Origin of the sequence: Brevundimonas sp. UBA6550, from assembly GCF_002434505.1 — a bacterium.
Taxonomy (GTDB): Bacteria; Pseudomonadota; Alphaproteobacteria; order Caulobacterales; family Caulobacteraceae; genus Brevundimonas.
Window position 1 is genome coordinate 111,756 of sequence record NZ_DJKE01000004.1, and the last position, 111,521, is coordinate 223,276.

Sequence of the window (111,521 nt, forward strand, 5' to 3'; positions counted from 1 at the left end):
CGCCCGCGCACCGGCAGGACGGTCACGCCCGGCGTCGTCAGCAGCCATTCCGCATAGGCCAGACAGACCCGGTCCACGCCGGTCGGCGCGGAGCGGTCGGCCCGGCTCATCAGCCGGCTGGCGTCATAAAGGATACGCATGATCAGGCGACGTAACCGGCCTGCATCAGTTCGGCGATATGGACGATGGCCGTGGGCCGACCGTCCTCGACCACGAACAGGTTGGCGATCTTGTTGGCCGTCAGCAGATCGACGACGTCGCTCATCCGCGCGTCCGGTTCGACGGTGATCGGATTGGCGCCCATGATGTCGGACGCCTTCAGATTGGTGGTGTCGCGCTGGAAGGCGCGGCGCAGGTCGCCATCGGTGACGATCCCGGCCAGGGCGCCGGCCTCGTCCAGCACCGCCACGGCGCCCTTGCGGCCCTCGGTGATGGCCGAGACGACCTCGCCGAAATCGGCGTTCAGCGGCACGCTGGCCGGCACGGCGGCGTTGTCGCCCATCCATTCGCGCACGCTCTGCAGGCTCATGCCCAGGGCGCCGCCGGGATGGTGCAGGCCGAAATCCATCGCCGTGAACTGGCGCCGATCCATCAAGACCATGGCCAGGGCGTCGCCCAGCGCCAGGGTCATCAGGGTCGAGGTGGTGGGCGCCAGACCATTGGGGCAGGCCTCGGCCACGCTGGGCATGGTCAGACAGACGGCGGCGTTGCGGCCCAGGAAGCTGGCCGGCCTCTGGGTGATGGCGATGACCGGAATGTTGTTGCGCTGGCAATAGATCAGGGGATCGCGCAGTTCGCGGCTCTCGCCCGAGTTGGAGATGGCCAGAAGCGTGACGTCGGGGCGCAGCATCCCCAGGTCGCCGTGGCTCATCTCCGCCGGGTGGACGAAGAAGGCGTTGGTGCCGGTGGAGGCCAGGGTGGCGGCGATCTTGCCCCCAATGTGGCCGGACTTGCCCATGCCGGTGACCACGACATAGCCCGGGCGGCTCATGATCACGTCGACGGCGCGCGCCAGGGACACGTCGATGGAGCGCTCCAGCGCCTCCAGCGCCTCGATGTTCAACCGCACGACCTCTCGGGCGCGGTCGGTCATGGCGGCGATGTCCTGAGGGGCGGAAGGCGTGATCTCGGTCATTGATCCCAGCGGCCCGCAACCGGGCTCTCCTTATTGTCGAGGCGCGCGCCCCGCGACGGTTGCGCGGGACGGTGCGGCGTCTCCCTTTCAGACGACTTTGTCGGTTTCGGGTCAACCTTTGCCGCGCTGGCGCGTTGTCGTCGCTGGGGAAGTTGAAAAGAGCCTTACGATCCATGCCGTCTCACGCCGGAGCCGCCGAACTGTTGCTTGCGCGCCCGCCTGTCGTCGCCGACGGGATTTCACTGTTTCTGGACATGGACGGGGTGCTGGCGCCGATGGCCCCGACCCCAGACGCCGTGGGGCCCGTCGTGCGCCGCACGGCGGCGCTGAAGGCGGTCGAGGCGCGCCTGGCCGGGCGGGTCGCCATCGTCAGCGGCCGCACCCTCGCCGAGATCGACCGGATTTCCGACAACGCCCTGGTGTCCGGCTCCGGCGTGCATGGTCTGGAGCGCCGGCTGAAGGATGGGTCGGTCCAGCGCCTTGCCGCGGATGCGGGCGTGGCCCGCGCCCTGGCCGCCTTCAAGACCTTCGCCGCCGATCGGCCGGGCGTGATCGTCGAGGACAAGGGCGTCTCGGCCGGCCTGCATTATCGCCTGGCCCCTGACGCGGCCGGTCCCGCCAGGGCGCTGGCGCAGGACCTGGCGGATCAGACCGGCCTGAGCTGCCAGCCCGGCCATATGGTGCTGGAACTGAAAACGCCCGGCGCCGACAAGGGCACCGCCGTCACCGCCTTCATGCGCGAGGCGCCGTTCAAGGGCGCCGTGCCGGTCATGCTGGGCGACGACCTGACCGACGAATACGGGTTTCAGGCCGCCGCCGCCCTGGGCGGTTACGGCGTTCTGGTCGGCCCCGAGCGAGAGACGGCGGCGCGATACCGTCTGAACGATGTGGACGATGTCCTGACCTGGCTCGAAGCCGTTGCAGAGGCCTGAACCGATGACGCCCAATCTGGACCTCTTTCCTATCGGCAACTGCGCGGTCAGCGCGCTGATCGACCGTCAGGGGCGGTTCGTCTGGGCCTGTGCGCCGCGGGTCGATGGCGATCCCGTCTTCTCGGCCCTGATGGACGGATCGAGCCCCGATCACGGCTTCTGGTCGGTCGAGATCGACGGCATGACGTCGATCGAACAGGCCTATGTCCGCAACACGCCGGTCCTGCGCACGGTGATGACGGCCGAGGACGGGGCGTCGTGCGAGATCATAGACTTCGCCCCGCGCCATCCGAAACATTCGCGCACCTATCGGCCGCTGGCCTTCGCGCGCATCGTGCGGCCGCTGTCGGGCACGCCGCGCATTCGGGTGCGCCTGCGGCCCTCGACCGACTGGGGCGCGCGGCCGGCGCCGCATACCTCCGGGTCCAACCACATCCACTATCAATGCGCCGAGGTGACGTTCCGCCTGACCACCGACTGCCCGGTGTCGCACATTCTGGAGGAGCGGGTGTTCCGGCTGGAACGGCCTCACGCCTTCTTCCTGGGGCCGGACGAGGGCTATGACCAGGACGTGGGCCACGGCGTCCAGGCGGCGCTGGATCGCACCGTCGCCTATTGGCAGGACTGGGTGCGCAAACTCTATCTGCCGCTGGATTATCAGGAGGCGGTGATCCGGGCTGCGATCACGCTGAAACTGTGCGCCTACGAGGAGACGGGGGCCATCGTGGCGGCCATGACGACCTCGGTGCCCGAGTTCAAGGAGAGCGGGCGCAACTGGGACTATCGCTACTGCTGGATCCGCGACGCATACTACACGGTGCGGGCGCTGAACCGTCTGGGCGCGGTGGACATTCTGGAGAACTATCTCGTCTATCTGAGAAATCTGGTCGACGATTCCGCCGGCGGCCACGTCCAGCCCGTTTATGGCGTGGGGCTGGAGCCGGGCATCGGCGAGAGCATCGTCGAGACGGTCCAGGGCTATCGCGGCATGAAGCCGGTGCGGATCGGCAATCAGGCGCACGAGCATCTGCAACATGACGTGTACGGACAGATCGTCCTGCCGCTGGTCCAGGCCTTTTACGACCAGCGTCTGCTGCGCCCCGGCACCATCGCGGACTTCCATGCGCTGGAGAAGGTGGGCGAGCGGGCCTTCGCCATGCACGACCAGACCGACGCCGGCCTGTGGGAGTTTCGCACCATCGCGCGGGTCCACACCTATTCCTCGGTCATGTGCTGGGCGGCGTGCGATCGCTTGGCCAAGGCGGCCGACCATCTGAACCTGCCGGATCGGGCCGAGGTCTGGCGCGAACGGGCGCGCCTCATCCGCGAACGGATCGAGGCCGAGGCCTATCTGCCCGACGAGGGCCGGTTCGCCGCCAGCTATGGCGGGCGAGAGCTGGACGCCTCCCTGTTGCAGATGACCGACCTGGGCTTCCTGGAGGCGCACGATCCGCGCCAGGTCGCCACCTTCGACGCCATCGAGCGCGACCTGAAGAAGGGCAGCCACCTGTTCCGCTACGTCGAGCCGGACGACTTCGGCGAACCGGAGACGGCCTTCAACTTCTGCACCTTCTGGTTCATCGAGGCCCTGCACCAGAACGGCCGGATCGAGGAGGCGCGCGCCATCTTCCAGGAGATGCTGAACCGCCGCACCGCCGCCGGCCTGCTCAGCGAGGACATCTCCATCGAGGACGGCGAACTGTGGGGCAACTACCCCCAGACCTATTCGCTGGTCGGCATCATCAATTGTGCCGTGTTGTTGAGCCGATCCTGGACCGACGTGCGTTGATCTGTCTGGTCCCGGGGCTGGGGCCGCCGAACGAAGTGAAATCATGAGCCGACTTATCGTCGTATCCAATCGGGTGTCCGCCCCGACGGACCCTGCCGCCGGGTCGGCCGGCGGGTTGGCCATGGCCCTGTCCGCCGCCCTGCGCAAATACGACGGCCTTTGGTTCGGCTGGTCGGGCGAGACCGTCGAGCATTGGACCGGCGAGGTGAAGATCGAGGATCGCGCCGGGGTGACCGTGGGTCTGGTCGATCTGGAGGCCCAGGACGTCGACGAATACTACAACGGCTACGCCAACAAGACCCTGTGGCCGCTGTTCCACCACCGCATCGACTTGGCGCAATACGAGCGGTCGTATGGCGAGGGCTACGAGCGGGTGAACCGGCGTTTCGCCGAGGTGCTGGCGCCGCTGATCCAGCCGGACGACATCATCTGGGTTCACGACTATCACATGATCCCGATGGCGCGGGACCTGCGCCGCCTGGGCATCCGCAACCGGATCGGCTTCTTCCTGCATACGCCCTGGCCCGCGCGCCAGCTGCTGGTGACCTTGCCGCATCATCGGCGGCTGGTGGAATCGATGTTCGACTTCGACCTGATCGGCTTCCACACCCGCGAATGGAGCGACCTGTTCACCGACTATGTGGTGTCGGAGGCGCAAGGCGAGTTGTTCGGCCATGGGGGGCTGGAGTGTTTCGGGCGGCGCGTCCAGACCGGCGTCTTCCCCATCGGCATCGACGTGGACGGCTTCCTGGCGGCGCGCAACTCGACCCTGGGGACGCGCACCTACGACCGTATGGCGGCGTCGGCTGCATTCCGATCCATGATCGTGGGGGTGGACCGGCTGGACTATTCCAAGGGGCTGGAAGAGCGGCTGCTGGGCTATGAGCAGTTCCTGCACGACAACGCCTCGATGCGGGGTGAGGTCTTCCTGCTGCAGGTCACGCCCATCTCGCGCGACGACGTGGACAGCTATCAGGACATTCGCGCGCGGCTGGACGCTCTGGCGGGGCGGATCAACGGCGCCTTCGGCGACATGGACTGGCAGCCGATCCGCTATCTGAACCGCACCTATCGCCGCGATCAGCTGGCGGGCATCTACCGCGCGGCGCGGGTCGGGCTGGTGACGCCGTTGCGCGACGGCATGAACCTGGTGGCCAAGGAATATGTCGCGGCCCAGAACCCGGACGATCCCGGCGTGCTGATCCTGTCGCGTTTCGCCGGCGCGGCCGAGCAGATGGGCGAGGCCCTGCTGGTCAATCCTTACAGCCGCGAGGAGCTGTCGGATGCGATTCAGAAGGCGCTGACCATGCCCAAGGCCGAGCGGATCCGCAAATGGCAGGCCCTGATGGAGGTGGTGCGCGCCACCGACGTCGGCATCTGGCGCGACGACTTCGTGCGGGCGCTGCGCTCGGATGAGGCGCCGGCCCAATCGACCCAGTGGGCCGGCGCGGCCTGAGGATCAGCGGATGTCGAAGGCCAGCATCAGGGTGCGCTGGGCCGGGCTGAAGTTGTCGTCCGACAGGATGTAGAGCCGGGTCGCCCTATTGCGGCGCTCTGCGGCGATCCCTTCGAAATTGTCGGTGGTGCCGGGCAGTTTCAACTCGATCAGCACCGGCCCCAGCGTCCCGTCCGCCGCCATGTGGCGCACATGGGCGCGGGCGTCGATCGGGGCGCGATAACGGCGTTGAACCACGAACCAGCCGTCGCCGGACGGGTCGCGGTCGATGCCGGTGATGCGGTATTCGCTGTCGGGGATTGGCGCGGACGGCGGGGGCGTGACGACGGCGCAGCGTGCGGGCATACAGTCCCAGACCCCGCCGGCCTCGCCGCCGACGCGCCAGCCGTTCGGCCCGGCCGCCAGCCCCTCCATCCCGTCGTTCTCGGTGAAGGAGAAGTCGGGCGCGCGCATGGGCGTGGGCCGGTCGGTCAGGGCGTTCAGCGGCCCATAATTCCAGATGCGGTGACGCCGTTCGAAACTGACCAGCAGATCGCCGGACGCCGTCAGGGCCAGACCCTCGGCGTCGCCATCCTGCTTGTCGGAGATCGGCCGGCCGTCCGCCAGGGTCAGCCGCCGCGTGCGGAAACGATCCAGGCCGACCAGCCGGCCGCGCGCGTCCAGCCGGATGTCTGCGCGCACCAGGTCGCCCACGTCCGAAACGGTGACGAAGCCGCCGTCGCCGGTCAGCTTCAGGTCCGACAGACTGTGCAGGGGCGACATCGGCGCCGACAGGATGTTCAGCCCGCCCGCGAAACGCACCCCCTGCGCCAGCTGCGCCCCGCCGGGCAGGCCCAGGCCTACGCTGCGCAACTCCGCCACCGCCGGGGTCCAGCCATCCTCCGACAACGGATAGGGGCGGGGCGCGCCCATCGACGCGGCGCAGGCCGTCAGGGACAGGGCGGCCCACAGGACCGCCAGACGGCGAAACCGGGTCATGCCGCGATTTTTCGCCGCGACCGGCGCGCGGGGGCCGCCGCCCCCTCGTTCTCGAACAGTTCGGCCAGTTTCTCGGTCATGGCGCCGGCCAGCTGCTCCACATCGACGATGGTCAGGGCGCGGCGATACCAGCGGGTCACGTCATGGCCGATGCCGATGGCCAGAAGCTCGACCGGCGAGCGATCCTCGATCTCGGCGATCACCTGACGCAGATGCTTGTCCAGATAGAGCGCCGCATTGGCCGACTGGGTCGAATCGTCGACCGGCGAGCCGTCCGAGATGACCATCAGGATGCGGCGCTGTTCGGTGCGCGCCAACAGCCGCCCGTGCGCCCATTGCAGGGCCTCGCCGTCGATATTCTCCTTCAGCAGGCCCTCGCGCATCATCAGGCCCAGGTTCTTCTTGGCCCGGCGCCAGGGCGCGTCGGCGGCCTTGTAGATGATGTGGCGCAGGTCGTTCAGCCGGCCCGGATTGGCGGGTTTGCCGGCGGTGATCCAGGCCTCGCGGCTCTGGCCGCCCTTCCAGGCGCGGGTGGTGAAGCCCAGGATCTCGACCTTGACCCCGCACCGCTCCAGCGTCCGCGCCAGAATGTCGGCGCAGACCGCCGCCACCATGATCGGCCGCCCGCGCATGGAGCCCGAGTTGTCGAGCAACAGGGTGACCACCGTATCGCGGAACGGGCTCTCGCTTTCGGCCTTGAACGACAGGGGGGCGGTCGGGTCGGTGACGATCCGCGTCAGCCGGGCGGTGTCCAGCATGCCCTCTTCCAGATCGAAGACCCAGGATCGGTTCTGCTGCGCCAGCAGCCGGCGTTGCAGCTTGTTGGCCAGGCGCGAGACGACGCTGGACAGGATGGCCAGCTGGCCGTCCAGCAGGGCGCGCAGCCGGTCCAGCTCGACCGGATCGCACAGGTCGGCGGCGTCGATCACTTCGTCGAAGGCGGTGGTGAAGACGCGGTAGAGGTCGGTCACGCGGCCGTCGTCGGCGGTCTGCTGGCGGTTGGGCTGTTGTCCCTCCTGAAGCTCAGGGCCGTCGTCGGAGCCTTCGCCGTCGGGATCGGCGGGCGCACCTTCGGGGCGGCTCTCGCGTTCTTCTTCCGAGGACTGATCGTCGGCGTCGCCCTCCATGGACTGGGAGCCTTCGCCGCCGTCCTCTTCCTCCTCCTGGTCCTGATCCTCGTCGGATGCGGGGTCCTGGGGATCCGGCTCCTCGTCGCCAGGGTCTTCCGAAGCGTCCTCGCCGCGTCCGTCGCCGGGGTCCAGGTCCAGGGCGCGCAGCACCTCGTGCATCTTGCGGGCGAAGGCCTCCTGATCGCCGGCGGTCCCGGCCAGGGCGTCCAGTCGCGCGCCGGCCTTGGCCTCGATATTGACGCGCACCAGATCCAGCATGGCCCTGGCCCCGTCCGGCGCGGGCCGGCCGGTCAGCCGTTCACGCACCAGAAGGGCCACGGCCTCGGACACCGGCACGCGCTCGGCCTCGCTGATGCGCAGGGCGCCGGTCTTTTCCAGCCGCGTCACCAGGGCAGCCCCCAGATTGTCGCGCACCCCGGCCAGATGTTCCGATCCGAACGCCTCGACCCGCGCCTGTTCGACCGCGTCGAACACCTCGGCCGCCTTGGCGTCGGCGGGTCGCATCCGGCCGTCCAGCGCGGGGTCGTGATTGGCCAGCCGCAGGGCCAGCCGGTCGGCCTGACCGCGCAGGGCCGCGCTTTCGGGCCCGGACGGATCGCGCGGCGGATGGGGCAGGGTCAGCACGCCGTTCGACAGGCGCGGCCCGTCCGATCCGAAGGCCACCTCCAGCTCCGGCTGTTCGGCCAGGGCCCGCGCGGCGTGGCCCAGCGCGCGCTTGAAGGTTTCGGCGGGGGTGTCCGGGGCGGCCATGCCCTTCAGTTAGTCGGTTCGCGCCTGCGATAAAAGCATCGTCAGGCCGGTTTTCGCATCGGCAGCCGCCGACCATAGGTCAGACAGCGCCACACCCATTCGGCCGGCCCCATGGCGAAGCGCGACAGCCACAGCGGCGACCAGATCAGCTGCAGCGTCCACACCCCGATCACGACGACCCACAGCATCGGCCGATCCACCTGGCCCATCAGCCCCAGCCCCCGCCCGCCCCAGAACAGGCTGGTCATCAGGATCGACTGGGCTAGATAGTTGCTCAGCGCCATCCGCCCCGCCGCCGCCAGCGGCCTCAGCGCGCCGGCGCGGCCCGCCTTCCACATCAGGATCAGGACGGAGGCGTAGCCCAGGCCGATCAGCGGATTGAGCAGCCCCTCGACCCCGGCGGTCCACATCATCCGGGCATGGGCCATGTCGTCGAGCCAGGTCAGGCCGCCGACGAACGCCAGGGCCACGGCACCCGCCGCCACAACGCCGCGATACAGGCGGACGGACAACGCTCCGCTCAGAAACCCGGTCTTGAACAGGCCCAGGCCGATCATCATCAGCCCGACGGTCGGGAAGACGAAGACCATCAGGCTGGACAGCTGCAGCTCCACCCAGGCGCTGAAGTTCTGGCGATAGGCGCCGGCCAGCGACCCGGCCGCCTCGGCGATGTCGGTCTTAACCTGGGCGATCTGGGCGGCGGTGGGGGTCAGTTCGGCGGCGACGCGGGCCTGCACGTCGGCCGGCGCGAAATACAGGCTCAGCGGCCCCACGATCTGAACCAGCGAGAACAGCCCGAACAGCACCAGCCCGACCCGGAACAGCACGACCGGCCGCCACGACCGCGCCAGCATCACGAACAGACCCGACCAGGCGTAGAGCAGCAGCACGTCGCCCCACCAGATCGCCAGTCCATGGATCAGGGCGATGACCGTCAGCCAGGCCAGCCGACGCCGAACGCGCCGCCCGCGCTGAACATCCGCCCGCTCGCCCCCGACCAGAAACAGCGAGGCCCCGAACAGCATCGAGAACAGGGAGATGAATTTCTGGTGGAACAGGGCGTCCACGACCCACTGGGCCGCCGCCGACGCCCCCGTATCGGGAAAGGGCCACAGCCCCGGACTGCCATAGGCCGACAGGGTCGCGGCGAACCCGCCCGCATTGACGGCCAATATGCCCAGCACCGCCAGGCCGCGCACCAGATCCAGGGTGGCGATGCGCTCGACGGCGGGCGCCGGGGGCGTGTCTGACTGCGGCATCCTGAAGGCCCCGGATCCTCGATGGGGCCAGAGTTCCGCATCCGGGGCGTCGGCGTCAATCCCCGACGCGCGGTCTAACCCCTGGGCATCAGCCCCAGGCGATCCTTGACGGCCGGCTTGGCTTCGAAGGCGATGAAGGCGGCGCACAGGCCGGCCCACAGGGCGTAGCTGACGCCCACCACCATGGCGATGGGCAGGCCGCCGACGCCGAAGATCAGCAGCGTCGTCTCCGTGGCCCCCAGCGCCTGCATGACGTCGGCGGCTTCGAACCAGCCCATCACGCTCATGCCCAGGGCGACGACGATCTGCACCAGGGCCGCCGCCATGCCGCCGTACAGCATGAAGCGCCAGACCACCCCCAGCCGCGTGCCCGGGCGCTCGTCCCGTCGCCGCTCGTTCAGGATGCGATAAAGCGCCAGCGGAACCGCGATCAGCCCGATCAGCAGCACCACCAGCCGCCAGTCCATGTCGCGCCCCGGCATGACCGCATGCGGCCGCCAGACCAGCAGCGTCAGCCACAGCGGCGGCCAGGCCGCGCCCGCCAGACAGGCCAGAACGGGGTACAGCGGCGCCGGGCGCGCCGCGATGGTCGCCTGACCGGGCAGGTCGGAATAGGTCTCGAACCGGCTCATCGCGTCGGCGCCGGCGTGGGGCCGGAATAGTCGTAGAAGCCGCGCCCGCTCTTCCTGCCCAGCCAGCCCGCCTCGACATATTTCACCAGCAGCGGGCATGGGCGGTATTTGCTGTCGGCCAGGCCGTCGTACAGCACGTTCATGATGGCCAGCACGACGTCCAGCCCCATGAAGTCCGCCAGCTCCAGCGGCCCCATCGGATGGTTGGCCCCAAGGCGCAGCGCCTTGTCGATGGAGGCGACGTTGCCGACCCCTTCGTACAGGGCGAAGATCGCCTCGTTCATCATCGGCACCAGGATGCGGTTGACGATGAAGGCCGGGAAATCCTCGGCGTCCGTGGTGGTCTTGCCCAGGCTCTCGGCGAAGGCGACGGCGGCGGAATGGGTCTCGGCCGATGTGGCGATGCCGCGCACGATCTCGACCAGTTTCATGATCGGCGCCGGCTTCATGAAGTGCAGGCCCACGAACCGGTCCGGCCGGTCCGTGGCCGACGCCAGCCGGGTGATGGAAATGGACGAGGTGTTGGACGCGATCAGCGTCTGCGGCCCCAGGTGCGGCACGACCGCGGCGTAGACGGCCTTCTTGACCGCCTCGTCTTCAAGCGTGGCCTCGATCACCAGATCGGCGTCCGCCACCGCCTCGGCGATCCCGGCCGCCGGCGTGATGCGGGCCAGGGCGGCGTCGGCGGCCGCCTGGTCCATCAGGCCGCGCCCGGCCTGTCGCGCCAGGCTGGCGGCGATCTCGCCCTGAGCCATCGGCAGGCGGTCGGCGACGACGTCGTACAGCCGCACCGAATAGCCTCCCAGCGCGACGGCCTGGGCGATGCCTGCGCCCATCTGTCCGGCGCCCAGAATGGCGACTGTGGAAATCGTGCTCATGAACCGTGGTCGAAAGTGGTCGGGCGGGCACCTTAGGAAGGACGGCGCGCGGCGCAAGAGAGGATCGGCGCCTGCGAGCCAGATTCCCGCCGGCCGTGTCGCCTCAGCCCAACAGCTGGATCAGGGCCGGCGCCGCCGTGCGGTTGAACAGCACGCCCATGAACTGCAGCAGCAGGATCACCACGATGGGCGAGATGTCGATGCCGCCCAGGTTCGGAATGATGCGGTGAAACGGCTCCAGCAGCGGCGCGGTGACCCGATCCAGAAAGGTCCCCACCGAATAGACGAAGCGGTTGCGATAGTTGACGACGTCGAACGCCACCAGCCAGCTCAGTATGGCCTGGGCGATGATGAACCAGATCATCAGACTGATGATGGTGTTGATCAACCAGACGATCGCGTAGCCCATGAACCCTGCCTCTATAGCCGAACGGCGCTTCTAGCGGTTCGCCCCCCGCCCGACAACGGCCGTGTCGCGCCTGCGCCGATTGCGCGCACAACCCCGTTGACACCACGCCCGCGCGCCTTCTATGTCCGCCTCGCCTGTGAAACCCGATCCAGCGCCGGAACGGGGCCGTAGCTCAGTTGGTAGAGCGCGTCGTTCGCAATGACGAGGTCAGGGGTTCGACTCCCCTCGGCTCCACCAGGCTTTCTGTTCTAATCGTGTGATGGCGGCGCGGGCGGCTCAGTTGCCGCGATAGGTGCTGTAGCCGTAGGGGCTGACGACGACCGGCACGTGGTAGTGGACGCTGGGGTCGCGGACCTGGAACACGACGTCGATTTCGGGGAAGAAGGGCTGGGCGCCGGCCTCGCCGTACTGGGACATGTCGAACGTCAGCTTGTAGGTGGCGGCGCGGGTGGTGATCTGATCGCCGAACGAGCGCACGCGGCCGTTTTCGTCCGTGCGCGCGGCGGCCAGTTGTCGCCAGCCGCCGTTCTCATCCTTGATCGCCAGAGTGACCGGCACATCGCGTCCGCCGACGCCGCGCGCCAGGTCCAGAATATGGGTCGAGATGGTTTCGGCCGATGCAGCGCCGGCGGACAGGAACATGGCGGGTGCGGCAGCCAGAGCTGCGATGGCGGAATTGCGCATGGGAAATCCTTGAGGTCAGAGGAATATAGAGGAGGGTTCAGGCGTCCGCGCCGCATCAATGCTGGGTCGGTCTGACCAGATTCAGATCGTATCCCAACGCCCGTGTGCGGTTCATGATGACGTCGCGCGTCGCGTCCGAGGGACGGGCCGAGCGGCTGAGCAGCCACAGATAACGACCGGACGGTTCGCCCACGATGGACCAGGAATAGTCGTCCGCGTGATCCAGAACCCAGTAATCCCCGACGTAGAAGGGGCCGAAGAAGGAGACCTTCAGCTTGGCGTTCTGGCTGCCCGGAACGATCTTGGCCTTGCCTTCGGAAGTCTTCTGCGGACCGGAAACACCCCCTTGTCGACAGGTGTTCAGCACGCCGACCCGTCCGTCTTCACGCACGGCATACTGGGCGGTGACGCCTTCACAGCCGCGTTCGAAGCCGTTTTCGTAACGTCCAACCTCATACCAGAGCCCGGCGTAGCGCTGGAGATCGACGGGTTTGGCCGGTTGCGGAACCGCCGTGTTGCCGACCGGCCCGCGTTGCAGGGTGGCGCAGGCCCCCAGGGCCAGGGCGGCGCCGACGAGCAGGAGAGGAAGAAGGGTTCGGCGAAACGTCATGACGCCGCAAACGGCGATCACGGCTGCGAGTTCCTGACGGCGCTTCACCTCAACGCGATATAGCCCCGTTCGATGATGCGGCGCAGCGCTTCGTAGGCTTCGGCGAGTTCGTCGTAGGCGGTGCGGGCCGAGGTCAGGCGGGCGATCTGGTCGGGGGTGACGGCCGAGCCGGAGTGGGCCAGGCGCAGCGATTCCGCCACCCATTTGGCGCGGGCCGTGGCGGTCATGACCGCCAGCTTCTGCAGGGACGCGGCGTCGACGCCGGTCAGGGCCTGACCGATCACCTCCCTGTTGGCGATGTAGGCGGCGTAGTCGATCTGCTCCAGCTGGCCGCGCAGGCGCCGCTGTTCCTGCGGGTCCGTGTCCTGCGGCTCGAAATGGTCGCTGTGGCGGCGGGTGCTGGACGTCATCTTGGTCGACATGGGCTTGAGCCCTCCCCGGCCTGTCCCGGCGGCCTTCGGGGCCGCGAGAGGGAAGGGTTGCGCCGCATCGGTTAACGCCGCGTTTGCATCGCCGGGCCGCGCGTCCGATATCGCGTGCGCCGACTGCGGCGTGGGAGACGACCATGGACCTGAAACTTCAAGGAAAGCGCGCCCTGATCTGCGGCGGCTCGTCGGGTCTGGGGCGGGCGGTGGCGACGGCCCTGGCGGCCGAGGGCGTCCATGTCGTCCTGCTGTCGCGCGACGGCGCCGCCTTGGCCGAGGCGGCGGAGGCGTTGAACGCCATGGGGCCGGGGCGGGCGGGCTTCGTCACGGCGGACCTGGGCGATCATGCGGGCCTGCTGAAGGCCGTCGACCAGGCCGAGATGCTGCTGGGCGGCTCGGTCGAGATCCTGCTGAACAACACCGGCGGGCCGCCGCCGTCCGGCGTCGCGGGGCTGGAGCCGGCCCTCTGGCGCGACCATTTCGAATCCATGGTGCTGTCGATCTTTCGTCTGACGGATCGGGTGCTGCCGGCCATGCGGGCGGCGAGTTGGGGGCGCATCCTGAACGTCGCCTCCATCACCGTGGTCGAACCATCGGCCGCGCTGGGGGTGTCCAATACATTGAGAGCCTCGGTCGCCGCCTGGGCCAAGACCCTGGCGGGCGAGGTCGGGCCGGACGGCGTGACCGTCAACACCCTGTTGCCGGGCCGGATCGACACGCCGCGTATCGCCCGGCTGGACCAGGCGACGGCCGAACGGACGGGCGTGACGCCCCAGCAGGCGCGTGCGGAGTCCGTCAAATCCATCCCCGTCGGCCGCATCGGCGCGCCCGAGGAGTTCGGCGCGACCGCCGCCTTCCTGGCCAGCCCATTGGCGGCCTATATCACCGGCTCGCTGATCCGGCTGGACGGCGGGGCGATCAGGGCGATCTAGGCAATCGGCGGTTGCGGGTGTAGCCTTTCGGCTCAGGCTGGAGGTTTGCGATGCTGCCCTTGTTGATGCGGATCATCGTCGATGGCGCGGCCATCGCCCATTCCGTGCCGGTGGTCGATCCGGCGATGGTTCGGCCGGCGCCGGTCGTGAACCGGACGGCCGTCGGCTGCGACCCCCTGCTGCTGGAGGCGGGGTCAGGCGCCGGGACGACGGATCGGCCCGGCGCGCTTCTGGACCGCTCGCGCGACGCGGGGCAGGCGCGGCGGTATCTGCTGTTCGATCTGCGCGACTGGAACAACTGCCCCAAGCCGATCAGCTACGACGTGCCGGGCCAGGGCCTGGCGCTGGGGCGCAATCTGCTTCGGCCGGACGCAGCGCCTGCTGCGCCCCGACCCTTCGCGCCGCGCCCGCGCTGATCAATCGGGAACCGCACTGACCGGCGGGCGGCCCGACAGGACGGCTTCCAGATTGGCGATCATCAGCGCGGCCATGGCCTGGCGCGTCTCAACGGTGGCCGAGGCGACGTGGGGCGTCAGGACGCAGCGGTCGCTGTCGATCAGGGCCTGGGGCGCGTTCGGCTCGTCGGCGAAGACGTCCAGGCCCGCGCCGCCCAGCCGGCCCGACGTCAGGGCGGCGACCAGGGCGTCCTGATCCACCACCTCGCCGCGCGCCACATTGATCAGCACCCCGTTTGGGCCAAGCGCCGTAAGCACTTCGGCGGAGACCAGGCCGCGCGTCGATGCGCCGCCGGGTACGATGACGATCAGCACATCGACCTGGGCAGCCAGGTCGACCAGATTCGGCACGTGTCGCCAGGGCGCGTCGGCGACGGGGCGGCGGGTGTGATAGGCGATCTCTCCGGCCAGCGGCGCCAGTCGTTCGGCGATGGCCCGGCCGATGCGGCCCAGGCCCAGCAGCCCGTATTTCAGGCCGGATGCGCGGCGCGACAAGGGCGGCGGCCCCTCGGACGCCCAGCGCCCGGTGCGGACATAGGCGTCCATGACGGGCAGTCGGCGCAGCGTCGCCAGCGTCAGCAGCAGGGCCAGGTCCGCCACATCGTCGTTCAGCACGTCGGGCGTATGGGTGACGACCACGCCGCGCGACCGGGCGTGGGCGACGTCGGTCAGATCATAGCCGACGGCGTGGACGGCGATGATCTTCAGCGCCGGCAGGGCGTCGATCAGTCGGGCGTCCACGGTCGCGGCGCCTGAGGCGGCGACGCCGACGATCCGGCCCGCGACCTCGGGCGCAGGCAGACCGTCCGGGCCCGGACGATGCAGGGTCCAGCCCCGCTCGGGCGCCTGTCGGTTCAGCATGTCGTCGGCCAGGGCGGGCAGGCCGATCACCAGGATGTCGATGCTCATCCGACCCTTCTAGGCGCGGGGGTGGGCGGCCGCATAGGCGTTCAAAAGTCTATCCGCGTCGACGCCGGTGTATTTCTGGGTCGTGGACAGGCTGGCGTGGCCCAGCAGTTCCTGAATCGAGCGCAGGTCGGCGCCGGCGCCCAGCAGATGGGTCGCGAAACTGTGGCGCAGGGCATGGGGCGTGGTGCGCTCGGGCAGGCCCAGCCGACCGCGCAATCGCTGGACCGAGGCCTGGACGTGGCGGGGGCTCAAGGGCCCGCCGCGCCGGGCGCGAAACAGGGCGTCGGCGGGCTGGAGCGGGAAGGGCTGGAGCGCCAGATAGGCGTCCACCGCCTGACGCACGGCGGGCAGGACTGGAACGATCCGCGTCTTGGACCCCTTGCCGACGATCCGCAGCGTCTCGCCCAGCGGCGCATCGGCGCGTGTCAGCGACAGCCCCTCCGATATCCGCAGGCCGCAGCCGTAGAGCAGGGTCAGCACGGCGCGGTCGCGGGCCGCCTCCCACGGTTCGGCGTCGGGATCGGCGTCGGGTTCGGCCAGCAGACCGCGCGCCTGATCTTCCGTGACCGGGCGGGGCAGGCTGGGCTTGGCCTTGGGTCCACGCACCAGGGCCAGCTGCGGCGCCGGCGTGTCCAGTCGCCGGTCGAGGAAGGCGTGGAAGCCGCGAACGGCCGACAGGGTCTGGCTCAGCGAACGGGCGGCCAGCGGGTGATCGCCGCTGCGCCGCTCGGCCATATGGGCGCGGACCTCGGCGGCGGTGATGGTTCCCAGGTCGGCCAGAGACAACGCCTCGCCGCGATGGCGCTCCAGAAAGGCGACATACAGCCGGCCGATGTGGCCATAGGCTTCCAGGGTGCGGGGCGACAGCCGCCGCTCATGCGCCAGATGATCCAGCCAGGCGCGCAGGGCGTCGGGAGCGGTCAGTTCAGGATGGGCCATCGCTCGGCCATCCGCTCCACGACTCGCGCCAGGAAGGCGGCCAGTTCGCAGCCCATATTGGGGGTGAAGCCTTCGGGCTCGGGCGAGCCGAAGGCGCACAGGCAGGGACGCGGCGGGCCGCCGGGCGTCAGGTGCGGAGCCATGCGGACCAGGGCGATGGACTTCACCTCGTCCTCGGCCGCGCCGAAAAAGTTCAGCCCGGTGATCATCGGCCCCAGCCAGGTCAGACCGTGCTCGCCCAGCAGATTGTCGACGTCGCCTTCTTCCAGCGCGCGCCAGCCGAAGGGCACGCCGCCGGGCTTTTCCAGGGCGATGGCGGCGCCCGCCAGGCCGAACCTCCCTTGCGCCGCCCCGTCCAGACGCCGCGCCAGGTCGGAGTGATTGCGCGCCTCCATCAGGTCCAGGGTGGCGACGTGGGTCTGTGTCTGGGCGGCGAAGTTGGCGCGGGCGACCATCTCGACCTCGCGCCGGGCGCCGGCCTCGCGCTCGGCGACGGCCTCCAGACGGGTCAGGGCGGCGGCGCCGAAGTCCACAACATTGCGCCCGTGCGGACGCAGGCCGATCTCTTCCAGCAGGGAGCGGTCGTCCAGAAGGGTCTGGGCATGGGTCTGCAGCCAGCCGCGCACCTCGGGCCAATGCAGACCGTCGCCGATGTGGGGCGTTGCGTCCGTTTCAGACGTTTCGAAAAGGTCCAATGAGCCGCTCAAACAGACCTCTCCGGGACGTGAAATGCTACAGAATCGACTGACCCGTCTTGGCCCAGTCCGCCACGAAGGCATCAAGACCCTTGTCGGTTAACGGGTGGTTCACCAGCGCCTTGAAGGTGTCGGCGCCGAAGGTGGCGGCGTCCGATCCGGCGACGGCGGCGGCGGCCACATGGCCGACATTCCGCAGGCTGGCAGCCAGGATCTGGGTCTCGAAACCATGGACGTCGTACAGGACGCGGATTTCCTCCAGCAGGCCGATGCCGTCGGCGCCGTTGTCTTCCAGCCGGCCGACGAAGGGCGAGACGAAGGTCGCGCCGGCCTTGGCGGCCAGCAGGGCCTGGGCGGCCGAGAAGCACAGGGTGACGTTGGTCTTGATCCCCTTGTCGGAGAAGACGCGGCAGGCGCGCAGACCATCCCAGGTCAGGGGCAGTTTAACCACCACGTTCGGGGCGATGGCGGCCAGCTTGTCGCCCTCCTTGACCATGGTCTCGAAATCCAGCGAGACGGCCTCGGCGGAAATCGGCCCCTCGACCAGGGCGCAGATTTCGGCGATGACCTCGGCGATGTTCCGACCCGACTTGGCGATCAGCGACGGATTGGTGGTGACGCCGTCCACCATTCCGGTGGGGACCATGTCCTTGATGACGGCGACGTCGGCGGTATCGAGAAAGAGTTTCATGGGCAGGGCTTTTAGCGTTGCAAAAGCGCCGCGTCGATCCTCCCCCGCAACGCGGGGGAGGGGGACCGCGAAGCGGTGGAGGGGGCGGAACCGAGTTCGGCTCTTCGCCGCTTCGGCTCGGTTCATGCTGGCCGCCGTCAATGCGGCGTCAGCCCCCTCCACCACGCTGCGCGCAGTCCCCCTCCCCCGCGTTGCGGGGGAGGATTTATGAAAGTCGCCTCGGTCCTCATTCCCCTGCCGGTGCCGGAAGCCTTCGACTACGAGGTGCCTGAGGCGCTGACGCTGGCGCGCGGCGATCAGGTCGCCGTGCCGCTGGGGCCACGCCTGATGCGGGGCGTGGTGTCCGACGTGTTCGAGACCACGGGCTCGAACCGGCGGCTGAAGGCGGTGGACAGTCGGCTGGACGACCCGGCCCTGCCGGCGGGCGTGATGGATTTCGTCGAATGGGCCGGGCGCTGGACCCTGTCGCCGCCGGGCGAGATGGCGGCGACGGCGCTGAAGGGGCTGCGCGCGCCGCGTCCCCGGCCGGAACGCCGGGTGCGGCGGGTGGGGGACCGAACCCCGGCGCGGGCGACGCCGGCGCGGACGGGCGTGCTGGAGGCGCTGGGCGATCGAGCGATGACGGCGGCCGACTTGGCCCGGGCGGCGGGGGTCTCGTCCGGCGTGGTCAAGGGCCTGATCGACGAAGGCGTGCTGGAGATCATCGAGATCGCGGCCGAGGCGGCGTTCGACCGGCCCGACCCCGACCATGCGCCCGCCTCGCTGAACGGCGACCAGGCGGCGGCGGCGGCGGCCCTGGCCGACGGCGTGACGGGCGGCGGCTTTCGGCCCTTCCTGCTGGACGGGGTGACGGGGTCGGGCAAGACCGAGGCCTATCTGGAGGCCATCGCGCGGGTGCTGCGCGCCGATCCGGCGGCGCAGATCCTGATCCTGCTGCCCGAGATCGCCCTGACCCAGGCCCTGATCGAGCGGATCACGGCCCGGTTCGGCGCAGGTCCAGCCGAATGGCATTCCGGCGTCGCCCCGCCGCGCCGTCGTCAGGTGTGGGAGGCGGTGGTCGCCGGGCGCTGCAACATCGTGGTCGGGGCGCGGTCGGCCCTCTTTCTGCCCTTCGTTAATCTGCGCCTGATCGTGGTGGACGAGGAGCACGACGGCTCGTTCAAACAGGAGGAAGGCCTGGTCTATCACGGCCGCGACCTTGCGGTGGCGCGGGCGCGGATCGAGGGGGCGGCGGTGGTCCTGGCCTCGGCGACGCCGTCGCTGGAGACGCTGTGGAATGCGCAGAGCGGGCGTTACAACTGGCTGAAGCTGGGCGCGCGGCACGGGACGGCGGTCCTGCCCGACATCGCCCTGCTGGACCTGAGACAGAACACACCCGACCTGCAGACCTGGCTGTCGCAGCCGCTGAGGCTGGCCATCGGCGAGACCCTGCTGCGGGGCGAGCAGACCCTGCTGTTCCTGAACCGGCGCGGCTATGCGCCCGTCGTCCTGTGCCGCGCCTGCGGACATCGGCTGACGGCGCCGGACACCGACAGCTGGCTGGTCGAGCATCGCTATACCGGGCGGCTGGTCTGTCACCTGACCGGCTTCTCCATGGCGCGGCCCAAGCTGTGCCCGTCGTGCGGAGCCGAGGATTCGCTGGTCTCGGTCGGCCCCGGCGTCGAACGGGTCGAGGAAGAGGTGCGCCAACTGTTCCCCGAGGCGCGAACGGCGGTGTTCAGCTCCGACACCGCGCCCGACGCCCGGTCGGCCCGCGCCCTGATCCAGCGCATGACGGACGGGGAGATCGACATTCTGGTGGCGACGCAGGCCGCGGCCAAGGGTCACAACTTCCCGCGCCTGACGCTGGTCGGGGTGGTGGACGCGGACCTGGGGCTACGCGGCGGCGACCTGCGCGCGGCCGAACGGACCTATCAACTGCTGGCTCAGGCGACGGGTCGGGCGGGGCGGGCGGATCGGCCGGGGCGCGCCGTCTTGCAGACCTGGACCCCCGAGCATCCGGTGCTGATGGCCCTGGCGGCCGGCGACCGCGACGCCTTCGTGGAGGCGGAGATGGCCGAGCGCGAGGCGGCGTCCCTGCCGCCCTACGGCCGGCTGGCGGCGATCATCCTGTCCAGCGAGAATGCGGCCGCCGTGGAGAAGACGGCGAACGACCTGGCCCAGGCCATTCCCAACGCCGAACGGCTGGAGGTCTATGGTCCCGCCGATGCACCGCTGGCCCTGGTGCGGGGGCGTCGGCGCAAGCGGTTGCTGGTGCGGGCCGACCGCGACGTGAACATCCAGGCCTTCCTGCGGGCCTGGCTGCAGCGGGTGAAGATTCCGGGCTCGGTGCGGCTGACCGTAGACGTGGATCCCTATTCGTTCCTCTAGGTTCAATCGACATTCAGTCGGTCGAATTATCAGATCGTCATTCCGGGGCTGAGCGAAGCGAAGAACCCGGAACCCAGGGCTGCTGTCGCGCTGCTGAACGCATCCGACGCCGGATGCGCGCCCCCTGGGTTCCGGGTTCGTCCTTCGGACGCCCCGGAATGACGATTTAGAGTTGAACGTCGATTGGTCTTAGGGCCGGCCCGGTCTCAGACGGCCATCACCGTGCCCAGCAGCACGCGGGCGCCGGGGCGGCCCAGGGTGGCGTTGGTGGCGGTCTGGAGATCGGCGGCCAGACGGTCGATGTCGGGCACGGCGCCGGGGCGAAGGCCCGCGCCGAACCGCTGGGCCACAGTGTTGTAGGCGGCGCGCAGGCGCGGGGCCGACTGCTGGGCGCGGGTGCGCAGCGCGGCGTCGGGCACGTCCACCCCGGTCTCGATGGTCAGGACCCCGCGTCGCCCGTCGCCGTGAATGATCGAGGCGGTGATGATCGGCAGGCGGAAATAGGTGTCGGGCGAGGCCGCGCCCCCGCTCGAAGAGGCGCGGGCGGCGGGGGCGGTGGTGGCGGCCGCCGTCGCGGCGACGGCCAGTCCGAGAAGGGCGCGGCGTTCCATGCCGCAAGTCGTAGCCGGAATCCTTTAACCCGCCGTTGCGCCGACCGGCATGGGCGACAGGTCCAGAAGGGCGAACAGGCGGGCGTCCTCGTCCTGTTCGGGATTGGGGGTGGTCAGCAGCTTGCCGCCGACGAAGATGGAGTTGGCGCCCGCCAGGAAGCACAGGGCCTGCATCTCCGGGCTCATGGTCTCGCGCCCGGCCGACAGGCGCACCATCGCCTTGGGGCAGACCAGGCGGGCGACGGCGACGGTGCGGACGAACTCGATGGGGTCGATCTCGCCGGTCTTCAGGATGCGTTCGCCCAGCGGTGTTCCCGTGACGGGGACCAGGGCGTTGACCGGCAGGCTGTCGGGATGGACCGGCAGGGTCGCCAGGGCGTGCAGCAGGCCGGCGCGATCCCGCCGCACCTCGCCCATGCCGACGATGCCGCCGCAGCAGGTGCTCATCCCCGCGTCGCGAACGTGCTCCAGCGTGTCCAGCCGGTCCCGATAGCTGCGGGTGGTGACGACCTCGGCATAGTAGTCGGGGCCGGTGTCGAGGTTGTGGTTATAGTAGTCGAGGCCGGCGTCCTTGAGCTGGCGCGCCTGGTCGGCGGTCAGCATCCCCAGTGTGGCGCAGGTTTCCAGCCCCAGGGCCTTCACGCCCCCGATCATCGCCGCCAGTTTGGGCGTGTCGCGATCCTTCAGCTCGCGCCAGGCCGCGCCCATGCAGAAGCCGCTGGCGCCCCCGGCCTTGGCGGCCAGGGCCTCGGCGATGACGGCGCTCGGCTCCATCAGCTTTTCGGCCTTCAGCCCGGTCTTGAAGCTGGCCGATTGCGAGCAGTAGCCGCAGTTCTCCGCGCAGCCGCCGGTCTTGATGGACAGCAGTTGCGACTTCTGGACCTGGCTGGGGTCGAACCAGCGGCGGTGAACCGTGGCGGCGTCGAACACCAGCTCCATGAACGGACGGGCGAACAGCGCCTCGACCTCCTCCAGCGTCCAGTCGTGGCGGGGTTGCGCCGCGTCGAGGCGGGCGGGAAGCGGGCGGGACAGATCATCGGCCATGCCCCAACGCCTAGCATTCGCCGACCGTTCCAGGAAAGCTGTCGCTAGGCCGCGCGACGCGCCTGGGGGCCTTCGGGCGCGGCGGTCTCGTCGAAGCGGAAGCCGGCGATCTGGCGGGCCAGGGTCTCGGCCTCGTTGGCCAGCTGGCGGCTGGCGGCGGTGGCCTGTTCGGTCATGGCCGCGTTCTGCTGGGTGATCTCGTCCAACTGTCCCAGGGCCTGGCGCACCTCGGCCAGACGATCCGCCTGATGGCGTGAAGCTGAAGCCATGCCGCCGGCCAGGTCGTCGACCGCCGCGACCCGCTGACCGATGCTGTGCAGCGCCTCGCCGGCCCGTTCGACCAGTTCGACCCCGCGCGCCACCTGGGCGGCGGAGGTGGCGATCAGGGTGCGGATCTCGCCCGACGCCTCGGCCGAACGCTGGGCCAGGGCGCGGACCTCGGCGGCGACGACCGCGAAGCCGCGACCGGCGTCGCCCGCCCGGGCCGCCTCGACCCCGGCGTTCAGGGCCAGCAGGTTGGTCTGGAAGGCGATCTCGTCGATCAGGGAGGTGAAGCGGGCGATCTCGTGCGAGGAGTCGCGGATGGCCGTCATGGCCTGGGTGGTCTCGTCTACCACCGACCCGCCGTGTTCGACGTCCCGGCGGACGGCGACGACGGCCTGGGCGGTGTTCTGAGCGGCCGCGGCGGCCTGTTCGACCCCGGCGGCGATCTCCTCGGTGGTGGCGGCGGTGCGCTCCAGTCCGGCGGCCTGGCGTTCGGTGCGCACGGCCAGGTCGTCCGACGCGATGGCCAGTTCGCCCGAACCGGTGCGGACCGCCTCCGCGCTGTCGGCGACGGCGCCGAAGGCGAGGCGCAGGCCGGCGGCGGCGGCGTTGAAGTCGTCTTTCAAGGTCTCGTATTCGCGTGGGAATTCTGCCCGGATCGACACGCCGAGATCGCCCTGGGCCAGCGTCTTCAGGGCCTGACCCAGGGCGGCGACCACCTGGCTCTGGCGCGCCTCGGCCTCGGCCTTTGCGGCGGCGACCTGGTCGCGCTCGGCCTCCAGCGCGTCCAGATAGGTGGAGATGGCAAGGTCCATGTCCAGCAGGGCGCGCTGGTTCAGTTCGGCCAGGGCCTCGCCCGTCTGACGGTCGTGGGCTGCGCCGGCGAAGGGTTTGCGCGGCCGCATCGCCACCGCTTTGATCAGTTCGCCCAGCAGCACGCCGTAGCCGCCGATGTACCAGCGCGGCTCCAGTCCGATGCGGGCGTGGGTGCGGCCGATGATCGCGACGGCCCGGGCGTAGTCGTCGTCGATGCGGCCTGCGATGATGGCGTCCCAGTGTCCGACCTGGGCGGACTTGGCCCGGCCCATATGGGCGTCGTCGTGGAAGAAGCGCCGCGTCTCGGGTGTGGCGCGGATGCGGTCGTAGAAGGCGTCCAAGGCGCCCGGCGCGGCGGCGCGCAGGATGTTCTGCATGGCCCGATAGGCGGCGGACGGCTGGGTCAGACCGGCGAAGGTCGTGCGCTGCTGAATCTCGACGTCGGACATGGCGTTGGAACTCCACTCATACTGGCCGGACGCCCCCGTCGCGGCGATGTCCCCTTAACGAATGTGGGTTTGGCTGACGTTAACGCGGCGTCGGTCGTACGGCGGATCGCATAAGGATATCTTTATACGATCATTGCCCCGACGCCGGTCTCGGGCTAAGAGGCGCCAAATCCCTCTTTCGGCCCACGACAGGCCAGGAGCCCGAGCCATGACCGACTACATCGTCCGCGACATTTCCCTGGCCGACTGGGGCAATAAGGAAATCGCCATCGCCGAAACCGAAATGCCGGGCCTGATGGCGCTGCGCGACGAGTTCGGCGCCGCCAAGCCGCTGAAGGGCGCCCGCATCGCCGGGTCGCTGCACATGACCATCCAGACGGCGGTCCTGATCCAGACGCTGGAAGCCCTGGGCGCCGAAGTGCGCTGGGCCTCGTGCAACATCTTCTCGACCCAGGACCACGCCGCCGCCGCCATCGCCGCCAACGGCACCCCTGTCTTCGCCACCAAGGGCGAGACGCTGGAGGAATACTGGGACTATGCGCACAAGATCTTCGAATGGGCTGACGGCGGCTATCCGAACCTGATCCTGGACGACGGCGGCGACGCCACCCTGCTGACGGTGCTGGGCCCCAAGGCCGAGAAGGACATCTCGGTCCTGGCCAATCCGCAGAACGAAGAGGAAGAAGCCCTCTTCTCGGTCATGAAGCGCTACATCGCCGAGAAGCCCGGCTTCTATTCGGCCATCCGCGACGCCATCGGCGGCGTGTCGGAAGAGACGACCACCGGCGTCCACCGCCTGTACCAGATGGCTGAAAAGGGCGAGCTGCCCTTCCCCGCCATCAACGTCAACGACAGCGTCACCAAGTCCAAGTTCGACAACCTGTACGGCTGCCGTGAATCGCTGGTCGACGCCATCCGTCGCGGCACCGACGTCATGCTGTCGGGCAAGGTCGCCGTGGTCTGCGGCTATGGCGACGTGGGCAAGGGCTCGGCCGCTTCGCTGCGCCAGGGCGGCGCCCGCGTGATCGTGACCGAGATCGACCCGATCTGCGCCCTTCAGGCCGCGATGGAAGGCTATGAGGTCCAGACCCTGGACGACGCCGCCGACCGCGCCGACATCTATGTGACGACCACCGGCAACAAGGACGTCATCACGGTCGAGCACATGCGCCGGATGAAGAACAACGCCATCGTCTGCAACATCGGCCACTTCGACTCGGAAATTCAGGTCGCGGGCCTGAAGAACTTCAAGTGGGACGAGATCAAGCCGCAGGTCCACCACGTCGAGTTCCCGGACGGCAAGAAGATCATCCTGCTGTCGGAAGGCCGTCTGGTGAACCTGGGCAACGCCACGGGCCACCCCAGCTTCGTGATGTCGGCGTCCTTCACCAACCAGACCCTGGCCCAGATCGAACTGTGGACCAACGCCGACAAGTACGAGAACAAGGTCTACACCCTGCCCAAGCATCTGGACGAAAAGGTCGCCTTCCTGCATCTGGCCAAGCTGGGCGCCAAGCTGACGACCCTGACCAAGGACCAGGCGGACTATATCAATGTGCCGGTCGAAGGCCCCTTCAAGGCGGATCACTACCGTTACTAAGCCCCTGTTCGCAGGGGTCGTCCAATGACGAGGGCGTCTTACGACGTCCTCGTCGTGGGGGCGGGCGCGGCCGGCATGATGTGCGCCATCGAGGCCGGGCGGCGCGGACGCCGCGTGCTGGTCGTCGATCATGCCGATCGGCCGGGCGAGAAGATCCGCATCTCGGGCGGCGGACGCTGCAACTTCACCAATCTGGGCTGCGGACCGGCGAATTTCCTGGGCGAGAACCCCCGGTTCGCCACCTCGGCCCTGCGCCGCTACACCCAGCACGACTTCGTCAAACGCATCGACAAGGCCGGGATCGCCTGGCACGAGAAAACGCTGGGCCAGTTGTTCTGCGACGACAGCGCCAGGCAGATCGTCCGTATGCTGACCGATGACATGGCGGCGGCGGGCGTCACCCTGAAAATGAAGACCGGCGTGGATCGTCTGGCCCGCAGCGGCGCCGGCTTCACCGTCAGCCTGTCGGATGGGTCGCAGGCCACGGCGGCTTCGCTGGTCGTGGCGACGGGCGGCAAGTCCATCCCCAAGATGGGCGCGACCGGCTGGGCCTATGAGGTGGCGCGCCAGTTCGACATCCGCGTCACCGACACCCGCCCCGCGCTTGTCCCCCTGACCTTCGAGGCGGGTCTGCTGGAGACGCTAACCCCGCTGGCGGGCGTGGCGGTGGACACAGTGGTCGCCTCATCCCCGGAAACCAAGGCCGAGGCAAAGGCGCGCAAGACCAGCTTCACCGAGGCCATGCTGTTCACCCATCGGGGTCTCAGCGGTCCGGCCATTCTTCAGATCAGTTCCTACTGGCGCGAGGGCGAGGCCATCGTCGCCTCCATGGCGCCGGGGCGGAACATCTTCGACGAGCTGAAGGCGGCCAAGGCCGCGAACGGCCGCCAGGCCATTCACACGGCGCTCAGCCACATCATCCCCCGCCGTCTGGCCGAGACCCTGTGCGTACGAGAAGGGGCGGCGGGCAATCTGGCCGACCTGTCGGACAAGGTGCTGCGTCGGCTGGATCAGGCCGTGAACGGCTGGAGCGTCAAACCCGTGGGCTCAGAGGGTTACCGCACCGCAGAGGTGACGCTTGGCGGCGTCGATACGGCGGCCCTGGACCAGCAGACCATGCAGGCCCGGACGGTTCCGGGCCTCTATTTCATCGGCGAGGCGGTCGATGTGACCGGCTGGCTGGGCGGCTATAATTTCCAGTGGGCCTGGTCCTCGGGCTGGGCGGCCGGGCAGGTCTGCTGATTTTTTCAGGGTGCAATCGGTGCACTTTTCCGGCGACGGGGCCGGGACGGGCGCCGAAAACACCGTCTGAATAGTCTGAATAGTCTGAAATGTGCGGATCGAGCCGGCGCTGTCTTGGCGCGCGACGATGTCAAAGACCGGGGCGGCAGTCTAACCGGACCGGGCGCCGTGACAGGCGGATTGTCGCTGGTCCGCCGCAACCCCTGGAAAAGACGGGTCATCGTCTCGGTCGATAGGATGGGGCGGCGACGAAACGTCCTGCGGCCGCGCGACGCATGGCGGTGCGGACGGGCGGCGCCTAGCTTCAGGAGGCGGAACGGGCCCCTCTGGCGTCACCGCGACCTGGCGTTTTCCCCCTTCCTTTCGCCGGGCCGCCGGGCGCGATGTCGGACCGCACGGGTGCGTCGACGCGGCGGGGCTTTCTCCCCTCCTGGCCTGTCGCGTCGACCGCCCGACCACTCTGGACAGAACGGGAAGCCCGAATGCCGCTTTTGATGTGCCCCAATGACGACGCCGCCATGCAGACGCTGGAGCGAAACGGCGTGCAGTTCGACATGTGCCCCGCCTGTCGCGGGGTCTGGCTGGATCGCGGCGAGCTTGAAAAGCTGATGTCCGCCGCCGTCGACGAGGGTCGCGCCGCCGCCGCCGTGCAGCCGATACCCGCGCCCGCCCCGCAAGCCTATGCGCCGCCCCCTCAGGGTCAGCCATGGGGCCAGAGCCCGCCCTATCGCGACGAACGATACCGGGACGACCGCCACCGCGACGGCGACTATCGCCACAAGAAAAAGAAGCGCGACAGCATCTTCGACATCTTCGACTGAAGTCGTCGGGAGCTTCCCCCTTCCAACGCGCGCTTCAGGCCGCCAGACCCGCCGCCTGCATCAGGCCGCGAAGGGCGGCGACGGTGTCGGGGGCGGCGGACAGGGCGGTGCGGATTTCGGGGGCGCGGAGCAGGCGGACGGCTTCGGCGCGGGCGCGTTCGGCCGACGGCCCCAGGGGGCCGGCCTCGCCGGCGGCCAGTTTCAGCAGGGCGGCGAGTTTTTTCGGCGCAGGGGCGGGCGCGCGCACGATCTGGGCCACCAGACCGGCGTCGGCCTCCAGACGGGCGCCCACCTCGCCGATGGCGTCCGAGATCTGCTTCTGGTCGTGTTCGCCCAGATGGGCGGCGCGCACCGCCCGTTGCAGCCGCGCCAGTATGGTCAGCTTCTGCGACGGGCTGGGACCGCCGGGTGCGGCCTGGCGCATCTCGGTCTCGAAGCGCAGCGAGCCGATGCAGGCGCCCAGCCAGCGGGCCGCCGCGCGCTTGTTGGCTCCGCCAGTCACGTTTTCGCAGAGCCGGGTCAGGTGTTCGGCCTCGGCCAGCACGCTCTGGCAGCCGGCGACATAGGCGGCGACGAAATCGGCCGTGACCAGGCTCTTGGAGCGCTCCACGAAGGCGGTCTGCACCTCCTCCAGCGTCAGCAGCCGCCCGGCCGAGGCCGTCAGGGCCATGGCCAGGAGGCGCAGGATGTCGATCTCGCCCACCGGATCGTTGGGGCGAAGGCGGCGCGGGCTGGTCAGTTCGCCCGTCACCATCCGGGCCAGAGCCGCCGCCAGAAGCGGAAACTCCCCGGCGGCCAGATGCACGCCCAGCCGCGCGGCCGGTCCGTCGATGGCCGGCATCATCAGGTCCAGGCGCGGGTCCAGCTTCAGCAGGCCGTCCATCTCGTCCGGCGCCACCATCCGCACGATGGCGGCCAGATTGGCGCCCTGGTCCAGGGCCGGGCCCAGCACCGCGTGCAGGTTCTGGCGCAGGGCCAGCATCTCGGCGACGATCTGCTCGACCGCCACCACGATCAGGGCGCGCGGCGGGCCGTCCGCCGGGGCGGCGTCCATCAGGTCCATCAGGGTCGACAGACGCGCCCGCGCGCCTTGCTGGTCGGCGAGGGCGCCGGCGACCACCCCGCCCATGCGAAAGGCCCGGTCCGGCGCGCCGCTGAACCGATGGGCCAGGTCGGCGATGGAGCGATCCCGAAGGGTCGGGAACAGGCCGTCGCGCCCGGCCTTGCGCAGCCGCACGATCGCCTGTTCGGTCAGCTTGTGATAGTGGCGGACCAGGGTGTGGACGTCCTGGCCGGTCGACTGGCTTTCGGGAACGGCGACCTTCTGGATGGCGTGCTGAAGCTCGATCCCCGCCGCCTCCAGCCGCTCGGCCACGTCGGGGCGGTGCAGCAGTTCGAAGGCGGTGACGCCCTCGCGCCGCAGCCAGTCCTCCAGCACCCGGCCGATCAGGGCGCGGGCGTGGGGGGAATAGAGTTCGGCCGGGCCGGAGCAGGCCGGGCGATGCGCCGCATCGGCCGCCTTCTTCCTGAGCGGTTCGGGCGCGCCCAGCGTCAGTATGGTGACGGAGGCGAACTCCATCGTCTCGGGGTCCAGCGTCTCTTTGGTGACGCGCGAGGCGACGGCGAATCGGTCGCGCAACTGGTCCTCGGCCGCCTCGATGGCCTGTTTGCGGTTTTCGGTGGCGATCAGCAGGGTCCAGGCCGCCGGGGCGGTCTTGCGGACATAGACTTCGTAATGGATCGGACCGGCCATGCGGCGATCCTTTGACCCGAAGACTTTAAGGCGAGGTTTTCGCGTCGGCGGGCGGCCCTGGCTGCGTCGCGGGCGCCTGTGCGTTGAAATCGCGAGCGGAACCAACCATCTTGGCCAGGACTTGCGCGAGGGCGTTCCGAGCGAATTCCCTTCTGGTCGGGGCGTCATAGCCCTAATGTGACCGTGATCGAACGGTTACGCTTGAAGCGCGTTCCTGCTCGCGGGACCGCAAAGTTCAGGAGAAGACACCCTTGGCGAACATCACCCTGGTCGACGACGACGAGAACATCGTGGCGTCCGTGTCGCTGGCGCTGGAAAGCCATGGCCACAAGATCACCGCCTATCACGACGGGGCCTCCGGCCTCGCCGCGCTGGAATCCACGCCGCCCGACCTGGCCATCCTCGACGTGAAGATGCCGCGCATGGACGGGATGGAGGTGCTGCGTCGCCTGCGCCAGACCTCGCAGATTCCGGTCATCATGCTGACGTCCAAGGACGAGGAGATCGACGAGATCCTGGGCTTCAACCTGGGCGCCGACGACTATATCCACAAACCATTCAGCCAGCGTCTGCTGATCGAACGGGTCAAGGCGCTGCTGCGCCGCACCGGCGCCGACGGCGGAGAGCCGGAAGCCGCCGCCGAGATCTCGGGCCGGGCGATCAAGCGCGGCAAGCTGTCGATGGACCCGGCGCGCCACGAATCGACCTGGGACGGCAAGCCGGTCAAGCTGACGGTGACGGAGTTCCTGCTGCTTCAGGCCCTGGCCCAGCGCCCCGGCTTCGTGAAGAGCCGCGACAACCTGATGGACGCTGCCTACGACGATCAGGTCTATGTCGACGACCGCACCATCGACAGCCATGTGAAGCGGATGCGCAAGAAGTTCCGCGCCGTGGACAACGAGTTCGACGCGATCGAGACCCTGTATGGCGTCGGCTACCGCTACCGCGAGAGCTGATCGACCCGACGGGCGCGAGCCCGACGAGGAGCGCGTGCGCCGGCCGTTGTTCCGCTTCGGCGGATCGCGGCTGGGCGGCTTCATCCTGGCGCTCAATCTGCTCAGCCTTTTGATCCTGTTCGGCGGCGCCCTGCTGCTGAACGAATGGAGCAAGGGGCTGGTCGGGGCGCGTCAGGAATCGCTGACCGTCCAGGCCGAACTGCTGGCCAATGTGCTGCGCGAGGAGGGCGTTACGCGCGGCGAGCCGACGCCCGAGCTGGATCCCATCCGCGCCTCTCTGTGGCTGACCGATCGGTTCATTCCGGCGGGGCAGCGCGTGCGGCTGTACGACATCAACGGCCTGTTGCTGGTGGACAGCTATCAGGTGACGGAGGCCATCGGCGGGCGGCCCCTGCCGGACGCGCATTCGGCCGGATCGCCGACCGACGACGGGGCGGCGGCCAAGCTGGTGTCCGAGCGCCGGATCGCGCGGGCCGACAGCGAACTGGCCGCCGAGGTCAGCGCCGCGCTGGAGGGCGCGCCCCAGGCGACGCTGCGCCGCAACGAATCGGGCGACCGGGTGGTGTCCGTCTCCATCCCCGTGCGCCATGTGCGTCAGGTGCTGGGGGTGCTGACGGTCGAATCCGGCGACGTCGACGAAATCCTGAGCGCCCAGCGCCGCGCTCTGGTGCCCTTCGCCCTGGTGGCCCTGGGGGTCAATCTCTTGGCGTCTCTGCTGCTGCATCTGTTCGTGGCCCGGCCGATCATGCGGCTGTCGGCGGCGGCGGATCAGGTCAAGCTGCAACGGGCGCGGGCCATTTCCCTGCCCGATCTGGAGGATCGCAAGGACGAGATCGGCGATCTGGCCCGGTCGCTGGAATCCATGACCGACACCCTGTCCACCCGCATGGACGCCATCGAACGGTTCGCCGCCGACGTGTCGCACGAGATCAAGAACCCCCTGACCTCGATCCGCTCGGCGCTGGAGACCCTGCCGCTGGTCAAGACCGACGCCCACCGCGAGAAGCTGACGGCCCTGTTGCAGCAGGACGTGCGGCGTCTGGACCGGCTGATCACCGACATCTCCAACGCCTCGCGCCTGGATGCGGAGCTATCGCGCGACCGGCCGCGCCCGATCACGCTGAACCAGTTGCTGACCGACATCGTGGGCGTCTATGACACCACGGCCAAGCCCGGCGACATCCCGGTGCTGTTCCAGGCGCCCCAGACGCCGCTGCGCGTCATGGGCCGCGACGGGCCGCTGGGCCAGGTGTTCCGCAATCTGATCGACAACGCACGCTCCTTCAGCCCGTCGGGCGGGGCGGTCCGGGTCAGTCTGGAGGAGACGGCCGACGACCTGCCGGTGCGCGTGCGGGTCGAGGACCAGGGGCCGGGCATCCCGCCCGAGAACCTGGAGACGGTGTTCGAACGCTTCTACACCTCGCGGCCGCAGGGGGCGAAGTTCGGCTCCAACTCGGGGCTGGGCCTGTCCATCGTGCGCCAGATCGTCGAGGCGCACGGCGGCCGCGTCCACGCCGAGAACCAGATGCAGGACGGCCAGGTCGTCGGCGCCCGGTTCGAAATCCTGTTCCCGGCGGTCGGCCGCCGGGCATGACGCCCGTCGCGCCCATCCACGCCACCACGGTCGCCGTGCGCCAGGGGGGCGGCTGGCGCGGGGTGATGATCCTGGGCGCATCGGGCGCGGGCAAGAGCGACCTGGGCCTTCGGCTGATCGGGCGCGGCTGGCGGCTGGTCAGCGACGACTACACCCATGTCTGGGCGTCGGACGGCGCCCTCTACGCCCGCGCGCCTGCCGCCATAGCGGGCCGGATCGAGGTTCGCGGCCTGGGAATCGTGTCCGCCGCGACACGGCCGCTGGTCAGAGTGGGGCTGGCCGTCGCCTGCACGCACGAGCCGGTCGAACGGCTGCCGGAGGCGCGATCGCGGGCGTTCTGCGGGGTGGACCTGCCCCTCCTGACGCTGGACCCGCGCCCCGCCTCGGCCGTCGATGTGGTCGCAGCGGCGTTGGAGACGCTTTGAAACGCCGAAAGACAGGTCTATGACACCCCCCTTGCGGTCCAGGAAAGGGCGGCGTCCGGCCTCCTCGCCGGGCGGGGGAACGTTCGGGACGGTTCGGGGCGGGATGCGAGTGAAGTCCTCATGATCGGTCTGGTCATCGTCACCCATGGCGGGCTGGCGTCAGAATTTCTTTCGGCGATGGAGCATGTGGTCGGCCCGCAGCGCGGGGTCGCGGCCATCTGCATCGGCCCCGAAGACGATATGGAGCGTCGGCGTCGCGACATCGTGGACGCAGCGGCGGCCGTGGACGACGGCGACGGCGTCATCCTGCTGACCGACATGTTCGGCGGCACGCCGTCGAACCTGGCCATTTCGGTGATGGAGCAGACCCACGCCGAGGTCATCGCCGGCCTGAACCTGCCCATGCTGATCAAACTGGCCAGCGTGCGCAGTCGCGAGACGCTGGAGGCGTGCGTGGCCCATGCTCAGGACGCCGGGCGCAAATATATCTCGGTCGCGTCCTGGGTGCTGGCGGGCGAAAAATGACCGTCGCCGCGACCCTGAACATCTGCAACACGCGCGGCCTGCACGCCCGCGCCTCGGCCAAGTTCGTCAAACTGGCCTCCAGCTTCGAAAGCGAAATCCACGTCACCCGCGACGGGGTGACGGTGGACGCCCGCTCGATCATGGGCCTGTTGATGCTGGGCGCCGGCATCGGCTGCAGCATCGACGTCTCCGCCGAAGGCCCGGACGCCGAAGAGGCGATGGAGGCCCTGACCGACCTGGTGGCCAGGAAGTTCGACGAGGATCAGTAGCCGGTCGTCACCCTCGGATTTGATCCGAGGGCGGCCCGGGTCTTCAGCCGGATTGCGCCTCATGTGATTGCACTCTCGATGCCGGGCGGCCGCTGCGCCGGACAGCGGAGACTCCGATCATCTGCTCGGGTTAGTCAGCGGACCCTTCGGGTTTTCGGCGTCACGCCCAGCGAGGTGCCCGCAGAGCATAGGTCTTGTAGGCGTCGCCGAGCGCGGCGCTCAGATGCTGTTCTTCCAGACGAACCTGCACCTGCATCAGCACTTCGCCAGTCAGGAGCGCAGCAAACGTCACCGCATTCGGCAGCACCATGAAAAGGCCCACCAGATTTGCGCGCATGCCCAGGAAGATTGGGTTTCGAGACAGCCGGAACAGCCCCCCCTGCACCAGCGGCGGCTGCTCACGCCTGTCGATCCCGATCCGCCAGGACCTGCCCATCTGCAACTGCGCCGCCACGATCCAGACCATCGATATCGTCAATATTGTCCAGCCGCCGACCTTGACAGGCTGCAAGCTTAGCCAGTCGAGCGGTGCGATCAGGCGCTCCGGGACACCGAACGCCAGACCGCCCAGCATGGCGAGCAGCGCCAGCATCAGGACTTTGAACCAGGCTCCGATCAGCCCGTAGGCGCTGTCGTCACGGGGCAGCACGAGCGGATTGACGCCATGCCGCTTCCAGACGCGCCACGTAGGCCAGGCGAACGCCGCAGCGAAGAACAGCAGGTAGTAGAGGAACAGGGCGGTGGGCATCGATTATCTCCTTCACGTCCGTGCTAACTCCTCTAGCGATTAGAGGGTCAAGGCGTTACTTTCGAAGAATGCCCATCCCCGGTCCGGCCCTCAGCATAGGCAAGCTCGCCCGCCTCACGGAGGTGAAGGTCCCCACCATCCGGTTCTACGAGCAGATCGGCCTGCTGCCGGAACCCGACCGCACGGACAGCGACCGGCGTCTGTACGGTGAGCCCTCGGTTCGGCGGCTATCCTTCATCCGGCACGCCCGCCAACTCGGCTTCTCCGTCCAGGCGATTCGCACTCTGCTGGCTTTGGCGGACGACCCAGACAGGCCTTGCGAGGAGGCGAACGCTCTGGCCTCCGAACAACTCGCTGACGTGGAGGCGAAGATCGCTCGTCTGGCGGCGCTACGAACTGAGTTGCAGCGGATGGTGGCGGCCAACTGTCAGGGGCGCGCGGGCGACTGCCGCGTCATCGAAGTCCTTGGCGACCACGCCCTGTGCGAGCACGAACACCAGCGGCCGATCACTCTGGCTGAAATTTGACGTCGGTAATGGGTCGCTCCATCGCCGGGCGCATCGCACTGGCCCGCCACCGATTTCCGGCCTCAGATCTCCGCCGTACGCAATGCCGATCTTGGTGAACCCTCGCCCGAGAGGGAAGCGGAATCTATAGCCCCAGTGTCGTGCGCACGTCGCGCCAATCGACATATTTGAAGTTCTGGGCGCCGCCGTCGTTGAGGTCGTCCTGGATCACCAAGACGCCTTCGGGGAAGGGGCCGGCCGGGCCGCTGGCGGCCGCCAGGCCGTCCGTGCCGGTGACGCCGTCCACCGCGCCGTCGACGACCTTGAATCGGCCCTTGTATTGCGGCGCGGCGCCGTCGATGCGCCAGACGGGGAAGGTGGAATCGCCCTGGCTGGAGGCGATCAGATAGCGGCCCGAGGCGTCGGTTATGGTGGTCAGGCCTTCGGCGTCGGCGACCAGGATGTCCTTGGCGATGGGCTGGATCAGGGTGCGGGCCGCGCCGGACGCCGGGTCCAGGCCATAGCGCCACAGGCCGACGTTTTCCTCGTTGATATAGAGGGCGTCGCCCGCCTCGTCGGCGGCGCAGCCTTCCGAGATGGAGCCGATCTCGGCCGTGCGGACCAGGCGGGCGGTCGGGCGGCCGGCGGCGTCGGCGCTAAGGACGAACTGGCGCAGTTCGCCTTCGTGCCCGACCAGGATGGCGTGAACCTCTGGACCGCGACGGGCGAAGCAGAAGCCGTAGGGCTCGACCACGTCGGTCGCCACATGGCCCCAGTAGCGCACCGCGTTTGGACCCGTCCCGGCCGGGTCGAAGACATAGAGCGAAATGCCCGTCCGTCCAGGCGTGCGGTCGCTGGCGCCCAGCACCAGCTGCGGGCGGCCATCGATGGACAGGCCCTCGACCGCATCGACATTGTTCAGCAGCCCCTCGGGCAGGAACTGAAGGATGCGGCCGTCGAAGCCGTAGATATGGAGGCCCGACTTCTTGTCCGTGCCGGCGACGAAGCCGGGCGTGGTCTGGCCCATCACCATGACGGGCGTGGCGTTGGCCCAGACGGCCGGGTCGTCGGCGGCGTCCTGGCCGGGGGCGCCGACGGGCGGGGTCTCCAGCACGGCGTGGACCGGCGCGCCGGGGCCGACGAGGCCGGCGCCTTCGCCCTGGAAATCGACTTCATGCGCGGCGCAGCCGGACAGCAGCGACAATAGGGCGCAGGCGGTCGGCAGGCGAAGGCGAGGGCGGCGCATGGCGGGCTCCGAAACGGTGTGCGGGCGTCCTGTCGCCACGACGCCGGCCCGGTCAACGGCGACGTCGTGACGGTTCGACGTCGATTCGATGACCAATGATCCGACAAGGGATCAATCGTCGCGGTGCTGTCGGACAATCGCGAAACGGGCGTCGCGCAACCGTCGCTTTCGCGTCGTCGCCAAAGGTTAAGGGCCGCCCCCATCGGCCGAAGCGAAACGTCGCGGACCGAGGGGGACAAGAGATGAAGCTGAACCTGCTGATGAGCGCTGCGCTGAAGCCTGTGCTGATGGCGCCGATGATCCTGGCGCCGATGGCCGTCGCCGCCCACGCCGAGACCGCCGACGCCGTGGCCGTCTCCGCCGCCGTCGCGGGCGACGTGATCTACGGCCGGGTGACGAACGCCTCGGGCGCGCCCCTGCCGGGCGCCGAGGTCGTGGTGCGCGGGTCGGGCCAGCGGGTCGTGACCAACACCCAGGGCGAGTTCACCCTGCCGACCGCGGCGGGCCAGATGGTTCTGGACGTCCGCTACCTGGGCCTGCCGTCGGCCAGCCAGACGGTCGTCACCACGCCCGGCGAAGACGCCAATGTGGCCATCGTCCTGGGGTCCGCCTCAGCGACCGACGTGGCGGACGTGATCGTGACCGGCGTGATCACCGACGGCGTGGCCCGCTCGCTGAACCAGCAGAAGAACGCCGAGGGCACGGTCAACGTCCTGTCGGCCGACGCCATCGGCCGCTATCCCGACCCGAACGTGGCCGAATCGCTGCAGCGCGTTCAGGGCATCGCCATCCAGCGCGACCAGGGCGAAGGCCGCTACATCAATGTGCGCGGCGCGCCGTCGTCCTTCACCGCCGTGTCGGTGGACGGGGTCGCCATTCCCGCCGTCTCGCCCTCGACCCGGGCGGTCGATCTGGACACCCTGCCGTCCGACATCGTCTCGACCGTGGAGGTCTCCAAGACCCTGCGCCCCAGCCAGGACGCGGACTCCATCGCCGGCGCCGTGGACATCAAGACCCGTTCGCCCTTCGACAAGCGCCGCCTGGCCATCAGCGGCTATGCGGGCGGAAGCTATAACGACTACGGCGGCTCGGACACCCGCGCGGGCGCCACGGCGTCCAACGTCTTCGGCCCGAACGAGACCTTCGGCGCCCTGCTGTCGGTCAGCTATTCCGAGACCAACCGCCGGCCGGACAATGTCGAAAACGCATGGATCTTCGATGATCGGGCGACCATCGGCAGCGGTTCGTCCGCCAGGGCCAACCCCGCATTCAATCACTATGTGCTCGAAGAATCCCTGTTCAAGGATTACGAGACCCAACGCACGCGCAAGGCCGTGACCGGCGCTCTGGAATGGCGTCCCAGCGACGCGCTCAAGGCCTGGGTGCGCGGCTCGTTCGCCGAGTTCAACGACGACGAATATCGCGACACCCTGCGCTTCACCTACTCCGATGGCACGGCCAGCGGCGCGGTGACGGACCAGGCGGCGACCTACACCGGGGCCCGCATCTACAAGGCCCTGCGTCACCGCGAGCAGAACAACCAGATCACGACCCTGAACGCGGGCGGCGAATACACCTTCGGCAACGGCGCCGTCTGGGACGCGACCCTGGCCTGGGCCAGGAGCGAGCAGACCTATCCGCATCGCGACGAGCTGGTCTATCGCTCGGGGTCTCAGACCCTGAGCTACAATACCGCAGACCACTACGCCCCGACCTATTCCGCCTTCACGGAACCCACCGGCTATTATCTGAACGCGGCCAACTACAGCTTCCGCGAAAACACCTTCCGCACGAACACGACCGAGCAGGAAGACGTGTCGTTCAAGACGAACTACGAACTGCCGACCGTCATCGGCGGCCGCGACGTGACTCTCAAGTTCGGCGCCAAATACAGCACCCGCGACGTCAGCGCCGACGAAGAGCGCTTCCGTCATCGGAGCACCGACACCAATCCGGCGCCGCTGGATCCGGGTTCTCTAGCTTCGCTGCTCAGCGACCGCGTGTCCCAGAACTACGACTACAATCTGGGCTTCAAACTGGATCATAATCTGGTTTCCGACTATCTCGGCCGCGCGGCCGAGGCGGGGTCCAAGGGCGTCACCGCACGCCGCACGCCCCAGTCGATCACGGCCGACTACACCGCCAACGAGGACATCCTGTCGGGGTACGGCCAGGCGCGCTTCGACATCGGCGCGACCAATGTCCTGATCGGCCTGCGCGTCGAAAAGACGAGCTTCGAAGGTTCGGCGGTCAATGTGGCGCTGTCCAACGCGCAGACGACGGTCAACGTCGACCGCGACCAGACGGACTTCTTCCCCAATCTGACGATCCGTCACAGCTTCAGCGATCAACTGGTCGGCCGTTTCGCCCTGACGCGCGCCATCTCGCGCCCCGACTACACCGACATCGTGCCGCGCGTGCTTGAGACGACGGAAAACACGCGCCCGACCGTCGCTCGTGGCAACCCCGATCTGCGTCCGACCCTGTCCAACAACATCGACGCCGGCCTGGAATATTATCTGCGTCCGCTGGGCGTGATTTCGGCCAACGCCTTCTACAAGGATCTTTCGAACTACCGCTTCACCCTGATCACCAATAACGCCGTCTATGCGCCTTCGCCCACGGGCTTCGCCGACATCACCGAGGCCCGCAACGCGCGTGATGGGCATCTGGCCGGAATCGAGTTCAACTGGCAGCAGACGTTCGACTTCCTGCCGGGCTGGGCGTCAGGCTTTGGCGTCTTCGCCAACTACACGCTGACGGATGCGGAGATCAAAACCAGCCGCGCCTTCGCCGGGCGGGACACGTTCGCCCTGCCGGGTCAGTCGGACGAGACCTACAACGCCGCCCTGTTCTACGAGCAGTACGGTTTCAGCGCCCGCGTCTCCTACACGCATCGCGGCGACTTCCTGGAGGCGATCAACGCCAAGACGCCGGGCCTCGATCTCTACGTCGAGGGTCGCGGTCAGCTGGACTTCACCGCCAGCTACGACTTCGGCAACGGGGTGGAGGTGTTCGGCGAGGCCAAGAACCTGACCGACAGCGCGGGCGTGCGCTACTACGGCGTCAAGGAGCGGACCTACGAGTACGAGAAGTTCGGCTACAACGTCTTCGTGGGCGTGCGCTTCAAGCTGTAGGCGCGCCGACCGAAGGTGATCGAAGGGGCCGGGCGGCGACGTCCGGCCCTTTTTCGTCGTCCGACCCTCTGCAATTGGTCGAAAGGCGGCCCCATATGGCGGGCAGCGGTTGACCCGTGCGGGGTCGGCGCTAGTGTCCGCGCGCCTTTTCCCGCGCGCCAGAAGACCAGAGGATACCATGGCCGAAGCCACCGCCGCCTACGACGTCGTCATCATCGGTGGAGGCCCTGGCGGCTATAACGCCGCGATCCGCGCCGGCCAGCTGGGCCTTAAGGTCGCCTGCGTGGAGATGCGTTCGACCCTGGGCGGCACCTGCCTGAACGTCGGCTGCATGCCGTCCAAGGCCTTGCTGCACGCCTCGGAACTGTGGGACGCCGCCAACGGCGAGTTCGCCAAGATCGGCATCGAGGTCGAGCCCAAGCTGAACCTGGGCCAGATGCACAAGGCCAAGGACGACAGCGTCACCGCCCTGACCAAGGGGATCGAGTTCCTGTTCAAGAAGAACAAGGTCGAGTGGATCAAGGGCAAGGGCAAGATCGTCGGCAAGGGCAAGGTCGAGGTGACCGCCGCCGACGGCGCCGTTCAGACGCTGGACGCCAAGAACATCGTCATCGCCACCGGCTCCGAGCCGACCCCGCTGCCGGGCGTGGCGTTCGAGGACGGCAAGGTCATCGATTCCACCGGCGCCCTGTCGCTGCCGGCCGTGCCGAAAAAGCTGATCGTGGTCGGCGCGGGCATCATCGGTCTGGAGCTGGGCTCGGTCTGGCGCCGCCTGGGCGCCGAGGTCACGGTGGTCGAGTTCCTGGACCGGGTCACGCCCGGCATGGACACCGAGGTCGCCACCGCCTTCCAGCGCACCCTGACCAAACAGGGCATGGTCTTCAAACTGGGCGCCAAGGTCACGGCCGCCAAGTCGGGCAAGGACGGCGTTGAACTGACGGTCGAGCCGTCGGCGGGCGGCGCGGCCGAAACGCTCAAGGGCGACGTGGTCCTGATCGCCATCGGCCGTCGTCCCTATACGGACGGCCTGGGTCTGGAGAGCGTGGGCGTGACGCCGGACAAGCGCGGCTTCATCGACCACGACCACTTCAAGGTGGCGGATGGCGTCTGGGTGATCGGGGACGTGACCCACGGCCCGATGCTGGCGCACAAGGCCGAAGAAGACGCGGTCGCCGTGATCGACACCATCGCCGGAAAATACGGCCACGTCGATTACGCCCTGGTGCCCAGCGTCGTCTACACCTTCCCCGAAGTGGCCTGGGTCGGTCAGACCGAGGACCAGCTGAAGGCCGCCGGCGTCGCCTACAAGAAGGGCAAATTCCCCTTCGCCGCCAATAGCCGCGCCAAGATCAACCACGAGACCGACGGCTTCGTGAAGGTTCTGGCCGATGCGGCGACGGACAAGGTGCTGGGCGTTCACATCATGGGCCCGCAGGCCGGCGAAATGATCCACGAGGCCGCCATCACCATGAGCTTCGGCGGCGCATCGGAAGACATCGCCCGCACCTGCCACGCCCACCCGACCCGTTCGGAAGCCGTCCGCCAGGCGGCCATGGATGTCGAAGGCTGGATGATGCAGGCCTGATTTTGATGATCCTCCCCCGCCTAGGCGGGGGAGGGGGACCGCGAAGCGGTGGAGGGGGCGAACGCATCTCCGCTACCGATGCTAGATTTGCAGTCGCCGCCTAAGCGATTGGTGCGGCGTCCGCCCCCTCCACCATGCTGCGCATGGTCCTCCTCCCCCGTTTCGCTGCGCTGCTCGGGGGAGGATCTTCAGGTCAGCCCCTTAAGCCGATAGAGCGCCTCCAGCGCCTCGCGCGGGGTCAGTTCGTCGGGATCGACGGCCTGCATGGCCTTTTCCAGCGGCGAGGGGCCGCGCGCCGGCTCAGGCTCGGCGACGGCGAACAGCGGCAGGTCGTCCAGACGCGCGGCGGCGGCCTTTTCGCCCTCCAGCCGCTCCAGCACCGAACGGGCGCGGGCGACCACGGCGCCGGGCACGCCGGCCAGTTTGGCCACCTGCACCCCATAGGAGCGATCAGCCGCCCCGGGCGCCGCCTCGTGCAGGAAGACCAGATCGCCGTTCCATTCCTTGGCGACCATCGACAGGTTGCAGACGTGGTCAAGCCGCGTCTCCAGCTGGGCCAGCTCGTGATAGTGGGTGGCGAACAGGGTGCGGGCGCGGTTGGTCTCGTGCAGGGCCTCGGCCGTGGCCCAGGCGATGGCCAGACCGTCGTAGGTGGCGGTGCCGCGTCCGATCTCGTCCAGCACGACGAAGCTGCGGGGCGTGGCCTGGGTCAGGATGGCGGCGGTCTCGACCATCTCCATCATGAAGGTGGAGCGGCCGCGCGCCAGGTCGTCGCCCGCGCCCACGCGGCTGAACAGCCGGTCCACCACGCCCAGCCGCATCGACCGCGCCGGCACGAAGGCGCCCGCCTGGGCCAGGATCACCAGCAGTGCGTTCTGGCGCAGGAAGGTCGACTTACCCGCCATGTTCGGCCCGGTGACGATGGCCAGACGCGATCCGTCCTGGCCCGATCCGTCCAGCCGGGCGTTGTTGGGGGTGTACGGATCGCCCGCCGCCTTGACCGCCGCCTCGACCACCGGATGGCGACCGGCCTCGACGCAGAAGGTCAGGGTGTCGTCCACGGCGGGACGGACGGCGCCGACTTCCTGCGCCCATTCGGCCAGGGCGGCGTGGGCGTCCAGTTCGGCGAGCGCCTCGGCCACCGCCTGCAGCGGCTGGGCCAGACGCGCCACCTCGCGCCGCCAGGTCTCGAAGGTCTCGGCCTCGATGGCCAGGGCGCGGTGACCGGCCTGGCTGATCCTGGCGTCAAGCTCCGACAGTTCGACGGTGGTGAAACGGACCTGGTTGGCCAGGGTCTGGCGGTGAATGAAGGGGCTGTCGGGACCGGCGCGCAGCAGGCCTTCCGCCGCCTTGGCCGACGTCTCCAGGAAATAGCCAAGGACGGCGTTGTGCTTGACCTTGAACGGCACGCCGGATTCGGCGACGGCGCGGGCCTCCAGATCGGCGACCACACGGCGGCTGTCGTCGCGCAGGGTGCGGGCGGCGTCCAGTTCGGGACGATAGTCGGGTCTGACGAAGCCGCCGTCGCGGGCCAGATGGGACGGCTCGTCCACCAGACCGTCGACCAGATCGGCCATCAGGCGCGACAGGTCGGGCGACAGGCTGAGGCGGTCCAGCGCCAGCGCAATGCGGCGCGGCTGGCCGGTCAGCGGATCGACCTGGCCCACGAACAGGCCGGCGATCCCCTGGGCGACCGACAGGCCGATGCGCGCCGCCGCCAGATCGCGCGGGCCGCCGCGCCCCAGGGCCAGCCGCCCGACCGCGCGGGCGATATCGGCGGACGACTTGAGGTTTTCGCGCAAGTCGCGGCGCAGATCGCGCCGCTCCAGCATCCATTCGACGGCGTCGAGCTGTTCGTTGATGGCCAGGGGATCGCGCAACGGCCGGGCGATCCGTTCCGCCAGCGCCCGCGCGCCGCCCGAGGTGACGGTGCGGTCGATGCAGGCGAGCAAAGACCCTTCGCGCTCGCCCCTCTGGGTCCGGTCGATCTCCAGACTGGCGCGGGTCGCCGGGTCGATGGCCAGGAAGCCGCTTTCGCCCAGCCGGTGCGGCGGGGCCAGGGCCGGAACCTTGCCCGCCTGGGTCGTCTCCAGATAGGCGGCGATCAGGCCCAGCGCCGAGACCTCGGCCTCCTCGAAGGCCCCGAAGCCGTCCAGGGCCGCCACGCCATACAGCCGCTCGACCCGCGCCCGCGCCGCCTGGGGCTCGGCGATGGCGCTGGCCAGGGCCTGCACCACCCCGCCCGAACCGTTCAGGGCGTCGCGGGTCGTCTCGTCGGAATACATCCGGTCGGTGACGAGCACTTCGGACGGGCGGAAGGCGGCCAGGGCCGCGCCCAAATCCTCGACTGCGCAGGCGACGGAATCGACCGCGCCGGACGACAGTTCGACCACGGCGACCGCCGCGCGACCTTTACGCACCGCCACCGCCGCCAGACGGTTGGCGCCGCGCGCGTCCAGCAGCGAATCCTCGGTCAGGGTGCCGGGGGTGACCACGCGGACCACGCCGCGATGGACGACCGCCTTGCCGCCGCGCTTCTTGGCCTCGGCGGGGTCTTCCAACTGTTCGCAGATGGCGACCTTGTGGCCGATGCGGATCAGGCGGGCCAGATAGCCCTCCATGGCGTGGACCGGCACGCCCGCCATGGGAATGTCCTCGCCCTGGTGCTTGCCGCGCTTGGTCAGTGTGATGCCGAGCGCCGCCGCCGCGACCTCGGCGTCTTTGAAGAACAGCTCGTAGAAGTCGCCCATGCGAAAGAACAGGATGGCGTCCGGCTGACCCGCCTTGGCCGTCAGATACTGGGCCATGAACGGCGTCGCGCCCTCCAGCGAAGCGGCGATTTCGGGGGGATGGGAGACGGGCGCGTTCATGTGGCCCTAGGGTGACGGATCGGAACCGACGCCTCAAGCCCGTTCCGGCAGCCTTGCACAGGCTTGTCCCCCCTGCGATAGGCCCTGTCAGGCGGTTTAGGGAACGTGGTCGGACGCCACGGCTGTTCCCGCAACTGTAGGCGGCGAGAGCGTCGTCCGTCCGGGGTCCGTGATCCCGGCGCCACTGGCCCCAGGGCTGGGAAGGCGAGGGCGATGTTTGATGAACCGCAAGCCAGGAGACCTGGCCGCCCAAAGTCGCTCGCCCCTGTCCGGGAACAGGCAGAGGCGCGGTTTCCATCCGTCGCAGCGACCCGATCTTGCGCCGTCCAGCCCCTCGCGGTCTGGCGGGTCGGCTCGCTCATGACGGTCTCTCGCGCGCATTCGCGGGACCGGAAACGGGGATATCGCTCAATGAAGCGTTCCATTCTTCTCTCGACGGCGGCGATGACCGCCGCCTTCGCCGCGCCCGCCTTCGCCGCCCCCTCCGACTCTGGCGACGCGACCCAGCTGGACGAAGTCGTTGTCACCGCCACCCGCCTGCCCGCCGTCGTCGCCGACACGCCCGGCGCCCGCGTCATCGACGGCAAGACCATCGAACAGCGCGGGGCGATCTTTGCCGCCGACATCCTGGCTGACGTTCCGGGTCTGTCGGTGACGCGCACGGGCGCGTTCGGCGGCGTAGCCCAGGTCCGCATGCGCGGCGCGACGCCGGGCAAGACCCTGGTGCTGGTCGACGGCGCGCCGGTCAATGACGCGGCCGAGCCCAACGGCGCCTATGACTTCTCCAGCTTCGAGCTGGCGGACATCGAGCGCATCGAAATCCTGAGCGGCCCGCAGTCGTCGCTGTGGGGCTCCGACGCCATCGGCGGCGTGATCTCCTTCACCACCAAGGAGATCGACGGCCTGCGCGCCGAGGCCGAGGCTGGCAGCTTCGACACCGTGCGCGGTCGCGTATCGGCCGGCGTGGCCAATGAGACCTATGCCTTCAGCGCCTATGCCTCGCGCTTCCAGACCGACGGCATCTCGGCAGCGGACAAGGCGAACGGCAATCCCGAGGCCGACGGCTTCCGCAGCACCACCCTCGGCGCCAAGGGCCGTTACGCCTTCTCAGACGCGGTCAAGATCGACGGCGCGGTGCGCTGGAACAAATCGAAGGCCGACATCGACGGTTTCCCGGCGCCGACCTATGCCCTGGCCGACACCGACGACACCCAGAACAGCGAGCAGTGGTCGGGCTATGGCCGGGTCACCGCCCAGGCGTTCGGCCTGAACCACCAGTTCAGCGTCTCGGCGTCGGATGTGGACCGCACCTCCTACAGCGGCGGCTTCGGCTCGACCTTCAGCGGCGACCGCCAAGCCTACCGCTGGCAGGCGGACGGCAAGGCGCAGGACGTCGACTACGCCTTCGGCGTCGAACGCAATGAAGCCTCGGCCCACCTGTCGTCGGGCCTGTCGCGCGACCTGTCGATCACCTCGGTCTTCGGTGTCGCCCAATACGATGTCGGCGCGCTGAACCTGAGCGGCGGCCTGCGTTACGACGACACCGACGATTTCGGCTCCAAGACGACGGGCCGAGTTTCGGCGGCCTACGACCTGACCGGCGGCTTCATCGTGTCGGGCGCTTACGGCACGGGCTTCAAGGCGCCCACCGTCAGCCAGGCGGTCTGCGACTTCTGCTTTGCGCCGCTGCCCTGGCCCGAACTCAAGCCGGAAACGGCCGACAGCGTCGAGGTCGCTCTGGGCTGGGCCTCGGCCGACGGCCGGTTCGACGGTCGCGCGACCCTGTATCGCCTGAACGTCGAGGATCAGATCACCTATTCCGCCGGTCGCTACATCAACGTGGCCAAGACCCGTTCTGACGGGTTCGAGTTGGAAGGCCGGGCGCTGCTGGGCGGCGGCTTCGACCTGACGCTGGCCTATGCCTGGACCGACGCCAAGGACCGCACGACGGGCGCCCGCCTGTTGCGCGTGCCGGAACACGCAGGTTCGGCGACCCTGGGTTGGACGGGCGACCGGGTTTCGGGCGCGCTGACGGTGCGGGCCGAGGGCGATCAGGACGACTCGGGCGGCTTCTCGACCGTGGTGCGCAAGGGTTTCGTCACGGCCAATCTGAACGCGGCCTATCAACTGACGGATCAGGTCACGCTGACGGCGCGCATCGAGAACCTGGCCGACGAACACTATCAGCAGGTGTTCGGCTACGGCGAGCCGGGACGGTCCGGCTATGTCGGGATCAGGCTGCGCTACTGATCCGGGCGCGGGCGTCGGCGGCGAAGGCCGCCGGCGCCGCAAGCGCCAGGGCCGACCAGTCCAGATTGGGGCAGGGGGCGTGGGCGGCGGCCAGGATGGCGCGCAGTTCGGCGGCCGAGGCGACGCTGGCCACCACCTTGTCCACGCCCTTCAGCGACAGGGCGTAAGCCAGGGCGGCCTGCATCGGGTCGCAGCGTTGCTCGGCCAGACGCCGGCGGGTGCGCGACAGGGCCTGGGCGTGGCTGGCCAGTTCGGGCGGCAGATCCTCGCCCCCCGCGAACAGCAGGCCGTCGGCGAAGACGGACGACAGATGCACGCTCGCGCCGGTGTCGGCGATGGCCTCCAGCACGCCGTCCTGGGCCGCGCGCTGATCCAGCAGGCTGCACGGCACCTGGACCACGTCGGCTTCCAGGCGGCGGGCCAGAAGGGCGGGACCGTCCTCGATCGCGGCGCAAAAGCCGATGCGGCGGAACAGGCCGCGATCCTTCAGATTGCGGGCGCGGTCCCACAGGGCGCGGCCCTCCGCGCCGGCCAGATCGGCGGCGTTGGAGATCAGAAGCACGTCGCCGCGCGGCAGGCCCATCCGTTCCAGCGAGCGGCGGGCGCGCGCCTCGACCCGATCCAGCCCTTCGCTGAGGGCCACGGTGCGGACCGTGACCTGGAAGGGCGAAGGGAAGGGCCAGGCTTGGCCCAGCAGCCGCTCGCCGTCGCCGTCGGGCCGGGTGGCGATCAGTTTGACGCCCGCATCCGCCCCGGTCTGCAGCAGGAAGCGCATCGCATCCTCGCGCGCGCCGGACGGGGCGCTCATGAAGGCGCCCGGCGCGCGCTCGGGCGCGGTCACCACGGCCAGGGCCAGGCGATGGATGGGCGACGACGCCGAAGGTGTGGCGGGGGAATACGACACCCCCGCACTTTGACGCGCAATGCTTAAGGGACGCTGAGCGAGACCTTAAGCGAACCCTACTTATCCACCGCTGATATGCGTCGGCGCCGAAGTTTTCAGTCGGCGTCGGGCTGGCGATCCGGGTGGGCGGCGTGGAAGGCGGGGTGATCCAACGCCTGGGCCTCTATGGCCAGAAGGCCCGGCCAGGGCGACAGGTCCATGTTGAAGCGGCGGGCCGAATAAAGCTGCGGGATCAGATAGCAGTCCGCCAGGGTCGGGGCGCCGCCGAAGCTCCAGCCGGCGCCATGGCGCGCGACCAGGGCCTGCAGCGCGTCGAAGCCCGGCGCGATCCAGCCGGCGGCCCAGGCGTCGATCGCGGCCTGGTCCGCGCCGAACTCGGCCCGCAACGCCTTCAGCACCCGCAGATTGTTCAGCGGATGGATGTCGCAGCCGATCAGGGCGCACATGGCGCGCACCACGGCGCGGTCGTCGGGGGCGGACGGCAGCAAGGGCGGGGCGGGATGGGTCTCCTCCAGCCACTCCAGAATGGCGGGGCTCTGGATCAGGACGCGGTCGCCGTCCTGCAGGGCCGGCACCATGCCCTGCGGGTTCAGGGCCAGATAGTCCGGCGTCTTCTGCTCGCCCTTCCTCAAGTCGTGGGCCGCCAGGTCGTAGCCGACGCCCTTCAGCGCCAGGGCGATCCGCACCCGGTAGCTGGCCCCCGAACGCCAATAGCCGTGCAGGATCACGGCCGAACCTCGAAACGCAGCGTCTCCAGCCCAGCGATGGTGACGACAACCCGCTCGCCCGGCTTGACGGAGCCGACGCCGGACGGCGTGCCGGTGAAGATCAGATCGCCGGGCTGAAGCGACCACAGGGCGCCGGCCGCCTCGACGATGCGGTCGGGGTTCAGGATCATGTCGTCCAGAACGCTGTCCTGTTTGACCTCGCCATTGACGGTCAGGCGGATGGCGCCGGCGGGATCGGGCAGGGCGCCCAGGGTGACGGGGCCGCACGGCGCCGACTGGTCGAACCCCTTGGCGGCGTCCCACGGCCGGCCGGTCTTCTTGGCCTCGGCCTGCAGGTCGCGGCGGGTCAGGTCGCAGCCGACCGCCCAGCCGACCACGCCGATCCGGCCGTCCTGCATCGGGCCGAGGGCGGCGACCAGTTCGGCCTCGTAATGCAGATTCTCCGTCGCCGTCGGATAGGCCGGGTCGGCGCCGTCCGACACCAGGGCGTCGCCGGGCTTGGAGAAGAAGAAGGGCGTCTGCTTGTCCGGGTCCGATCCCATCTCGCGCGCATGGGCGGCGTAGTTCTGGCCCACGCACAGGATGCGGCGCACGGGAAACCGCGCGTCACGGCCGACGATGGGCAGGGAGGGCGTCGGGCGGGGCGGGAACAGCCATTGGGTCATTGCCTCGTTCTTAATGCGCCGTTCTGGGGCTGACGAGAGGTTTGGCGCGACGCCGAAGCAATGAGGAGGCTGGAACCTCGCGGGGGGAGTGGCGTTGGCATACGGGGTTCTCTATTCTTTACCGTCAAGCTTTCAACGGAGCGCGCATCATGGCCAGCACCAAGGCCCGAGAAGACATCAAGGCCGACCTGAAGACCCTCAAGGAGGATCTGAAGACCGGCGCCCGCGAGGAAACCCAGCGCCTGCGCGAAAAGGCCGCCGAGGCCGAGGCCAAGCTGCGCGCCAAGAGCGACGAAGTGCGCGAACAGGCGCGCGGCTATTACGACACCGCCCGCACGCGCGGTCGCGAATATTACGACGACGCCGCCGAACGCCTGGACGAGGCGCAGCGCTATGTGGTCGAGCGGGTGCAGGAGCGTCCGCTGCAATCGACCGCCGTGGCGCTGGGCGTCGGCGTCATCCTTGGGATGCTGCTGGCCGGTCGTCGCCGCTGATGTTCAAGGGCCTCGTCAAAAAGCTGGTTGCGACCGCCGTTGTCGCGGCCAGCGCCTTTCTGGCAGTCATATTCCTGGGGCTGTCCATCTTCTATGCGCTCAGCCTCAAGCTGACGCCGCTGGGCGCCGCCGCCGTCACCTTCGGCCTGTTCGCCGTGGTCGCCCTGATCGTGATCCTGGTCTTCCTGCGCAGCGGGAACGACGAGGAGGACGACGAAGAGGAAGAACCGTCCGGCCTGCTGGGCAAGGTGATCCACATCGTTCGCGAACGCCCCATCGTGGGCGCGGTGGGCGGTCTGGGCGCCGCCTTCCTGCTGCTGCGCAATCCGGCGCTTGCGGCCATCGTCGCCAGCATGGTTGCAGACCGCAAGATGGATCAGGGCGGCTATTCGCGCCGTCGCCGCCGTTGACGGGAATCTCAGCGAACGAGGGAACGGCCAAGCCGCCACGACGTTGATGCAGCGGACCGACGAAGGCTCTAGGGTCGCCGACGGCAACATCAACTCAGGAGAGCTAAACCCATGATGCGCTGGGCAATTATCTTCCTGGTCGTGGCCTTGGTCGCGGCCGTTCTCGGCTTCGGCGGCATTGCGAACTTCTCGTTCGAAATCGCCAAATTCGTAGCCGTCGTCGCTATCATCCTGTTCGTCATCGCCCTGGTGGCCGGCGGACTTCGCGGACGCGGCGGCACGCCCCGACTATAAGGGCGCGACCGATCGGAAATCGGGGGACGAGGCTTCGGCTTCGTCCCCATTTTCATGCGTTGAAACCTGCGTTCGAAAAAGAACTTTACATCACAAAGTTTATGCGTGATCTTCCCTAATCGATCTAGGGAGGAGACCACCATGACCCGCGACACCCAGGCCATTCAGGACGACATCGCCTATATGCGCAACCTCGCGCACGCGGGTCGCCACGCGCCCCTGCTGGCGGGGCCGATCCTGGTCACAGCCGCCATCGTGTTCGGATCGACCAGCCTGATCCAATGGGCCATTCAATCGGGTCTGATCCGGCTGAACCCCTGGTCGCAGCTTTGGATCTGGGTCGTCGCAGGCGCGGTGTTCGCCGTCGCCCTGACCGTTCTGATCGGTCGCATCAAGAAGAAGTCCGGCTTCAATTCGGCGGGCAACAAGGCCGTCGGGTCGGCGTGGGAGGCGGTCGGTTACGGCATCTTCGTCACCTGGCTGGCCCTGGTCGCCCTGTCGGTGAAGACGGGAAACTGGTCGTGGATGGCGGTGATGCCGACGGCGGTGCTGGTCGCCTATGGCTCGGCCTGGATGATCGGCGCGGCCATGACCCGAACGCGCTGGATGTCGATGACCGCGATCTGCGCCTACGTCGGCGCCGTGGCGGTGGCCTGGTTCATCGACAGCCCGCTGATCTATCTGGTGTTCACCGCCATTCTGATCGCCGTCGCCCTGGTTCCCGGTCTGATCCTCATGCGTCAGGAACCGGCGGGGGTTGTCTGAGCATGGCGGACGATTTCGACATCGGCCGCATCGACGAGGTCATTCATGGGCGCATCCGCCTGGGGATCATGGCCTTCCTGTCGGGAGCCGACACGGCGGATTTCGCCACGCTGAAGGCGCGACTGCAGACCACGGACGGCAATCTGTCGGTCCATCTGCGCAAGCTGGAGGAGGCGGGCTTCGTCGCCGTGACCAAGAGTTTCAGGGGTCGAAAGCCCCTCACGGAGGCCAGTCTGACCGAGGAAGGCCGCGCCGCCTTCGTGGCCTATCTGGATGCGATGGCGGGCCTGCTGCCCGCGCGGTGAAAACAGGGTAGAAGGCGGCGCATGAGCGACCGCCTTCACGCCTTCGAGGCCATCGACAACTTTCGCGACTATGGCGACTACGCCACGGCGGCGGGGCGCCGCGTGCGGCACGGGCGGCTGTTCCGGTCGGCCCACCATGGGCGGGCGAGCGCGGCGGACCTGGAGCGGCTGGCGGCGCTGGACATCGGCGCGGTGGTCGACCTGCGCCGGCCCGGCGAGCGTCGCGACCAGCCGTCGCGCCGGCCGGACGGCTGGTCGGGCCTGGTGATCGAGGGCGGGATCGACGACGGGGTGGAGGCGCCCCACATCACCTTTCTGAAAACCCAGGACCTGACGCCGGCGTCCGGTCGGCGGTTCATGCAGGACACCTATCGCCGCCTGCCGTTCGACGCGGCGCACAGGGATGTGTTCAGCCGCTATTTCCAGGCCCTGGCCGATCAGGACCGACCTGTGCTGATCCACTGTGCGGCGGGCAAGGATCGGACGGGGTTCCTGGCCGCCCTGACCCATCATCTGCTGGGCGTGTCGCGCGACGACATGGTCGAGGACTATCTGCTGACCAATGCGGCGGTGGACCTGGCCGGACGGGCGCCGTCGATCGCGCGGCAACTGCACAAGATGACCGGCCGTGTCGCCGCCGACGATGCGGTGGTGGCGTTCCTGGGCGTCGAGGCCGCCTATCTGGACGCAGCCTTGGCGGAGGTCGAGGCGCGACATGGCTCGGTCGAGGCCTATCTGCGCGACGCCTTGGGTGTCGACGCCGCCCGGCGCGACCGGATCGTGGAGCGGCTGTCGGCGTGAACGATGTGCTGAGCCATCGGGTGGTGCGCAACGCCGGTTGGGTCGAGCCGGTTATGGTGGCGGCGGGATTGGCGGCGGACGGGACGGACGGGCTGCTGGCCTTGATTTCCGGCGGGGGTTCGGGCGAGCGCTGGTCGCACGTGGCGGCGCAGCCGGATCGGCTTCAGGTCGGGCCGGTTGGAGAGGCGGCGCTTTTCGATGCTCTGCGCGACCCCGCGTTCTCGGCGGGGACGGTGGGCCTGGCGGCCTATGACGCCGGGGCGCGGGCGGCGACGGGACCGCGCGGGGCGGTGTGGCCCGATCTGATGCTGGCCCGCTATCCGGCGATGCTGACCTTCGATCACCAGGCCCGCCGGGTTCAGGCGACCGGGCGAGGGGCGACGGCTGCGCAGGCCGAGGCGGCGGCGGATCGCGCGCTGGGCTGGCTGACCACCCCGCGCGCCGACCCGAAACCTGTCCCGCCAGCCGAAACCTTTCAGGCAGAGGCGTCGCCCGAAGCCTATCGCGCGGCCGTGGCCGATGTGGTGGACCGGATTGCGGCCGGCGAACTGTTCCAGGCCAATGTGGCGCGCGCCTGGTCGGGACGGCTGAGGCCGCAGGCCGATCCGTTCGACGTCTTTATGCGGCTGCAACAGGATCGTGCCTCGCCCTTCGGCGCCTATTGGCGGGTCGGGGATCGGGCGCTGGTGTCCAACTCGCCCGAACTGTTTTTGAGCTTCGATCCGGCCAGCCGCCGCATCGAGGCCCGGCCGATCAAGGGCACCCGGCCGCGCGATCCCGATCCGGCGCGCGACGCCGCCAATGCTGCGGACCTTTTGGCCAGCGCCAAGGACCGGGCCGAGAACCTGATGATCGTGGACCTGATGCGCAACGATCTGGCGCGCGCGTCCGAGCCGGGATCGGTGCAGGTGCAGGCCCTGTTCGCGGTCGAGCGGCATCCGACCGTGCATCATCTGGTCTCGACCGTGACGGCGACGGCGCGGGCGGGGGCCGGCGCGGCGGAGCTTCTGGAGGCCACCTTTCCGCCCGGCTCGATCACCGGCGCGCCCAAACATCAGGCGATGAAGGTGATCGCCGCCCATGAACCGCCGCGCGGCCCCTGGTGCGGATCGCTGTTCCTGATCGGCGAGGGCGGATCGCTGACCGCCTCGGTGCTGATCCGCACGGCCGGGTTCGAGCGGACGGACGGGGTCTGGCGCTATCGCACCCTGGCCGGCGCCGGCATCGTCGCCGACAGCGATCCGGCCGCCGAGGAGGCCGAGACCGACGTCAAGATCTCGGCGATGCGCGAGGCCCTGATCGGGCGTTGAGCCTGCGGATCAGCAGGTGCTGCAGGCGATGACGTCGGCCGTGCGCGGGCGCAAGTAGGCCATTCGCTCGAACCGCGTGAAATAGGGCGCGACCATATCGAACGGCGACGAATAGTCATAGTTGGCCTCGGCCACGATGACGGACTCCCCGGCCGCCAGCATATCGGACGGGATCTTGGCGTCGGCTACCGTCAGTTTGCCGGCGACGCCCCGGCTCACGCTCCAATCGACCCTGTAGGTGGTCGTATCGACGCGGGTGACGCTGCTGACCCTCTGCGTCAGGGGCGTGTTGGAGAACGGCCTGATGATCTGATCGCCGATGGCGAAGATGTCTGTGATCTGCGTCTTGGTCACCGTGTCGTTCTGCGACACCAGGTCCGCGACCATGGAGGCCACGTGGCCTGTGCGCTTCAGCGCCATATAGCCCTGACAGTATTCCACCATGCCGAAGTACAAAAGGATCAGAACGGGGGCCAGGAAGGCGAACTCCACCGCCGCGGCGCCGCGCGTGTTTTTCGCCAGTTGTCCAAGACACATCATGTGGCGGCCGACTTCGTCCAGGGCTCGTTGCGGAAGGCCGTCGCCGACATCAGCAGCACCTTGCCCGCCCCGACGCGGGAGGTGGCCTGGTTGAGCAGGGGCGTGATCAGCGGATGGACGTACCAGACGCGCACCAGCACAAGATCGCCCGGATTGCCCCCGTCGTAGATGGCCTTGGTCGGGTCGATCTGGCCGTTGGTGATCGGCTCGGGCGGATCGGGCGCGGCGAACTGAGGGATGACGCGCACATCGACGGTGGCGCGGCTGGCGCAATCGGTCTTGAACAGCGTCATCCGGTCGCAAAGTTCTGACTTGAAACGGGCGGCCGTGAACTTCTGCTGATCGGCCTGACCCGTCCGCACCAGGCGGCCTGACTGTGTCGTCGCCGTTTCCAGCATGGAATCGATCACGAACACCATGCCCAGTTCCAGGATGGCGAAAATCATCATCAGGAAGGGGATCGCCACCATGGCGAACTCGATCGCGGCGACGCCCTCGCGCCCCTGACGGCGGCGTGCGCGCCGCATCCAGGCCGCCAGAAGGGTGCGCGCGATCATGGCCGGCGGATCAGGGCGCGATCGGGGCGGCGGCGGGCGCGCTGCGGACGCTGGGCGAGCAGGAGGCGCCGCAGGTCATTTCCGTCGCCTGGGCGCCGCGCCAGACACGCACCGAGCCGGTCGCGCCGCCCGAGACCACGATTTCGCGCTGGAACAGGGTGCGGCCCACGCCGTCGACGGCGACCACCTCGGTCACCCCATAGCCCTTGCCGACGATGAACAGAGTGTTGGCGTCCACCATGGAGACGTCGGCGATCTGGGGGTTGGCGACGATGATGGAGGCGGCGGCCCCGCGCAGCTGAACGCGGGCGGAGCGGTCGATCTCGACGTTCAGCGCCCCGTCCTGGGCGTTGGCGAGGACAGGGGCGGCCAACAGGGCGGCGGCCAGAAGAACGGCGGGGATGCGAGACATCGGCGGCTCTGAAACAACGGCGCGTGCGGACGCGGACACGCGCATGATGGCCCAGCGATCCTCAACAAAGGCTGAAGCCCGAGAATGAGAATTTTCTTTGGTGAATCCGCGCGTAACCAAACCTCGTGACTCAGATTTAACGGGGGTGCGGCATTGTGATCCTGCGTTTGGGGGTCAAGCGGGCTACCGGCTCCCCCCGCCAAGTTGCTCGCTGGACCATTTGAAAAGGACTATCCCCATGACCAAGTTCATCTCGCGCTTCGCCAAAGACGAATCGGGCGCCACCGCCATCGAATACGGCCTGATCGCCGCCCTGGTCGCCGTCGCCCTGATCGGCGTTCTGGGCACGATGAGCGGCAAGATCAGCGCTCTGTTCGGACGTATCGGCACCGCTCTGGATGGCGCGGCGAAGTAACGTCTGAAATATCCTTTGTGGGAGGGCCGGAACTGAAAAGCTCCGGCCCTTTTCGCATGGCGGAAACCCAACCTTAAGTCATGTCCGACAGTATGGCGGTCATGGACATTCTGCTGCTCATCCTGCTGGGCGTCTTTCCGGCCCTGATCATCGTCGGGGGTCTGCACGACCTGATCACGATGAAGATTCCAAACTGGATTTCGCTGGCCCTGATCGGCGCCTTCTTCCCGACGGCGCTTCTGGTCGGCGTGGGGCCGATGGACATCGCCATTCACCTCGGCGTCGGCGTCGTCGCGCTGATGATCGGGATGGGGATGTTCGCCCTGAACTGGATCGGAGGCGGCGACGCCAAGCTGCTGGCGGCCAGCTGTCTATGGATGGGGCTGAGCGGCGTGGCGCCCTTCCTGTTGTGGACGGGGGTGGCGGGCGGGCTGTTCTGTCTGTTGCTGATCATGGCGCGCCAATATTTCCCCATGGTCGCGCCCTCGGTGTCGCAAGGATGGGTCGTCAATCTGATGCAGCCCAAGGGCGACATCCCCTACGGCGTCGCCATCGCCATCGGCGCCTTGATGGCCCTGCCCGAGAGCGGACTGGTTCTGGCTTATGCATCAGGACGTTAAGGCCAAGCTGACCGGCGTTCTGCGCTTAGGAAGCGTTAACCGATAGGCGGCATGATCGTTAACGGTAGGCGTCGGGGACTGAATCCGCGACTCAGGGCGCCAGCCGGAGACATCCTGGATGAAGCCCGCCCGTATCGTCGTTCTGTGCATCGCCGCCGTATCGGCCATCGGCCTGGCCTTGGTGGTCCGGGCCATGGGATCGTCGTCCAATGCGCCATCCGCGCCCGCCGCCGCCGCGCCCGTCGAGGTTCGGCCGATGGCCAAGGTTCTGGTCGCCGCCACGGATCTGCAGCCCGGCAAACGCATCACCGAGGCCGATCTGTCCTGGAAGGACTGGCCCGTAGACGAGGTTGCGCCGGTCTTCATCACCGATGGCGCGACGCCCGTTTCAGCCCGTCCCGCCGCCGACAACGCCGCTCAGAAGGCCGCCGGGGCGGTGGAACGGGTCGCCAAGGCGGCGACCGAAATCGCCGGGACCGGCGCCAAGTCCGACTATATCGGCGCCGTGGTCCGCGAACCCATCCTGGCCGGAGAACCGATCCTGGCGCGCAAGATCGTGCGCGCCGGCGACAGCGGCTATATGGCCGCCTATCTGGAGCCTGGAATGCGGGCCATGGCCATCGCCGTGACGGTGGAATCGGCGGCAGGCGGCTTCATCCTGCCCGGTGATCGGGTCGATGTGGTCATGACCGCCGAAGTTAATCGCGACGGCGGCGTCGAGGGCGGCTCCAAGTCCAAATACGTATCCGGCGTCGTTCTGCAGAACATCAAGGTCCTGGCGATCGACCAGGCCACGCGGGTCGGCGACGACGCCCAGGCCGTGGTCGGCGCGACCGCCACCCTGGAGGTTCGTCCGCAGGACGCCGTCCTGGTGGCGCAGGCCAAGTCGGAAGGCGAACTGTCCCTGTCGCTGAGGTCCTACGCCGACACCGCCGGTCCGTCCGGCGCCACGCGCAGACCTGCAGCCGGCCAGTCCCGCCCTCAGGCCGTGCGCATCTATCGCGGCGGCGCGCCGGAAGTGGTGGCCGTGCCATGAAAGTCGATCCGATGCGCCGCTTCTCCAGGCACAAGACCGCCGCCATCGTCTGCGCCGTTCTGGCCGGCCTGGCCGTCGCGCCGGCCGGCGTGGCCCAGACCCGCGCGGCCTTGTCGATGGGGGCGGCCCCGCAACTGATCAATCTGCCGCGCGGGACCTCCTTCGCCGTGGATCTGCCGGCGGACGCGCGCGACGTGATCGTCTCCAACCCGCAGGTGGCCGAGGCCATGCTGCATTCGCCGCGCCGCATCACCGTCATCGGCGTCGCGCCGGGCGAAACCGATGCGGTCTTCCTCGACGCCGCCGGACGCACCATCCTGAGCCTGCGGGTGCGGGTGGACGCCGGCACCAGCGCGCTTCAGGACACGCTGAACCGCATGATGCCCGGCAGCCAGGTCAGGGCCGAGGCCGTCAACGACAGCATCATCCTAAGCGGCGTGGCGGAAAACCCGGCCGTCTCGGCGCAGGCGACGCGCATCGCCACCGCCTTCGTCTCCGCCCCCGAAAAGGTGCTGAACCTGATCACGGTGCCGGGTTCCGACCAGGTGACGCTGAAGGTCCGCGTGGTCGAGGTGCAGCGCAACGTCATCAAACAGCTGGGTTTCAACACCTCGGCCGTGGTCGGGCGGCTGGGCGACACCCAATGGCTGCTGGGCAGCGCCGCCACCTGGGGCATCAACGGGAGCCTGCTGGGTGGGATCAGCGCCGGCACGTCGATCGACACGACAAAGAACTATCAGCTGCAGGTTCCCTGCGTCGGCCCCGGCTGGCAGCCTGGGGCGCTTTGCCCGGTGACTGTGAATGGCGGCGCGCCTGGAGACCCGGCGAACTGGAACACCGCCCAGCCCGGCACGGGCCCTGGCTCCGATGGGCTGAACAAGGGCGAGGCCATGCTCAAGGCGTTCGAGCGGGTCGGCCTGCTGCGCACCCTGGCCGAACCGAACCTGACCTCGGTCAACGGCGAGGCCGCCAGCTTCCTGGCCGGCGGCGAGTTCCCCGTGCCGACCAGCCGCGACGCTCAAGGCCAGATCACCGTCGAATACAAGCCATATGGCGTCGGTCTGGCCTTCCGTCCGATCGTGCTTTCGGGCGGCCGCATCAGCCTGCAGGTCAAGGTCGAGGTGTCCGAACTGTCGTCCCAGGGCGGCCTGACCATCGGCGCGGGCACGGCGTCGTCCATCACCCTGCCAGGGCTGACGGTCCGGCGCAGCGAGAACACCATCGAAATCCCCTCGGGCGGCTCCATGATGATCGCCGGCCTGCTTCAGGAAAACAGCCGTCAGGCCATCGATTCCCTGCCTGGCGTCACCAATCTGCCGGTCCTGGGCCAGCTGTTCCGGTCGCGCGACTATCTGATGGGCGAGACCGAGCTTGTGGTGATCGTGGAGCCTTATATCGTCAGTCCGACGTCGCCCGATCGGATGCAGACGCCTGCGGACGGCCTGCGCATCGCGTCGGACAGCCAGACCATTCTCTTTGGCCAGTTGAACCAGGTCTATGGGCTGCCGAACGCGCCCCCGGCCGGTTCGGTCGGCTATGTGATCGAGTGAGCGCCCGCATGATCCGCACCCCGATTATCGCTCTTGCGACCCTTTCCGCCCTGGCCCTGGGCGCCTGCGTCGGCGGGCCGGCCAGCCTTGGCGGCGAGCCGCCGCTGACGCCGACCTCGCGCTATGCGCTGCAGGTGGAGCCGAACCTGGATCGGATCGCCCTGGCCGTTCATGACGCCGGTCTGTCGGCCACCCAGAACGCCGCGCTTCGGGCCCTGATCGACCGCTACGCCCGGGCCGAGGGCGGGCCGCTGGTGATCGAAACGCCGGCCGGCGCCGATCCCGTCGCCCTCAGCCAGGCCTACGCCGTCCAGGCGGCCCTGTCCGCCTGGGGCGTGCCCGCCGACAGCATCCGCCTGGTCAGCTACGCCGCGCCCGATCCTCGCGCGCCGGTGGTCGTGGGTTTCGAGACCCTGCGCGCCGTGGTGCCCCAGTGCGGGCGCAACTGGGGCAATCTGAGCCGGTCTGGCGACAACCAGTCCGCCTCCAACTTCGGCTGTGCGATCACCGCCAATCTGGCCGCCCAGATCGCCGATCCGCGCGACATCCAGCAGCCGCGCGCCATGACGCCCGCCGACGCCAGCCGCCGCACCGTGGTCTTCGACCAGTACCGCGCCGGCAAGCAGACTGCGGCCGAGGCGGAAACCCTGGTGCGTGAGACCGCCGTCTCCCGCGCGGTGAACTGAAACCATGAGCATAGCGCCCGCCCCCCGCCCCTTCGAAGCGTTCGACGACGGTTTCGACGCGGACATGGCGTTCGACGACATGCCCGCGACCCAGGTCGGTCCGACGCGCGCGCCCCTGCCGTTCGCCGATGTCCACGAGGCCACGCCGGCCGTCGGTTACAACCCGGTCGGCGAGGTGATGGCCCAGGCCGAGGCCAGCCTGGCCGAATCCTATCCGGCGACGGATCTGACGCCGGCGGCCCTGGCGCCGACCGGCCTAGCGCCCGCCGCCGCCATCGGCGAGGTGTCGGTGCCGCGCATCGCCATCCATGTCTTCGCCGAGCGTCAGGACACCCTGGCGGCCGCCGAACGCGCGGCCCAGGACCGGCGCCTGTCGCGCGCCACGACCCAGATCCGCATCGGCGGCGTCGCCGCGGCGGTCGAGACCTATCAGCACGAGCCCACGCCGCCGCTGATCATCGTCGAATGCCTGAAGGACCCCCAGACCCTGCTCTGGGAGGTCGATCAGCTGGCCGAGGTCTGCGACGCCGGGACCAAGGTCGTCGTCGTCGGGGCGACCAACGACATCATCCTGTTCCGTGAACTGATGCGGCGCGGCGTCAGCGAATATCTGGTCGCGCCCTTGCAGCCGCTGCAGCTGATCGCGGCCATCGGCGGCCTGTTCAACGATCCGGCCCAGCCGTTTGTCGGACGCACCATCGCCTTCGTCGGCGCGCGCGGCGGGGCGGGGGCCTCGGCCGTGGCGCACAACACCGCCTATGCGATTTCGGAACGGATCGGGGCCAACACCGTCATCGTCGACTACGACCTGCCGTTCGGCACGGCGGGTCTGGACTTCAATCAGGATCCGCTGAGCGGCGTCGCCGACGCCCTGGGCCAACCCGACCGGCTGGACTCCACGCTGCTGGACAGGATGATGGTCCGCTGCACGGACAAGCTGAGCCTGTTCGCCGCGCCGGCCAGTCTGGACACGGACTGGGACATCTCGACCGAGGCGTTCGAAGAGGTCACGAACCAGATTCGCGCCACCGCGCCGTTCGTGGTGCTGGACCTGCCGCACCTGTGGTCGCCGTGGATGCGCCGCACCCTGATCAGCGCCGACGAGGTGGTGGTGGTGGCGACCCCCGATCTGGCCAGCCTGCGCAACGCCAAGAACATGATCGACCTGATCCGTCAGGGACGACCCAACGATGCGCCGCCGCGTCTGGTGCTGAACCAGATCGGCGTGCCGGGCCGACCCGAGATCCCGGCCAAGGACTTCGGCGCGGCGCTGGGCGTTCACGCCAGCCTGATGATCCCGTTCGACGCCAAGACCTTCGGGGCGGCGGCCAACAACGGCCAGATGATCCTGGACGCGGGGGCCAAGACCAAGGCGGCCGAGGCCTTCCAGACCCTGGCCCAGATCGTGTCGCGTCGCGAACTGCCCGCCGTCGCCGGACCCAAGGGCAAGGTTGCGAAACCGGCCAAGCCCGCCGACGGCGGCTCCAAGTCGCTGTTCGCCGCCATGTTCAAGAAGCGCTGACGGATGTTCGGCAAGCGCACAGGCCAGCCCGGCGTCGCCCCGGCGCCCCCGCGACCCGCCCCGGCGGCCGCGCCGGTCGCGGCCGCGCCCGTGTCGGTGTTCAGGACGGAAAGCGCGCCCCTTGCGCCGACGCAAACTGCCGCGCCCGCCTATGCCTTCGCCGACGACGACTTCGAACCGGCGGCCGAGGCCTTCGCGCGCGCCGACGCGCCATCGGCCGCTGGCGCTTCGGCGTCTATCGATCGATTGGACGCCCTGGCGTCCCGCCCGCGTCCCAAGCCCGAGGCGCCGCGCCCGGCCACGAGCGGCGCGGGCCCCAAGCCCACCGCCGGGCTGGAGCAGCTGAAAAAGGCACAGGCGGTCGCCGAGATCGTCCGCGAACAGAGCGACTACTATCACGCCACGAAGACGACCATCTTCAACGCCCTGATGAACACCATCGACCTGTCTCAGCTGGCGCAGCTGGACCAGAAGGCGGCGTCCGAGGAAATCCGCGACATCGTCTCCGAACTGGTGGCGATCAAGAACGTCTCCATGTCGGTCGCCGAGCAGGAACATCTGGTCCAGGACATCGTCAACGACGTCCTGGGCTACGGGCCGCTGGAGCCGCTGCTGAGCCGCGACGACATCGCCGACATCATGGTCAATGGCGCCGGCCGGGTCTTCATCGAGGTCGCCGGCAAGGTCCAGCTGACCAACGTCCGCTTCCGCGACAACACCCAGCTGATGAACATCTGTCAGCGGATCGTGTCGCAAGTCGGCCGCCGCGTGGATGAATCCAGCCCCATCTGCGACGCCCGTCTGCCGGACGGGTCGCGCGTCAACGTCATCGCTCCGCCGCTGGCGATCGACGGCCCGACGCTGACGATCCGAAAGTTCAAAAAGGACAAGCTGACGATGAAGAACCTGGTGGAGTACGCCTCCATCAGTCCCGAGGGCGCGCGCGTCCTCGGCGTCATCGGCGCCTCGCGATGCAATCTGGTCATCTCGGGCGGCACGGGGTCGGGCAAGACGACCCTGCTGAACACCCTGACCGCCTTCATCGACCCGACCGAGCGCGTCATCACCTGCGAAGACGCCGCCGAACTGCAACTGCAGCAGCCGCACGTCGTGCGCCTGGAGACCCGTCCGCCCAACCTGGAAGGGCAGGGCACGATCACCATGCGCGATCTGGTCAAGAACTGCCTGCGGATGCGCCCGGAGCGGATCATCGTCGGCGAGGTGCGCGGACCCGAGGCCTTCGACCTGCTGCAGGCGATGAACACGGGCCACGACGGCTCCATGGGCACGCTGCACGCCAACAGCCCGCGCGAAGCCATCAGCCGGATGGAATCGATGATCACCATGGGCGGATACGGCCTGCCGTCGCGCACCATCCGCGAGATGATCGTGGGCTCGGTGGACGTCATCATCCAGGCCGCCCGCCTGCGCGACGGCTCGCGCCGGATCACCCACATCACCGAGGTCGTGGGCCTGGAAGGCGATGTGATCGTGACCCAGGACCTGTTCGTCTACGACATCACCGGGGAGGACGAGCACGGCAAGATCGTCGGCCGACACCGTTCGACCGGCATCGCCCGCCCGCGCTTCTGGGACCGCGCCCGCTATTATGGGCTGGAGCGTGAACTGGCCGACGCCCTGGACTCGGCGGAATAGATCATGCTGCCGATCCTCGCCGCCGTTCTGGCCTTCATCACCATCGGCGGCCTGGGCTGGGTCTTCGTCGGCGGCGAGGATTCCTCGTCCCAGGCGGTCAAGCGCGCCCAGGCCATCGGCGACGGCAAGAAGAACCCCGCCATCGCCCGCAAGGCCGCCGCCGCCAATACGCCCGAAGCGCGCCGCAAGCAGATACTGGTCCAGCTTCAGGAGGCGGATCGGCGCGACCGCAAGGCGCGCACGACCCTGGACGCGCGCCTGAAACAGGCGGGCCTGAGGATGGGGGCGCGCGCCTTCTACATCGTCTCGGCCGTCGTCGGGGTGATCGCCCTTCTGGTCGCCCTGGTGCTGGGCCTGCCGATCCTGGTGGTGATCGGCGTGGGGCTGATCTTCGGCCTGGGCGTGCCGCGCTGGGTCATCGGCTTCCTGGCCAAGCGGCGGACAAAGAAGTTTTCGCTGGAGTTTCCCAACGCGGTCGACATCATCGTGCGCGGCATCAAGTCGGGTCTGCCGGTCCACGAGTGTTTCAAGATCATCGGCCGGGAAAGCCCCCTGCCGCTGGGACCGGAGTTCCAGACGCTGGTGGAGGGCCTGGGCGTGGGCATGACGCTGGAGCAGGCGTTGGACAGGATGTACCAGCGGATGCCGACGCCCGAACTGCGTTTCTTCACCATCGTCATCGCCATCCAGCAGAAGACCGGCGGCAATCTGGCCGAGGCGCTGAGCAATCTGTCGTCGGTTCTGCGCGCGCGCCGGATGATGGGCGAGAAGATCAAGGCCCTGTCGTCCGAGGCCCTGGCCTCGGCCGGCATCATCGCCTCCCTGCCGCCGGCGGTCATGCTGATGGTCATGCTGACGACCCCGGCCTATATGATGCCGCTGTTCAACGACGTCCGCGGCAATTTCATGCTGCTGATGGCGGCGGTGCTGATGGCCACAGGCGTCTTCGTGATGAAGCGCATGATCTCGTTCAAGTTCTGAGGCGGGCGGCATGGAAGGTTTCATCCGCTTCATCACCGATCCGCAGAACCTGCTCAGCATCGGCGTGGGGGCGCTGGTCTTCGCCACCGTCCTGACCCTGCTGTCGTCGATGACCGGCGGGGTGAAGCTGGACAAGCGGATGAAGGCGGTCGCCGAACGCCGCGACGACCTGAAGCGCCGTTCGCGCGCCAGTATGGCCGCCGGCCAGGGCGGGCTGCGTCACACCGACGAGGGGTTCAAGAAGCGGGTCGTGGACCGGCTGAACCTGACCAAGCTGCTGGAAGACCCCAAGGTCGCCGGACAGATGATCCAGGCCGGCTTTCGCGGCCCCAAACCGCTGACCACCTTCTACTTCTTCCGCTTCGCCTCGCCGATCCTCTTCATGATCGTGGCGGCCTTCTACATGTTCGTCATCAAGGTCGTGGACTGGCCCACGATGAACAAGCTGACGCTGGTGATGGCGGCGGCGGTGGCGGGCTTCTATGCGCCCAACCTCTATTTGAAGAACCGCATCGACAAGCGCCGCACCTCGATCATGCAGGCCTTTCCCGACGCCCTGGACCTGATGCTGATCTGCGTGGAGGCCGGGATGTCGATCGAGGCGGCGATCACCAAGGTCAGCCAGGAGATGGGGCCGTCGTCCATCGACCTGGCCGAGGAACTGTCGCTGCTGTCGGCCGAGTTATCCTATCTGCCCGACCGACGGATGGCCTATGAAAACTTGGGCAAACGGACCAACCACCCGGGCGTGAAGGCGGTGGCCACCGCCATGACCCAGGCCGAGACCTATGGCACGCCGCTGGCCAATGCGCTGCGCGTCATGGCTAAGGAAAACCGCGACCTGCGTCTGTCGGCGGCCGAGAAGAAGGCGGCGGCGCTTCCGGCCAAACTGACCGTGCCGATGATCCTGTTCTTCCTGCCGGTGCTGTTCATCGTCATCCTGGGCCCGGCGGTCCTGAACGTCATCGACATGATGAAGGCCGGAAACTAGGCCGTTTCGGCGGCGGTCTTCAGCCCCTCGGCGATGGCCTCGTGGGCCTTGCGGATCGCGGGGCGGTGCTTGTCGTGGAACAGTTCGCCGCGCAGGCCGGAGAAGCGCACGCCGGCCGCGACGATGCAGTTGCCGGGCGCCAGTTCCTCGATCTGGATGTAGCGCAGGCTCTGGAACAGGAAACCGCGCCGTTCCGCCCAGACCAGCCGCCCGCGCGGTTGCCATTCGACGATCTGCGCCAGGGCCTGATGCGGCGCCATCTCGGGCCAGGCCTCGGTCATGGTCAGACGGCCGCCATAGGCGATGACGCCCTCGACCTCGGTGTCGACCGGATTCCAGGCGCTCCAGCCGGCCAGGTCCGCGACCAGATCCCAGATCCGGTCCGAGGTCGCCTGAACCCCGACGCGCTTTTCGATGCGTGTGTCATCCATGGTTTCGCTCTGGCACGGCTTGCCGCTCGAAGAAAGGCGCCAGTTCGACGCCCGCCTAGTTCGGCTCGGCCGCCTTCAGCCGTCGTCCGTCGTCCAGCCCCAGCCGCGTCTTGACCTCGAACAGATCGGCGCCGGCCGGCACGATCAGCAGCTTCTTGGGCTCGGCCGTATTGACCGCCACCACCGCCCCCTTGGGGCAGACGTCGAAACAGTCGGCGCCGGTGACGACCAGTTCGCCCTTGCGGCCCGACTTTCCCTTCTTGAGGCGAAGGTATTTCCGCAGCGCCTTCTTCAGCGTCAGATCGCCGTCGGGGCCGAAGCCGCCGTCCAGCTTCTTGGAGCATTTGCGGCACACCAGGACCACGTCCCGCCACTGCGTCTTCGCGCTCTTGAAGTCCTTCTCGGCCATGCGGACAGAAATCGCCGTTCGCGACGCCTTGCACAAGCGGTCGCGGCGCCGTCACCTGCGAACGGGCTGAAAATTTCACGGGACCTTCACATGCGCCGACTGTCCGCCGTCTCTACCCTGGCGTTGCTGCTCGCGGCCGGCGCAGCCCGGGCGCAAGCTGTCGATGCGGCCAGCGTCGACGCCGCCGTGCAGCGTGTCCTGCCCGAGGTCGTGACCTGGCGTCGAGACTTTCACCAGCATCCCGAACTGGGCTTCGCCGAGACCCGTTCGGCTGGAGTGATCGCCGAGCATCTGCGGTCGCTGGGGCTTGAGGTCCGCACCGGCGTCGGCAAGACCGGGGTGATCGGCATATTGCGCGGCACCCGGCCGGGCCGGACGGTCGCCCTGCGCGCCGACATGGACGCCCTGCCGGTGAAGGAGGCGACGGGTTTGCCCTTCGCCTCGACCGCGATCGGGAACTACATGGGCAATACGGTTCCGGTGGCCCACGCCTGCGGCCACGACATGCATATGGCCATGCTGATGGGGGCGGCCGAGGTGCTGGCGGGGATGAAGGACCGGATCGCCGGCACGGTGGTCTTCGTCTTCCAGCCGGCCGAGGAGGGCGCGCCTCCGGGCGAGCCCAAGGGCGGGGCGGCCCTGATGATCGCCGAAGGGGCGCTGAACGATCCCAAGCCCGAGGCCATCTTCGGCCTGCACGTCGTGCCGGGGCGTCCGGGCAGCGTCTTCTATCGGCCGGAAGGGTTCATGGCCGCCTCCGACCGCGTGGACATCAGCTTGAAGGGGAAACAGACGCACGGCGCCTGGCCCTGGCGCGGGGTCGATGTGATCGCGGTGGCGGGCCAGGTGGTCGAGACGGTCAACACCCTGACCGCGCGCACGGTCGATCCGACCACGACCCCGACCGTCTTCACCATCGCCACGATCAACGCCGGCGTCCGCTACAACATCATCCCCGACAGCGCCTGGCTGGCCCCGGTCCTGACCGAGGCGGCGGGCGAGGGGAACGTCAACCCCGCCACGCCCCCGACCACGGTGGCCGAGGACTTCAGCTATTTCCAGCAGGTCATCCCCGGCGTCTTCTACCACCTGGGCGCCAGCCCCGACGGCGTGGACCCCGCGACCTCCGCGCCCAACCACTCGCCGGAGTTCTCGCCGAACGAAAAGGTCCTGCCGCTGGGGGTGAAGACGCACGTCCTGACGGCGCTGCGGTTTCTGGAGCAGAGCTGACTACGGCATGAACAGGCGATCGCGAAGCTTCATGGGCTTTGCCGAGCCCAATCATCGGAGTTGCGCCTTGAACCAGACCGAACTCCCCTTCGAACCTTGGCGGTTCGTGCCGATGCAGGGCACGATCAATACGCGCGACGTCGGCGGCTATCCCACGACCGATGGTCGGGTCGTGGTGCGGGGGCGAATCTACAGAAGCGCGAATCTGGCGCAGTTGAGCGACGCTGACGTCGAACGGCTAGCCGATCTGGACATCACCACGGTGGTCGATTTCCGCGGTCCAAAGGAAGCTTCCGACGATCCGGACCATCTTCCCGCAGGCGCCGATTATGTGAACAGTCCCATCATCGGCAGCACCAGGGGCGACGAGATCGACGACGCAGCCATCGCCAGGATGATCGCCGCCGCCGGGCTTCCGCCGACCATGCTGGATCGCGCCAGGGTCACGCCGCATGGCCCCTTCTACAGAATGCTCTATCTGGTCGACAGCTATGGGACCGAACAGCATGTGCTGCGTCTTAGAGGCTATCGCGCCTTGTTCGAGAAGCTGCTGGCCTTGCCGGCCGGCGAGAACCTGCTGTTTCACTGCACCGGCGGCCGGGATCGGACAGGCGTGGGGGCAGCCCTGCTGCTAAGGACCCTCGGCGTGTCGGTTCAGTTGATCGACGCGGATTTCGTGGCCACCAACCGCTATCTTCAAGTTGATCGCGACGATCCCGACGCGGTGGCCTTCCTGAAGTTCAAGTCGGCGAATGTTTTTCTCCAGCCCTCGTCGAACCGCTACTTCGCCGACGTCGCCCGGCAGTTGGGGGCGACGCCCGATGTCCTTCGCGGGGCGGTGGAGTTGAAGGCGGTTCTGCTGCACAGGATGTACGCCGCCATCGACCGGCTGTACGGCGACTTCGACGCCTTCTCGCATCAAGAACTGGGTGTCGGCCGCGAAGAGCGCAACCGTTTGAGAGCTTTGTACACCCAGCCGTGACAAGCGCCGCCCTTCTCGTGGCGCCTTTTGTCCCAATGGCGGCTAATGGGCCGAGTTGGCGATCAGCGTCTGGATGTCCCTGGGCTTGGCCAAGGTCGCGCCCTGCGTCGAATAGGTGGTCAGCTTGCCGTTTTCCCACAGGCCCACTTCCAGGGCCCTCTGCGTCGGGTCGATCAGGATATAGGCGGCGTTCGTCCCGCCTTCGTGCGCCTTGTTTCCCGAGGTGTAGAGAACCGATCCCTCGCGCTCCAGCGGCGATTGGGTCTGCATATGGGTCGCCAGCGTCTCATATTTCGCGCCGAGCAGGGTCTTGAGTTCGGGCGTGACGGCGCTGTCCTCGATCAGCTTGCTGGCGTTGGGATACTGGCCGACCAGGGCGTTCAGCGAGGACCAGTCGGCCTGCGCCGGTGCGGCGGGCGGAGGGGCGACATCGGTCGGCGCGGTCTGCGGCGGTGCGGCGGATGGCGCGGATTTGTCGGACCGCTCGGGGGAGCCGCAGGCCGCGATGGAAAGGGTCAGGGCGGAGACGAGGGCGAGGGGCGTGGCGCGCGGCGACATGGCGATCATCCTTCCAGCGGTTTCGGATCAAACGTGAAGGGCGAGCGGCCCGTTCCGTCAGACGCGCAGTCTGTCCATCGCCGTCTCGATCACCCGGCGATAGACCGCCGTCAGCGCCTCCAGCTCCGCCGTTGGAACCCGTTCGTCGACCTGGTGCATGGTCTGGCCGACAAGGCCCAGTTCCAGCACCGGGCACAGGGCGCGGATGAAGCGGGCGTCGGAGGTGCCGCCGGTGGTGGAGGCTTCGGGGCGGCGGCCCAGTTCGGCCTCGACCGCGTCCTGCACGGCGCTGACAAAGGCGCCGGGCTGGGTCAGGAAGGCCTCGCCCGAACACAGATGCTCCAGCGTGATCTGAAGCCCGGTCTCGGCTTGCATGGCGCCGGCCTCGCGGTTCAGCCAGTCGATCAGGCCATCGCCGGTATGGGTCGGGTTGAAGCGGATGTTCAGCCGCGCGGTCGCCTGGGCCGGAATGATGTTGGTCGCCGGATTGGCGATGTCGATGGTGGTGATCTCCAGGTTCGACGGGGGGAAACCCTCATAGCCGTCGTCCAGCACATGGTCGTTCAGCCGGGTCATCAGCCGGGCGATCACCGGCGCCGGATTGGCCGCTCGCTCGGGATAGGCGACGTGGCCCTGCTTGCCCTGGACCGTGATCCAGCTGTTCAGCGAGCCGCGCCGCCCGACCTTGATCATGTCGCCGAGATGTTGCGACGACGACGGCTCGCCGACCACGCAGGCGTCGATGACCTCGCCCTCGGCGGCCAGGGCCTCGACCACGCGCTTTGTGCCGTGAAGGGCCGGGCCTTCCTCGTCGCCAGTAATCAGGAAGGAGAGGGAGCCTTCGGGTTCGCCGTCCGCCAGCACGTGCGATACGGCCGCGACCCAGGCGGCGATTCCGCCCTTCATGTCCACCGCGCCCCGGCCATAAAGGACGCCGTCCTTCACCTCGGCGTTGAAGGGTTGCGACGTCCATTGATCCGACGGCCCGGTCGGAACCACGTCCGTATGGCCCGCAAAGCACAGGTTGGGCGAGGATGTTCCGCGCCGGGCGTACAGGTTCTCGATCCGGGCATCGACTCCGACGCCGCTGGGCCCTTCGAAAGCCAGACGACGGCAGGTGAAGCCCAGCGCCGTCAGATGGCGCTCCAGCACATCCATCGCCCCCTCGTCGGCGGGCGTGACGGACGGGCGGCGGATCAGCGCCTGGGTCAGTTCGACAGGATCGATAACGGGAGTTGATGCGCGGCTCATGCGCCTATGCTTTAGGGAAATCGTGCGAAGGCGAGAAGGCGTAATGCTCAGGTTCGGCGCAGACCGGCCCCGATGGGTTTCCGCCGCCGCCATTGCGAAATAGGTTCGACCGACCGTGACCATAGAATCCATCGACACCGGCCCCGCCGCCCCGCCCGTTCCGCCGCCTCCGCCAGAAGGCCCGTCCAGCCCGTGGGGCATTCGCGACTTCCGCCTGCTTTGGTTCGGGCGCGTGGTCGCCGTGCTGGCGATCCAGATTCAGTCCTCGGCCCTGTTGTGGCAGGTTTATGAGATCGCGCGGCGGGACCATCCGGTTGAGGAGGCCAGCCTGTATCTGGGCCTTGTCGGTCTGTGTCAGTTCCTGCCGCTTCTGGCCTTCACCCTGCCGGCCGGGGCGATGGCGGATCGGCGCGACCGGAAGCGGACCGTGTGGATCTCCATCCTGGTCGAGGCGGCCTGCGCGGGGTCGTTCCTGGCCATGGCGCTGCACGGCGCGCCGCCGCTGTGGGGGCTGCTGGCCGTCGCGGCCCTGTTCGGCGCGGCGCGGGCCTTCCTGGCGCCGGCCAGCCAGGCCTTCCTGCCGATGGTGGTGGGTCGCAAGGCCCTGCCGCCCGCCATCGCGGCCCAGTCCATCGCGTTCCAGACCGGCGCCATCGCCGGACCGGCCCTGGGCGGGGTGATCGTGGGGGTCAATGTGCCCCTGGCCTATGCCGTGTCGCTGGGGATGTTCCTGTTGGCGGTCGCCGCCTTCATCCTGATCCGCACCAGCGGCAAGCCCGCGCCCCAGACCAACCCGCTGTCGCCGGTGGATTCGGTCAAGGAGGGGCTGGCCTATGTGTGGAAGACCAAGATCGTGCTGGGCGCCATATCGCTGGATCTGGTGGTGGTGCTGCTGGCGGGCGTGGCCCTGCTGACGCCGATCTTCGCGCGCGACATCCTGCACGTCGGCCCGCAAGGGTTCGGCCTGCTGCGGGCGTCGTTCGGGGTGGGCGCCATGGTCATGGCCATCTATCTGAGCCGCTATCCGATCGTGCGGCATGGGGGCGTGTGGATGTTCGCGGCGGTGGCGGTGTTCGGCATCTGCACCATCACCTTCGGCCTGTCGCGCATCGTCTGGCTGTCGGGCCTGGTCCTGTTCATCGGCGGGGCGGCGGACATGATCAGCGTCAATGTGCGCCAGACCCTGATCCAGTTGGCCACGCCCGACCACATGCGCGGGCGGGTGTCGTCGGTGTCCATGCTGTTCATCGGCGCCTCGAACGAACTGGGCGAGGCCTATTCCGGGGTCATGGTGCGCCTGCTGGGCGCGGTGGGCGCGGCGGTCTTCGGCGGCTTCGGCGCGCTGGCGGCGACCGGCGCCTGGTCGGCGATGTTCCCGGGGCTGAGGAAGGCGGATCGATTAACGTGAGCCGTGACGGGTGAATCGCGAGCCGTGACTGAGCCCGGCTCCAATCACGATTCACGCTTCACCACTCACGCTTCACCACACCCTGAAATGCTTCGACAGCTTCAGGCCCTGGTTCTGATAGTGGCTGCCGCTTTCGCCATACAGGCGGCTGGGGCGTTCCGTCAGGGGTTCATACACCAGCCGGGCGACGATCTGGCCGTGTTCCAGCAGGAAGGGGGTGTCGTGGGTGCGGACCTCCAGCACGCCCTTGGAGCCCGCGCCATGCGCTTCGTCCGTGCCGAAGCCGGGGTCGAAGAAGCCGGCGTAGTGGACGCGGAACTCGCCCACAGACGGGTCGATGGGGGTCATTTCGGCGGCCTGATCGACCGGGATCTCCACGTCGTCGGACGAGGCCAGGATGTAGAACTCGCCCGGATCCAAGAGCAGCTCGCCACGACGTAGGCTCAGCGGCTCCCAGAAGTCGCGCGGATCGTGGCCGTCGATATGGTCCAGATCGACCACCCCGGCATGGCGGCGGCCGCGGAAGCCGACGATGTCGCCGCCCTGCAGATCGACGCCGACCGAGCGGGTCTCCAGCTTCGGCGGATCGCCAGCCTTCAGCCGCAGCTGGTTCAGGCGGGTGCCGGGGCGGACCAGGATGGAGAAGGTCTGGGGCGCGACCTCCAGATAGAGCGGGCCGTCGTAGCCTTCGTCCACGTCGTCGAAACTGGCGCCGCGATCGGTCAGCAGGCGCACGAAGACATCGACCCGGCCGGTCGAGCTTTTCGGATTGGCGCGGGCGATCAGGCCCTGGGGCAGTTTCAGCCGCTCCTGCAGGCGCACGATATAGACGCAGCCCTTTTCCAGCACGACGCCGGCGTCGGTGATCGCGATGGCGTGCATGGCCACGTCGGCGATCCGTTCCTCGACCTTGCGCTTGCCGGGCAGGAAGGAGGCGCGCACGCGCCACGCCTGGTCCGACAGGCGCAGGTCCAGGCTGGCGGGCTGGACCTGATCGTGATCGAACGGCGTGTCGGACGTGACGGCGCCGGTGGCGATCAGCGTCTCGATGGACTGGGCGGGAAGGATGCCGGGGCGCGGCGCCTGGAAAATGCTCATGGCGTCTGTCTCACACGGTTTTCACGACTTGTCTTCAAGTCGCGCTTGCAGCCCGCGCGCGGCGGGGCGAGCATATAGCCCATGCACGATGGTCCTGCCTATAGCGCCGAAACGAACGGCATCCTGATCCGGGTGCGGCCCAGCTATCTGGCGGGTCAGTCCGATCCCGAGGCGGGGCGCTGGGTCTGGGCCTATCAGGTCGAGATCGTGAACCTGTCAGGATCGACGGTTCAGCTGATGGCGCGCCGTTGGACCATCACCGACGGCCACGGCCATGTCGAGCAGGTCGCCGGGCCGGGGGTGGTGGGAGAGCAGCCGGTGATCGAAGCCGGCGCCAGCTATTCGTATGCGTCGGGCTGTCCGCTGAGCACCGACAGCGGGTCCATGGTCGGCGCCTATTCCATGACGGATGCCGAGGGGCGCAGTTTCGAGGCGGAGATTCCGGCCTTTTCGCTGGATACGCCGGATGCGCGGCGAGTGTTGAACTAGCGGAAAGGCGGAAGGGGCTGCGTCAACCCGGATGAACCGCAGCCCCGCCCCTAAGATCTCGCCGGCTTGCTTGCGCGAGCCGGCGAGGGGGATCTGCGCGAAGCGTCGCGCTTAAGTCGTGCGAAGCGCGATAGCGCGCTTAGATGTAGCGACGCAGGCTGCGGGCCAGGTCGGACGAACCGTCCTTGCCGCGCTTGACTTGGGGCTGATAGGCGACGCGGGCGTGTTCGACGCAATAGACGCCTTCCGAGGCGCGGCGGCCGCAGAAGCTGAACTCGCGCGACGACGGGTCGCCGATCGGCCATTTGCACATGTGGGCCCCCAGGGTCATGACCGTGGCGGTGCCCGGCAGGTCCGGCATCGGGGCGGGGACGGGCGCGGCCGGCTGGACCGGCTTGGGCTGGACGGCTTCCAGACGGCGCGGGGCCGAAGGCTGGGTCGGCGCCGGGGCCGGCGCGGCGGCGGCCGGACGCGGGCGGGTGGTGCGGAAGGTCGCGGCGACGGTGCGCGCCGGCTGCGACGGGGCGGCCCGGCCCGACAGGCCCAGACGGTGCACCTTGCCGATCACGGCGTTGCGGGTGACCCCGCCGCCCAGTTGCTTGGCGATCTGGCTCGCGGACTGGCCCTCAAGCCAGAGCTTCTTCAGCGCGCCTACGCGGTCGTCGGTCCAGCCTGCGGTCATGCCACCCTCCAGCGAGTTTGGATTCAATATCTAGGGTCAGGCTTCCCCTCCGGGGGCTTGACCTACAACTAATCGTAAACCAGCCGTTAAGAACCGCAAGATGTGCGAATCATCCTGTCCACAGAAACCAGATGTTGAATCATCGTTAAGGTTAAGGCGGGGTCGTGAGGGGTGACGCGGGAATCGTGAACGGGGCGATTGCATCGAGACAGTCACGCTTCACCACTCGCCACTCACGACGCCCTTGCGAAGCGAGGCCCCGGAGCGCATCTGGCGGGCCATGACTGAGACGACACCCGACCTGATCGCAACCCGTCCCTCCGGCCTGCCGCAGCCGCGTCGCTATCCGGGGATCAACTGGATCGGGGTGCAGACCCTGTATCTGCGCGAGGTGCGGCGGTTCTGGAAGGTGGGGGCCCAGACGGTGGCGGCGCCGGTGGTGACGACCCTGCTCTATATGCTGGTGTTCGTGGTGGCGTTGCAGAACGCCCGGCCGCCGCTGCACGGCACGCCGTTTGCCTTGTTCGTCGCGCCCGGCCTGATCATGATGGCCATGCTGAACAACGCCTTCGCCAACGCCTCGTCCAGCCTGATCCAGGCCAAGATCATGGGCACGGCGACGGACTTCCTGACCCCGCCGCTCAGCCCGCTGGAGCTGACGCTCGGCTTTACGCTGGGGGCCGCGACGCGGGGTCTGGCGGTCGGCCTGGTCACGGCGATCTGCGTCCTGCCGTTCGCGCCGCTGGGGATCGCCAACATCCTGGCGGTCGTCTGGTTCGCCCTGGCGGCCAGCTTCATCATGGGCATGACCGGCGTTCTGGCCGGTCTGTGGAGCGAGAAGTTCGACCATCTGGCGGCGGTCCAGAACTTCATCGTCATGCCGATGACCTTCCTGTCGGGCACCTTCTATCTGGTCGACAACCTGCCCGAGCCGTTCCGGTCGATCAGCCACTACAACCCCTTCTTCTATCTGATCGACGGCTTCCGCTACGGCTTCATCGGCCATGCCGAGAGCAATCTGACGGTCGGCGTGGTCGGGTCGGCGGTTCTGATGGCCGCCATGGGCGCGGCCTGCTGGTTGGTGTTCCGCTCGGGCTGGCGCCTGAAGAGCTAGATCGCTACCTGTTGCGGATCGCTCCTCCCAGGAAGGTCCGCCAATGCTGTTCCGTTCGCTCGTCGCCGCCACGGCCCTGTTGGCCGCTGTCCCCGCCTTCGCCCAGGAAGCCACGCCCCAGGCCGGGGACCGGCCCGACATCGCCGCCGGCGCCGCCCAGTTCGTCAAGCCCACCAACGCCGAGCGGACCCAGGTCCTGGTCGGGTTTCTGACCACCCTGGGCTTCACGCCCGAAGTTCAGACCTTCGAGGGCGGCAATCGCACGACCGGCCCGATGCAGGGCTCCAACGTGGTCGTCACCGTGGGGCAGGGCGACAAGGACATCGTGATGACCGCCCACTACGATGCGGTCAAACTGCGCGACGGAACCCTGTCGCAGGGCATCGTCGACAACGTCGGCTCGGTCATGGCCATGATGGAGGCAGCCAAGACCCTGGACATGGCGCTGGAAGGCCAGCCGGTCGCCCACCGCTTCGTCTTCGTCTTCACCGACCAAGAGGAGCTGGGCCTCTTGGGCGCCAAGGCCTTCCTTGAGACGCACGGCAAGGACCGCATCGCCGCCGTCGTCAACGCCGACGTCGCCGCCTATGGCCAGACCATCATGTACGGCGAGAACAACGGCGAGCAGTCGCGCTTCGTGCTAGAAACGCTGCGCAGCCTGTGCGCCGAGCGCAACTTCGACTGCATGCCCTATCCCACCTATCCGCCCAGCGACGACCGCGCCTTCTCGGCCGCCGGCGTGCCGGTGGTGTCGCTGGGAACCCAGGACGCGATCGGCGCCCACCAGATGTGGCTGGCCTTCAACGGCGGCGAGAACAACGGCCTGAAGGAGGGCTTCGTCCCGCCGGTGTTCCAGCGCATCCACTCGACCGAGGACAGGCTGTCTTATCTTAAAGGCGTGGACGTCGCCCGGTTCGGCCTGTTCATCGCCGACCTGGGCCTGGCCCTGGACAAGCGGCTGGTCGAGAACCAGGCCAAGGCCGACGCCGTCGCCGCCGAAACCGCGCCTGCGCCAGGCGGCGAAGACTGATGATCGTCGTCGAGGCGGCGGGCGTCCAGCCGACGCCGCGCGAGGGCCGGGCCGCCGTCAAGGCGTGGCCTGGGGTGCGGCGCTGGACGACCCTGCCCACCCTGTTCGTGGGCGTCGTCATGATGTCGACCATGGTGCTCTGCTTCGGTCTGTCGTCCGACCGTGTCGGCTGGATTCTCGGCTTGCAGCTCGTCGGGATTTACGGCTTCGTCGGCCTGTCGATCCTGGCGAACCTCAAGGTCATGGCGGCGGGTCGTTCGACGCCGCTCGGTCAAAGACCCAGCGACTGGCGCATCGACGGTCAGGGGTTGACGATTTCGGGGCCGGATTTCGAGAGCCGCATCGGCTGGCGCAGCCTGATCGCCGTGGTGGAGGAAAAGGATCGAATGGTCTTTGCGGCCACGCCCAACACCAACTTCGTCCTGCCCCTGCGCGTGTTGGACGCCGATCAGGTCCAGGCGGTGCGGACCCTCGTCGCGGATGTCCGCGCGCGGGGCCTGCTCGGCGCCGGTGTTGACTAACACCTTCACTAATCCGACAACGCCTTTCCGTATCAATCCGGCTCCGTCGCTCGCGGCGGAGCCGTCTCGCTTTTGGAGGTCTTGGTCCCGTGTCCACTGAACATCTGATGGGTGTCTACAATCGCGCGCCGCTGGAAGTGGAACGCGGCCGAGGCGCGCGTCTGTGGGCGACCGACGGGACCGAATATCTCGATTGCGTCGCCGGCATCTCGACCAACGGCCTGGGCCACGCCCATCCCGAACTGGTCCAGGCGGTCAAGGATCAGGCCGAGAAGCTGTGGCACGTGTCCAACATCTTCCGCATTCCGGGCCAGGAAGCGCTGGCCGACGCCCTGTGCGACTCGAGCTTCGCCGACGTGGTCTTCTTCACCAACTCGGGCACGGAAGCGGTCGAATGCGCGCTGAAGACGGCGCGCAAATATCATTCGGCCAATGGAAGCCCTGAGCGGATCGACATCTACGGCTTCGACGGCTCGTTCCACGGTCGGACCTATGGCGCCATCAATGCGGCGGCCAACCCCAGCTACACCGAGGGCTTCGGTCCGCCGATGCAGGGCTTCCACCAACTGACCTGGGGCGACAAGGAGGCGCTGAAGGCCGCCTTCGAAAACCCGACCACTGCGGCCGTCATCCTGGAGCCGGTTCAGGGCGAGGGCGGATGCCGCGAGACGCCGGTCGAGGATCTGCGCTGGATGCGCCAGATGGCCGACGACAACGGCGTGCTGTTGATCTTCGACGAGGTTCAGTGCGGCATGGGCCGGACGGGCAGGCTGTGGGCGCACGAATGGGCCGGCATGGCGCCGGACATCATGGCGGTGGCCAAGGCGCTCGGCGGCGGTTTCCCCATCGGCGCCTGCCTGGCCTCGGCCAAGGCGGCCAAGGGCATGACGGTCGGCGTCCATGGCTCCACCTTCGGCGGCAATCCGCTGGCCATGGCCGTGGGTCAGAAGGCCCTGTCGCTTATCAATACGCCCGAGACCCTGAGCAACGTCGCCGAGATCGCCGGCTATCTGAAGCAGCAGCTGGCGGGCCTTCAGGCGCGCTTCCCCGACGTGATCGTGGACGTGCGCGGCAAGGGCCTGCTGATCGGGGTCAAGCTGGTCCCGAACAATCGCGAATTCATGGCTCTGGCGCGCGATACCCAGCAGTTGCTGATCGCCGGCGGCGGCGACAACTGCGTGCGCCTGCTGCCGCCGCTGAACCTGACGCTGGACGAGGCGCGCGAAGCCATCGCCCGCTTCGAAGGCGCCTGCGAGGCGGCGCGCGAGACGCTGGCGGCATGAGGTTCCCTCTCCCGTCGGGAGGGGGCTTGAGCCTCGCAGAGCGCAGCGATGCGTCAAGGCGAAAGGGTGAGGGTCGCACCTCGCCGGCCAAGACCGAACCCTCACCCTTTCGCGCAAGTCCGAGCGCCTGCGGCTCTCGGGCGCTTAAGCCCTCTCCCAACGGGAGAGGGTGGAGGATGCAATGACCCGCCACTTCCTCGACATCCACCGGCTCGACGCGGCCGATCTGCGCGCCATTCTGGACGACGCCCATTCCCGCAAGGCCGCCCGCAAGGGGTGGCCCCAGGGGCGCGCCGACGCCGACGCGCCGGGCCGGGATCGGGTTCTGGCCATGATCTTCGAGAAGAACTCGACCCGCACCCGCTTCAGCTTCGACGCGGCCATCCGCCAGCTGGGCGGCGGCTCGATCATCGCCACCGCCTCGGACATGCAGCTGGGGCGCGGCGAGCCGGTCGAGGACACCGCCCGCGTCCTGTCGCGAATGGTGGATGCGGTGATGATCCGCGCCAACAACCACGAGGATGTCGAACGCTTCGCCCGCGTCTCCACCGTGCCGGTCATCAACGGCCTGACCGACCGTTCGCACCCCTGCCAGATCCTGGCCGATCTGCAGACCATCGAGGAGCATTCCGGCCCGGTCGCCGGCAAGACGATCGCCTGGATCGGCGACGGCAACAACGTCTGCCACAGCTTCATGCACGCGGCGCCCAAGTTCGGCTTCCACCTGAACGTCGCCTGTCCGGCGGAATACCACCCCGACCTGCGCGATCTGGAAAAGGGCGGCGCGGCCGTCACCCTGACCAGCGATCCCAAGGACGCGGTCAAGGGCGCCGATGTCGTCGTCACCGACACCTGGGTGTCGATGGGCGATCAGGATTACGAGGCGCGCCTCGCCGCCTTCGAACCCTATACGGTCGACGAGGCCCTGATGGACACGGCCGCGCCCGGCGCCGTCTTCCTGCACTGTCTGCCCGCCCACCGCGGCGAGGAGGTCACCGACGCCGTCATCGACGGTCCGAAGTCGCTGGTCTGGGACGAGGCCGAAAACCGCATCCACGCCCAGAAGGCCGTCCTGGCCTGGTGCTTCGGGGGATGACTCTGGAGGACTGGAAGGCGATGTCGACCGCATCGTGCTTCTGGTTTGTCGTTGTAATGCTTCTGGCGGTTTCGGTCGTCGCCTTTGCGTTCTTCACCGTGTCGGCGCCGACGCTTGATCCCGGCAAGTTCTCATACGAAGCCTTCACCCTTGAAGGGCGCGTCAGCGTATCGTCTTACAAGGGGCAGCCGGTGCTCGTGATCACTGACGGAGAAGGCCGCAATCATGCGTCGCGATGCAACCCTTATGATCGTGACCAGGCCTGCGTTGATTTGGCGCTGGTCAGAGGGCTGCGCCAAGACCAGCAGGTCAAAGTCGGATTTATAAGGGCGAAGTTCTGGCCGTTAGCTGACGACACGATCATCCGCCTGGCCTCGAACGATCATGTCTTTCTGGACTGTGCTGATCGGCTTGGTGCGTTGGGAGTGGACCGCTCGCGAATATCGGGGGTCGAGCGTATAGCTGGCTGCTGACAGTCAAAAGCCGGGGATCACTCCCCGGCCTTTCCAGATCGCCACGGATTAGTGACCAGTCTGCTACAGCTTCACGTCCGATACGCCGCCGGCGTCGGGGATGGACTTGGTCATATTGGCCTTGAGGACTTCGTAGGCGAAGCCGATGGCGCCCTTGTCGGACACCCAGACGCGGCCGTCGTCGGCGTCGAAGCGGACCATGGTCAGGTGCGGGTCATCCTTGCCGTCTGGATACCAGGCGGCGACGACCGGGTTCCAATACTTGTCGATCCGGGCGCGGTCCTGATCGATACCGAGGGCGCCGTGGATGCAGGCCTGAACCTTCTGGTCCTTGGCTTGATAGCAGAACATGCCCTTTTGGCCGCCGGCGGCCACGTCGCGGGCGAAGTCGGTGTCGTCGCGGGTGAAGAACCAGATCGTGCCGGTTTCGTCCTCGCCAAAGCCGGTCATGGGCTGGTGGTGATAGCCGGGGCGGTCGATGCCCAACATGCCGGTGTTGGACTCCTTCAGGCTCTTCCAGAATTCCTTCTCGGCCTCGGCGGGGGTCAGTTGGTCGCTCATGCGGCGTCTCCGTTGATGGGTCGCACCATCAACCGCCCGGCCCATGTCGGGTTCCTAAGGCCAAGCTTTCGGATCTAGCGACCGGGGATCCAGGGCGCGCGTTCCGCCCCGAACAGGGTCGCCAGATGGATCAGCAGCAGCAGGGCCACGGCGGCGGCCCCGATCATCAGGAACCGCCAGGGCATCAGGCGCGGCCCTTTCATCGGATCGGGGGGCAGGGCGCCGCGCCAGCCGGTGAAGACCATGACGGCCAGGGCCAGGCCCAGCAGGATGACGGTGACGGTCAGGCTCATGGTTTCGCAGGTGGCGAAAGCCGCCGCGCTTGGCAAGCGAAACCCTTGCCCGGAGGTTAATCTTCACCGCGCGTTAACCGTGGTGTTTCACTAATCCGAGGCTCTTACGGCGCTGTCCACAGGATTGGCGGATCGTCGCTAGATATTGCGGTTAACCATCAGTTTACACCCTCGATATTGACGGTATAGCCTTCGTCGCATGGGCCGGGAGACGAATCAGTGAGCGCAGCGGCGCCGTGGAGCGTTAAGGGGATCGATCCGAAGGCGCGCGAAGTCGCCAAGGATCTGGCGCGTCGTTCCGGCATGACGCTGGGCGAGTGGCTGAACTCCATGATCATGGAAGACGAGGAGGAGGGCTACGCCACCCTGCCGCGTCGCGGACCGATTTCCGAAAGCTACGAGCGCCGCAATCGCAGTCGCCGGCTGGACGACGCCTATGATCTGCCCGAGAGCGACGGTCATCGGATCAGCGCCTCCATCGACGTGATCGCCGCGCGGCTGGAAGCCGCCGAGCGTCGCTCGACCGTGGCCATCCAGGGCGTGGACCAGGCGGTCGCCGGCCTGATGCGCCGGCTGGACGGTCAGGACGTGGAGACGCAAGGCCACGCCCGCCGCATCGACGACATCGCCGAGGAACTGCGCGAGGGGCATCGCCGCCTGCGCGCCTTCGAACGCGACACCGGCCCGATGACGCAGGAGGGCTTCGCCAAGGTCGAGACCTCGCTGGGCGCCCTGTCGGGACGGCTGTACGAGATCGAGGAGCGCCAGCGCCTGGGCGTCAACGACCTGCGCGAACGGATGGAGGCGGTCGAGAAGGCCGCCGGTCCCGGCGTCGGCTCAGAACTGATGACCCAGGTCGGCGCGCGGCTGGACGCGGCCCAGAACCGCACGACCGAGGCCCTGAAGACGCTGGAACGCTCGTTCGCCGAGCTGGATCTGCGGATGCGCGCGGCCGAGAGCCGGGTCGAACCGGAAGGCGCGCGCGACGCCGCCCGTTTCGAAAAGCTGGCCGAAAGCCTGTCGCGTCAGATCGAGAACAATCGCGCGGAAATGATGCAGCGGCTGGACGCCGCCGAGACCGGCGCGCGGATCGACCGCATCGAACGCGCGGTCCAGGCCGTGGGCGACCAGTTGAAGGCCTCGGAACAGAAGGCGGCCGTGGGTCTGGAGGCCATGGGCCGCGAGGTCATGCGGATCGCCCGCAATCTGAGCGCCCGTGTTCAGAAGGTGGAAGGCGAGAGCGCGGGACGCGCCGACGCCATCGGTCGCGCCGTCACCGAGGCGGTCGGTCAGACCATCGAGGGCGAGGTCGCGCGCCGCGCCGCCCGCCTGGACCAGGACTTCGCCCGCCACCTGGATCGCGTCGATCAGCGGCTGACGGCCAGCGACGACCGCCACGCCCTGGCGCTGGAGAAGCTGGGCGGCGAGATCACCCGCATCTCGGACCAGCTGAGCGACCGCATCGCCCAGTCCGAACGCCGCTCGCAACAGGCGCTGGAAGACATCGGCCGTCGCCTGTCGGAAAGCTCGGACAAGATCGAGCAGCGCTACGACCGCGCCTCGGGCGAACTGGCCGAGCGGATGCGGATGAGCGAGGAGCGCACCGCGCGCCTGCTGGCCGAGGCGCGCGAGAGCATGGAGACGCGCACGCCCACGCCGATCCGCGACAAGCCCCTGGACAGCGCCCAGTCGCGGGCGGTGGCCGAACGCGCTGCGCCCGCGCCGATCCAGTCCGCCTCGATCGAGAGCGACTGGCGCGCCGCCGCCTTCCCCGACGAGACCTTCACCGAACAGGGCGACTGGTCCAGCGATCCGGTGACGACGGCCGCGGCCGCCGCCGCGCCCTTCCCGGCCGGCGTGTTCCTGGAGCCCGAGCCGAAGGCTGAAGCCGTCGAGGCGCCGACCGCCGAGACCGAGCCCGTCATCCAGCCGTTCAGCGGTTTTGGCGGCGCCGATGTGGACGATGCGCTGGAGGCGACCTCGCCCGGCTTCTCCGCTGCGCCGTCCGCGCCCGAACCCCGTCCGGCCCCCGCGCTGGATGCGGACGAGGACGATTTCGGCGGCGAGACCGAGTTCGTGGATCCGCGCCAGCTGCGCGCCAGCATGGGGGCGGCGGCCGCGGCCGGTCGGGCCTCCTCGACCCGTTCCACCATCGACGCCGCGCGCGCCGCCATCACCGCCCCGCCCGAGCCGGAACCGGTCCCGCGCCAAGGCTTCGGCCTGAAGCGCGGCGGCAAGTCCAAGCTGCAGGAGCGGCTGGACCGACAGGCGGCCCGCGACGGCTCCACCGTCAGGAAGACCCTGCTGGCCTCGGTCACGGCGGTCGCCCTGACCGGCGGCGTCTATGGCTATCTGTCCTTGACGGACGGCGGCGCGCCTGGCTTCGAACTGCCCAACCTTGGGGGCGGGTCTCAACCGGCCGGCGATCAGAAGACGCCGGCGACGCCTCTCGCCGCCTCGGCCGTGACGCCGACCGGACCGCGCGCGGCCTTCGACATCGCCGGTCCCGGCGCCGCCGACTACGAGGCCGCGATCGGCAAGCTGGACGGCGGCGACATGTCGGGCCTGACCGGCATGACCCGCGCCGCCGAACTGGGCTACGCCCCGGCCCAGACCTATCTGGGACAGCTGTATCTGGACGGGGCCGCCGGCGTGCCGGCCGATCCGGCCAAGAGCCGCCAATGGGGCCGCCGCGCGGCCGAAGGCGGCGATCCGCGCGGGATGCATCTTTACGGGATGCAGCTGTACGAAGGCGACGGCGGCGCGACCAATCAGTCCGAGGCCCTGGCCTGGCTGCTGAAGGCGGCCCAGGGCGGCCTGCCCGACAGCCAGTACAACGTCGCCCGCATCTATGAGACCGGGGCCGACGGCGTGGCCAAGAATCCGACCGAGGCGCTGAAATGGTACATGATCGCCGCGCGCGGCGGCGACACCGAGGCCCAGGCCGCCGTGACGCGGCTGCGTCCGCAGGCCAGCGCCGTGGATCAGCGCGCCGCCCGAACCGCCGCCGACGCCTTTGTCGCCCAATCCCGGCCTTTGCCGCAGACAGCGTCGCAGGCTTCAGGCTAAGACACCGCCTCCGCCCCGCCTGACGGCGAACCTGTAACCGCTCCAGCCGAAGGCCCGTCCTTTGGACATCTATCTGCCGATCGCCGAGGTTTCGGTGAACTGGCCGACCCTGGTGATCCTGGGGGCGGTGGTCGGGTTCGTCTCGGGCCTGTTCGGCATCGGCGGCGGCTTCCTGATGGCGCCGATCCTGGTGTTCCTGGGCATTCCCCCGACCGTGGCCGTGGCCAGCCAGGCCAGCCACGTCGTGGCCTCCTCGACCTCGGGCGTGATCCGCTACGCCGGTCAGCGGGCGGTCGATTTCAAGATGGGGTCGGTGATGGCGACCGGGGGGGCGGTCGGCGCCCTGGCGGGGGTGGAGCTGTTCCGCTACCTGCGCCTGCTGGGCCAGGCCGATCTGGTGGTGGCCCTGTCCTATCTGGTCTTCCTGGGCGCCATCGGCTGCCTGATGCTGAACGAGAGTCTGACGGAAATCCTGCGCCGCCGCCGGGGCGTGCCGGCGCCGCGCAAGGAACGTCGCCGCCCGATGTGGCTGTACGGCCTGCCGCTGCGGATGAAGTTCCCCAAGTCGGGTCTCTACATCAGCGCCTTGCCGCCGTTCGGCCTGGGCGTCTTCGCCGGGGTGCTGTCGGCCATCATGGGGGTTGGGGGCGGCTTCATCCTGGTGCCCGCCATGCTCTATATCCTGCGGATGCGGGCGGGCGCGGTGGTGGGCACCAGCCTGTTCCAGATCATCATCACCACCGCCATCACCACCATCCTGCAGGCCGGGCGCAACCAGACGGTCGATATCGTCCTGTCCACCATCCTGCTGTTGGGCGGGGTGGTCGGGGCCCAGATCGGCGCCCGGTTCGCGGGCCGGTTCCGCGCCGAGGAGTTGCGCGCGGCGCTTGGGCTGATCGTGCTGCTGGTCGGGATACAGATGGGGCTGGAGCTGTTCGTGCGGCCGGCCGACATCTTCATGCTGGCGCCGGGGATCCCGGAATGATCCAGGCCCTGCCGCCGCCCGATCCCGCACCGGCCGCCGTCGTCGCGCCCGCGTCCGACCGCTCGGAGGCGACTACAGGCGCCCTGCGCGTCGCCGCCGCCCTGACCGACGCCCAGGTCCATGTCGATTCCAGTTTCCGGGGCGCGTCCATCGTCCTGTACGGCGCGGTGTTCAATCCAACCCCCGATCCGACCGACGTGGTCGTGGTGGTGCGCGGGCCGGACGCCCCGATCCGCCTGGTCAAGAAGACCCGCACCTCCGGCGTCTGGCTGAACAGCCGGCCGGTGCTGTTCGAGGGGGCGCCGGGCTTCTACATGACCGCCTCGACCCGGCCGCTCAGCGACATCGCGGACTTCGGCCAGTTGCGGCGCCTGGGCGTCGGGGTCGATCACCTGCGCATCGACGCGCCGCAGGAAAGCCGGACGGTCTCCCGCTACGGCGTGCGCGACGTCGTGGTCAGCCGTCTGGGCGACGACTATCTGGACTGGCGCCGCGCCGTGATCCGGCTGAAGGAGGCCGCCGCCCTCTACGACACCGATTCCCAAGGGGTCGAGTTCGTGGACAAGGGGCTGTTCCGCGCCGAGGTCAAACTGCCGACCGTGGCGCCGACGGGCAAATACTACGCCGAGGTCTGGCTGTTCCAGGACGGCGAGCCGCAGTCGGTGTCCAACCTGACGCTGACGGTCGAGAAGGTGGGGCTGGAGCGCGACATCTACGAGTTCGCCCATCGCCGCCCGTGGCTGTACGGCGTGCTGTGCGTCGTGCTGGCGGCCCTGACCGGCTACGGCGCCTCGCGCATCTTCAGCCGCCGCGGCTGAACCCCAGTTCGTCGCGCAGCGCCTCGGCCGTCAGTCCGCCGGCGCGCAGCTCGGCCAGGGTGACCGACCGATCCCGCTTGGCGTAGCGCCGCCCGTCCGGTCCCGCCAGCAGCCGATGATGGCGATAGATCGGTGCGGGCCAGCCCATCAGCGTCTGGATCAGCCGCTGGACGTGGGTCGCGGCGAACAGGTCCTGGCCCCGGATCACATGGGTCACGCCCTGCAGGGCGTCGTCATGGGTCACGGCCAGATGATAGGCGACGCCCGTGTCCTTGCGGGCCAGCACCACGTCGCCCGCCGCCGTCGGATCGACGGGCAGGAGGTCGGTCTCTCCGTCGGGGCCTTCGCCCTCTTCGACGAAGGTCATGCCGTTCCAGACCGCCTCGCCCAAGACCTCACGCGCCCGATCCAGCGACAGCCGCCAGGCGAACGGCGCGCCCGAGGCCAGCAGCCGCGCTTCTTCCTCCGCCGGATGCGGGCCGGGCCGCACGGCCTCCATGGGGCCGTGCGGCGCGTCGCCGACGGCGTTCAGGATGTCCTTGCGCGTGCGAAAACAGCGATAGAGCAACCCGCGCGCCCTCAGGCTTTCGATGACGGCGGCGTAGTCGTCCAGATGATCGGATTGCCGCCGAACCGGCGTCTCCCAATCCAGCCCCAGCCAGGCCAGATCCTGCAGAATGCCCGTTTCGTATTCGGGCCTGCACCGTGTCGGGTCGATGTCCTCGATCCGCAACACGAACCGCCCGCCCGCCGCCTTCGCCGCCGACCAGGCCGTCAGGGCCGAAAAGGCATGGCCTTTATGCAGGCGGCCGGTGGGGGAGGGGGCGAAGCGGGTGGCGAACACGGTTCAGTCGTCGTCCATGTCCAGCAGATGCGTCCAGTCGCGGGCGCCATGAAGAATGCGGACGACCTCGACATCGGCCGTCACCCTGTAGAAAACCAGATAGGAACCTGCAGGCCGCTTTCGCAGATAGGCGACGCCCGCCTCGGGATAACGCCGGGGATTTCGGGCGAGTGTTTCGCACCGTTCGAAAAGCATCCTGACCAATCGCCGCGCTGCGTTCGGGCTGTCCAACGCCACATGGCTCTCGATCGCGGTCAGGTCGCGCAAGGCGGCGTCGGCGAGCCGAACCCTCATTCGCCCTCGGCGGCCCAGCGCGCCTCGAAAGCGGCGCGGGCGTCGTCCAAAGAGGTCAGCCGACCGGCGTCGGCGTCGGCTATGCCTTCCTCCAGCTTGCCCAGCAGGGCCGCCAGCCGCGCCTCATGCTCCTGGACCAGCCGGACGCCGGTGCGCAGCACTTCGCTCTTGGAGCCGTAGCGGCCATCGCGAACCAGCCGCTCCACGACCTGCTCCAATGCGCCCAGTTCGACGGTCATGGTCATGGCGGCCTCCTCGATACAGTAGGCAATAATAGTTATTGTCCCGATCTATCGCCAGCCGAAATCCGCCATCGTCTGCATTTCCTTGCGCCCCCTGGCGCGTCATAGATAGGCCATGCCGCTTCAACCCACGCCCGATGACATCGCCGCCGCGCGCGAGGCGCTGGTCGCCGCCGATCCAGCGCTGGCGCGCGTTCACGCCCAGACGCCGGCGTTCGAATGGCGGCTCAGGGTCGGCGGGTTCGAGGGGCTGTTCCGCATGATCGTGGAGCAGCAGGTGTCGGTGGCCTCGGCCGCCTCGGTCTGGGCGCGGCTGCGCGAAGGGCTGGGCGAGATCACGCCCCAGCGTCTGCTGGCCCACGACCTGGATCAGTTGAGGGGCATGGGCCTGTCGCGGCAGAAGGCGACCTATGGCCAGGGCATGGCCCGCGCCCAGATGGCCGGAGAGATCGATCTGGAGCATCTTTCGAACCTGGACGACGCGGCGGCCATCGCGGCCTTGACCGCGCTGAAAGGCGTAGGCCTGTGGACGGCCGAGGCCTATCTGCTGATGTGCGAGGGGCGGCTGGACGTGTTTCCGGGCGGGGACGTGGCCTTGCAGGAGGCGATCCGCTGGGCCGACGGCGGCGAGGTTCGGCCGGATCAGAAGGCGGCCTATGCCCGCGCCGAGGTCTGGCGGCCCTATCGCGCGGTGGCGACCCATCTGCTGTGGGCCTGGTACACGGGCGTCAAGCGCGGCGAGATCGTGCTGGAGACGCCCGCATGAGCCCGCTCGATCCCGTCCTGACCGAACCGCTGCGCAACGCCCAGACCGTGTTGTCGGCGCTGGATTTCGCGGGCGTGGCCGTCTTCGCCGCCACCGGCGCCCTGGCCGCCGCGCGCGAGAAGCACGACGTGGTCACCTTCGCCTTCTTTGGCGCCATCACCGGGGTCGGCGGCGGCACCCTGCGCGACCTGTTGCTGGGGCTGCCGGTCTTCTGGGTTCAGGACTGGCGCTATCTGGCCGTCTGCCTGTTCGCCTCGACGGCCCTGTGGCTGGTGGGGCAGCGCGACTGGCGCTTCCGCGCCTTGCTGTGGCTGGATGCGACGGGCCTGGCGGCCTACGGCGTCATGGGGGCGGCCAAGGCCGAGGCGGCCGGCGCGCCCGCCCTGATCTGCATCGTCATGGGCACGCTGACCGCCTGTTTCGGCGGGGTGGTGCGCGACACCCTGGCGGGGCAGCCGTCGATCCTGCTGCGGCGAGAGATCAACGTCACGGCGGCGATATTGGCGGCGACCGTCTATATGGCGCTGCGGGCGCCGGGCGTCGGCGTGTGGCCCGCCGCCATCCTGGCCGCCCTCTGCGGCTTCCTGTTGCGGGCGGCGGCCCTGCGGTGGGGCTGGACCCTGCCGGGCTTCCCCACCCATGCCGCACGGGGCTGAGGCGGGGCGTCACGAAAACGCTGCACGTCGGTCATGGCGATGAACGGGAATCACGGGTAGGCTGGCGGCATAAGACTAGGGAAGGAGACGTGTCCTCACTCCTGTCGCCTCCACATCCCCCCGTCCGCGCGGGAGGGCCTGATGCAGGTTCTCCATCGACCGCCGTCCGGTTTCCCCGCGCTGGTGCTGAACGCCGATTTTCGGCCCCTGTCCTACTATCCGCTGTCGCTGTGGCCGTGGGAGGAGGCGGTCAAGGCGGTCTATCAGGACCGCGTCGACGTCGTGTCCCTGTACGACAAGGTCGTTCGCTCCCCGTCCATGGAGATGCAGTTGCCCAGCGTGATCGCGCTGAAATCCTATGTGGATCAGGATCGCAGCCCCGCCTTCACCCGCTTCAACGTCTTCCTGCGCGACGGTTTCGCCTGCCAGTATTGCGGGCAATCGACCGAGCTGACCTTCGATCACGTCGTCCCCCGCTCCCAGGGCGGGCGCACGACCTGGGACAATATCGTCGCCGCCTGCAGCCCCTGCAACCTGGCCAAGGGCGGCCGCACCCCGCGCCAGGCCATGATGCCGATCCGCCGAGAGCCCTATCGTCCCAACGCCTGGCAGCTCCAGGACGCCGGCCGCCGCTTCCCGCCCCACTATCTGCACCAGAGCTGGCTCGACTACCTGTACTGGGACATTGAGCTCGAACCTTAGGGTTCTTTTCAGTTGCTCGAAATGGCTCAAACACCCTTGTGGTGGGCAGGTTCAGGGTTCGTTCTTTTGCCGCTGATTTCTCGATTATCCTCCGAAATCCTCCCGGCTGGTGACCATGTGGTGACCAAAACCGGGACCAGAAACGGGACCCATCGTGGGCCCGAGGAGAGATCGAATGGTTCAGAACCCGAGGTCCGGAAAGATCACCAAACGCCTGGTCGATGCCCTGACGTCCGAAGGGGTGCGCTTCACGCTTTGGGACACGCAGCTCAAGGGTTTCGGGGTGCGCGTCGCCGTCAGCGACACCAAAACCTACGTCGTTCGATACAGGACGATCGGCGGCGCCGACCGCCTCCTTCACATCGCTCGCCATGGCGTTGTGACCGCCGAAGAAGCCCGGGAAAGAGCGGCCGCTGTGCTGGCCGAAGTCGCGTCAGGTGGTGACCCTCAAGGGACCAAAGTCGAACGACGTGAAGAACTGACGATGTCGGAGCTCTGCGACCTCTACATGAAAGAGGGCGTAACGATGAAGAAGGAGACGACTCTGCGCATCGATCGCATCCGCATCGCGCGCCACATCAAGCCCCGCCTGGGCAGGATGAAAATCACCGATATCGGGCGAGCAGACATCGAGCGGCTGATGGTGGACGTTGGCTCCGGACGCATCCGTGGAGAGGCGACGCCGCATACGCGCGGCGGCATTCACGCGGCTTCGCGCACGGTCGGTCTCCTGGGTGGGATTTTCACGTTCGCCGTCGAGCGGGAGTTCGTGAAGACCAACCCGACCCGCGGCGTGAAGCGCTACAAGGACAACCGCCGGGATCGCTTCCTCTCGCCGGCCGAACTCGCCCGGCTTGGGGACGTCCTGGCGGAGCTCGAGAAGCACGGGGGCGATCCGCGCCACATCAATATCATCCGCCTCCTGGCGCTGACCGGCGCCCGCAAAAACGAGATCGCCAGGCTCAAGTGGTCGGAGATTGACCGCACCATGGGGATGCTCCGGCTTGAGGACTCCAAGACGGGGGCGAAGGTCATTCGCTTGGGGAGCGCGGCGCTGAATCTGATCGAGGGCCTGCTCGCGAACGGGAGCATCTATGTCTTTCCGGATCGGAGGGATCCCAAACGTCCGATCGCCAATCTCGACTGGGCCTGGGTGGGCATCCGCAAACGCGCCGGAATGGAAGATCTCCGGATCCATGACCTCCGGCACAGCTTCGCGAGCGCCGGCCTGGCCGGCGGTGAAGGGCTTCATCTCATCGGCAAGCTGCTCGGCCACAGGCACGTCAGCACCACCAGTCGGTACGCTCATTTGGCCGATGACCCAGTCCGTGCGGCGGCCGACAGAATTAGCGAGAGCGTCGCTGCCTCTCTCGCGGGCTGGTCGGTTGACGAAGGACAGACGGCTCACTGACATACGGCCGCCCGAAGAGACTGCGATAGACCAGAGGGCTAGGCGCCCTCGTGAGGGGCTTCTCCCCATTGCCCGGCCTGGCGCGGCTGGCTTGACGACGACCTAAGTCCCGAAAGCTGGCTCCGCGCCCACTCGTGCAGCAGGCTCTTGGGATAGTAGGGGGTTCGTCCCAGATGGGTGCAGGGTGGTCCGTCCGACCGCGTGCAGAACACCTTCGCCAAGGTCGATGGCGAACGGCGGATGCCCATCCGCAGAAGCTCGGTGGACGCTTCCTTACGGGTCAGTAGCATTTCCTCTGTTCCGTGCAGATTAAGACCGGCCATGTGGCGCTCCTTACCGTGAAAACCAAAGTGGTAATCAAGCAAGCATTGGCTGAAATGAACTTCAACTGGATGATTTGCAACGATTAATGAAACGAGATGAAAATCTTCGTTCAATCTGTTTCGCGCGGTTTCCGAACGTTTCTAGCCTGCGGCGAATATCACGACCTTGTGTGAATCCCGTCGGGTTATGGTCGTCGATGGCCGACCTTTGATGTTGTAGCGACTTCAGGCGAAGGTCTGTGTGATCAGTTGGTCCGTCAGATCCAGATGAGCCCCTAAGGCGGCCGTGGCCTCCGTACGCGCCCGCTCTGCCGCTGATCGATCGCCTGCGGTCAGATGGGCCGCGAACTCCGTGATCTTCGCCGTCATCAGCTGCTCAGCGCCCATGGCGCGCCGCTCCAACGATCCGTCGTTCATACCCTTCCCCAGCGCTGATTGGTGGCCGGGGCGATGAAGTCCTCGCCCGCCCCGGCCGCCTGACACGGTTCGGGCTCGACCCGCGTCACCAGCGGCTTAGCGCATGGAACCTCTCTGTGTCATCTTATCCTGGGCATGCCTGCCAGAGCCAAAGCCGTGGCCCATGCTAGTAGGGTCAGCAAAATCGGCGCGCCTTTTATCCGTTCAGTTTTCATCCACCCCCCAATGGATGGCCGGGGCATTCGCGGAACCCTCGGCCTTAGCTCCCGCTAGAGCGAGTCGCATCTGACTCAACTCGGACGCTGCGTGGCACATCTTGAGCGCGCAATCCCTAACAAACAGAGCCGAAGAAGAGCCGTCAAAACGCGCGAAGTGATCGCGACTACGCCGCAGCAACATATTCGACGACGGGTGGATCATGCTGTTGCAGATGGGGAACGACGATCAACCTTGCATACAGCCGACGCCATCCAGCGTCTCGGACGTCTATCAGTTTATCCGTACGACCTGGACTGAAGAGGGCGATCCCTGTGCCGTCGACGCCAAAGGCAGGGCGACGATGCGCCCAGCGTTCAGCGGGCTGAATCCGTTGTGTGAAGAGCAGCTGGCTCCGGTCATCACCGTCTTTCGGGATGGCGGCGTTTCGCTACACAGAAAAGAACGAGCGCTACCTTAGCTTGGTAGCCACGCCCGGCGCCAGGTACGACAGCGTCAGGAGCGCTAGAAAGATGCCGACGCCCAAGCCATAGAGAGATGGGACGAATTTCAGGCCGAGCTTCGAACTGTTGAGCGGCGGCTTCACGCCCTGAAGCACCTGGGCAATGTCAGTCTGGCCTTGCAGGGCGATCATTCCAGACAAAGCGACCGGCAGGGCGGCCATGATAATCTGACCAGGCGACAAACGTGCACCAAAGACAGTTTCCCCGAGGGTTAGTATGCCTCCGAGTGTCGCCACGCTGAGAGACACCATGCTTTTGAAGTAGTCGTAGGCCAGCGCTGGCTCCTTCAAGCCCTTTGTGACAGCGCTCTTGTCTTCCAAGTGTGGCGGTCCGTCATCCATAATCATGCGCCCCTAACGTCAGCGTCTGCCGGCCGTAGCGTTGCCTGTGATTCAACACGATGTCTAGGCAGGGGTAACTCGCCTCAGATCACGTTGTAATGTCCGGGCTCGTCTCTTCAATATGCAGGCTTTTCGTGCCGTGAAACTGATGCAGGATCGGCAGGTCTCCGGCGAACGGGACGTCCGACTTCAAACGCCGCCCATGATGGCGCAGACGCAGCGCCGGGGTTCTTGCAACTTACTTGCATTCGCGACGGCCAAAAGGTAACTGCGAGGCGCTCGCAAGTTTGCTCGGATCGTCATGCGCCTTCGCCAGTTGTTCATTTCTTCCAGCGCGATGTGCGGGGGTGTAGTCATAGGGCTGATCTCGCCGGATATGGCGGCGGCTCAAACCCAGCCCGCCACCTCACCGCCGGTGGAACCAGCGACAGTGGACGAAATCGTTGTCACCGGTCGCGCCCAGCGCCTTTATCGCACCGATAAGACCACGATCGGCAAGACGGTCGAAAACCCGCTCGACATCCCCCAGGCCCTACAAATCCTGAACGCCGAACTGATTGAGGATCAGGGCGCGCGAGACATCACCGACCTTTACAGAAACATCTCGGGCGTGACCTTCTTCTCCTATGCGGGGGTGACGTTCAGGGGTTTTCGCCAGGACGAGGCCTATTTCGACGGCGTGCGGGGCAATCCCTTCATCGGCTTCGCCGTGCCGCAGTTGTTCAATATCGAGCGGGTCGAGGTTCTGAAGGGACCGGCGGGCATGCTCTATGGTCCCGGCTCGCCCGGCGGCATGATCAACTATGTTTCCAAGACGCCGAGCAATGTGTTCGCGGGAGAGGTCAAGGGCGTGATCGGCGACTATGACCGGGTCGGGGTCTCGGGCGAAGTCACGGGTCCGGTCGATAGGGCAGGGCGGATCACCGCGCGCGCAGGCGTCTTCTACGAAGAGCGTGACAGTTTCCGGGTCAACGCCGGGTCGCGGAACCTGATCGGCGATCTGGGGGGGGGTATCGCCCTGACCAATCGGACCGACCTGACACTTCAGGCCAGCGTCTATGATCAGACCCTGCCGGGCAATCGCCTGCGGGGTGTGCCGGTGGATATGGACGGCAACTTCCTGACCGATATCACCTGGAACCACAACGAACCGACCGATTTCGCAACATTGGAGGCCCAGGTCTATCAGGCGCGGCTGGCGTCCCAGGTGGCGGACAATGTGAGGTTCGACGCGACGGCGCGGTATTCGGAATCGTCGGAACGTCAGAACTATCATGAACCGCGCGGCGTCATCGACACCGATCGCGACGGCCGACTGGACGCCGTACGCCGCCAGTTCCGGGATCAGTACCGCGATGCCGACAGCCTGTCGCTGGCGGCCAATCTGGTCGCCGACGTGCGGGCGGTGGGACTGAATCACCGCATCCTGTTCGGGGCTGACTGGGCGCGAGAGGACCTGCTGTTCAAGAGCCGCACCGCCGCGCAGGCCAACCTCGGGGGACCTGTGCCGAACCTGTCGCTGTTCAACCCCGTCTATGGCCTCACCGGAGCCGCCAACTATAATCTGGACGCCCTGCCGCTTTCACGCTCCGACGACCGCTCCATCCGGGGCGGCGTCTATCTGCAGGATCAGGTGCGCTTCGGAGAGCGTCTTATCGCCCTGGCCGGCGTGCGCTGGGACCGGTTCCAGGACGACAACCGCATCAGCGGCGTCGATTTCGAGGATTCCCAAGCCACCTACCGCCTGGGTCTGATCTTCAAGCCGCGCCAGGACATCTCGACCTATCTAAGCTGGTCCGACACCTTCGAGCCTCAGGCCGCAGGCAGTCAAAACGCTGATGTCGGCGGACCCTTCGCCCCGGTGACCGGGACCCAGGTGGAGGCGGGCGTCAAGACCGCCCTCCAAGGCGGACGGGTCCAGGTCAACGCCGCAGTCTATCGGATCGTGCGCGAGAATATTCTTCAGGCCGATCAAAGCCTGCCCCCGATCAACGGCCGGGATCAGTTGCGCCCCATCGGCGAGGTGACCTCCGACGGTTTCGAGGTCGATGTCTCGACCGATCTTACGGCGAACTGGGTGCTGACCGCCAACTACGGCTACAACGACACGAGCATCACGGGCACCGCGCCAGGCCAGTCCATTACCAATGCGGTCGGCGACCGCTTCGTCAACGCGCCGCGACACCAGGCCGGATTCTGGACGCGCTATCAGGTTCCCAAGCTGCGGACGGCCTTCGCCTTCGGCGGCGAATATGTGGCCGAGCGGGTCGGCTTCAACAACGAACGCGTCAAACCCTACACCGTATTCGACGCCTCGATCACCACGACGATCGATGTCGCCAAGGTTCGGCTGCGTGTCGACAATCTGTTCGACAAGACCTATGCGGCCTCCGGCTTTGGTCTTCAGGGATCCTTCCCCGGCGAACCGCGCACTGTGTTTGTCGAAGTCAGCCACGCCTTCTGAGCCGTCGGATGGCGCGCTTCCCCGTTCAGGCCGGCGGAAAGACGCCCAAGAAGGGGCGCTCGCCCTGGTGGTGGGTGCATCACTGGCTGGGGCTCAAGCTGGCGATCTTCATGACCTTCGTCCTGGCGACAGGCACGCTGGCCACCTTGTCAAACGAGATCGACTGGCTGGTCGATCCGGCCCAGAGGGTCATGCCGCGCGAAACCCCCAAGGCGTCCTGGGGCGACTGGGCGGCGGCGGTGAAGGCCGCCGAGCCCGAGGCGACGCTCCAGTATCTTGTCGCGCCGCTTGAGCCGTGGTTCGCGGCCCGGGTGGTGATCGAGCGGCCGGATGGGGGGCTGCGGATCGCCTATGTCGATCCTTGGACGTCCGAGGTGCGGGGCGTCCACGGCTGGTTCAACGTCAATCGGTTCCTTCGCAACACCCATCGGCACCTGATGATGCCAGTGGCCGTCGGGGTTCCCATCGTCGGTTCGATGGCCCTTGTCCTTCTGGTCTCCCTGATCACGGGCTTGGTGACCTACAAGAAGTTCTGGCGGGGTTTCACGCGCTTGCCCCAATGGCGTAAGGGACGCCAGGGAGAGGCGCGGCGGTTCACCGGCGACCTCCACCGCTTCGTCGGCCTCTGGTCGATCTGGTTTCTGGCTCTCATCATCCTCACCGGCCTCTGGTATGTGGTCGAGGTATTCGGGGGACGGGCGCCGCCTGAGCCGAAGCCCCAGGTCGTGACCGGGGCCGCCCAGCCGATCGGGCCAGAGCTTGACGCCCTGATCGCCCGCGCCCAGGCCGTCGACCCGGACCTGCGTATTTCGGGCGTCAGCTTCCCCGGTGAGAAGGGGCGGGGCGTCTTGGTCGTGGGGCAGGCCAGGGCGATCCTGGTGCGTGATCGGGCCAACGCCATATGGGTCGATCCTCGAGACGGGAAGGTCCTGCTCGCGTCGCGGGGAGAGCAGATGAACCTTCATCAGCGTATCTCGGAAGCGGCCGACCCCCTGCATTTCGGCACCTTCGGCGGGCTTTCCACGCGGTTGATCTGGTTTCTGTTCGGCTTGCTGGTGACGGGCCTCTCCGTGACCGGGGTCATGATCTACAGCCTGCGCATGGCGCGAGCCCAGAATGAAACACGCCCGCGCCATGGGCTACTGCGCCTTTGGGTCAGCTTCGGCCCGGCCGCCTATCCCGCCCTGGGGCTGATCCTCATCAGCATCGCCCTGACTCCGGGCGCTGTCGTCGCGGCGGCGGGAGGCTGATTTTCGATCGGCCTTTCGTTGATAGGAAGCCAGCCCCAAGTCGATAGGTTCGCTTTAGCGGTCCCGGCCGCTGATGGCATGGGGAAGATCGCTGTTCGGGCCGAGCGGCGGGGTCGGCTGATGGCGCAGATCGATCCTTCGTCGACGCTCGCATCGCTTCGGACGGAGCCGCCCGTACAGGTTAGGCCCAGCCGACAGAAGATTAGTGCAGCTTAGCGTCGATCAGCCAGTCGGTCAGCAAGCCTCGCCTTCTGGTACGACGGTGTGTGCCGCGAAGTCGATAGGGACGCGTGGCGCTCGGCGCTTAGCCAGGATTCCCGGAACCTCGACCCGTGTGCCCCGCGGTTCCGCCCAGTTCTCCAAACGCTTCAATCATCGATGTGACCGCTTCGCGTTGTTTTTCACTTAGGTTCGACCACGCTCGGATCAACCGCGCAGTTCCCGGATAATCGGCACGATTTTCGCCGACCAGTTCAGCCACATCGCACTTCAGCGCTTCGGCGGCACGCATCAGCTTGGACGAAGCGATCCGATTTGCGCCGGTTTCATACTTCTGAACCTGCTGGAAGCTGACGCCGATCGCCTGGCCCAGCCCACGTTGCGTCATCCCGATCGCCTCGCGACGGTCGGCGATGGCCTTGCCGATAGCGACGTCGAGCCGTTTTTCATATTCACTCATGATCTGGACTAATTGCCGAAGGTCTGCGGTCTGCAAGCGGTGTTTTCCTGGCAGGGCCGGTCCGCGCCCTCTTATGAACGGCGTCGCTGCCTTGGCGACTACCGAAAATCCCGCGTTCTCGGCCGAATGGTGTCGAGGTGGAGGTCCGGGATATAGATGTCCCGCACCTTGATCGTGCGTGGCGGCGCGTCACGCGCATCAGGCGAGCCGCCGCGATGGAATTCGTCGCCTCGTCCATGGGGCAGCGGGAAGGCCCCGCCGCGATCACCGACCGAGGCGAGCCATGCCGATGCATCGTGCAGCTTGGCGGCCACGATGTGGACCACGTCGCCTTCGCGCTGAACCTTACCGTCCACCACCATCATGCTCGCCGACAGGACGATGCGGCGTCGCGCTTCGTAGAGGCTGGGCCAGATCACCAGATTGGCGACGCCGGTCTCGTCCTCGATGGTGATGAACATCACCCCCTTGGCGCTGCCGGGCTTCTGGCGCACCAGCACGAGGCCCGCTATCCGGGTCAACCGGCCGTCCCGCATGGCCGTCCCGTCGGCGCAGGTCATGACATGCCGGGATTGAAGATCACCACGAAGGAAGCTCAGCGGGTGGTCGCGCAGAGTCAGGCCGATATGGCTGTAGTCCTCGACCACCTCTCGTCCTGGGGTCATCGGTTTGAGGTCCGCGTCGGGCTCGACGAGTTCGGGCTGTTGGTCACGCGCACCCGCCGCGACGAAGAGGGGCAGCGGAGTGTCGCGAAGCCCCTTGATGGCCCAGAGCGCGTCTCGGCGATTAAGCCCCAACGCCGGTCGAAAGGCGTCGGCCTCCGCCAGGCGGACCAGGCTGGCGACCTGGGCGCCGGCACGTCGCCACAGTCCGTCGATCGAACGGAAGGCGCCGTCAGATCGGGCAGCCAGGATCCGGGCGGCGTCGCTGTTGACCAAGCCGCGCACCATCCGCATTCCGAGGCGGACGGCCAGCATGCCATCCGCGCCTGAAGGCTCCAGGGTGCAGTCCCAGCGACTGGCTTCGACACACACCGGACGGATCTCGACCCCGTGTTGTTGGGCGTCACGCACGATCTGGGCCGGGGCGTAGAAGCCCATGGGCTGGGCGTTCAGCAGGGCGGCGCAGAAGACGTCCGGGTGATGGCATTTGAGCCAGGAGGAGGCGTAGGCGATCATGGCGAAGGAAGCGGCGTGGCTCTCGGGGAAGCCGTAGGAGCCAAAGCCCTCCAGCTGGCTGAAAGTCTTTTCGGCGAACTCAGCCGTATAGCCGCGCTCGACCATGCCGCCGACCAGCTTGTCCTTGAAGTGGCTGACGCCGCCCGTGAACTTGAACGTCGCCATGGCCCGCCGCAGTTGGTCGGCTTCGGAGGCGGTGAAGCCGGCGCATTCGATGGCGACCCGCATCGCCTGTTCCTGGAACAGAGGCACGCCGAGCGTCTTGCCCAGCACCCGTTCCAGTTCCGGCTTGGGGTAGTCTACCGGCTCCTTGCCCTCGCGCCGTCGCAGATAAGGATGGACCATGTCGCCTTGCCCCCGCGTCTTTTGCCGAGTGTCAGAAGCCGGCACAGACGCGAATAGGCTGGTCGGTCCTTGGGATAAACCAACACCTCCGCCCCGTCGTCCAACACCAGACGGCAACCGACGATCAGGCGCACGCCCGCGACCTTGGCCGCCTCATGCGCCCGCACGATCCCGGCCAGACTGTTGCGGTCCGTCACCGCCAGCGCTTCCAGCCCGCAGACGGCCGCCTGCGAGAACAGCTCCTCGCAGGAACTGGCGCCCCTCAGGAACGAGAAGTGGGAGGCGCACTGGAGTTCGACGTAGCGCAGCGGCGGGGAGGCGTTCATCCGAAGAGCCCGTGAATGAACCAGGCGTGCGAGCCGGTGCGCTGGTCCTCCCCATTGCCCGCTCGAAACAGCCAGAACCGCCGGCCCGCCTCATCCTCGACCTGGAAATAGTCCCGCACGGCCCAGACCTCTGCATCCCGTCGTCGCCATTCACCGAAGATCCGCTCCGGACCATCGGCGCGGATCACGCGGCGGCGTACGCCCCGCCAGGTGAAGTGGGTCGGCGGATTGTCGGGCAAGAGCGCCATCGTCTCGACGGGCTCGGGTCGCTTCAGCAATCTCGCTGGTCGTGGCCATTCCGGCGTCCAGTCCAGAACCGGCGCGGCGGACAAAGGCGGCGCCTTGCCGACGGAGCGTTCGGGCACGTCGCTCTCGATCGGGATCAGTCGATAGAGCCGCTGCGCGCCGATGCGGTTGGACAGCACATCGACGAGTTCGGAAAGATCTGGGACCTGCGCCTCGCCCAAGGTGCTCTCGCCGGGTCGCCAGTGAAGCGGTTCGGCCTGGACCGCAGACAGGGTCATGCGCTCGATGCCGAACCCGGGATCGATCTTCTCGATCCGGTCGCTCAGCAGACGCGCCAATCTTGAGGCGTCACGCCTGGGCTGGGCCAGTCCGACCCTCTGCGCCTCGATCCGGTTGTCGACCCGGAAACACAGCCAGTCGAGACGCCGGGCGCCGAGACCCGAGGCCTCCAGCGCCGCGCACAGTTCTGAGGTCAGGCTTGTGACGTGGCGGGCCAGGGTTTCCGGCGCGCCGATCGGTTCGTCGAATACCCGCGAGACTGTCGGGGCCTCCGGGGCCTCGACCGGGATAAGCGGCTCCTCCAGCCTACCGTAGGCTTGGTCGATGCGGCGGCCGAGTTCATGGCCGAACCGGAGCGCCAGAGGCGCGCGCGGGCGATGCGCCACATCGGCGATGCGGTCGAAGCCCAGGCGATTCAGATGTGCGATCAGCTGCGACGGCAGGCGAAGACCCGCCAGCGGCAGACCGCCGATGGCCGCGTCGATGGCGTCCGGCGTGATGATCCGGTGCGTGCGCCGAAAACGAACCACGGCGTAGGCGGACCCATAGGTGGGACCGATCGCGGCGTGGGAGGCGATGCCTTGGGCTTCCAATCGCGCGATCATGTCGGCCAGCATGGTCGCCTCTCCACCTTTCAGGTGAGCGGCGCCGGTGGCGTCAATGGCCAGGCCGTCCGGCGGATCCGGCTGGCAGACGGGTGCATATCGGCGCATCGCCCAGACGGCGAGACGGCCGAGTGCGGCTTCGTCGCCCTTCGGATCGGCCTCGCGAACGTCGAGGCCGGGGATCAGGGCCTGGGCCTGGCTTGCGGCCATGCCGACGCGGGCGCCTTGGGCCATGGCCGCCTGGTTGGCGGCGAGCACCGTCCTTCGCCGTCCAGACCGACCCGTGAGGATCAGGGGAAGCTCAGGCGGCGGCGCGACGTCCGCCAATCTGCGTCGCAGACGATCGACGGGCCAGTTCGGCAGGTAGAGCGAGACGACCCGTCTCATCACAAGCTTCCAGGGTGAAATCCGCGGCCTCGGCGCCGCGACAGCGAAGGAGTTCGACGAACCAGCGAGCCCGTCCCACACCGGGGACCGGCAAGGGCGAGGAGGGGGCTGGACTGATGCGCCAGCGGGTGGCGGAGGCGGTGTGGTGACCGAAGTCGGCGGAGTCGGAAGCCCGTCGCCATCGCCGCACTGCCAGACCTAGGCCGCCCGAGCCTTCGGCGGCCAGTTGCAGCCGTCGGGACGCGACCAGACTGAGGCTGGAGGTTTCGGCCACGACGGCGGCCAGACCCGGATGGCGAAGGCTTTCCTCGAAACAGGCGAGGAGGGAAGGCTCGTCCCCGGCCTCGACATAGATGACCCGGTCCGGCCCCAGACCGGCCTGACGCAGGGCTGGGGCGAAGAGGTCGGGGCGGGTCACGCACCAAAGAACCTGACCTGGACGCCGGGCTGCGATTCCGGCCGCGAACAGGGCTGCGGCGGCGCCGTCAACGGCCTCCTCGCCTCCGCCGGCGACCTCGTGAAGGGCGCCCAGCGACAGACCGCCGCCGGGCAGGTGTCGGTCGAGGTCACAAACCCCGAACGGGAGGATGCCCGTGGCGGTTCGACTCCCTTGCTCCAGGGCGCGTATTCGATCGCGTAAACTGTCAAGCCTGGCAGTCAGGCTGGCGTGCATGGGAAGCCTCCTGTTCCAAGGCTGATGAATGTTCTTGTAATGTTCTGGTTCTGGATCGAACGAAGAGTCAACCTTCGCTGATCCCTTATCCCCGTTGCGGGGGGCTCCGTGGACCACCTTCCCGAAACGCCTGGAGACGGTGAGCGCTGGCTTTTCTTTAGGAGTCGGCGATCAATGGAGATCAAAGACGGGGGCCCGCATGTGCAACGAGTATCAGCTCATCCTGCCGGTCGACGAGGTCATCGAGACCTTCGACCGGACCGGCGACCGTCTCATCTTCCCCGGGGGCATGCCTAATTTCGGCCCCATGGCCTCGATCCGTATCGGCGACCGGGCGCCCATCATCACCCGGGGCCCCGACGGTCCGCAGTTGATTGTGTCGCCGTGGGCCTGGAAGTCGCCGCAGGGAAGACCCGTGTTCAACGTCCGATCCGACGGTCGATCCTTCGACGGCGTCACCCGCTGCCTGATCCCCGCCGATGGCTTCTTCGAGTTCACCGACGCCGAGCCGGGTCAGAAGCGTAAGACCAAGTGGCGGTTCATCATGTTCGGTCGAACGCGCGCCTTCCAAACGCCTCTGGTTCAGGGTGCGGATGACGTCCTTCGAAAGCTGGAGACGACGAAGCTTCGCCTCAAGGTCGATGGAGAGCTGAAACCGTCTGCCCGCCCGTATGGCCAACCCGAGACGTTCAAGGTGGCGCAGCCGCCCCCGGGTCAGCGCGGTCCAGGCGTCGGCGCCCCCGATCCCGTCATCGACACACACGTTCGTGTCGGCGGCCGCCAGAAGGCGGCGGTCCAAGGCGGTGAACCGGTCGGCCTCGGTCTCACGCCAGACCCGCCGTTCGGCATCCTGGCGGCTGAGGTCTCCGAGCCGCTCCTGGGCGACTTCCTGGGCGCGGGCGCGAAAGCCGTAGCCGATGTAGTCGCGCGGGATCACGAGGTCCCGGCCATCGCTTCGTCGCCCCCGAACCAGCACATGGGCGTGCGGCTGGTCGGTGTCGAAATGGCAGACGGCGATCCAGTTCAGACCCGGCTCACCGAGGTCGTCGGCGACCCGCGACATGACCTCCCTGGTGAAGCCCTGGAGGTCCAAAATCCGATCGCCGTGCTCGGGTGAAATGATGAAGCGGAAATGGTGTCTGTCCTTCGTCCAACCCTCCGTGGCGCCGGTCGCATCGACCCCCTCACGCACCGGTCCGAAGAAGGCGGCCCGCTCGCCGTCCTCGCCGGCGCCCAACGCCTTCAACTCAGCATCGTAGTCGCGGGGTTTGCGCACGGCAGTCTCCATCGGTGAGGTGATGCACGCAGTGTAATCCTGACCCGACCGGAAGGCTTCAGGGCAGCCGGGACGGTCTGAGACAACCCGGTCCATCCCGAGATTTAATCTTGGGAGGGCGCGCTTATACGTCGTGCCGACGTGCTCTCAGGGGCGTATCTGGTCTGTCGCCATGGCGATCTACCACCTCACCGTCAAAGTCATCAGCCGCGCCGCCGGCTCCAGCGTCCTGGCATCCGCCGCCTATCGCTCGGCTTCGCGCCTGCATGACGAGCGGCTGGATCGCGCTCATGACTTCACCCGCAAGACCGGCGTCGTCCATTCCGAGATCCTGCTGCCGGACGGCGCGCCGGAGCATCTCGGCGACCGTGAGCGCCTGTGGAATGCCGTCGAGGCGGGAGAGAAGCGCAAGGACGCCCAGCTCTCGCGCGAGGTCGAGTTCGCCATCCCGCGAGAGATGATCCAGGCCGACGGCGTCGTGCTGGCGCGGGACTTCGTCCAGCGGGAGATGGTTGATCGCGGCATGATCGCCGACCTCAATGTGCATTGGGATATCGGCGCGGACGGACAAGCCAAACCCCACGCCCATGTCATGCTCACCCTGCGCGAAGCCGGGGACGGCAGGGCAGGGGCGCCCGACTTCGGCGCCAAGGTGCGCGAGTGGAACGCCACGGCCTTGGTCGAGCATTGGCGCGAAGCCTGGGCTGATCACGTCAACGCCCGGCTTGCCGCCCAGGACATCGACGCCAGCATCGATCACCGCACGCTTGAGGCCCAGGGCCTGGACCTGAAGCCCCAGAACAAGATCGGCCCGGCCGCCGCCCGTCGGTTGAGCGAAGGATTGGAGGTCGAACGCCTCACGGATCACGCGCAGATCGCCCGTCGCAATGGCGACAGGATCATCGCTGAGCCGAGCATCGCGCTCGACGCGATGACCCACCAGCAGGCGACCTTCACCCGTCGCGACGTGGCGATGTTCGTGCACCGCCACTCGGATGGGAAAGAGCAGTTCGACCAGGCCATGAGCGCGGTGATGGAAGCGCCGGATCTGGTCGCGCTCGGTCACGACGGCCGCAGCGTCGAGCGGTTCACCTCACGCGACATGATCGCCACCGAGCTGCGGCTTGAGCGGGCTACGGCCCGGCTGGCGACGCAGGCCGGGCGCCCCGTGGATGCGCACCATCGGACGGCCGCCTTACTGCGGTCGCAGGCTGCAGGCCTGACCTTGGCAGGCGAGCAGAGGGCGGCGTTCGATCACGTCACGGACAGCCGGGATCTCGGGGTGGTGGTCGGCTATGCGGGCACAGGCAAGTCCGCGCTGTTGGGCGTCGCCCGCGAGGCTTGGGAGAGCGCGGGCTATACGGTCCGGGGCGCGGCGTTGTCGGGCATTGCGGCGGAAAACCTAGAGAGCGGATCAGGCATCGCCTCGCGCACCCTCGCCAGCCTTGAGCTGGCCTGGAGCCAGGGGCGTGAGCCGTTGCGTGCCCGCGATGTGCTGGTGATCGATGAAGCCGGTCTGGTCGGCACGCGGCAGATGGAACGGGTGGTGTCCGCCGCGCAGGAGGCGGGCGCCAAGGTGGTGCTGGTCGGCGATCCCGAACAGCTCCAGTCCATCGAAGCCGGCGCCGCATTCCGGGCGACGGTCGAACGCCATCCCTATGTCGAGATCACTGAAGTTCGACGTCAGCGCGAAGATTGGCAGCGTGACGCCACGCGGCATCTGGCGATCGGTCGGACGGCCGACGCGCTCCAGGCCTATGCCGACCAGGCCATGGTCCACGCGTGCGAGACGCGGGCGGTCGCCCAGGCCGAATTGATCGACTGTTGGGACAAGGATCGCCTCGAACATCCGGGTCAGACCCGGATCATTGTCACCCATACCAACGAGGCGCGCCATGCCCTGAACGCCGCCGCACGACAGCGACTACGCGACGCCGATCAACTGGGTAAGGACACGACCGTCCGGACCGCAGCAGGCGAGCGCGTGTTCGCGCCGGGCGACCGAGTCATGCTGCTGAAGAACGACCGCGGCCTGGGCGTGAAGAACGGCATGCTCGGCTCAGTCGGCGCCGTCACGCCGACGCGAATGACGGTGGATCTGGATGCTGGCCGGTCGGTGGTGTTCGACCTAAAGGATTATGCGCACGTCGATCACGGCTACGCCGCCACCCTGCACAAGAGCCAGGGCGTCACCGTCGATCGCACGCATGTGCTGGCGACGCCGGGACTGGACCGACATGCGACCTATGTGGCGCTGTCGCGCCATCGCGACCGCGTCGATCTGCATTATGGCAAGGACGACTTCGAAGACGGTCCGAGCCTCGCGCGTCGTCTATCGCGCGAGCGAACCAAGGACATGGCGCTCGATCACCGCGATCCGTCTGACCCTGACGCCGCGCGCCGCTTCGCCGAGCGGCGAGGGATCACCTTCCCGGAGCGGGTGAAGGCGGTGGTGCCGAAGGTGCGCGACATCTTCGCCGGCTTCAAACCGCTCGACCGGTCATCACCTGAAGTGTCGCAACCGGCATCGCCGACCAAGCCGGCCAAGACGCCGTCGCCCGCCACTGACGACATCGGCGATCTGCGCCGTTGCGCAGTACAGGGTCATGCGCGGGCGGTGGGCGAGATCTTCAAGGCGGAGGGGAGGGGATATCCCGCTCTGCCTCATCAGGTGACGGCTTTGCAGAAGGCTCGGACGGCCTTGGACCGCTTCGATCGCAATGCCTCATCCGTCCTAGAGCGGTCATATCGCGCCGATCACGGTCTGGCTGAAGAGGCGGCTGGCGGGCGCACGCAGCGTGCCATCCGCATCCTTCAACTGGAGGCGGAACTGCAAGCCGATCCGGTCAAACGCGCCGATCGCTTCGGCAACGACTGGACGCGTCTGAAGGCGCGCCGCGCCGAGGCTTACGGCGCCGGTGACATGAAGATGATGTCCGACGCGAGGGATCGCATGGCGGCGATGGCCAAGGCGCTGGAGCGCGATCCGCAGATGGAGTCGGTATTGCGCGGTCGGCAGTCGGCGCTCGGCATCGACATGGAGGTGGGGCGCTCTCTGCGTCAGGCGCTGGTGAGAGGTATTGGCGCTTACCGAGGGCGCGGCCGAGGCATGGGCATCTGAGCAGAGGAACTGGTTTGATGGATACGGACGAAAGCGATGTGGGAGGCGAGGGGACCGCCGCTGAGGCATTCGAGGCTTTGCGGCGAGAGGTGGCGCTGATGCGGCTCGGCGTGGAAGCTTTAGCTGGAGAGCGGCGTGCGCAGCCGGACTACACCGAGACCCTCGGACAGCTCGCAGCCGACATGGCGACCAGTTCGGCGGCGATGGGCCGCCTCGCTGAGCGAGGGGCGTTGAGCCTCACGCCCGAGGACGTGGCGCGGGAAATCAGGATTGCTCAAGGGCATGCGCGCAGGAAAGCCACTGAGATGATGCAGGAGGCCGTGAGGCATCTGTCCGGCGCCGCGCGGGAGATTGGACGGTGGGTTGAACAGGCACGCACTGCGGATCTACAAAACCGGCGGCTGCTGCAAGTCGGAGGCGCGGCGCTGTTGTTTGGATGTGCTCTTGGACTGGCAACGGGGATTGTAGTGTCAGGAACCTAGTCTTCAGCGTGTTCTTGCGGGAGGGGCTGCGGCTTGATGACAGCACTAACACGCACAAGGTAGTATGCCGTTTCCTTGTTGAGCAGCCTGGGGTCGCGGCCCAAAAGTGACTGCACATGCTCCGCGAGCCGGCGAAGATAGCGCGCCTCTTTTTCCACCTCGCCTCGCAGCCGCCAGATGAGCGAACTATGCCGGAACAAACGAAGCAAATTTACCTGATCCATCTCGCGAACAAACAGATCCCAAAGGGCTGCGTGGCAGGAATCAAATAGAGATGGCAGACGTTCATTGTACAAAAAATGATAGGCGTCGGTCAGGAGAATTTGGTCTCTCTCATTGACAGGCTCTCCTGCCTCAATAAGCAGCCGGACCTTACGCACGATAGCCCGTACCCGGTTGTAGAAATCCTCCTCATCCTTTCCGCGGATGACGTCGTCGAGCGCTTCGAACGCTTCTTGCCTATTGGTCGTACGCCGCTGGGCACGACTGATGGCGAGATTGTTGGCCGCGATAGTAGCCGAGGATTTACGGCATAATCGCTCCAGTGCTCTGAACTGTTCATCAGTTGAGGCTGCATCCTCCTCGAGAAGGATAGCCTTGGCCTGGAGAGCTGAACCTGACTTGCGCTCTGATTTTAAGATTCTCTTCGCAATTTCTACGGCACCAGCTGAGTCACCCAGCATCTGAAGCGCCAGAGCCTGGGAGAGCTGAAGCGTCCTCTTCATGCCTTGTGGCAGTAGTGCGCTGTCCACTTCAGCAAAAGCTTCCCCGGCTTCCTTGTTCTTTCCGGTCATCCGAAGAGCCCGAGCCATTTCATAGGTAAGAAAGGATCGAACTTTTTCATTGTCTTCAGGCACTCGATCAAGCAAATCGCGCGTGAGGTGCAGCACGGTACGGAAGTGGTCGCCTTTAAAGAGGGCCGCTACGTAACCCTTAGCCACGTCAAGCGAGGTCTCCAGTTCCCGCGCGCTGTCTCCATCGAGGGCTTCGTTAAGAAGACGTAGAAGAATGGAGTTGGCGTTCGCGGTCTCGTAAGTTGAGACCGATGGTTTCGAGAACTTTTCGGTTACTGACCTCTTCAATCCGCTACCGGTAGACCAGCCCTCGCCGAAGTAAAGGTTGGCCGCGGCCTTGGTGAGTTGCACGTGTTCGCGGCGTGTTAAAATGGATCGCACATAATCGCGTACTGGGCGCGGCACGATCAGAAGCTTGTCCCCCTCGCCTTGAGAGCCAACCTGTGCGCCAACCGGCGTCGCGGTCGCTACAAGAGATTTGTCCAGTAACTCTCGGGCTTGCTCGGGGAAGATGCCTTGTGCGTTATAAAAGCGGCGTAACCTGACGATGGTTTCTCCGTAAGGAAAGGCCAGTAAAGCTTTTAAAAGCGCGAACGATCTTTGTCGGTTCGGGTCTTTGGAGCTTGAGAGATCGTCAATGGCTTGCCGCAAAGCGGACGGTGCGTTCTCGATCGCTGCATCAACTCGCACGAGGTCGCGATTCGTAGAGGGCAACTGCCCAATCGGCAGTATCTCGAGGTCACGCAGGGTCGCGTCGAGCCGGGCAGGTACGCCATCAGTATGTCGAAAGATGCCGCTGATGTCGTCGGCGTCGGCGTACTGGTCGCCGCCCTTTTCATGATCCAAAACATATGAGCGAACATCTGCTTCGTCGAGTGCGGCGAGGGAAATACGGCCGTATTGGGGATGATCAGGCGTGCGACGGGAACGTAGGATTACGCGTAGATCCGAACAGAAATTGAGGATCGCTGCCACAACCTGTTCAATATCCGCTTCCGGCGATAGCCGGCCGGATGGCTGCTCACTCAATGAGGTAGGACAGTTGTCGAGAATTAGATAAGCGCAGCCTTCACCGGCAAGGTCAGAACACAGTTGCTCGAATGTTACGCCCAGGACCGACTTGACTCCGTCAAGGAAATCCTCCCGCGTCGTGTATTCAGCAAGATCAATCTTGTAGATAGGGGCTGGTGGATCAGCTGGGTCAAGTATAGATTTGATGAAGCCGTCCGAGCCTGCGCCCCAATCGGAGGATAGCCAAATCGCACGATGTTCGATTAATGCCGCAACAGCTCGGCGCTGTTCGACGCGCCGAACGTTCCGGTGCGCGAGATGTCCAGGGATATGATAGCGGAGCGAGTGAAGGGCTCGGGCGGAGGCGGTGGCCGGATCTCCCGCGAGTCCTATGGTCACTGCTCCGACGGCCCGGTTAGCAGGAACGACGAGGCTCGGCGATACTACTGTTCCTTGGTGAAGGAAGGACTCGTTTTCGTCGAGGTCCATCTCAGCGTCAGCCACCATTCTCCAGCCGCCGCTCTTCATCTTCATATTAATGCGTGGCCAAACCCTCAGGCCTCCATCAAGGTCTAGGGCCGCGACGGAGTAACCATTTATGCGTTCAATATTTTCGTCGTAATGCTCGAGGCCAAATAGCGACGCTGCTTGAATTGATCGTTTCGGTTGGCTTCCTCCCGACACTACCGAAGTTACATCTGGTTCGTGCATATGCCCGTAGAGATGCGCATCGAACCCACCGGCCGGATTGATCTCAGACCACCAGAATTCGAGCGCTCTGGGGTGCAGCCAGTCCGAGGGGTGATGGGTAATGAGGATGCTTCGATCATGCTGCTTTCGCCAAGCGTTGGGGTCGGTGCCCGTGACCTGAAGTAGCTGCTGTACTTCGACTGAGAGTTTGCCGCGGAAGTCACCGCCGTCGAGCTGAAGCCATGCCGAATTGAGGCCAACGATGCCCAGTTTTCCAGAGGGCGTGGAAAGTGTTGCGGAGAAATCTCCAGGGAAAACGCCCGGTGTTTCTTTAATTAACGGCAATCCGGCAGCCGTCGCTTTTATCTTCCACTCCGTGAACCCGGAAAATGCGTCCGTCAGCAGCGTCCGATACTCGCAAGTGGGATCCGAAAGCGTCGCTTTGCGTGCCTCTTTCTGATTCCACCAGTCTTTGAGAACGAGCGCTTGGGATTTTGCGGTGCCCGGCCGTGTGAGGTCGTGGTTGCCCGGCACAGCCAGCAACTGAGGTGAGAAACCCAGCTCCGCCTGTACGGCCCAAATTTCCTGTAAAGCTTCGGTGACTTGGTCGTATTCCGATGTTCCGCCTTTCTGGGTTAGATCTCCGCTGAAGATGACGACGTCCCAAGCGCCCGCCCGACGATGGACGCGTTTCAAATCCTCGAGAAACTTGCCTTTCAAGCCAGGCCAGAGCCAGCTATGGCCCTCCATGCCAGCGTGCAAGTCGCTGAGGTGTAGCCATCGGAATGACTTTGTCATGAGTAGTTCCGTTCAGGGATATTCCAGTCAGCGAAACTGAAATTGACAGCAGATGATGCTGACTAGCGCAACCGGAGGAAAACCTTGCCCTAAAACGAAGGTTGAGGCCAGCGTACGGGTACCCGGGCACGGCTTCGAGATTGTGGACATTTTAATACGCCCACACATTGAGGCTTGGTGGCTCATAAGTGGTTCGCGAAGCCAACGCTGACTATCTTCCGGCTGTTTGGCTAGTCTCCGTATTGAGCCCTTAGTCGCCACCTAACCGCGAACGTTCTCACCCGATATGAATCTGGACAAGAGGGTTCAGATAGACCGCGTGGGAGCAAGGGATGCATCGCTGCTGCTCCACATCATGCGGCCTCAGCATCCGAACTCATGACTTCAGTCAGTTTGCCGCTATTCAAAGTAAAACGGCGTCACGCGGCTTGAATCAATCGAGGCCGGTGGACGACGATGATCCTCGTGATCGGCATTGAGGACACAAGTTTGGCGATGGAATCTTCCGCCGCTTCGTCCAAGTTCGCGGTACCCTCGTCCAGAACGAGCACCTTAGGTTCGGATAGAGTGCTCTAGCAATGAAGAGACGCTGCTTATGTCCGCTGGGCAAGGGCGAGCCCATGTCTCCAACGCGGGTGAGGAATTGCATCGGCATTAACTGAATATCGGCGAGTATGCCGGCCTCCTGAACCGTCTCGAGATGTGGAACCTGAACGTGGGCCAGTCACGCCTTCGGTGGGCCTACGGGCATTGCCTCGCGCCGGAAGCAGCCACCCAGCGCAATGAGTCCGCCGGAACGGAAGAGACGGCGGCGCCCTATCAGGTCAATCGTCACCGCACGCCGGCGCCTCTGCGCGATACCCTGCTTTTGACTGACGGGATCCTGCACCGGGGCGGCCATTGGATGTTTCCTCAAGCCTGAGCCGAATTGAAGCGCTCGGCGTCTACAGGGTAAACCGCTCACGGTGGATGCGAGACACTGTCGAGCGGGTTAGGCCGCCCTCGCTAAAGCGGTCCTTTTCCTTGAGGTGCGGCTTCACAAATGCGACGCGAGTGCTCCCGCGATCTGACAGAATCGAGGCGCCTCGGCGTCATCACGCTTCTAGGGACTGAGGGCAGCCATGAAGGCTTCTGCTACCAGTCGGGTCGGGATCCTTCTCGGTCGTCGTCAGTCATACAGGCAGAGTTTCCCAACCGCCGCTTGGAGTCAAAAAGCGCTGTGCTGTGTCGGTTGCCCACCTCCCGCTGACCTCAGGAGGCTAACCTATCTCGCTCATTCTAGACGTATTTTCACACGGCCTCGACCCCAAGCCGACATGCCTCGCGCTTGGTTCGCGGGTTCCTTTTGAGTGGGCGCGGGCGGTCGTCGATGGCTCAAGTTGAATAAGAGTTTGTGAGAAAAATTCTCCAAGAACCTCGCAAAATTCCGGGAGGTGGCCTACCCTGGCGCCATCGCTGTGATTTTTGCGGCAATGGTCGGCGGAGTTTGGGATGCTGTTACGATTTACTGTCGAGAATTTCCTCGCTTTCCGAGATGAGGCCGAACTCAACTTGCTAGCCTCGCGCGATGATCGTCACGCTTCCCATGTAACGATCACGAGCGGGCTGAAGCAGCACCGCGTAGTGAAGGCGGCCGCAATTTATGGCGCCAATGGTCACGGCAAGACCAAGTTGATTGAAGCCATGTCTTTCGTTCGCGATCTACTTCGGCACGGTACGACTGGCGAGGACCCCATAGCGGTCATGCCGTTCCGCCCGGAGCCGGAGGCTTCGGCGCGTCCAGCCAAGTTCACCTTCGACATTAATGTCGATGGCGTAGACTACGAATATGGCATCGTGGTCGCTTCCGATCGAGTTTGCGAAGAGTGGCTGTTTACGACCCGCAAGGGTAAGAGCATCCCCATGTTTGAGCGCGCCACAACGAAAGCAACTTCTGGCGAATACATCACGGAGGTTCAGGTCGGCCAAGGGTTCAGAAAGTCGGCCGAAGAGGGAAGAAAGAAGGGCTTCGTAGACTTTGTGGCCTTCGGTACGCGCCCCACACAACCCTTCCTAACTGAATCGATAGAGCGCAACATCAAGGAATTTGCGCCCATCCATAATTGGTTCTCGCACCAGCTCGTCATACTGAGCGCCGATGCCACATACGCGTCATTGCCAATCCGCGCTAAGGATGATCAGAAGTTTATTCAGTTCGTATCCGATTTCATGCGGCGGGCGGATATTGGCATTGATCACTTTGAGGCCGAGGAAAAGCCGTTTGAGCTTTCAAAGCTAGATATTCCTGAGGAGTTTCACCGCGAGATCCAGCAGCAATGCGAAAAAGGCGGGATCGTCTTGCTGGGAAATAGCGATCAATCATCCATTGCGGTGAAGCTCGATGATCATGGTAGGTTTGTCAGGGTCGGGCTTACCTCGGTCCATAAGGCGGCAAACGGACGGTTGACGAACTTCGCCTTCGATGAAGAGTCCGCTGGCACCCAAAGGTTGATGCACCTTTTGCCGCTTCTACTTGATATTCGGACCCAAGATAAAACGTACATTGTGGATGAGCTCGACCGTAAGCTTCACCCCCTTCTGGCCTACCGCTTCTTGGACGCCGCGCTCTCTGAAGACACGATTGGGCAACTCGTTTTCACGACACACAATATCCAACTTCTCGATCGGGAATTGCTTCGTCGCGATGAAATTTGGTTCGTCGAGAAGGATCGCGACGGTGCCAGTCATCTGATATCCCTCGCCAACATCAAGGTCCGTCCAGACCTGAGGATTTCCAAGGGCTACTGGGCTGGCCGGTTCGGCGGCGTGCCCGTGGATGGGCGCTTCGCCGAAGCAGCCATCCCAGACACTTACGCCGAGGCTGACAATCATGCTCACTAGCCGCAAACAGCGGCCCCTTGAGCGCGACGAAACCACGCTGCGAGACGCTACCCTGATCGTAATCGCAACCGAGGGGGCCAAAACCGAAGTGGGCTACTTCTCGCGCTTCGGCGGTAGCCGTCTCAAGGTCCGAGTTATTCCAGCCGTCGACAATCGCAGCAGTCCAAAAGACATCCTTCAAAACATCCTAAACTTCCAGACCGAGTATGATCTCGATCAAGACGATCAGCTTTGGGTAGTTATTGATCGGGACCGATGGAAGCTGGATCAGTTGAAGCACGTCGCGCGGGAATGCCACGCGAAGAGTATCGACCTCGCCGTTAGCAACCCCTGCTTCGAGCTTTGGCTGGCTTTGCATTTAGACCAAGAGCTTCCCGAGATGGACCCTGGAGTTGAAGCTCACCATAATGCGAAGTTGCTCGAAACGTTTTTGCGCGACACACTCGGTAGTTACAACAAGGCAAACCCCGACATCGACAAGTTCGCGGATGGGCTGGACCGAGCAATCGTGGCAGCAAAGGCGCTTGATATTGCCCCTGCTGATCGTTGGCCCAATACGATCGCGACTAGGGTGTATCGTCTCATGGAAAAGATTCAACAGCTCAGCCGCTAGGCGACCTTTTCTGTCCGCTGGTAATGCTCGGCCATAACACGGACAGGTTCCGAAGGTCTTCTATTTGGAGATGCGCGAACTTCGGCTTCACTCCTAGCTGAAGGTCAGGGTGTCAGCTCTCGAGAGGCTTCCGGGAGCGCACTCTCACATGCGGCGGCGTAGATCCGATCTCAAATCGATGTAATCAGTCGATGTCGGCTTCGGTGTGCTCGGCCTAGGGCATCACTGGATGTAAGCCCCCGTCACAGCGAATTCGACGTCCGGTGCATCGGGATAAAGCGCGAAGATCACCTGCGTGGCATTGGGTGAGCGCGTGAACTCTCCTTCAAACCATCGTGGCGTATCGATCGTCGCCGCGTCGATGAGCTGATGGCCGACCAGCGCCCCCGTGCTGCTTCGCTGGATGATTTCCACCCTGAGATTGGCCGGCGTCGCGTCTGCAGGCGTCTTCTTCCAAGCGGTAATCCCGAACCGATAGGGGGCCGCGCGCGCCGGCGGGGCGGCGATCTGCTGATAGTAGGCGCCGGCGGGTGTCGCGCTTGATTTGATGGTCCGTACGCAGTTGCCCGCTTCCCAAGGCGCACCCGTCGCCGTGCCCACCTGAACCGTCGTCGGCGTGTTGATGACCTGCCAGTTCGAGTCATTGCAAGGCGCTGCCTGGTGGGTGTTTCGGAGATAGTTCGCGCCTGTATACAAGGGGTCGACGCCCCACCGACGCACATTAGGGTTTGTGGCGGCGGCGCCATCCGGATCCCATGGTTGCCCGTTCAGCGGCGCGATGACGGTCGTCCAGTTCCGACAGTCGTGCATGTAGTAGGTTGCGTTGTGGAATGTGTCTTGATGGGACACGCCAGGGCACCGAGCATTCATGGCTTCCTGCGTCGAAGCACTGGGGACATCCCTCTTCCACGCCTCCCACCGGGTCACGCCGTATTCCTTTGTGAAGAAGTTAATCTCCAGATCGGAAAACGCCGACCCAGCCCGCGCGAAATGGTAGCCCGCAACGGTGTCCAGGGTTCGGTTTTTGGTCGGGTCAGTGGTCGAGACGATGAAGTTGTAGTTCGGGTAAAGGGTCCACTCGAGGGTCGAGTTGTTGGTGGGCACAGACGTCGGGCAATTCGGCGCTGTCGTCAGTCCATGGGTATTGTTGCCATAGCTGAAGGCCGTCGAATTGTTGGGGAACATGCGCCAGCCATTGGTCTGGCAGCCTGCAGCCCACCAAGGAGACCAGTAGCGACTGGGATCAGATGTCCCCCGAAAGAATGCCCAATCGCTGGCCGCGCCGAGGATGTTGTACCCGCCATGCGGTTGGTACTGAAACGGCTGATCGGGGAAGAGCGGATCCTTGTTCAGGTGCTCGGTGAAGAAGTAGGTCTGAACGCCCTTGGTCGCGCCATCTGCGCTGGCGACGGGAAAGGAGTCGCTGATCTGGTAACCGCCCGTGTCGATCTTGTGGTAAGGCAGCGCCTCACCCAGTCGCAACTTGCGGCGGTTGCTAGTGCATAAGGCCGGGTCGCCGAAGATCGCGACGTCGTTCGTATCGACGCAGACCATTTGGATGAGATAGTCCTCTGGCAGCGCGGTTTGAGCGGCGCTTGGCGACGGGATGGACATCGCCAACAGCAGTGCGGAAGCCGCCGCATAAGCCATGGGTAGGGTAGGCCGGATAGTCATTTGCATCTCTTTCAGGACCGCGGGATTGCGGCGCTGATTGAGAGTAAGCGAGCGCCTTCCTCAGGCCGGAAGAAGGCCGAAGCGACGGTCTAACGTGTTGAACGGACATCGAAAGAGTTGGCGAAGTATGTCAGGTGCGGCCGTGTGACCCATCATAATCAACCGACGATATCTGAAGGCTTCTGCGGTCTGGAAGGACGGCTTCGAGCCTCAGGTGGCGATGCCGTCGGAAGTCACGACCTCGACCTTGGCTGCAGCGACCGACGAGGACGGCGCGTTTCGTCGTTACGGATCGCAATTAATTCGCTTTCGTTTGATCCGACGCCACCATACATCTCTTGCGCGAGTTAAGCGGGGGCTTTGAGTGGCGTTGGGGGAGTTGGAGGCTCAGCCTCCCGTCGAGCAGGATACGGGTCTGGCTTGCCTGACCCTGTTGCTTGGTTTTCATCAGATTCCGGCGGATCAGAGCCAGCTTCGGCATGATCTCGGTCACGCGGCGCCGGCCGATGACGCCGACCTGGTCCGTCTGGCCAAGCGGGTCGGCGCCAAGGCCAAGACCGCGACCCTGGACATCGCCGCGCTTGAGAATTCACCCCTGCCGGCGATCGTACGAGATCGGCGGGGTCTGTACTTCCTCGTCGGCGCTTTTCGGGACGACCAGGTTTTGATCCAGCGCCCGGCCGAGGCGCCCACCGCCCTGACGTTGGAAGCGTTCCAGCAGCTGTGGTCCGGCAAGGCGGTCTTCATCACGACCCGCGTCGCCGGCGAGGCGTCGGCCAAGTTCGACGTGACCTGGTTCATACCGGCTCTAGTCAAATACCGCTGGATGCTGGGCGACGTGCT

General features: G+C 67.0%; 106 protein-coding genes, 1 tRNA gene, 1 pseudogene and 1 riboswitch (2 of these 109 cut by a window edge). Of the genes and pseudogenes, 59 read left to right on the plus strand and 49 right to left on the minus strand.

The window, feature by feature from the left end; genetic code table 11:
• Nucleotides 1-140: the 5' end (the start) of a glycosyltransferase family 4 protein gene (locus tag B3Z70_RS03575; protein WP_292019563.1), read on the minus strand. It extends 1,147 nt beyond the left edge of the window; the window shows 140 of its 1,287 coding nt (coding positions 1-140); the start codon lies at nucleotides 138-140; the stop codon falls past the left edge of the window.
• A 2-nt stretch (nucleotides 141-142) separates the two neighbouring features.
• Entirely contained in the window at nucleotides 143-1,135 is a 993-nt protein-coding gene (locus B3Z70_RS03580; protein ID WP_292019561.1) for a KpsF/GutQ family sugar-phosphate isomerase, read from the minus strand.
• Between the two features lie 173 nt (nucleotides 1,136-1,308).
• On the opposite strand from B3Z70_RS03580, the gene otsB reads away from it, so the two are divergent.
• Genes otsB through B3Z70_RS03595 form a run of 3 tightly spaced genes read left to right on the plus strand, consistent with a single transcriptional unit; the run spans nucleotide 1,309 to nucleotide 5,312 of the window.
• Nucleotides 1,309-2,067 (plus strand): trehalose-phosphatase, encoded by a 759-nt coding sequence (otsB, locus tag B3Z70_RS03585; protein ID WP_292019560.1) that lies wholly within the window; start codon nucleotides 1,309-1,311, stop codon nucleotides 2,065-2,067.
• Between the two features lie 4 nt (nucleotides 2,068-2,071).
• Nucleotides 2,072-3,856, plus strand: coding sequence for a glycoside hydrolase family 15 protein (locus tag B3Z70_RS03590; RefSeq protein ID WP_292019559.1), 1,785 nt, complete (start codon nucleotides 2,072-2,074; stop codon nucleotides 3,854-3,856).
• A gap of 43 nt (nucleotides 3,857-3,899) precedes the next feature.
• A complete protein-coding gene (locus tag B3Z70_RS03595) occupies nucleotides 3,900-5,312 on the plus strand; it encodes an alpha,alpha-trehalose-phosphate synthase (UDP-forming) (RefSeq protein WP_292019558.1) in 1,413 nt (470 codons plus the stop codon).
• A gap of 3 nt (nucleotides 5,313-5,315) precedes the next feature.
• Here B3Z70_RS03595 and B3Z70_RS03600 read toward each other — a convergent pair whose 3' ends face one another.
• The 6 genes from B3Z70_RS03600 to B3Z70_RS03625 all read right to left on the minus strand — a co-directional run bounded on the left by B3Z70_RS03600 (nucleotide 5,316) and on the right by B3Z70_RS03625 (nucleotide 11,348).
• Nucleotides 5,316-6,290: an esterase-like activity of phytase family protein gene (locus B3Z70_RS03600; RefSeq protein ID WP_292019557.1), complete on the minus strand. Its 975-nt coding sequence runs from the start codon at nucleotides 6,288-6,290 to the stop codon at nucleotides 5,316-5,318.
• The gene (gene cobT, locus B3Z70_RS03605; protein WP_292019556.1) at nucleotides 6,287-8,170 is read right to left on the minus strand and encodes a cobaltochelatase subunit CobT; all 1,884 of its coding nucleotides are present in this window, start codon (nucleotides 8,168-8,170) and stop codon (nucleotides 6,287-6,289) included. Before cobT ends, B3Z70_RS03600 begins: the two co-directional genes overlap by 4 nt.
• A gap of 41 nt (nucleotides 8,171-8,211) precedes the next feature.
• Nucleotides 8,212-9,429: a DUF418 domain-containing protein gene (locus tag B3Z70_RS03610; protein ID WP_292019555.1), complete on the minus strand. Its 1,218-nt coding sequence runs from the start codon at nucleotides 9,427-9,429 to the stop codon at nucleotides 8,212-8,214.
• Nucleotides 9,430-9,503: 74 nt separating this feature from the next.
• On the minus strand, nucleotides 9,504-10,061 hold the full coding sequence (locus B3Z70_RS03615; RefSeq protein WP_292019554.1) for a phthalate transporter: 558 nt from the start codon (nucleotides 10,059-10,061) through the stop codon (nucleotides 9,504-9,506).
• Entirely contained in the window at nucleotides 10,058-10,939 is an 882-nt protein-coding gene (locus B3Z70_RS03620; protein ID WP_292019552.1) for a 3-hydroxybutyryl-CoA dehydrogenase, read from the minus strand. Before B3Z70_RS03620 ends, B3Z70_RS03615 begins: the two co-directional genes overlap by 4 nt.
• Before the next feature lie 103 nt (nucleotides 10,940-11,042).
• Nucleotides 11,043-11,348, minus strand: a complete 306-nt coding sequence (locus B3Z70_RS03625) for a YggT family protein (RefSeq protein ID WP_292044697.1) — start codon at nucleotides 11,346-11,348, stop codon at nucleotides 11,043-11,045.
• 161 nt (nucleotides 11,349-11,509) lie between these two features.
• Here B3Z70_RS03625 and B3Z70_RS03630 point away from each other — a divergent pair.
• Nucleotides 11,510-11,585, plus strand: a tRNA-Ala gene (locus B3Z70_RS03630).
• Between the two features lie 39 nt (nucleotides 11,586-11,624).
• Here B3Z70_RS03630 and uraH read toward each other — a convergent pair.
• Genes uraH through B3Z70_RS03645 form a run of 3 tightly spaced genes read right to left on the minus strand, consistent with a single transcriptional unit; the run spans nucleotide 11,625 to nucleotide 13,064 of the window.
• Complete coding sequence (gene uraH / locus B3Z70_RS03635; RefSeq protein WP_292019548.1) at nucleotides 11,625-12,032, minus strand: hydroxyisourate hydrolase; 408 nt, start codon at nucleotides 12,030-12,032, stop codon at nucleotides 11,625-11,627.
• Between the two features lie 55 nt (nucleotides 12,033-12,087).
• Nucleotides 12,088-12,642, minus strand: a complete 555-nt coding sequence (locus B3Z70_RS03640; RefSeq protein WP_292019587.1) for a lipocalin family protein — start codon at nucleotides 12,640-12,642, stop codon at nucleotides 12,088-12,090.
• Nucleotides 12,643-12,686: 44 nt separating this feature from the next.
• The gene (locus B3Z70_RS03645) at nucleotides 12,687-13,064 is read right to left on the minus strand and encodes a hypothetical protein (protein ID WP_292019547.1); all 378 of its coding nucleotides are present in this window, start codon (nucleotides 13,062-13,064) and stop codon (nucleotides 12,687-12,689) included.
• 143 nt (nucleotides 13,065-13,207) lie between these two features.
• On the opposite strand from B3Z70_RS03645, the gene B3Z70_RS03650 reads away from it, so the two are divergent.
• The gene (locus B3Z70_RS03650; protein ID WP_292019544.1) at nucleotides 13,208-13,999 is read left to right on the plus strand and encodes an SDR family oxidoreductase; all 792 of its coding nucleotides are present in this window, start codon (nucleotides 13,208-13,210) and stop codon (nucleotides 13,997-13,999) included.
• A gap of 50 nt (nucleotides 14,000-14,049) precedes the next feature.
• Entirely contained in the window at nucleotides 14,050-14,415 is a 366-nt protein-coding gene (locus tag B3Z70_RS03655; protein ID WP_292019542.1) for a hypothetical protein, read from the plus strand.
• On the opposite strand, the gene B3Z70_RS03660 is transcribed toward B3Z70_RS03655, so the two are convergent.
• From B3Z70_RS03660 to fsa, 4 genes are read right to left on the minus strand one after another with little or no spacing between them, the layout of a single operon-like run.
• A complete protein-coding gene (locus B3Z70_RS03660) occupies nucleotides 14,416-15,363 on the minus strand; it encodes an NAD(P)-dependent oxidoreductase (RefSeq protein WP_292019540.1) in 948 nt (315 codons plus the stop codon).
• A 9-nt stretch (nucleotides 15,364-15,372) separates the two neighbouring features.
• Nucleotides 15,373-16,302, minus strand: coding sequence for a tyrosine recombinase XerC (locus B3Z70_RS03665; protein ID WP_292019537.1), 930 nt, complete (start codon nucleotides 16,300-16,302; stop codon nucleotides 15,373-15,375).
• On the minus strand, nucleotides 16,284-16,997 hold the full coding sequence (locus tag B3Z70_RS03670; protein WP_292019535.1) for a DUF484 family protein: 714 nt from the start codon (nucleotides 16,995-16,997) through the stop codon (nucleotides 16,284-16,286). The genes B3Z70_RS03665 and B3Z70_RS03670 overlap by 19 nt, the downstream gene beginning before the upstream one ends.
• Nucleotides 16,998-17,034: 37 nt before the next feature.
• Nucleotides 17,035-17,688 (minus strand): fructose-6-phosphate aldolase, encoded by a 654-nt coding sequence (fsa, locus tag B3Z70_RS03675; RefSeq protein WP_292019533.1) that lies wholly within the window; start codon nucleotides 17,686-17,688, stop codon nucleotides 17,035-17,037.
• Nucleotides 17,689-17,895: 207 nt separating this feature from the next.
• On the opposite strand from fsa, the gene B3Z70_RS03680 reads away from it, so the two are divergent.
• Nucleotides 17,896-20,058, plus strand: coding sequence for a primosomal protein N' (locus B3Z70_RS03680; protein WP_292044699.1), 2,163 nt, complete (start codon nucleotides 17,896-17,898; stop codon nucleotides 20,056-20,058).
• 206 nt (nucleotides 20,059-20,264) lie between these two features.
• On the opposite strand, the gene B3Z70_RS03685 is transcribed toward B3Z70_RS03680, so the two are convergent.
• The 3 genes from B3Z70_RS03685 to B3Z70_RS03695 are packed head-to-tail and all read right to left on the minus strand — an operon-like array spanning nucleotide 20,265 to nucleotide 23,242.
• Nucleotides 20,265-20,669, minus strand: a complete 405-nt coding sequence (locus B3Z70_RS03685; protein WP_292044701.1) for a Tat pathway signal protein — start codon at nucleotides 20,667-20,669, stop codon at nucleotides 20,265-20,267.
• 24 nt (nucleotides 20,670-20,693) lie between these two features.
• Nucleotides 20,694-21,713, minus strand: coding sequence for a biotin synthase BioB (bioB, locus tag B3Z70_RS03690; protein WP_292044703.1), 1,020 nt, complete (start codon nucleotides 21,711-21,713; stop codon nucleotides 20,694-20,696).
• A 44-nt stretch (nucleotides 21,714-21,757) separates the two neighbouring features.
• On the minus strand, nucleotides 21,758-23,242 hold the full coding sequence (locus B3Z70_RS03695) for a methyl-accepting chemotaxis protein (protein WP_292044705.1): 1,485 nt from the start codon (nucleotides 23,240-23,242) through the stop codon (nucleotides 21,758-21,760).
• Nucleotides 23,243-23,450: 208 nt separating this feature from the next.
• Here B3Z70_RS03695 and ahcY point away from each other — a divergent pair, with 208 nt between their 5' ends.
• The 3 genes from ahcY (at nucleotide 23,451) to B3Z70_RS03710 (ending at nucleotide 26,905) form a co-directional block, all read left to right on the plus strand.
• A complete protein-coding gene (gene ahcY, locus B3Z70_RS03700; protein ID WP_292020242.1) occupies nucleotides 23,451-24,842 on the plus strand; it encodes an adenosylhomocysteinase in 1,392 nt (463 codons plus the stop codon).
• Between the two features lie 24 nt (nucleotides 24,843-24,866).
• Entirely contained in the window at nucleotides 24,867-26,084 is a 1,218-nt protein-coding gene (locus tag B3Z70_RS03705; protein ID WP_292020240.1) for an NAD(P)/FAD-dependent oxidoreductase, read from the plus strand.
• 482 nt (nucleotides 26,085-26,566) lie between these two features.
• The gene (locus tag B3Z70_RS03710; RefSeq protein WP_292020238.1) at nucleotides 26,567-26,905 is read left to right on the plus strand and encodes a zf-TFIIB domain-containing protein; all 339 of its coding nucleotides are present in this window, start codon (nucleotides 26,567-26,569) and stop codon (nucleotides 26,903-26,905) included.
• A gap of 34 nt (nucleotides 26,906-26,939) precedes the next feature.
• Here the strand turns inward: B3Z70_RS03710 and B3Z70_RS03715 are convergent, their stop codons facing one another.
• A complete protein-coding gene (locus tag B3Z70_RS03715) occupies nucleotides 26,940-28,658 on the minus strand; it encodes a hypothetical protein (protein WP_292044706.1) in 1,719 nt (572 codons plus the stop codon).
• Between the two features lie 251 nt (nucleotides 28,659-28,909).
• Between B3Z70_RS03715 and B3Z70_RS03720 the strand changes: the two genes are divergently transcribed.
• The 5 genes from B3Z70_RS03720 (at nucleotide 28,910) to B3Z70_RS03740 (ending at nucleotide 32,427) form a co-directional block, all read left to right on the plus strand.
• Nucleotides 28,910-29,614, plus strand: a complete 705-nt coding sequence (locus B3Z70_RS03720) for a response regulator transcription factor (protein ID WP_292021168.1) — start codon at nucleotides 28,910-28,912, stop codon at nucleotides 29,612-29,614.
• Nucleotides 29,583-31,208 carry a sensor histidine kinase gene (locus tag B3Z70_RS03725; protein WP_292021170.1) on the plus strand — a complete coding sequence of 542 codons (1,626 nt, stop codon included), beginning with the start codon at nucleotides 29,583-29,585 and terminating at the stop codon, nucleotides 31,206-31,208. Before B3Z70_RS03720 ends, B3Z70_RS03725 begins: the two co-directional genes overlap by 32 nt.
• A complete protein-coding gene (locus B3Z70_RS03730) occupies nucleotides 31,205-31,633 on the plus strand; it encodes an HPr kinase/phosphorylase (RefSeq protein ID WP_292021172.1) in 429 nt (142 codons plus the stop codon). The genes B3Z70_RS03725 and B3Z70_RS03730 overlap by 4 nt, the downstream gene beginning before the upstream one ends.
• A gap of 120 nt (nucleotides 31,634-31,753) precedes the next feature.
• Nucleotides 31,754-32,158, plus strand: a complete 405-nt coding sequence (locus B3Z70_RS03735; protein ID WP_292021174.1) for a PTS sugar transporter subunit IIA — start codon at nucleotides 31,754-31,756, stop codon at nucleotides 32,156-32,158.
• Nucleotides 32,155-32,427: an HPr family phosphocarrier protein gene (locus B3Z70_RS03740; protein WP_248119329.1), complete on the plus strand. Its 273-nt coding sequence runs from the start codon at nucleotides 32,155-32,157 to the stop codon at nucleotides 32,425-32,427. Before B3Z70_RS03735 ends, B3Z70_RS03740 begins: the two co-directional genes overlap by 4 nt.
• Before the next feature lie 160 nt (nucleotides 32,428-32,587).
• Here B3Z70_RS03740 and B3Z70_RS03745 read toward each other — a convergent pair whose 3' ends face one another.
• Nucleotides 32,588-33,175: a methyltransferase family protein gene (locus B3Z70_RS03745; RefSeq protein WP_292021175.1), complete on the minus strand. Its 588-nt coding sequence runs from the start codon at nucleotides 33,173-33,175 to the stop codon at nucleotides 32,588-32,590.
• Nucleotides 33,176-33,243: 68 nt separating this feature from the next.
• Between B3Z70_RS03745 and B3Z70_RS03750 the strand changes: the two genes are divergently transcribed.
• Nucleotides 33,244-33,702, plus strand: a complete 459-nt coding sequence (locus tag B3Z70_RS03750) for a MerR family transcriptional regulator (protein ID WP_292021177.1) — start codon at nucleotides 33,244-33,246, stop codon at nucleotides 33,700-33,702.
• A 124-nt stretch (nucleotides 33,703-33,826) separates the two neighbouring features.
• Here the strand turns inward: B3Z70_RS03750 and B3Z70_RS03755 are convergent, their stop codons facing one another.
• The gene (locus B3Z70_RS03755) at nucleotides 33,827-34,927 is read right to left on the minus strand and encodes a phytase (RefSeq protein ID WP_292044708.1); all 1,101 of its coding nucleotides are present in this window, start codon (nucleotides 34,925-34,927) and stop codon (nucleotides 33,827-33,829) included.
• 242 nt (nucleotides 34,928-35,169) lie between these two features.
• On the opposite strand from B3Z70_RS03755, the gene B3Z70_RS03760 reads away from it, so the two are divergent.
• Complete coding sequence (locus B3Z70_RS03760) at nucleotides 35,170-38,064, plus strand: TonB-dependent receptor (RefSeq protein ID WP_292023500.1); 2,895 nt, start codon at nucleotides 35,170-35,172, stop codon at nucleotides 38,062-38,064.
• A gap of 178 nt (nucleotides 38,065-38,242) precedes the next feature.
• Nucleotides 38,243-39,649 carry a dihydrolipoyl dehydrogenase gene (gene lpdA, locus B3Z70_RS03765; RefSeq protein ID WP_292023502.1) on the plus strand — a complete coding sequence of 469 codons (1,407 nt, stop codon included), beginning with the start codon at nucleotides 38,243-38,245 and terminating at the stop codon, nucleotides 39,647-39,649.
• A gap of 188 nt (nucleotides 39,650-39,837) precedes the next feature.
• Here lpdA and mutS read toward each other — a convergent pair whose 3' ends face one another.
• Complete coding sequence (gene mutS, locus B3Z70_RS03770; RefSeq protein ID WP_292023504.1) at nucleotides 39,838-42,519, minus strand: DNA mismatch repair protein MutS; 2,682 nt, start codon at nucleotides 42,517-42,519, stop codon at nucleotides 39,838-39,840.
• Between the two features lie 76 nt (nucleotides 42,520-42,595).
• Nucleotides 42,596-42,782: riboswitch (cobalamin riboswitch) on the plus strand.
• Nucleotides 42,783-42,930: 148 nt separating this feature from the next.
• Here mutS and B3Z70_RS03775 point away from each other — a divergent pair.
• The gene (locus B3Z70_RS03775; protein ID WP_292023507.1) at nucleotides 42,931-44,769 is read left to right on the plus strand and encodes a TonB-dependent receptor plug domain-containing protein; all 1,839 of its coding nucleotides are present in this window, start codon (nucleotides 42,931-42,933) and stop codon (nucleotides 44,767-44,769) included.
• Here the strand turns inward: B3Z70_RS03775 and B3Z70_RS03780 are convergent.
• The 3 genes from B3Z70_RS03780 to B3Z70_RS03790 form a co-directional block, all read right to left on the minus strand.
• Nucleotides 44,753-45,673 carry an aldo/keto reductase gene (locus tag B3Z70_RS03780; protein WP_292023509.1) on the minus strand — a complete coding sequence of 307 codons (921 nt, stop codon included), beginning with the start codon at nucleotides 45,671-45,673 and terminating at the stop codon, nucleotides 44,753-44,755. The genes B3Z70_RS03775 and B3Z70_RS03780 overlap by 17 nt on opposite strands.
• Before the next feature lie 95 nt (nucleotides 45,674-45,768).
• Nucleotides 45,769-46,401 (minus strand): maleylacetoacetate isomerase, encoded by a 633-nt coding sequence (gene maiA, locus B3Z70_RS03785; protein WP_292023511.1) that lies wholly within the window; start codon nucleotides 46,399-46,401, stop codon nucleotides 45,769-45,771.
• Nucleotides 46,398-47,066: a fumarylacetoacetate hydrolase family protein gene (locus B3Z70_RS03790; protein ID WP_292023513.1), complete on the minus strand. Its 669-nt coding sequence runs from the start codon at nucleotides 47,064-47,066 to the stop codon at nucleotides 46,398-46,400. Before B3Z70_RS03790 ends, maiA begins: the two co-directional genes overlap by 4 nt.
• A 149-nt stretch (nucleotides 47,067-47,215) precedes the next feature.
• Here B3Z70_RS03790 and B3Z70_RS03795 point away from each other — a divergent pair, with 149 nt between their 5' ends.
• The 7 genes from B3Z70_RS03795 to B3Z70_RS03825 all read left to right on the plus strand — a co-directional run bounded on the left by B3Z70_RS03795 (nucleotide 47,216) and on the right by B3Z70_RS03825 (nucleotide 51,445).
• On the plus strand, nucleotides 47,216-47,560 hold the full coding sequence (locus tag B3Z70_RS03795) for a DUF883 family protein (RefSeq protein WP_292023515.1): 345 nt from the start codon (nucleotides 47,216-47,218) through the stop codon (nucleotides 47,558-47,560).
• Nucleotides 47,560-47,970, plus strand: a complete 411-nt coding sequence (locus B3Z70_RS03800) for a hypothetical protein (protein WP_292023517.1) — start codon at nucleotides 47,560-47,562, stop codon at nucleotides 47,968-47,970. The genes B3Z70_RS03795 and B3Z70_RS03800 overlap by 1 nt, the downstream gene beginning before the upstream one ends.
• Before the next feature lie 111 nt (nucleotides 47,971-48,081).
• Nucleotides 48,082-48,264: a DUF1328 domain-containing protein gene (locus B3Z70_RS03805; protein WP_087121113.1), complete on the plus strand. Its 183-nt coding sequence runs from the start codon at nucleotides 48,082-48,084 to the stop codon at nucleotides 48,262-48,264.
• Nucleotides 48,265-48,405: 141 nt separating this feature from the next.
• Nucleotides 48,406-49,029, plus strand: a complete 624-nt coding sequence (locus B3Z70_RS03810) for a hypothetical protein (RefSeq protein WP_292023518.1) — start codon at nucleotides 48,406-48,408, stop codon at nucleotides 49,027-49,029.
• Between the two features lie 2 nt (nucleotides 49,030-49,031).
• Nucleotides 49,032-49,334 (plus strand): winged helix-turn-helix domain-containing protein, encoded by a 303-nt coding sequence (locus B3Z70_RS03815; RefSeq protein WP_292023520.1) that lies wholly within the window; start codon nucleotides 49,032-49,034, stop codon nucleotides 49,332-49,334.
• Nucleotides 49,335-49,355: 21 nt separating this feature from the next.
• Nucleotides 49,356-50,135, plus strand: coding sequence for a tyrosine-protein phosphatase (locus tag B3Z70_RS03820; RefSeq protein WP_292044710.1), 780 nt, complete (start codon nucleotides 49,356-49,358; stop codon nucleotides 50,133-50,135).
• A complete protein-coding gene (locus tag B3Z70_RS03825) occupies nucleotides 50,132-51,445 on the plus strand; it encodes an anthranilate synthase component I family protein (RefSeq protein WP_292044712.1) in 1,314 nt (437 codons plus the stop codon). The genes B3Z70_RS03820 and B3Z70_RS03825 overlap by 4 nt, the downstream gene beginning before the upstream one ends.
• A 9-nt stretch (nucleotides 51,446-51,454) precedes the next feature.
• Here the strand turns inward: B3Z70_RS03825 and B3Z70_RS03830 are convergent, their stop codons facing one another.
• The 3 genes from B3Z70_RS03830 to B3Z70_RS03840 are packed head-to-tail and all read right to left on the minus strand — an operon-like array spanning nucleotide 51,455 to nucleotide 52,954.
• Nucleotides 51,455-51,985 (minus strand): TadE/TadG family type IV pilus assembly protein, encoded by a 531-nt coding sequence (locus B3Z70_RS03830; RefSeq protein ID WP_292024264.1) that lies wholly within the window; start codon nucleotides 51,983-51,985, stop codon nucleotides 51,455-51,457.
• On the minus strand, nucleotides 51,982-52,542 hold the full coding sequence (locus tag B3Z70_RS03835; RefSeq protein ID WP_292024262.1) for a TadE/TadG family type IV pilus assembly protein: 561 nt from the start codon (nucleotides 52,540-52,542) through the stop codon (nucleotides 51,982-51,984). The genes B3Z70_RS03830 and B3Z70_RS03835 overlap by 4 nt, the downstream gene beginning before the upstream one ends.
• 10 nt (nucleotides 52,543-52,552) lie before the next feature.
• On the minus strand, nucleotides 52,553-52,954 hold the full coding sequence (locus tag B3Z70_RS03840) for a pilus assembly protein N-terminal domain-containing protein (protein WP_292024261.1): 402 nt from the start codon (nucleotides 52,952-52,954) through the stop codon (nucleotides 52,553-52,555).
• Between the two features lie 238 nt (nucleotides 52,955-53,192).
• Here B3Z70_RS03840 and B3Z70_RS03845 point away from each other — a divergent pair, with 238 nt between their 5' ends.
• The 9 genes from B3Z70_RS03845 to B3Z70_RS03885 all read left to right on the plus strand — a co-directional run bounded on the left by B3Z70_RS03845 (nucleotide 53,193) and on the right by B3Z70_RS03885 (nucleotide 62,411).
• Nucleotides 53,193-53,369, plus strand: a complete 177-nt coding sequence (locus tag B3Z70_RS03845; protein ID WP_292024260.1) for a Flp family type IVb pilin — start codon at nucleotides 53,193-53,195, stop codon at nucleotides 53,367-53,369.
• 101 nt (nucleotides 53,370-53,470) lie between these two features.
• On the plus strand, nucleotides 53,471-53,989 hold the full coding sequence (locus B3Z70_RS03850; protein WP_292024270.1) for an A24 family peptidase: 519 nt from the start codon (nucleotides 53,471-53,473) through the stop codon (nucleotides 53,987-53,989).
• A gap of 118 nt (nucleotides 53,990-54,107) precedes the next feature.
• A complete protein-coding gene (cpaB, locus tag B3Z70_RS03855) occupies nucleotides 54,108-55,025 on the plus strand; it encodes a Flp pilus assembly protein CpaB (protein WP_292024258.1) in 918 nt (305 codons plus the stop codon).
• Complete coding sequence (locus B3Z70_RS03860) at nucleotides 55,022-56,575, plus strand: type II and III secretion system protein family protein (protein ID WP_292024256.1); 1,554 nt, start codon at nucleotides 55,022-55,024, stop codon at nucleotides 56,573-56,575. The genes cpaB and B3Z70_RS03860 overlap by 4 nt, the downstream gene beginning before the upstream one ends.
• A gap of 8 nt (nucleotides 56,576-56,583) precedes the next feature.
• Nucleotides 56,584-57,261 carry a CpaD family pilus assembly protein gene (locus B3Z70_RS03865; protein WP_292024254.1) on the plus strand — a complete coding sequence of 226 codons (678 nt, stop codon included), beginning with the start codon at nucleotides 56,584-56,586 and terminating at the stop codon, nucleotides 57,259-57,261.
• Nucleotides 57,262-57,265: 4 nt separating this feature from the next.
• Entirely contained in the window at nucleotides 57,266-58,783 is a 1,518-nt protein-coding gene (locus B3Z70_RS03870) for an AAA family ATPase (protein WP_292044715.1), read from the plus strand.
• Nucleotides 58,784-58,786: 3 nt separating this feature from the next.
• Nucleotides 58,787-60,439, plus strand: a complete 1,653-nt coding sequence (locus B3Z70_RS03875; protein WP_292044716.1) for a CpaF family protein — start codon at nucleotides 58,787-58,789, stop codon at nucleotides 60,437-60,439.
• Nucleotides 60,440-60,442: 3 nt separating this feature from the next.
• The gene (locus B3Z70_RS03880; RefSeq protein WP_292023780.1) at nucleotides 60,443-61,420 is read left to right on the plus strand and encodes a type II secretion system F family protein; all 978 of its coding nucleotides are present in this window, start codon (nucleotides 60,443-60,445) and stop codon (nucleotides 61,418-61,420) included.
• Between the two features lie 10 nt (nucleotides 61,421-61,430).
• The gene (locus B3Z70_RS03885; RefSeq protein WP_292023782.1) at nucleotides 61,431-62,411 is read left to right on the plus strand and encodes a type II secretion system F family protein; all 981 of its coding nucleotides are present in this window, start codon (nucleotides 61,431-61,433) and stop codon (nucleotides 62,409-62,411) included.
• On the opposite strand, the gene B3Z70_RS03890 is transcribed toward B3Z70_RS03885, so the two are convergent.
• The gene (locus tag B3Z70_RS03890) at nucleotides 62,408-62,842 is read right to left on the minus strand and encodes an SRPBCC domain-containing protein (protein WP_292023784.1); all 435 of its coding nucleotides are present in this window, start codon (nucleotides 62,840-62,842) and stop codon (nucleotides 62,408-62,410) included. The genes B3Z70_RS03885 and B3Z70_RS03890 overlap by 4 nt on opposite strands.
• A gap of 55 nt (nucleotides 62,843-62,897) precedes the next feature.
• On the minus strand, nucleotides 62,898-63,251 hold the full coding sequence (locus B3Z70_RS03895) for a hypothetical protein (RefSeq protein ID WP_292023786.1): 354 nt from the start codon (nucleotides 63,249-63,251) through the stop codon (nucleotides 62,898-62,900).
• 90 nt (nucleotides 63,252-63,341) lie between these two features.
• Between B3Z70_RS03895 and B3Z70_RS03900 the strand changes: the two genes are divergently transcribed.
• Both B3Z70_RS03900 and B3Z70_RS03905 read left to right on the plus strand, forming a co-directional pair.
• Nucleotides 63,342-64,481, plus strand: coding sequence for an amidohydrolase (locus B3Z70_RS03900; protein WP_292023788.1), 1,140 nt, complete (start codon nucleotides 63,342-63,344; stop codon nucleotides 64,479-64,481).
• Between the two features lie 67 nt (nucleotides 64,482-64,548).
• On the plus strand, nucleotides 64,549-65,463 hold the full coding sequence (locus tag B3Z70_RS03905; protein WP_292044718.1) for a tyrosine-protein phosphatase: 915 nt from the start codon (nucleotides 64,549-64,551) through the stop codon (nucleotides 65,461-65,463).
• 42 nt (nucleotides 65,464-65,505) lie between these two features.
• On the opposite strand, the gene B3Z70_RS03910 is transcribed toward B3Z70_RS03905, so the two are convergent.
• Together B3Z70_RS03910 and dapE are read right to left on the minus strand one after the other, a co-directional pair.
• Nucleotides 65,506-66,021, minus strand: coding sequence for a hypothetical protein (locus B3Z70_RS03910; RefSeq protein ID WP_292023794.1), 516 nt, complete (start codon nucleotides 66,019-66,021; stop codon nucleotides 65,506-65,508).
• A gap of 57 nt (nucleotides 66,022-66,078) precedes the next feature.
• A complete protein-coding gene (gene dapE, locus B3Z70_RS03915) occupies nucleotides 66,079-67,272 on the minus strand; it encodes a succinyl-diaminopimelate desuccinylase (protein ID WP_292023795.1) in 1,194 nt (397 codons plus the stop codon).
• Between the two features lie 121 nt (nucleotides 67,273-67,393).
• On the opposite strand from dapE, the gene B3Z70_RS03920 reads away from it, so the two are divergent.
• Complete coding sequence (locus B3Z70_RS03920) at nucleotides 67,394-68,680, plus strand: MFS transporter (RefSeq protein WP_409410508.1); 1,287 nt, start codon at nucleotides 67,394-67,396, stop codon at nucleotides 68,678-68,680.
• 72 nt (nucleotides 68,681-68,752) lie between these two features.
• Here B3Z70_RS03920 and B3Z70_RS03925 read toward each other — a convergent pair whose 3' ends face one another.
• Complete coding sequence (locus tag B3Z70_RS03925; RefSeq protein ID WP_292023800.1) at nucleotides 68,753-69,778, minus strand: 2'-deoxycytidine 5'-triphosphate deaminase; 1,026 nt, start codon at nucleotides 69,776-69,778, stop codon at nucleotides 68,753-68,755.
• Nucleotides 69,779-69,859: 81 nt separating this feature from the next.
• Between B3Z70_RS03925 and apaG the strand changes: the two genes are divergently transcribed.
• Complete coding sequence (apaG, locus tag B3Z70_RS03930; protein ID WP_292023802.1) at nucleotides 69,860-70,267, plus strand: Co2+/Mg2+ efflux protein ApaG; 408 nt, start codon at nucleotides 69,860-69,862, stop codon at nucleotides 70,265-70,267.
• Nucleotides 70,268-70,406: 139 nt separating this feature from the next.
• Here apaG and B3Z70_RS03935 read toward each other — a convergent pair whose 3' ends face one another.
• The gene (locus B3Z70_RS03935; RefSeq protein ID WP_292044720.1) at nucleotides 70,407-70,949 is read right to left on the minus strand and encodes a GcrA family cell cycle regulator; all 543 of its coding nucleotides are present in this window, start codon (nucleotides 70,947-70,949) and stop codon (nucleotides 70,407-70,409) included.
• A gap of 280 nt (nucleotides 70,950-71,229) precedes the next feature.
• Here B3Z70_RS03935 and B3Z70_RS03940 point away from each other — a divergent pair, with 280 nt between their 5' ends.
• From B3Z70_RS03940 to B3Z70_RS03965, 6 genes are all read left to right on the plus strand, one after another.
• The gene (locus tag B3Z70_RS03940) at nucleotides 71,230-72,063 is read left to right on the plus strand and encodes an ABC transporter permease (protein WP_292023453.1); all 834 of its coding nucleotides are present in this window, start codon (nucleotides 71,230-71,232) and stop codon (nucleotides 72,061-72,063) included.
• A gap of 43 nt (nucleotides 72,064-72,106) precedes the next feature.
• Entirely contained in the window at nucleotides 72,107-73,093 is a 987-nt protein-coding gene (locus B3Z70_RS03945) for a M28 family metallopeptidase (RefSeq protein WP_292023455.1), read from the plus strand.
• Nucleotides 73,093-73,614 (plus strand): YcxB family protein, encoded by a 522-nt coding sequence (locus B3Z70_RS03950; RefSeq protein ID WP_292023457.1) that lies wholly within the window; start codon nucleotides 73,093-73,095, stop codon nucleotides 73,612-73,614. The genes B3Z70_RS03945 and B3Z70_RS03950 overlap by 1 nt, the downstream gene beginning before the upstream one ends.
• An 89-nt stretch (nucleotides 73,615-73,703) precedes the next feature.
• On the plus strand, nucleotides 73,704-74,897 hold the full coding sequence (locus tag B3Z70_RS03955) for an aspartate aminotransferase family protein (protein WP_292023459.1): 1,194 nt from the start codon (nucleotides 73,704-73,706) through the stop codon (nucleotides 74,895-74,897).
• A 181-nt stretch (nucleotides 74,898-75,078) separates the two neighbouring features.
• Nucleotides 75,079-75,993, plus strand: coding sequence for an ornithine carbamoyltransferase (argF, locus tag B3Z70_RS03960; RefSeq protein ID WP_292023461.1), 915 nt, complete (start codon nucleotides 75,079-75,081; stop codon nucleotides 75,991-75,993).
• Nucleotides 75,994-76,013: 20 nt separating this feature from the next.
• Nucleotides 76,014-76,466 carry a hypothetical protein gene (locus B3Z70_RS03965; RefSeq protein ID WP_292044722.1) on the plus strand — a complete coding sequence of 151 codons (453 nt, stop codon included), beginning with the start codon at nucleotides 76,014-76,016 and terminating at the stop codon, nucleotides 76,464-76,466.
• Between the two features lie 63 nt (nucleotides 76,467-76,529).
• Here the strand turns inward: B3Z70_RS03965 and B3Z70_RS03970 are convergent, their stop codons facing one another.
• Together B3Z70_RS03970 and B3Z70_RS03975 are read right to left on the minus strand one after the other, a co-directional pair.
• Nucleotides 76,530-77,027, minus strand: a complete 498-nt coding sequence (locus tag B3Z70_RS03970) for a pyridoxamine 5'-phosphate oxidase family protein (RefSeq protein ID WP_292023464.1) — start codon at nucleotides 77,025-77,027, stop codon at nucleotides 76,530-76,532.
• 74 nt (nucleotides 77,028-77,101) lie between these two features.
• Complete coding sequence (locus B3Z70_RS03975; RefSeq protein ID WP_292023466.1) at nucleotides 77,102-77,320, minus strand: hypothetical protein; 219 nt, start codon at nucleotides 77,318-77,320, stop codon at nucleotides 77,102-77,104.
• 219 nt (nucleotides 77,321-77,539) lie between these two features.
• Here B3Z70_RS03975 and B3Z70_RS03980 point away from each other — a divergent pair, with 219 nt between their 5' ends.
• The 3 genes from B3Z70_RS03980 to B3Z70_RS03990 all read left to right on the plus strand — a co-directional run bounded on the left by B3Z70_RS03980 (nucleotide 77,540) and on the right by B3Z70_RS03990 (nucleotide 82,192).
• On the plus strand, nucleotides 77,540-80,389 hold the full coding sequence (locus B3Z70_RS03980) for a hypothetical protein (protein ID WP_292044723.1): 2,850 nt from the start codon (nucleotides 77,540-77,542) through the stop codon (nucleotides 80,387-80,389).
• A 61-nt stretch (nucleotides 80,390-80,450) separates the two neighbouring features.
• Nucleotides 80,451-81,374, plus strand: coding sequence for a sulfite exporter TauE/SafE family protein (locus B3Z70_RS03985; RefSeq protein WP_292020513.1), 924 nt, complete (start codon nucleotides 80,451-80,453; stop codon nucleotides 81,372-81,374).
• Nucleotides 81,371-82,192, plus strand: coding sequence for a TIGR02186 family protein (locus B3Z70_RS03990; RefSeq protein ID WP_292020511.1), 822 nt, complete (start codon nucleotides 81,371-81,373; stop codon nucleotides 82,190-82,192). Before B3Z70_RS03985 ends, B3Z70_RS03990 begins: the two co-directional genes overlap by 4 nt.
• Here the strand turns inward: B3Z70_RS03990 and gluQRS are convergent.
• The 3 genes from gluQRS to B3Z70_RS04005 are packed head-to-tail and all read right to left on the minus strand — an operon-like array spanning nucleotide 82,176 to nucleotide 83,575.
• Entirely contained in the window at nucleotides 82,176-83,036 is an 861-nt protein-coding gene (gene gluQRS / locus B3Z70_RS03995; protein ID WP_292020509.1) for a tRNA glutamyl-Q(34) synthetase GluQRS, read from the minus strand. The two genes, B3Z70_RS03990 and gluQRS, sit on opposite strands and share 17 nt — an antisense overlap.
• Nucleotides 83,037-83,039: 3 nt before the next feature.
• Entirely contained in the window at nucleotides 83,040-83,330 is a 291-nt protein-coding gene (locus B3Z70_RS04000; protein ID WP_292020507.1) for a type II toxin-antitoxin system RelE/ParE family toxin, read from the minus strand.
• Nucleotides 83,327-83,575, minus strand: coding sequence for a type II toxin-antitoxin system ParD family antitoxin (locus B3Z70_RS04005; RefSeq protein WP_292020505.1), 249 nt, complete (start codon nucleotides 83,573-83,575; stop codon nucleotides 83,327-83,329). Before B3Z70_RS04005 ends, B3Z70_RS04000 begins: the two co-directional genes overlap by 4 nt.
• A 112-nt stretch (nucleotides 83,576-83,687) precedes the next feature.
• Here B3Z70_RS04005 and B3Z70_RS04010 point away from each other — a divergent pair, with 112 nt between their 5' ends.
• The 4 genes from B3Z70_RS04010 (at nucleotide 83,688) to B3Z70_RS04025 (ending at nucleotide 87,107) form a co-directional block, all read left to right on the plus strand.
• Nucleotides 83,688-84,338: a DNA-3-methyladenine glycosylase family protein gene (locus tag B3Z70_RS04010; protein WP_292020503.1), complete on the plus strand. Its 651-nt coding sequence runs from the start codon at nucleotides 83,688-83,690 to the stop codon at nucleotides 84,336-84,338.
• Nucleotides 84,335-84,994: a trimeric intracellular cation channel family protein gene (locus B3Z70_RS04015; RefSeq protein WP_292020501.1), complete on the plus strand. Its 660-nt coding sequence runs from the start codon at nucleotides 84,335-84,337 to the stop codon at nucleotides 84,992-84,994. Before B3Z70_RS04010 ends, B3Z70_RS04015 begins: the two co-directional genes overlap by 4 nt.
• A gap of 141 nt (nucleotides 84,995-85,135) precedes the next feature.
• Nucleotides 85,136-85,696, plus strand: coding sequence for an HNH endonuclease (locus tag B3Z70_RS04020; RefSeq protein WP_292020500.1), 561 nt, complete (start codon nucleotides 85,136-85,138; stop codon nucleotides 85,694-85,696).
• A gap of 175 nt (nucleotides 85,697-85,871) precedes the next feature.
• Complete coding sequence (locus B3Z70_RS04025; RefSeq protein WP_292044725.1) at nucleotides 85,872-87,107, plus strand: tyrosine-type recombinase/integrase; 1,236 nt, start codon at nucleotides 85,872-85,874, stop codon at nucleotides 87,105-87,107.
• Nucleotides 87,108-87,655: 548 nt separating this feature from the next.
• On the opposite strand, the gene B3Z70_RS04030 is transcribed toward B3Z70_RS04025, so the two are convergent.
• The gene (locus B3Z70_RS04030) at nucleotides 87,656-87,847 is read right to left on the minus strand and encodes a hypothetical protein (RefSeq protein ID WP_292044727.1); all 192 of its coding nucleotides are present in this window, start codon (nucleotides 87,845-87,847) and stop codon (nucleotides 87,656-87,658) included.
• A 667-nt stretch (nucleotides 87,848-88,514) separates the two neighbouring features.
• A complete protein-coding gene (locus tag B3Z70_RS04035) occupies nucleotides 88,515-88,886 on the minus strand; it encodes a hypothetical protein (protein WP_292020494.1) in 372 nt (123 codons plus the stop codon).
• A 451-nt stretch (nucleotides 88,887-89,337) separates the two neighbouring features.
• Here B3Z70_RS04035 and B3Z70_RS04040 point away from each other — a divergent pair, with 451 nt between their 5' ends.
• Together B3Z70_RS04040 and B3Z70_RS04045 are read left to right on the plus strand one after the other, a co-directional pair.
• Nucleotides 89,338-91,371, plus strand: coding sequence for a TonB-dependent siderophore receptor (locus tag B3Z70_RS04040; RefSeq protein ID WP_292020492.1), 2,034 nt, complete (start codon nucleotides 89,338-89,340; stop codon nucleotides 91,369-91,371).
• 8 nt (nucleotides 91,372-91,379) lie between these two features.
• Entirely contained in the window at nucleotides 91,380-92,621 is a 1,242-nt protein-coding gene (locus B3Z70_RS04045) for a PepSY-associated TM helix domain-containing protein (RefSeq protein ID WP_292020490.1), read from the plus strand.
• Between the two features lie 304 nt (nucleotides 92,622-92,925).
• Here B3Z70_RS04045 and B3Z70_RS04050 read toward each other — a convergent pair whose 3' ends face one another.
• From B3Z70_RS04050 to B3Z70_RS04075, 6 genes and pseudogenes are all read right to left on the minus strand, one after another.
• Nucleotides 92,926-93,336: a helix-turn-helix domain-containing protein gene (locus tag B3Z70_RS04050; protein ID WP_292020487.1), complete on the minus strand. Its 411-nt coding sequence runs from the start codon at nucleotides 93,334-93,336 to the stop codon at nucleotides 92,926-92,928.
• 62 nt (nucleotides 93,337-93,398) lie between these two features.
• Nucleotides 93,399-94,832: pseudogene (locus B3Z70_RS04055) on the minus strand (OB-fold nucleic acid binding domain-containing protein); the annotation flags it as partial.
• Nucleotides 94,778-95,149: a PHP domain-containing protein gene (locus B3Z70_RS04060; protein WP_292020483.1), complete on the minus strand. Its 372-nt coding sequence runs from the start codon at nucleotides 95,147-95,149 to the stop codon at nucleotides 94,778-94,780. The pseudogene B3Z70_RS04055 and the gene B3Z70_RS04060, both read right to left, overlap by 55 nt.
• Entirely contained in the window at nucleotides 95,146-96,666 is a 1,521-nt protein-coding gene (locus B3Z70_RS04065) for a Y-family DNA polymerase (protein ID WP_292020481.1), read from the minus strand. Before B3Z70_RS04065 ends, B3Z70_RS04060 begins: the two co-directional genes overlap by 4 nt.
• Nucleotides 96,581-97,084, minus strand: coding sequence for a hypothetical protein (locus B3Z70_RS04070; protein WP_312124375.1), 504 nt, complete (start codon nucleotides 97,082-97,084; stop codon nucleotides 96,581-96,583). Before B3Z70_RS04070 ends, B3Z70_RS04065 begins: the two co-directional genes overlap by 86 nt.
• A 436-nt stretch (nucleotides 97,085-97,520) precedes the next feature.
• Nucleotides 97,521-98,615, minus strand: coding sequence for a type VI secretion protein (locus B3Z70_RS04075; protein WP_292020478.1), 1,095 nt, complete (start codon nucleotides 98,613-98,615; stop codon nucleotides 97,521-97,523).
• Nucleotides 98,616-98,787: 172 nt separating this feature from the next.
• On the opposite strand from B3Z70_RS04075, the gene traA reads away from it, so the two are divergent.
• Both traA and B3Z70_RS04085 read left to right on the plus strand, forming a co-directional pair.
• Nucleotides 98,788-101,736 (plus strand): Ti-type conjugative transfer relaxase TraA, encoded by a 2,949-nt coding sequence (gene traA, locus B3Z70_RS04080; RefSeq protein WP_292020476.1) that lies wholly within the window; start codon nucleotides 98,788-98,790, stop codon nucleotides 101,734-101,736.
• A gap of 17 nt (nucleotides 101,737-101,753) precedes the next feature.
• On the plus strand, nucleotides 101,754-102,218 hold the full coding sequence (locus B3Z70_RS04085) for a hypothetical protein (RefSeq protein WP_292020474.1): 465 nt from the start codon (nucleotides 101,754-101,756) through the stop codon (nucleotides 102,216-102,218).
• Here B3Z70_RS04085 and B3Z70_RS04090 read toward each other — a convergent pair.
• Nucleotides 102,215-105,511, minus strand: a complete 3,297-nt coding sequence (locus B3Z70_RS04090; protein ID WP_292044729.1) for a metallophosphoesterase — start codon at nucleotides 105,509-105,511, stop codon at nucleotides 102,215-102,217. The two genes, B3Z70_RS04085 and B3Z70_RS04090, sit on opposite strands and share 4 nt — an antisense overlap.
• Nucleotides 105,512-107,002: 1,491 nt before the next feature.
• On the opposite strand from B3Z70_RS04090, the gene B3Z70_RS04095 reads away from it, so the two are divergent.
• Nucleotides 107,003-108,391 carry an AAA family ATPase gene (locus tag B3Z70_RS04095; RefSeq protein ID WP_292044731.1) on the plus strand — a complete coding sequence of 463 codons (1,389 nt, stop codon included), beginning with the start codon at nucleotides 107,003-107,005 and terminating at the stop codon, nucleotides 108,389-108,391.
• On the plus strand, nucleotides 108,381-109,004 hold the full coding sequence (locus B3Z70_RS04100) for an RloB family protein (RefSeq protein WP_292044732.1): 624 nt from the start codon (nucleotides 108,381-108,383) through the stop codon (nucleotides 109,002-109,004). The genes B3Z70_RS04095 and B3Z70_RS04100 overlap by 11 nt, the downstream gene beginning before the upstream one ends.
• 222 nt (nucleotides 109,005-109,226) lie before the next feature.
• Here the strand turns inward: B3Z70_RS04100 and B3Z70_RS04105 are convergent, their stop codons facing one another.
• A complete protein-coding gene (locus tag B3Z70_RS04105; RefSeq protein WP_292044733.1) occupies nucleotides 109,227-110,678 on the minus strand; it encodes a hypothetical protein in 1,452 nt (483 codons plus the stop codon).
• A 364-nt stretch (nucleotides 110,679-111,042) separates the two neighbouring features.
• Between B3Z70_RS04105 and B3Z70_RS04110 the strand changes: the two genes are divergently transcribed.
• Nucleotides 111,043-111,521, plus strand: the 5' portion of a protein-coding gene (locus B3Z70_RS04110; protein WP_292044734.1) for a cysteine peptidase family C39 domain-containing protein. The gene runs 253 nt beyond the window's last position; 479 of the gene's 732 nt are visible here — the first part of the coding sequence; it begins with the start codon at nucleotides 111,043-111,045; the stop codon falls past the right edge of the window.

Coding starts and splice junctions, on each gene's coding strand:
- B3Z70_RS03660 (WP_292019540.1), bottom strand. CDS start 15,363: ATGAGCATCGACATCCTGGTGATCGGCCTGCCCGCCCTGGCCGACGAC.
- B3Z70_RS03620 (WP_292019552.1), bottom strand. CDS start 10,939: ATGAGCACGATTTCCACAGTCGCCATTCTGGGCGCCGGACAGATGGGC.
- B3Z70_RS03810 (WP_292023518.1), top strand. CDS start 48,406: ATGACCCGCGACACCCAGGCCATTCAGGACGACATCGCCTATATGCGC.
- B3Z70_RS04030 (WP_292044727.1), bottom strand. CDS start 87,847: ATGAACGACGGATCGTTGGAGCGGCGCGCCATGGGCGCTGAGCAGCTG.
- B3Z70_RS03795 (WP_292023515.1), top strand. CDS start 47,216: ATGGCCAGCACCAAGGCCCGAGAAGACATCAAGGCCGACCTGAAGACC.
- B3Z70_RS03900 (WP_292023788.1), top strand. CDS start 63,342: ATGCGCCGACTGTCCGCCGTCTCTACCCTGGCGTTGCTGCTCGCGGCC.
- B3Z70_RS04105 (WP_292044733.1), bottom strand. CDS start 110,678: ATGACTATCCGGCCTACCCTACCCATGGCTTATGCGGCGGCTTCCGCA.
- B3Z70_RS03695 (WP_292044705.1), bottom strand. CDS start 23,242: ATGTCCGACGTCGAGATTCAGCAGCGCACGACCTTCGCCGGTCTGACC.
- B3Z70_RS03815 (WP_292023520.1), top strand. CDS start 49,032: ATGGCGGACGATTTCGACATCGGCCGCATCGACGAGGTCATTCATGGG.
- B3Z70_RS03645 (WP_292019547.1), bottom strand. CDS start 13,064: ATGTCGACCAAGATGACGTCCAGCACCCGCCGCCACAGCGACCATTTC.
- B3Z70_RS03870 (WP_292044715.1), top strand. CDS start 57,266: ATGAGCATAGCGCCCGCCCCCCGCCCCTTCGAAGCGTTCGACGACGGT.
- B3Z70_RS03945 (WP_292023455.1), top strand. CDS start 72,107: ATGCTGTTCCGTTCGCTCGTCGCCGCCACGGCCCTGTTGGCCGCTGTC.
- B3Z70_RS03650 (WP_292019544.1), top strand. CDS start 13,208: ATGGACCTGAAACTTCAAGGAAAGCGCGCCCTGATCTGCGGCGGCTCG.
- B3Z70_RS03820 (WP_292044710.1), top strand. CDS start 49,356: ATGAGCGACCGCCTTCACGCCTTCGAGGCCATCGACAACTTTCGCGAC.
- B3Z70_RS03755 (WP_292044708.1), bottom strand. CDS start 34,927: ATGCGCCGCCCTCGCCTTCGCCTGCCGACCGCCTGCGCCCTATTGTCG.
- B3Z70_RS04085 (WP_292020474.1), top strand. CDS start 101,754: ATGGATACGGACGAAAGCGATGTGGGAGGCGAGGGGACCGCCGCTGAG.
- B3Z70_RS03715 (WP_292044706.1), bottom strand. CDS start 28,658: ATGGCCGGTCCGATCCATTACGAAGTCTATGTCCGCAAGACCGCCCCG.
- B3Z70_RS03830 (WP_292024264.1), bottom strand. CDS start 51,985: ATGATGTGTCTTGGACAACTGGCGAAAAACACGCGCGGCGCCGCGGCG.
- B3Z70_RS04020 (WP_292020500.1), top strand. CDS start 85,136: ATGCAGGTTCTCCATCGACCGCCGTCCGGTTTCCCCGCGCTGGTGCTG.
- B3Z70_RS03890 (WP_292023784.1), bottom strand. CDS start 62,842: ATGGATGACACACGCATCGAAAAGCGCGTCGGGGTTCAGGCGACCTCG.
- otsB (WP_292019560.1), top strand. CDS start 1,309: ATGCCGTCTCACGCCGGAGCCGCCGAACTGTTGCTTGCGCGCCCGCCT.
- B3Z70_RS04100 (WP_292044732.1), top strand. CDS start 108,381: ATGCTCACTAGCCGCAAACAGCGGCCCCTTGAGCGCGACGAAACCACG.
- B3Z70_RS03975 (WP_292023466.1), bottom strand. CDS start 77,320: ATGAGCCTGACCGTCACCGTCATCCTGCTGGGCCTGGCCCTGGCCGTC.
- B3Z70_RS03910 (WP_292023794.1), bottom strand. CDS start 66,021: ATGTCGCCGCGCGCCACGCCCCTCGCCCTCGTCTCCGCCCTGACCCTT.
- lpdA (WP_292023502.1), top strand. CDS start 38,243: ATGGCCGAAGCCACCGCCGCCTACGACGTCGTCATCATCGGTGGAGGC.
- traA (WP_292020476.1), top strand. CDS start 98,788: ATGGCGATCTACCACCTCACCGTCAAAGTCATCAGCCGCGCCGCCGGC.
- B3Z70_RS03615 (WP_292019554.1), bottom strand. CDS start 10,061: ATGAGCCGGTTCGAGACCTATTCCGACCTGCCCGGTCAGGCGACCATC.
- B3Z70_RS03965 (WP_292044722.1), top strand. CDS start 76,014: ATGTCGACCGCATCGTGCTTCTGGTTTGTCGTTGTAATGCTTCTGGCG.
- B3Z70_RS03940 (WP_292023453.1), top strand. CDS start 71,230: ATGACTGAGACGACACCCGACCTGATCGCAACCCGTCCCTCCGGCCTG.
- B3Z70_RS03685 (WP_292044701.1), bottom strand. CDS start 20,669: ATGGAACGCCGCGCCCTTCTCGGACTGGCCGTCGCCGCGACGGCGGCC.
- bioB (WP_292044703.1), bottom strand. CDS start 21,713: ATGGCCGATGATCTGTCCCGCCCGCTTCCCGCCCGCCTCGACGCGGCG.
- ahcY (WP_292020242.1), top strand. CDS start 23,451: ATGACCGACTACATCGTCCGCGACATTTCCCTGGCCGACTGGGGCAAT.
- B3Z70_RS04000 (WP_292020507.1), bottom strand. CDS start 83,330: ATGAGGGTTCGGCTCGCCGACGCCGCCTTGCGCGACCTGACCGCGATC.
- B3Z70_RS03710 (WP_292020238.1), top strand. CDS start 26,567: ATGCCGCTTTTGATGTGCCCCAATGACGACGCCGCCATGCAGACGCTG.
- B3Z70_RS03865 (WP_292024254.1), top strand. CDS start 56,584: ATGATCCGCACCCCGATTATCGCTCTTGCGACCCTTTCCGCCCTGGCC.
- B3Z70_RS03625 (WP_292044697.1), bottom strand. CDS start 11,348: ATGGGCTACGCGATCGTCTGGTTGATCAACACCATCATCAGTCTGATG.
- B3Z70_RS03600 (WP_292019557.1), bottom strand. CDS start 6,290: ATGACCCGGTTTCGCCGTCTGGCGGTCCTGTGGGCCGCCCTGTCCCTG.
- B3Z70_RS03950 (WP_292023457.1), top strand. CDS start 73,093: ATGATCGTCGTCGAGGCGGCGGGCGTCCAGCCGACGCCGCGCGAGGGC.
- B3Z70_RS03665 (WP_292019537.1), bottom strand. CDS start 16,302: ATGGCCCATCCTGAACTGACCGCTCCCGACGCCCTGCGCGCCTGGCTG.
- B3Z70_RS04015 (WP_292020501.1), top strand. CDS start 84,335: ATGAGCCCGCTCGATCCCGTCCTGACCGAACCGCTGCGCAACGCCCAG.
- B3Z70_RS03705 (WP_292020240.1), top strand. CDS start 24,867: ATGACGAGGGCGTCTTACGACGTCCTCGTCGTGGGGGCGGGCGCGGCC.
- B3Z70_RS04010 (WP_292020503.1), top strand. CDS start 83,688: ATGCCGCTTCAACCCACGCCCGATGACATCGCCGCCGCGCGCGAGGCG.
- B3Z70_RS03680 (WP_292044699.1), top strand. CDS start 17,896: ATGAAAGTCGCCTCGGTCCTCATTCCCCTGCCGGTGCCGGAAGCCTTC.
- B3Z70_RS03895 (WP_292023786.1), bottom strand. CDS start 63,251: ATGGCCGAGAAGGACTTCAAGAGCGCGAAGACGCAGTGGCGGGACGTG.
- B3Z70_RS03740 (WP_248119329.1), top strand. CDS start 32,155: ATGACCGTCGCCGCGACCCTGAACATCTGCAACACGCGCGGCCTGCAC.
- B3Z70_RS03590 (WP_292019559.1), top strand. CDS start 2,072: ATGACGCCCAATCTGGACCTCTTTCCTATCGGCAACTGCGCGGTCAGC.
- B3Z70_RS03745 (WP_292021175.1), bottom strand. CDS start 33,175: ATGCCCACCGCCCTGTTCCTCTACTACCTGCTGTTCTTCGCTGCGGCG.
- B3Z70_RS04065 (WP_292020481.1), bottom strand. CDS start 96,666: ATGAGACGGGTCGTCTCGCTCTACCTGCCGAACTGGCCCGTCGATCGT.
- B3Z70_RS03850 (WP_292024270.1), top strand. CDS start 53,471: ATGGACATTCTGCTGCTCATCCTGCTGGGCGTCTTTCCGGCCCTGATC.
- B3Z70_RS03925 (WP_292023800.1), bottom strand. CDS start 69,778: ATGAGCATTTTCCAGGCGCCGCGCCCCGGCATCCTTCCCGCCCAGTCC.
- B3Z70_RS03725 (WP_292021170.1), top strand. CDS start 29,583: ATGGCGTCGGCTACCGCTACCGCGAGAGCTGATCGACCCGACGGGCGC.
- B3Z70_RS04025 (WP_292044725.1), top strand. CDS start 85,872: ATGGTTCAGAACCCGAGGTCCGGAAAGATCACCAAACGCCTGGTCGAT.
- B3Z70_RS04090 (WP_292044729.1), bottom strand. CDS start 105,511: ATGACAAAGTCATTCCGATGGCTACACCTCAGCGACTTGCACGCTGGC.
- B3Z70_RS03935 (WP_292044720.1), bottom strand. CDS start 70,949: ATGACCGCAGGCTGGACCGACGACCGCGTAGGCGCGCTGAAGAAGCTC.
- B3Z70_RS03840 (WP_292024261.1), bottom strand. CDS start 52,954: ATGTCTCGCATCCCCGCCGTTCTTCTGGCCGCCGCCCTGTTGGCCGCC.
- B3Z70_RS03750 (WP_292021177.1), top strand. CDS start 33,244: ATGCCCATCCCCGGTCCGGCCCTCAGCATAGGCAAGCTCGCCCGCCTC.
- B3Z70_RS03990 (WP_292020511.1), top strand. CDS start 81,371: ATGATCCAGGCCCTGCCGCCGCCCGATCCCGCACCGGCCGCCGTCGTC.
- mutS (WP_292023504.1), bottom strand. CDS start 42,519: ATGAACGCGCCCGTCTCCCATCCCCCCGAAATCGCCGCTTCGCTGGAG.
- B3Z70_RS03805 (WP_087121113.1), top strand. CDS start 48,082: ATGATGCGCTGGGCAATTATCTTCCTGGTCGTGGCCTTGGTCGCGGCC.
- B3Z70_RS03880 (WP_292023780.1), top strand. CDS start 60,443: ATGCTGCCGATCCTCGCCGCCGTTCTGGCCTTCATCACCATCGGCGGC.
- B3Z70_RS03790 (WP_292023513.1), bottom strand. CDS start 47,066: ATGACCCAATGGCTGTTCCCGCCCCGCCCGACGCCCTCCCTGCCCATC.
- dapE (WP_292023795.1), bottom strand. CDS start 67,272: ATGAGCCGCGCATCAACTCCCGTTATCGATCCTGTCGAACTGACCCAG.
- B3Z70_RS03735 (WP_292021174.1), top strand. CDS start 31,754: ATGATCGGTCTGGTCATCGTCACCCATGGCGGGCTGGCGTCAGAATTT.
- B3Z70_RS03860 (WP_292024256.1), top strand. CDS start 55,022: ATGAAAGTCGATCCGATGCGCCGCTTCTCCAGGCACAAGACCGCCGCC.
- B3Z70_RS03610 (WP_292019555.1), bottom strand. CDS start 9,429: ATGCCGCAGTCAGACACGCCCCCGGCGCCCGCCGTCGAGCGCATCGCC.
- uraH (WP_292019548.1), bottom strand. CDS start 12,032: ATGCGCAATTCCGCCATCGCAGCTCTGGCTGCCGCACCCGCCATGTTC.
- B3Z70_RS03800 (WP_292023517.1), top strand. CDS start 47,560: ATGTTCAAGGGCCTCGTCAAAAAGCTGGTTGCGACCGCCGTTGTCGCG.
- argF (WP_292023461.1), top strand. CDS start 75,079: ATGACCCGCCACTTCCTCGACATCCACCGGCTCGACGCGGCCGATCTG.
- fsa (WP_292019533.1), bottom strand. CDS start 17,688: ATGAAACTCTTTCTCGATACCGCCGACGTCGCCGTCATCAAGGACATG.
- B3Z70_RS03885 (WP_292023782.1), top strand. CDS start 61,431: ATGGAAGGTTTCATCCGCTTCATCACCGATCCGCAGAACCTGCTCAGC.
- B3Z70_RS04095 (WP_292044731.1), top strand. CDS start 107,003: ATGCTGTTACGATTTACTGTCGAGAATTTCCTCGCTTTCCGAGATGAG.
- apaG (WP_292023802.1), top strand. CDS start 69,860: ATGCACGATGGTCCTGCCTATAGCGCCGAAACGAACGGCATCCTGATC.
- B3Z70_RS03845 (WP_292024260.1), top strand. CDS start 53,193: ATGACCAAGTTCATCTCGCGCTTCGCCAAAGACGAATCGGGCGCCACC.
- cpaB (WP_292024258.1), top strand. CDS start 54,108: ATGAAGCCCGCCCGTATCGTCGTTCTGTGCATCGCCGCCGTATCGGCC.
- cobT (WP_292019556.1), bottom strand. CDS start 8,170: ATGGCCGCCCCGGACACCCCCGCCGAAACCTTCAAGCGCGCGCTGGGC.
- B3Z70_RS04005 (WP_292020505.1), bottom strand. CDS start 83,575: ATGACCATGACCGTCGAACTGGGCGCATTGGAGCAGGTCGTGGAGCGG.
- B3Z70_RS03875 (WP_292044716.1), top strand. CDS start 58,787: ATGTTCGGCAAGCGCACAGGCCAGCCCGGCGTCGCCCCGGCGCCCCCG.
- B3Z70_RS03835 (WP_292024262.1), bottom strand. CDS start 52,542: ATGATCGCGCGCACCCTTCTGGCGGCCTGGATGCGGCGCGCACGCCGC.
- B3Z70_RS03640 (WP_292019587.1), bottom strand. CDS start 12,642: ATGACGTTTCGCCGAACCCTTCTTCCTCTCCTGCTCGTCGGCGCCGCC.
- B3Z70_RS03970 (WP_292023464.1), bottom strand. CDS start 77,027: ATGAGCGACCAACTGACCCCCGCCGAGGCCGAGAAGGAATTCTGGAAG.
- B3Z70_RS03655 (WP_292019542.1), top strand. CDS start 14,050: ATGCTGCCCTTGTTGATGCGGATCATCGTCGATGGCGCGGCCATCGCC.
- B3Z70_RS03595 (WP_292019558.1), top strand. CDS start 3,900: ATGAGCCGACTTATCGTCGTATCCAATCGGGTGTCCGCCCCGACGGAC.
- B3Z70_RS03775 (WP_292023507.1), top strand. CDS start 42,931: ATGAAGCGTTCCATTCTTCTCTCGACGGCGGCGATGACCGCCGCCTTC.
- B3Z70_RS04045 (WP_292020490.1), top strand. CDS start 91,380: ATGGCGCGCTTCCCCGTTCAGGCCGGCGGAAAGACGCCCAAGAAGGGG.
- B3Z70_RS03760 (WP_292023500.1), top strand. CDS start 35,170: ATGAAGCTGAACCTGCTGATGAGCGCTGCGCTGAAGCCTGTGCTGATG.
- B3Z70_RS03730 (WP_292021172.1), top strand. CDS start 31,205: ATGACGCCCGTCGCGCCCATCCACGCCACCACGGTCGCCGTGCGCCAG.
- B3Z70_RS04060 (WP_292020483.1), bottom strand. CDS start 95,149: ATGAACGCCTCCCCGCCGCTGCGCTACGTCGAACTCCAGTGCGCCTCC.
- B3Z70_RS03580 (WP_292019561.1), bottom strand. CDS start 1,135: ATGACCGAGATCACGCCTTCCGCCCCTCAGGACATCGCCGCCATGACC.